General features: G+C 70.7%; 72 protein-coding genes and 2 pseudogenes. 24 read left to right on the forward strand and 50 right to left on the reverse strand.

Features of this window, described 5'->3' with window-relative positions; translation table 11 throughout:
- The first annotated feature begins 145 nt into the window (after window positions 1–145).
- Window positions 146–670, forward strand: a complete 525-nt coding sequence (locus H181DRAFT_RS30250; RefSeq protein ID WP_368073280.1) for a DUF3099 domain-containing protein — start codon at window positions 146–148, stop codon at window positions 668–670.
- 37 nt (window positions 671–707) lie between these two features.
- Here H181DRAFT_RS30250 and H181DRAFT_RS20915 read toward each other — a convergent pair whose 3' ends face one another.
- Window positions 708–2,996, reverse strand: coding sequence for a bifunctional salicylyl-CoA 5-hydroxylase/oxidoreductase (locus H181DRAFT_RS20915; protein WP_045866258.1), 2,289 nt, complete (start codon window positions 2,994–2,996; stop codon window positions 708–710).
- A 31-nt stretch (window positions 2,997–3,027) separates the two neighbouring features.
- Window positions 3,028–3,855 carry an enoyl-CoA hydratase family protein gene (locus H181DRAFT_RS20920; RefSeq protein WP_045866122.1) on the reverse strand — a complete coding sequence of 276 codons (828 nt, stop codon included), beginning with the start codon at window positions 3,853–3,855 and terminating at the stop codon, window positions 3,028–3,030.
- Window positions 3,856–4,096: 241 nt separating this feature from the next.
- Here H181DRAFT_RS20920 and H181DRAFT_RS20925 point away from each other — a divergent pair, with 241 nt between their 5' ends.
- Complete coding sequence (locus H181DRAFT_RS20925) at window positions 4,097–4,867, forward strand: sulfite exporter TauE/SafE family protein (protein WP_045866123.1); 771 nt, start codon at window positions 4,097–4,099, stop codon at window positions 4,865–4,867.
- Window positions 4,868–4,899: 32 nt separating this feature from the next.
- On the opposite strand, the gene argF is transcribed toward H181DRAFT_RS20925, so the two are convergent.
- The 7 genes from argF to H181DRAFT_RS20965 form a co-directional block, all read right to left on the reverse strand.
- A complete protein-coding gene (argF, locus tag H181DRAFT_RS20930) occupies window positions 4,900–5,910 on the reverse strand; it encodes an ornithine carbamoyltransferase (RefSeq protein WP_045866124.1) in 1,011 nt (336 codons plus the stop codon).
- A 210-nt stretch (window positions 5,911–6,120) separates the two neighbouring features.
- Window positions 6,121–7,353 carry an arginine deiminase gene (locus H181DRAFT_RS20935; protein WP_045866125.1) on the reverse strand — a complete coding sequence of 411 codons (1,233 nt, stop codon included), beginning with the start codon at window positions 7,351–7,353 and terminating at the stop codon, window positions 6,121–6,123.
- 195 nt (window positions 7,354–7,548) lie between these two features.
- Entirely contained in the window at window positions 7,549–8,553 is a 1,005-nt protein-coding gene (mmuM, locus tag H181DRAFT_RS20940; RefSeq protein WP_045866126.1) for a homocysteine S-methyltransferase, read from the reverse strand.
- Window position 8,554: 1 nt separating this feature from the next.
- Entirely contained in the window at window positions 8,555–9,478 is a 924-nt protein-coding gene (locus H181DRAFT_RS20945; RefSeq protein WP_045866127.1) for an LLM class F420-dependent oxidoreductase, read from the reverse strand.
- A gap of 168 nt (window positions 9,479–9,646) precedes the next feature.
- Window positions 9,647–10,096, reverse strand: a complete 450-nt coding sequence (locus H181DRAFT_RS20950) for a DUF6099 family protein (protein ID WP_368073281.1) — start codon at window positions 10,094–10,096, stop codon at window positions 9,647–9,649.
- A 119-nt stretch (window positions 10,097–10,215) separates the two neighbouring features.
- Entirely contained in the window at window positions 10,216–10,551 is a 336-nt protein-coding gene (locus H181DRAFT_RS20955) for a nucleotide pyrophosphohydrolase (RefSeq protein WP_045866260.1), read from the reverse strand.
- 146 nt (window positions 10,552–10,697) lie between these two features.
- A complete protein-coding gene (locus H181DRAFT_RS20965; protein WP_045866128.1) occupies window positions 10,698–11,942 on the reverse strand; it encodes an AAA family ATPase in 1,245 nt (414 codons plus the stop codon).
- Between the two features lie 650 nt (window positions 11,943–12,592).
- On the opposite strand from H181DRAFT_RS20965, the gene H181DRAFT_RS20970 reads away from it, so the two are divergent.
- Window positions 12,593–13,393, forward strand: coding sequence for an SGNH/GDSL hydrolase family protein (locus H181DRAFT_RS20970; protein ID WP_052708674.1), 801 nt, complete (start codon window positions 12,593–12,595; stop codon window positions 13,391–13,393).
- A 97-nt stretch (window positions 13,394–13,490) separates the two neighbouring features.
- Here H181DRAFT_RS20970 and H181DRAFT_RS30025 read toward each other — a convergent pair whose 3' ends face one another.
- The 7 genes from H181DRAFT_RS30025 to H181DRAFT_RS21010 all read right to left on the reverse strand — a co-directional run bounded on the left by H181DRAFT_RS30025 (window position 13,491) and on the right by H181DRAFT_RS21010 (window position 31,067).
- Complete coding sequence (locus tag H181DRAFT_RS30025) at window positions 13,491–15,581, reverse strand: ABC transporter ATP-binding protein (protein ID WP_254666929.1); 2,091 nt, start codon at window positions 15,579–15,581, stop codon at window positions 13,491–13,493.
- Window positions 15,582–15,612: 31 nt separating this feature from the next.
- Window positions 15,613–16,809 carry a glycosyltransferase gene (locus H181DRAFT_RS20985; RefSeq protein WP_045866129.1) on the reverse strand — a complete coding sequence of 399 codons (1,197 nt, stop codon included), beginning with the start codon at window positions 16,807–16,809 and terminating at the stop codon, window positions 15,613–15,615.
- Window positions 16,806–17,612: an alpha/beta fold hydrolase gene (locus tag H181DRAFT_RS20990; protein WP_045866130.1), complete on the reverse strand. Its 807-nt coding sequence runs from the start codon at window positions 17,610–17,612 to the stop codon at window positions 16,806–16,808. Before H181DRAFT_RS20990 ends, H181DRAFT_RS20985 begins: the two co-directional genes overlap by 4 nt.
- Before the next feature lie 5 nt (window positions 17,613–17,617).
- Complete coding sequence (locus tag H181DRAFT_RS20995; protein WP_254666934.1) at window positions 17,618–17,872, reverse strand: acyl carrier protein; 255 nt, start codon at window positions 17,870–17,872, stop codon at window positions 17,618–17,620.
- A gap of 85 nt (window positions 17,873–17,957) precedes the next feature.
- Window positions 17,958–22,550 carry a type I polyketide synthase gene (locus H181DRAFT_RS21000; RefSeq protein WP_045866263.1) on the reverse strand — a complete coding sequence of 1,531 codons (4,593 nt, stop codon included), beginning with the start codon at window positions 22,548–22,550 and terminating at the stop codon, window positions 17,958–17,960.
- A 44-nt stretch (window positions 22,551–22,594) separates the two neighbouring features.
- On the reverse strand, window positions 22,595–29,800 hold the full coding sequence (locus tag H181DRAFT_RS21005) for a type I polyketide synthase (RefSeq protein ID WP_045866132.1): 7,206 nt from the start codon (window positions 29,798–29,800) through the stop codon (window positions 22,595–22,597).
- A 403-nt stretch (window positions 29,801–30,203) separates the two neighbouring features.
- Window positions 30,204–31,067 carry a peptidoglycan DD-metalloendopeptidase family protein gene (locus H181DRAFT_RS21010; protein WP_045866133.1) on the reverse strand — a complete coding sequence of 288 codons (864 nt, stop codon included), beginning with the start codon at window positions 31,065–31,067 and terminating at the stop codon, window positions 30,204–30,206.
- A gap of 144 nt (window positions 31,068–31,211) precedes the next feature.
- On the opposite strand from H181DRAFT_RS21010, the gene H181DRAFT_RS29530 reads away from it, so the two are divergent.
- Complete coding sequence (locus tag H181DRAFT_RS29530) at window positions 31,212–31,364, forward strand: hypothetical protein (RefSeq protein WP_158715458.1); 153 nt, start codon at window positions 31,212–31,214, stop codon at window positions 31,362–31,364.
- A 152-nt stretch (window positions 31,365–31,516) separates the two neighbouring features.
- On the opposite strand, the gene H181DRAFT_RS21015 is transcribed toward H181DRAFT_RS29530, so the two are convergent.
- Window positions 31,517–32,020 (reverse strand): DUF6328 family protein, encoded by a 504-nt coding sequence (locus tag H181DRAFT_RS21015; protein WP_254666935.1) that lies wholly within the window; start codon window positions 32,018–32,020, stop codon window positions 31,517–31,519.
- Window positions 32,021–32,422: 402 nt separating this feature from the next.
- On the opposite strand from H181DRAFT_RS21015, the gene H181DRAFT_RS21020 reads away from it, so the two are divergent.
- Window positions 32,423–34,501: a hypothetical protein gene (locus tag H181DRAFT_RS21020; RefSeq protein WP_045866134.1), complete on the forward strand. Its 2,079-nt coding sequence runs from the start codon at window positions 32,423–32,425 to the stop codon at window positions 34,499–34,501.
- A 26-nt stretch (window positions 34,502–34,527) separates the two neighbouring features.
- On the opposite strand, the gene H181DRAFT_RS21025 is transcribed toward H181DRAFT_RS21020, so the two are convergent.
- The 8 genes from H181DRAFT_RS21025 to H181DRAFT_RS21060 form a co-directional block, all read right to left on the reverse strand.
- On the reverse strand, window positions 34,528–35,124 hold the full coding sequence (locus H181DRAFT_RS21025; protein ID WP_254666930.1) for a hypothetical protein: 597 nt from the start codon (window positions 35,122–35,124) through the stop codon (window positions 34,528–34,530).
- Complete coding sequence (locus H181DRAFT_RS21030; RefSeq protein WP_078895890.1) at window positions 35,088–36,494, reverse strand: molybdopterin-dependent oxidoreductase; 1,407 nt, start codon at window positions 36,492–36,494, stop codon at window positions 35,088–35,090. The genes H181DRAFT_RS21025 and H181DRAFT_RS21030 overlap by 37 nt, the downstream gene beginning before the upstream one ends.
- 247 nt (window positions 36,495–36,741) lie before the next feature.
- A complete protein-coding gene (locus tag H181DRAFT_RS21035) occupies window positions 36,742–37,638 on the reverse strand; it encodes a S1 family peptidase (protein WP_107068820.1) in 897 nt (298 codons plus the stop codon).
- Window positions 37,639–38,088: 450 nt separating this feature from the next.
- Entirely contained in the window at window positions 38,089–38,658 is a 570-nt protein-coding gene (locus tag H181DRAFT_RS21040; protein ID WP_158715459.1) for a DedA family protein, read from the reverse strand.
- Between the two features lie 213 nt (window positions 38,659–38,871).
- Entirely contained in the window at window positions 38,872–39,819 is a 948-nt protein-coding gene (locus H181DRAFT_RS21045) for a transporter substrate-binding domain-containing protein (protein WP_052708675.1), read from the reverse strand.
- A 17-nt stretch (window positions 39,820–39,836) separates the two neighbouring features.
- Window positions 39,837–40,601 carry a hypothetical protein gene (locus H181DRAFT_RS21050; RefSeq protein WP_052708676.1) on the reverse strand — a complete coding sequence of 255 codons (765 nt, stop codon included), beginning with the start codon at window positions 40,599–40,601 and terminating at the stop codon, window positions 39,837–39,839.
- A gap of 189 nt (window positions 40,602–40,790) precedes the next feature.
- Window positions 40,791–41,345 (reverse strand): hypothetical protein, encoded by a 555-nt coding sequence (locus H181DRAFT_RS21055; RefSeq protein WP_045866139.1) that lies wholly within the window; start codon window positions 41,343–41,345, stop codon window positions 40,791–40,793.
- 333 nt (window positions 41,346–41,678) lie between these two features.
- Entirely contained in the window at window positions 41,679–41,918 is a 240-nt protein-coding gene (locus H181DRAFT_RS21060; RefSeq protein ID WP_045866140.1) for a hypothetical protein, read from the reverse strand.
- Window positions 41,919–42,407: 489 nt separating this feature from the next.
- On the opposite strand from H181DRAFT_RS21060, the gene H181DRAFT_RS21065 reads away from it, so the two are divergent.
- On the forward strand, window positions 42,408–42,848 hold the full coding sequence (locus H181DRAFT_RS21065; RefSeq protein WP_045866141.1) for a subtilase-type protease inhibitor: 441 nt from the start codon (window positions 42,408–42,410) through the stop codon (window positions 42,846–42,848).
- Window positions 42,849–43,137: 289 nt separating this feature from the next.
- Here H181DRAFT_RS21065 and H181DRAFT_RS21070 read toward each other — a convergent pair whose 3' ends face one another.
- Entirely contained in the window at window positions 43,138–43,839 is a 702-nt protein-coding gene (locus tag H181DRAFT_RS21070; RefSeq protein ID WP_045866142.1) for an HAD family acid phosphatase, read from the reverse strand.
- A gap of 293 nt (window positions 43,840–44,132) precedes the next feature.
- Between H181DRAFT_RS21070 and H181DRAFT_RS21075 the strand changes: the two genes are divergently transcribed.
- Complete coding sequence (locus H181DRAFT_RS21075; protein ID WP_078895892.1) at window positions 44,133–46,871, forward strand: SpoIIE family protein phosphatase; 2,739 nt, start codon at window positions 44,133–44,135, stop codon at window positions 46,869–46,871.
- Between the two features lie 40 nt (window positions 46,872–46,911).
- Here the strand turns inward: H181DRAFT_RS21075 and txtE are convergent, their stop codons facing one another.
- Complete coding sequence (txtE, locus tag H181DRAFT_RS21080) at window positions 46,912–48,141, reverse strand: 4-nitrotryptophan synthase (RefSeq protein ID WP_045866143.1); 1,230 nt, start codon at window positions 48,139–48,141, stop codon at window positions 46,912–46,914.
- 295 nt (window positions 48,142–48,436) lie between these two features.
- Here txtE and H181DRAFT_RS21085 point away from each other — a divergent pair, with 295 nt between their 5' ends.
- The gene (locus tag H181DRAFT_RS21085) at window positions 48,437–49,015 is read left to right on the forward strand and encodes a M23 family metallopeptidase (protein WP_045866144.1); all 579 of its coding nucleotides are present in this window, start codon (window positions 48,437–48,439) and stop codon (window positions 49,013–49,015) included.
- A 151-nt stretch (window positions 49,016–49,166) separates the two neighbouring features.
- On the opposite strand, the gene H181DRAFT_RS21090 is transcribed toward H181DRAFT_RS21085, so the two are convergent.
- The gene (locus H181DRAFT_RS21090; RefSeq protein WP_045866145.1) at window positions 49,167–52,058 is read right to left on the reverse strand and encodes an AfsR/SARP family transcriptional regulator; all 2,892 of its coding nucleotides are present in this window, start codon (window positions 52,056–52,058) and stop codon (window positions 49,167–49,169) included.
- A gap of 220 nt (window positions 52,059–52,278) precedes the next feature.
- On the opposite strand from H181DRAFT_RS21090, the gene H181DRAFT_RS21095 reads away from it, so the two are divergent.
- From H181DRAFT_RS21095 to H181DRAFT_RS21105, 3 genes are all read left to right on the forward strand, one after another.
- Window positions 52,279–53,166: an FkbM family methyltransferase gene (locus H181DRAFT_RS21095; protein ID WP_045866146.1), complete on the forward strand. Its 888-nt coding sequence runs from the start codon at window positions 52,279–52,281 to the stop codon at window positions 53,164–53,166.
- A gap of 198 nt (window positions 53,167–53,364) precedes the next feature.
- Window positions 53,365–55,062, forward strand: a complete 1,698-nt coding sequence (locus H181DRAFT_RS21100) for a glycosyltransferase family 2 protein (RefSeq protein WP_052708677.1) — start codon at window positions 53,365–53,367, stop codon at window positions 55,060–55,062.
- A 90-nt stretch (window positions 55,063–55,152) separates the two neighbouring features.
- Window positions 55,153–56,037, forward strand: coding sequence for an aminoglycoside adenylyltransferase domain-containing protein (locus tag H181DRAFT_RS21105; RefSeq protein WP_078895894.1), 885 nt, complete (start codon window positions 55,153–55,155; stop codon window positions 56,035–56,037).
- 34 nt (window positions 56,038–56,071) lie between these two features.
- Here H181DRAFT_RS21105 and H181DRAFT_RS21110 read toward each other — a convergent pair whose 3' ends face one another.
- The 3 genes from H181DRAFT_RS21110 to H181DRAFT_RS21120 are packed head-to-tail and all read right to left on the reverse strand — an operon-like array spanning window position 56,072 to window position 68,279.
- On the reverse strand, window positions 56,072–63,568 hold the full coding sequence (locus H181DRAFT_RS21110; RefSeq protein ID WP_052708678.1) for a non-ribosomal peptide synthetase: 7,497 nt from the start codon (window positions 63,566–63,568) through the stop codon (window positions 56,072–56,074).
- A complete protein-coding gene (locus tag H181DRAFT_RS21115; RefSeq protein WP_045866147.1) occupies window positions 63,565–66,990 on the reverse strand; it encodes a type I polyketide synthase in 3,426 nt (1,141 codons plus the stop codon). Before H181DRAFT_RS21115 ends, H181DRAFT_RS21110 begins: the two co-directional genes overlap by 4 nt.
- Window positions 66,987–68,279, reverse strand: a complete 1,293-nt coding sequence (locus H181DRAFT_RS21120) for an MFS transporter (protein ID WP_045866148.1) — start codon at window positions 68,277–68,279, stop codon at window positions 66,987–66,989. Before H181DRAFT_RS21120 ends, H181DRAFT_RS21115 begins: the two co-directional genes overlap by 4 nt.
- An 827-nt stretch (window positions 68,280–69,106) precedes the next feature.
- Between H181DRAFT_RS21120 and H181DRAFT_RS21125 the strand changes: the two genes are divergently transcribed.
- Window positions 69,107–69,997: a universal stress protein gene (locus tag H181DRAFT_RS21125; RefSeq protein ID WP_045866272.1), complete on the forward strand. Its 891-nt coding sequence runs from the start codon at window positions 69,107–69,109 to the stop codon at window positions 69,995–69,997.
- Window positions 69,998–70,097: 100 nt separating this feature from the next.
- On the opposite strand, the gene H181DRAFT_RS21130 is transcribed toward H181DRAFT_RS21125, so the two are convergent.
- Window positions 70,098–70,364 carry a hypothetical protein gene (locus H181DRAFT_RS21130; protein ID WP_045866149.1) on the reverse strand — a complete coding sequence of 89 codons (267 nt, stop codon included), beginning with the start codon at window positions 70,362–70,364 and terminating at the stop codon, window positions 70,098–70,100.
- Window positions 70,365–71,352: 988 nt separating this feature from the next.
- On the opposite strand from H181DRAFT_RS21130, the gene H181DRAFT_RS29680 reads away from it, so the two are divergent.
- The gene (locus H181DRAFT_RS29680; RefSeq protein ID WP_158715460.1) at window positions 71,353–73,698 is read left to right on the forward strand and encodes a DUF1996 domain-containing protein; all 2,346 of its coding nucleotides are present in this window, start codon (window positions 71,353–71,355) and stop codon (window positions 73,696–73,698) included.
- A 278-nt stretch (window positions 73,699–73,976) separates the two neighbouring features.
- Here the strand turns inward: H181DRAFT_RS29680 and H181DRAFT_RS21140 are convergent, their stop codons facing one another.
- The 12 genes and pseudogenes from H181DRAFT_RS21140 to H181DRAFT_RS21195 form a co-directional block, all read right to left on the reverse strand.
- A complete protein-coding gene (locus tag H181DRAFT_RS21140; protein ID WP_045866150.1) occupies window positions 73,977–75,326 on the reverse strand; it encodes a class I SAM-dependent RNA methyltransferase in 1,350 nt (449 codons plus the stop codon).
- Between the two features lie 284 nt (window positions 75,327–75,610).
- Window positions 75,611–76,363, reverse strand: coding sequence for a maleate cis-trans isomerase family protein (locus H181DRAFT_RS21145; RefSeq protein WP_045866151.1), 753 nt, complete (start codon window positions 76,361–76,363; stop codon window positions 75,611–75,613).
- A 145-nt stretch (window positions 76,364–76,508) separates the two neighbouring features.
- Window positions 76,509–76,991 carry a MarR family winged helix-turn-helix transcriptional regulator gene (locus tag H181DRAFT_RS21150; RefSeq protein ID WP_045866274.1) on the reverse strand — a complete coding sequence of 161 codons (483 nt, stop codon included), beginning with the start codon at window positions 76,989–76,991 and terminating at the stop codon, window positions 76,509–76,511.
- 59 nt (window positions 76,992–77,050) lie between these two features.
- Complete coding sequence (locus tag H181DRAFT_RS21155) at window positions 77,051–77,905, reverse strand: alpha/beta fold hydrolase (RefSeq protein WP_045866152.1); 855 nt, start codon at window positions 77,903–77,905, stop codon at window positions 77,051–77,053.
- Window positions 77,906–77,981: 76 nt separating this feature from the next.
- Window positions 77,982–78,692: an isochorismatase family protein gene (locus H181DRAFT_RS21160; RefSeq protein WP_045866153.1), complete on the reverse strand. Its 711-nt coding sequence runs from the start codon at window positions 78,690–78,692 to the stop codon at window positions 77,982–77,984.
- On the reverse strand, window positions 78,689–79,435 hold the full coding sequence (locus tag H181DRAFT_RS21165; protein WP_045866154.1) for an SRPBCC family protein: 747 nt from the start codon (window positions 79,433–79,435) through the stop codon (window positions 78,689–78,691). The genes H181DRAFT_RS21160 and H181DRAFT_RS21165 overlap by 4 nt, the downstream gene beginning before the upstream one ends.
- Before the next feature lie 116 nt (window positions 79,436–79,551).
- Window positions 79,552–80,052 (reverse strand): annotated as a pseudogene (locus tag H181DRAFT_RS21170) ((2Fe-2S)-binding protein); the annotation flags it as partial.
- The gene (locus H181DRAFT_RS21175) at window positions 80,049–82,418 is read right to left on the reverse strand and encodes a xanthine dehydrogenase family protein molybdopterin-binding subunit (RefSeq protein ID WP_045866155.1); all 2,370 of its coding nucleotides are present in this window, start codon (window positions 82,416–82,418) and stop codon (window positions 80,049–80,051) included. The pseudogene H181DRAFT_RS21170 and the gene H181DRAFT_RS21175, both read right to left, overlap by 4 nt.
- On the reverse strand, window positions 82,415–83,284 hold the full coding sequence (locus H181DRAFT_RS21180; RefSeq protein ID WP_045866156.1) for an FAD binding domain-containing protein: 870 nt from the start codon (window positions 83,282–83,284) through the stop codon (window positions 82,415–82,417). Before H181DRAFT_RS21180 ends, H181DRAFT_RS21175 begins: the two co-directional genes overlap by 4 nt.
- A 156-nt stretch (window positions 83,285–83,440) precedes the next feature.
- Complete coding sequence (locus H181DRAFT_RS21185; protein WP_045866157.1) at window positions 83,441–84,862, reverse strand: MFS transporter; 1,422 nt, start codon at window positions 84,860–84,862, stop codon at window positions 83,441–83,443.
- Between the two features lie 108 nt (window positions 84,863–84,970).
- Window positions 84,971–86,239 (reverse strand): FAD-dependent monooxygenase, encoded by a 1,269-nt coding sequence (locus tag H181DRAFT_RS21190; protein WP_045866158.1) that lies wholly within the window; start codon window positions 86,237–86,239, stop codon window positions 84,971–84,973.
- Between the two features lie 56 nt (window positions 86,240–86,295).
- Window positions 86,296–87,327 carry a 2,5-dihydroxypyridine 5,6-dioxygenase NicX family protein gene (locus H181DRAFT_RS21195; protein WP_045866159.1) on the reverse strand — a complete coding sequence of 344 codons (1,032 nt, stop codon included), beginning with the start codon at window positions 87,325–87,327 and terminating at the stop codon, window positions 86,296–86,298.
- A 509-nt stretch (window positions 87,328–87,836) separates the two neighbouring features.
- Between H181DRAFT_RS21195 and H181DRAFT_RS21200 the strand changes: the two genes are divergently transcribed.
- The 3 genes from H181DRAFT_RS21200 to H181DRAFT_RS21210 are packed head-to-tail and all read left to right on the forward strand — an operon-like array spanning window position 87,837 to window position 101,195.
- Window positions 87,837–94,160 (forward strand): protein kinase domain-containing protein, encoded by a 6,324-nt coding sequence (locus H181DRAFT_RS21200; protein ID WP_074467973.1) that lies wholly within the window; start codon window positions 87,837–87,839, stop codon window positions 94,158–94,160.
- Window positions 94,161–94,188: 28 nt separating this feature from the next.
- On the forward strand, window positions 94,189–97,101 hold the full coding sequence (locus H181DRAFT_RS21205) for a DEAD/DEAH box helicase (RefSeq protein WP_045866160.1): 2,913 nt from the start codon (window positions 94,189–94,191) through the stop codon (window positions 97,099–97,101).
- Window positions 97,101–101,195 (forward strand): Eco57I restriction-modification methylase domain-containing protein, encoded by a 4,095-nt coding sequence (locus tag H181DRAFT_RS21210; RefSeq protein ID WP_045866161.1) that lies wholly within the window; start codon window positions 97,101–97,103, stop codon window positions 101,193–101,195. Before H181DRAFT_RS21205 ends, H181DRAFT_RS21210 begins: the two co-directional genes overlap by 1 nt.
- A gap of 34 nt (window positions 101,196–101,229) precedes the next feature.
- Here H181DRAFT_RS21210 and H181DRAFT_RS21215 read toward each other — a convergent pair whose 3' ends face one another.
- Both H181DRAFT_RS21215 and H181DRAFT_RS21220 read right to left on the reverse strand, forming a co-directional pair.
- Window positions 101,230–101,418, reverse strand: coding sequence for a DUF397 domain-containing protein (locus H181DRAFT_RS21215; protein WP_045866162.1), 189 nt, complete (start codon window positions 101,416–101,418; stop codon window positions 101,230–101,232).
- Window positions 101,415–102,269 carry a helix-turn-helix domain-containing protein gene (locus tag H181DRAFT_RS21220; protein ID WP_045866163.1) on the reverse strand — a complete coding sequence of 285 codons (855 nt, stop codon included), beginning with the start codon at window positions 102,267–102,269 and terminating at the stop codon, window positions 101,415–101,417. Before H181DRAFT_RS21220 ends, H181DRAFT_RS21215 begins: the two co-directional genes overlap by 4 nt.
- A 158-nt stretch (window positions 102,270–102,427) precedes the next feature.
- Here H181DRAFT_RS21220 and H181DRAFT_RS21225 point away from each other — a divergent pair, with 158 nt between their 5' ends.
- On the forward strand, window positions 102,428–102,871 hold the full coding sequence (locus tag H181DRAFT_RS21225; protein WP_045866164.1) for an ATP-binding protein: 444 nt from the start codon (window positions 102,428–102,430) through the stop codon (window positions 102,869–102,871).
- An 11-nt stretch (window positions 102,872–102,882) separates the two neighbouring features.
- On the opposite strand, the gene H181DRAFT_RS28535 is transcribed toward H181DRAFT_RS21225, so the two are convergent.
- Window positions 102,883–105,264 carry a DUF2786 domain-containing protein gene (locus tag H181DRAFT_RS28535; protein WP_052708680.1) on the reverse strand — a complete coding sequence of 794 codons (2,382 nt, stop codon included), beginning with the start codon at window positions 105,262–105,264 and terminating at the stop codon, window positions 102,883–102,885.
- 133 nt (window positions 105,265–105,397) lie between these two features.
- On the opposite strand from H181DRAFT_RS28535, the gene H181DRAFT_RS21235 reads away from it, so the two are divergent.
- The 5 genes and pseudogenes from H181DRAFT_RS21235 to H181DRAFT_RS21250 form a co-directional block, all read left to right on the forward strand.
- Entirely contained in the window at window positions 105,398–107,230 is a 1,833-nt protein-coding gene (locus H181DRAFT_RS21235) for a DUF4357 domain-containing protein (protein ID WP_045866165.1), read from the forward strand.
- The gene (locus tag H181DRAFT_RS21240) at window positions 107,227–108,435 is read left to right on the forward strand and encodes an McrC family protein (protein WP_045866166.1); all 1,209 of its coding nucleotides are present in this window, start codon (window positions 107,227–107,229) and stop codon (window positions 108,433–108,435) included. Before H181DRAFT_RS21235 ends, H181DRAFT_RS21240 begins: the two co-directional genes overlap by 4 nt.
- A gap of 40 nt (window positions 108,436–108,475) precedes the next feature.
- Complete coding sequence (locus H181DRAFT_RS21245; RefSeq protein ID WP_045866167.1) at window positions 108,476–110,620, forward strand: UvrD-helicase domain-containing protein; 2,145 nt, start codon at window positions 108,476–108,478, stop codon at window positions 110,618–110,620.
- Between the two features lie 165 nt (window positions 110,621–110,785).
- Window positions 110,786–110,920, forward strand: a complete 135-nt coding sequence (locus H181DRAFT_RS30180) for a hypothetical protein (protein WP_302622651.1) — start codon at window positions 110,786–110,788, stop codon at window positions 110,918–110,920.
- Between the two features lie 19 nt (window positions 110,921–110,939).
- Window positions 110,940–111,555, forward strand: a pseudogene (locus tag H181DRAFT_RS21250) (serine hydrolase domain-containing protein); the annotation flags it as partial.
- Between the two features lie 14 nt (window positions 111,556–111,569).
- Here H181DRAFT_RS21250 and H181DRAFT_RS21255 read toward each other — a convergent pair.
- Together H181DRAFT_RS21255 and H181DRAFT_RS21260 are read right to left on the reverse strand one after the other, a co-directional pair.
- Entirely contained in the window at window positions 111,570–111,755 is a 186-nt protein-coding gene (locus tag H181DRAFT_RS21255) for a DUF397 domain-containing protein (protein ID WP_045866168.1), read from the reverse strand.
- Window positions 111,752–112,606, reverse strand: coding sequence for a helix-turn-helix domain-containing protein (locus tag H181DRAFT_RS21260; protein WP_045866169.1), 855 nt, complete (start codon window positions 112,604–112,606; stop codon window positions 111,752–111,754). The genes H181DRAFT_RS21255 and H181DRAFT_RS21260 overlap by 4 nt, the downstream gene beginning before the upstream one ends.
- 161 nt (window positions 112,607–112,767) lie before the next feature.
- Between H181DRAFT_RS21260 and H181DRAFT_RS21265 the strand changes: the two genes are divergently transcribed.
- Both H181DRAFT_RS21265 and H181DRAFT_RS21270 read left to right on the forward strand, forming a co-directional pair.
- Window positions 112,768–113,274: an ATP-binding protein gene (locus H181DRAFT_RS21265; protein WP_074467974.1), complete on the forward strand. Its 507-nt coding sequence runs from the start codon at window positions 112,768–112,770 to the stop codon at window positions 113,272–113,274.
- 199 nt (window positions 113,275–113,473) lie between these two features.
- On the forward strand, window positions 113,474–113,806 hold the full coding sequence (locus tag H181DRAFT_RS21270) for an antibiotic biosynthesis monooxygenase family protein (protein WP_045866170.1): 333 nt from the start codon (window positions 113,474–113,476) through the stop codon (window positions 113,804–113,806).
- Window positions 113,807–113,942: 136 nt separating this feature from the next.
- Here the strand turns inward: H181DRAFT_RS21270 and H181DRAFT_RS21275 are convergent, their stop codons facing one another.
- On the reverse strand, window positions 113,943–115,178 hold the full coding sequence (locus H181DRAFT_RS21275; protein ID WP_045866171.1) for an MFS transporter: 1,236 nt from the start codon (window positions 115,176–115,178) through the stop codon (window positions 113,943–113,945).
- Between the last annotated feature and the right edge of the window lie 165 nt (window positions 115,179–115,343).

Below are 115,343 nucleotides of genomic sequence, written 5' to 3' on the forward strand. Positions count from 1 at the left end.
CCCCCCCCCCGCCAGCCACACACACCCCGCCAGCCACCCACACCCAGCCACGCCCGACCCCGACCCGCACCGACCAGGCACCGCCAGGCACCGACCGGGCAAGCTGCCAGCCTCGCCGGCGCGATCCGAGTAATACGCTGGAGGTATGTACGCGCGACGGCGCAGGCGCTATTTCGTGCTGATGACCACGTGCCTGGTGCTCTTCATCAGCGCTTGGACCTTCGTGCGGCTGCTGTCCGTCCCCGCGGCAATCGGAATGTGCGTGGTGGCCATGGTCATCCCGCCGATCGCTGCGATCGCCGGGAACCGTCGCGAGCCGGACGACCGCTGGTTCGACGAACCCGACGATCGTCCCTTCGGCGAGTCCGGGGACCCTCGCTTCGACGAACCGGACAGGGCCGACCTAGACAGGACCGGCCGAGACAGGACCAGCCGAGACAGGAGCGACCGAAGAGGGACCGCCCGACAAGGAACCCCGCGACAAGGAACCGCGCGACAAGGAACCGGTCGATGGGCGGACGGACGGGGCTCTGATCGCTCCGGTGGACCTGATGGCTCCGGTGGACCTGGTGGCTCCGGTGGCTCCTTCCGTCACCGTCGAGGTCTGCTGACTCGAGGCCTGCTGAGGGGCCGCTCAGGACGCGGCGAGGGGCCGCCGCCCGCCCGCTGACACCCGCTGACACCCGCTGGCGCAGGCTGCCGGGCCCCTATAGGGCGAGGCGCGGCTTCGGTGCGTCCGTGCGGCCGGTCGGCGGGCGGCGGCTGCCTGCGCGGTAGGGCTGGGGCCAGGGCGCGCCGGGCCCCTCGTAGCCCTGTTCGGCCGCGGCGTGCAGAGTCCAGTTGGGGTCGTAGAGGTGGGGCCTGCCCAGCGCGCAGAGGTCGGCGCGGCCGGCGAGCAGCAGGGAGTTGACGTCGTCCCAGGAGGAGATGGAGCCGACCGCGATGACCGGGACGCCGACGGTGTTGCGTATGCGGTCGGCGTACGGGGTCTGGTACGAGCGTCCGTAGTCGGGCTGTTCGTCCGGGACGACCTGGCCGGTGGAGACGTCGACGGCGTCCGCGCCGTGCTGGGCGAAGGCTTCGGCCATGGCGAGGGCGTCGTCGGGGGTGATGCCGCCTTCGGCCCAGTCGGTCGCGGATACCCGGACGGTCATCGGCTTGTCCCGCGGCCAGATCTCGCGCACGGTGGCGAAGACTTCCAGGGGGAAGCGGAGGCGTGCGGCGATGCCGCCTCCGTAGGCGTCGGTGCGCCGGTTGGTCAGGGGCGAGAGGAAGCTGGAGAGCAGGTAGCCGTGCGCGCAGTGCAGTTCGAGGAGGTCGAATCCGGCGCGGTCGGCACGGCGGGCTGCTTCCGCGAACTGCAGGCGTATGTCGTCCAGTTGGCTCACGGTCAGCTCGTGCGGCACCTGGTTGACGCCTTCGCGGTACGGGAGCGGGGAGGGCGCCACGAGGGGCCAGTTGCCCTGCGGAAGCGGCTGGTCGATGCCCTCCCACATCACGCGGGTCGAGCCTTTGCGGCCGGAGTGGCCCAGCTGGACGCCGATCGCGGTGCCGGGTGCCTGCGCGTGCACAAAGTCGGTGATGCGGCGCCAGGACTGTTCCTGTTCCTGCGACCACAGTCCCGTGCACCGGGGTGTGATGCGGCCGCGGGGGGAGACGCAGACCATCTCCGTCATGACGAGTCCCGCGCCGCCCAACGCCCGCGCGCCGAGGTGAACGAGGTGGAAATCGCCGGGAGTTCCGGTCCCGTGGGCCGCGGAGTACATGTCCATCGCGGAGACCACGACCCTGTTCCGCAGTTCCAGCCCGCGCAGCCGGAAGGGCGTGAACATCGGGGGCGTGTCCTCGGGCACGCCGGCGTCGTCCTCGACCGCTCTGACGAAACCGGCGTCGCGCAGGCGCAGGTTGTCGTGCGTGACCCGGCGGCTGCGGGTGAGCAGGTTGAAGGCGAACTGGTGGGAGGGCTGGGTGACATACGTGGCCAGGTCCTCGAACCACTCGAGACTTCCGCGTGCGGCGCGCTGCGTGGATGTCACGACGGGGCGCCGCTCCGCTTCGTATGCCTTGAGCGCGGCCGGCAGGCCGGGCTGCTCCTCGATGCAGGCGGCGAGCGCGAGGGCGTCCTCGACGGCGAGTTTCGTGCCGGAGCCGATCGAGAAGTGCGCGGTGTGCGCGGCGTCGCCGAGCAGCACGGTGTTGCCGTGGGACCAGTGCTCGTTGACGACGGTGCGGAACGCGATCCACTGCGAGTTGTTGCCGCGCAGCGGCCGTCCGGCGAGGGTCTCGGGGAAGAGTCCGGCGCACCGCCGGGCGGACTCCTCCTCGTCGAGCAGGTCGAGGCCCGCCGCGCGCCACACCTCTTCGCGGGTCTCGACGATGACGGTGGACGCGCCCGGATGCCCGTCGCGGGCGCTCTCGTAGGGGTAGGCGTGCAGTTGCAGGACTCCGTGGGGGGTCTCGGCGATCTCGAACCGGAAGGCATCGAGGGCGAAGTCGGCGGCGAGCCAGATGTAGCGGCAGCGGTGCGTCTCGGTCCGCGGGCGGAAGACGTCGGCGTGGGCTTCACGCGTGGCGCTGTGCACGCCGTCGGCCGCTACGACGAGGTCGTGTGTGAGTGCCAGTTGCCGGGCCGGCGGCGCCTCGGTGCGGAAGCGCAGTTCGACGCCCAACTCGCGGCAGCGGTCGTGCAGTACGGCGAGGAGGCGCCGCCTGCCCAGGGCGGCGAAGCCGTGGCCGCCGGAGGTGAGCGTGGTGCCCCGGTGCACGATGTCGATGTCGTCCCAGCGGACGAACTCGCGTTGCAGCGCGGCGTATACGGCGGGGTCGGCGTGTTCGATCCCGCCGAGGGTCTCGTCGGAGAGGACGACGCCGAAGCCGAACGTGTCGTCGGGCGCGTTGCGTTCGTAGACGGTGACGGTGCGGGACGGGTCGAGGCGCTTGAGGAGCGCCGCGGCGTAGAGTCCGCCCGGCCCGCCGCCGACGACGGCGACGCGCATGCCCCTGCCGGTGTCCCCCGGCGCGCTCAACTCACTTCCCCTGCCACTTCGGTGGGCGCTTCTCCGTGAAGGAGGCGTGGAATTCGGCGTAGTCCTCGGAGTGCATCAGGAGCGCCTGGGTGGAGGCGTCCATCTCGACGGCGGCGGACAGCGGCAGGTCCAGTTCCGCGGTGAGCAGCGCCTTGGTCTGGGCGAGTGCGAGGGCCGGGCCGTCGGCGAGGCGGCGCGCGAGCTGTGAGGCGGCGTCGTGCGCCCCGCCCTCGTCCGTCAACTCGCTGATGAGGCCGATGCGTTCGGCTTCGGGAGCGCGTACGGGCTCGCCGAGCATCAGGATGCGGGTGGCGTGTCCCAGGCCGACGACGCGCGGCAGCAGGTAGGCGGCTCCCATGTCGCCGCCGGAGAGGCCGACCTTGGTGAAGAGGAAGGAGAACCGGGCCGTCGGGTCGGCGACACGGAAGTCCGCGGCGAGGGACAGCACCGCGCCCGCGCCGGCGGCGACCCCGTGCACGGCGGCCACCACGGGGAACGGCGCTTCGCGCAGTGCCCGTACGACTTGGCCCGTCATGCGGTTGAAGTCCAGGAGTTCGGCGGTGTCGGTGTCGAGCGTGGCACCGATGATCTCCTCGACGTCGCCGCCGGAGCAGAAGCCCCGCCCCTCCCCCGCGAGCACGAGCGCGCGTGCGCGCCGTTCGCGGGAGAGTTCCGCGAGGAGGTCGCGCAGGTCCGCGTAGGCCCCGAACGTGAGGGCGTTGAGGCGGGCGGGGCGGGCGAGGGTGACGGTGACGACTCCGTCGTCCTCGGTCACCTGGATGTGCTGCCAGTCGTCGGTGCGGCGGGCGGATCCCGTGTAGGGGCTCATGCGGCTGCTCCCTCGCCCTTCGACGTGTGGCTCGCTGGCTCGCTCGCTGACTCACTCATGGACAGGGCCCTCCCTCGCCGACGCCGGCCCTGCGAAAGTATCACCGCTTCGTGACTGCCGTCACGGGTGCGCGATAGACGACGCCACGGTTGAGCGGCGCGCGGGTACGGATAGCGTGCGGGGAGGAGACGCGTCCGGCGGTCCGCAGCCGGACGCCCGTACCCGGAAAGGAACCGGTCCCATGGAGGGCGACCCGCTGATACTCGCGCTACTGGCTCTCTTCGGGCTGCTGGGCGGTATCGGGATCACGGCGGTCGGGCCGGGCGGCGTGCTGCCCACGATCGGCATGTTCCTGCTGACGGGACTCCCGCCAGCCGGCGTGGCGGGCACCGCCATCGCCACGCACATCGCCACCGGAGCGCTCGGCACCGCCGCCTACACGCGTTCCGGACAGCTGCGTGAGCCGGGGACGAGACGGATCGCGCTGGTGCTCTCGGCGGTCGCGGTGGCCGGCGCTCCGCTGGGGGTCTTCCTCAACACCCTCGTGAGCGGTCAGGGGTTCGCGGTCCTCCTGGCCGCGGCCGTCGCCGTGACCGGCTTCCTGGTCTGGGTGCGTGAGCGGCGGGCCGTCCCCGAGAGTGAGGACCGGCCGGTGCGCCTGCGGCCGGCGACGGCGGTGGCGGTGGGCTTCACGGTGTCCGTGGCCGCGGGGCTGTTCGGCCTGGGCGGCCCCATGCTGAGCGTCCCGCTGCTGGTGCTCTGCGGGCTGCCGCTGCTGCCCGCGCTGGCCGCCGCCCAGGCCCAGTCGGTGATCATCGCGGGGGCCGGGACGGTGGGGTACGCGGTGCACGGCTCCATCGACTGGCCGCTCGCCCTGCTCGTCGGCCTCCCCGAACTCGCGGGCGTCATGATCGGCTGGAAGATCGCCCGCGTCGTTCCCGTACGGAAGCTCAAGTACGCGCTGGCGGCAACGCTTCTGGCTCTTGCGCCCTATCTCGCGCTGCACGGCTGAGAGCGGGCAAGCCCGCCCGGGGCCGGCGCGTGTCAGCTGCCGGCGGCTGCCAGCGTCCCGACCAGGACGGCCTTGATCGTGTGCATACGGTTCTCCGCCTGGTCGAAGACGACCGAGTGGGCGGACTCGAAGACCTCGTCCGTGACCTCCAGGGAGTCCAAGCCGTGCCGGGCGTGGATCTCCCGCCCCACGGACGTCCCGAGGTCGTGGAACGCGGGCAGGCAGTGCAGGAACTTCACGTCGGCGTTGCCGGTGGCGCGCAGCACGTCCATCGTGACGGCGTACGGGCGCAGCAGCGCGATGCGCTCGTCCCAGACTTCTTTCGGCTCCCCCATCGACACCCACACGTCGGTGGCGACGAAGTCGGCGCCTCCCACCCCCTCCTCCACGGACTCGGTGAGCGTGATGCGGGCCCCGGTGCGCTCGGCGAGGGCGCGGGCCTCACGGACGACCGCCTCCTCGGGCCAGAGCCCGCGCGGGGCGGCGATCCGTACGTCCATGCCGAGCAGCGCCCCGGTCACGAGGTAGGAGTTGCCCATGTTGTTCCGGGCGTCCCCGAGGTAGGCGAACGCCGTCTCGTCGAGGGGTTTCGCACAGTGCTCGGTCATGGTGAGGACGTCGGCGAGCATCTGCGTGGGGTGCCAGTCGTCGGTCAGCCCGTTGTAGACGGGTACCCCGGCGTAGGCGGCCAGTTCCTCCACGACGGCCTGGCCGCTGCCGCGGTACTCGATCCCGTCGTACATCCGGCCGAGGACACGGGCGGTGTCGCGTGCGGACTCCTTGTGCCCCAGCTGCGATCCCGCCGGGTCCAGGTACGTGGTCCCGGCGCCCTGGTCGGCGGCGGCGACCTCGAACGCGCAGCGCGTGCGGGTCGAGGTCTTCTCGAAGACCAGCGCGATGGTCCGGCCCCGCAGCCGCTGCTGTTCGGCGCCCGCCTTCTTGGCCACCTTCAGCTCTGCTGCGAGGTCGATCAGAAAGCGGAACTCCTCGGGGCGGAAGTCCAGCTCCTTGAGGAAATGGCGGCCCGTGAGGTCTGTCGCCATGAGGGCTCCTAGGTCGCAGGCTCGTTCGACAACCCTGGAATTCTATACCGCCCTATGAATCCTTATACAGGCGCCGTCCTGCCACGGACCGCGCGGGAAGCCCCCGACCCGGGCAAGTACCGCCGGTTCCCGCCCGGACGTGTCCGGCCCGGACGGTTCCGCTCAGGCCGGAGCCCCCTCAGGCCGTTCCCCGCTCAGGCCGGGTCCGGCTCAGACCGGGTCCCTCTCCACGGGGCAGCTCATGCATCGCGGACCGCCCCGTCCCCGGCCCAGCTCGCTACCCGGGATCTCCAGCACCTCGATCCCCAGCTTCCGCAGGTGGGTGTTGGTGGTGACGTTGCGCTCGTAGGCCAGCACGACGCCCGGTTCGACGGCGAGCACGTTGCATCCGTCGTCCCACTGCTCGCGCTCCGCCGAGTGCACGTCCTGCGTGGGCGTGAGGACGCGGATGTGGTCCAGGCCGAGAGCCGCCGCGATGGCGCGGTGCATGTGCTCCGGCGGGTGGTCGGTGACCTTCAGCTCGTTCGCGCTGCCGCCCGGTTCGATGGTGTACGAGCGCAGCATGCCCAGCCCCTCGTACTGGGTGAAGGTGTCGCCGTCGACCATGGTCATCACGGTGTCGAGGTGCATGAAGGCACGGCGCTTGGGCATGTCGAGCGCCACGATCGTGGTGGCGGAACCGGCGGCGAACAGGCCGCGGGCGAGCATCTCCACCGCCTGCGGCGTGGTCCGCTCGCTCATGCCGATCAGCACCGCGCCCGAGCCGATGACGAGGACGTCCCCGCCCTCGATGGTCGAGGGGTAGGCGCCCTGCCCCTCGGACCAGACGTGGAAGCCGGTGTTCTCCGGGCTGGTGAAGAGCGGATGGTGCCGGTAGATCGCCTCGAAGTGGACGGTCTCGCGCTGACGGGCCGGCCAGCGCATGGCGTTGATGGAGACGCCGTCGTAGACCCACGCGGAGGTGTCGCGGGTGAACAGGTGGTTGGGCAGCGGGGCGAGCAGGAAGCCGTCGAGGTCGAGCACGTGGAAGCGCACCGAGGCGGGCTCCGGGTTCGCCTCCAGGAACTCCCGCTTCGTCATGCCCCCCACCAGCGCCTCGGCCAGTTCCCGCGCGGGGAGCCGGTCGAAGGCGGCGCGCAGGTGCGCGGTCGCCAGCGGCCCGTACTCGTTCTCGTGGAAGACCCGGTCCAGTACGAGGGTGCGGGCCTCGGGGATCTCCAGCGTCTCCGTCAGCAGGTCACCGAAGAGGTGGACGGCGATACCGCGGTCGCGCAGCGCGTCCGCGAGAGCGTCGTGCTCCTGGCGCGCACGGCGCACCCACAGCACGTCGTCGAAGAGGAGCTCGTCCTTGTTCGTGGGCGTGAGCCGCTTCAGCTCCAGGTCGGGGCGGTGCAGGATGACGCGGCGCAGCCGCCCGGCCTCTGAGTCGACATGGAATCCCATGCCTCCATCCTTACCGAGGCGGCGGCGGAGTGCGCCGTGATTGTCGAAGATCCTCAAGGTATCGGCGCTGACCGCGGGGCCACGACGCCGGTGATCACAGGGTCGCGGCGGCTGGCCACCGGGCTGCGAGCTCCGGCCACGGGGGGCTCGGCGTCTGGCCATGCGGCTGTGCTGGCTGATCACGGGACCGTCCGATCACAGGGCTGGGGCGCCGCCGAGTGCCGGGGCCCGCGCCAGCCGAGCGATGACGTCCGGCCCCACCCGGCAGCAGCCCCCGACCAGCCGCGCCCCACGGGCGACCCAGCCCGCGGCCCACGCCTCCGGCCGCGGCGGCGGCCCGTCGGGGGCGGGCGCTCGCGCCGGAGCCGTGCCGGTGGGCGGGGGCGTGCCGGTGGGCTGGGGCGCGGCCGAGTAGCTGGCCGGGCCTGAGAAGGCGTGGGTGGCCGGGTTCCAGCTCTCTCCGCTGTTGGGGTAGGCGACGACCGGCTTGCCCGTCGTCTCCGCGGCGATCTCGACCGCGTCGCCCACGTCGCGGGCGGCGCAGCAGTTGACGCCCACCGCCACGACGTGCCGCTCGCCGGCCGCCACCGCGAAGGCTTCGGCGAGCGGCTGCCCGGCCCGCGTGCGCGGGCCGTCGACCGTGTAGCTCAGCCACGCCGGGAGGCCGAACTCCCGCGACGCTCGCAGCAGGGCTTCCGCCTCGTCCGCGTCGGGCACCGTCTCCAGGGCCAGGACGTCCGGCTCGGCCGCCGCCAGAGCGGCGATCCGCGGCCGGTGGAACGCCGTCAGCTCGCGGACGCTCAGGCCGTAGCGGCCGCGGTACTCGCCGCCGTCGGCGAGGACCGCGCCGTACGGGCCGACGGAGGCGGCGACCCACACGGGCCGGTCCGCGGCGGCCGCCCGGGCGAGCTCCACGCTGCGGCGGAAGAGGGCCTCCGCCTCGCGCTGTCCGGCGCCCGCCCGGGCGAAGCCCTCGAAGGACGCCTGGTAGCTGCCCGTGATCAGCACCCGCGCTCCGGCCCGTACGTAGGCCGCGTGCGCCTCCCGGATCTGCCGGGGATCGTCGGCGAGCAGCCGCGCCGACCACAACTCGTCGCGCAGGTCGCAGCCTTGGGCCTCCAGCTGGTTGGAGAGCCCGCCGTCGAGTACGAGCGGGCCGCGGGCCAGTGCGTCGCCCAGCGGGAGTGCGGGGCGGCTCACCTCACGCCACCTGGGTCCGCACCTGTTCGGAGATCAGCTGAAGGTGGTCGAGGTCGTGCAGGTCGAGGATCTGCAGGTAGATCCGGGAGGCCCCGGCCTGCTCGTACTGCCCGATCTTGTCGACGACTTCGGCGGGGGAACCCGCCAGGCCGTGCTCCTTCAGCTCCGCGACGTCCCTCCCGATGGCCGCAGCGCGGCGGGCCACCTCGGCGTCGTCCTTCCCCACGCAGGCGACCAGCGCGTTCGACAGGACGATGTCCTCCGGGCTGCGGCCGCGCTCCTCCGCCGCCGCGCGCACCCTGCCGAACTGCGTCCGGCTGTCGGAGACGGACGCGAAGGGGATATTGAACTCGTCGGCGAAGCGCGCGGCCAGGGCGGGCGTGCGGACCTTGCCCATGCCGCCGACGAGGATCGGCACCTTCCGCTGGACGGGCTTGGGGAGGGCCGGCGAGTCGGCCAGCCGGTAGTAGGTGCCGTCGTACGCGAACTTCTCGCCGACCGGGGTGGACCACAGCCCGGTGACGATCTCCAGCTGCTCCTGGAGCCGCCCGAACTTCTCCTTCGGGAAGGGGATGCCGTACGCGGTGTGCTCCTCCTCGAACCAGCCCGCTCCGAGGCCGAGTTCCACCCTGCCGCCGGACATCGCGTCGACCTGGGCGACCTGGACGGCGAGGGGGCCGGGCAGCCGGAACGTGGCGGCCGTCATGAGGGTGCCGAGCCGGATGGTGCTCGTCTCACGGGCCAGCCCGGCAAGGGTGATCCAGGCATCCGTGGGACCGGGCAGCCCGTCCGTCCCGCCCATGGCCAGATAGTGGTCGGAGCGGTAGAAGGCGTCGAAGTCCAGCTCCTCGGCGGCCCTCGCCACCTGGAGCAGCGTGTCGTAGCTCGCCCCCTGCTGGGGCTCTGTGAAGATGCGCAGCTTCATGGTCCATATCTTGCCTCCCTGCCCGGCTTCACGCTTCTGACGTGGGGGGCGGCAGGGACCCTCGTCCACCCTCGTCCGGCACGCACGCCCGGCAGCCAACGTCCGGCAGCCGGCTCCAGCACGCACATCCAGCACGCGTTACGCCGCGTGCTGCGGCGTCCTGCCGCGTTACGCCGCGCCGCCGTGCTCGTGCACCGCGAGGCGGCGGAGCATGGCGGTCACCCTGTCCTCCGACTCGTCCATCGCGTCGATCGCTTCGAGGACGTGCCAGTACAGCCCCTGCTGGTCCGCGGTGACGGCCACGAGGACGAGCGCCACACCGGCCTCGACGAGCAGTCCGGCGAGATCGACCAGGGCACACCTCGGGTCCTGGACATCGGTCAGCCTGGCGGCGCGGGCGGCGCCCGGGGACGGCCCGAGGTGCTCCGGCGAACGGCAGGCGCGGCCGCCCACCTCGCTCAGGGCCATCGCCTCGGGACGCACCAACTGCGGGCCGCTCTCGGCCAGATGGCGCCCCACTGCCTCGACAAGCGCCTGCGCCTGCCACGCCTCGGCGAGGATCTCCCGCACCGACGAACACTCCACAAGCGCATGCCGGGTGGCCTTGATGAGATGCACGGCATCCAATGTCACCACCTCCCTTCACGGTTCTCGCTACGCAGAGTGACCATCAAGGGGCTGATGAACCAGGGAGTTTGTGGAAACTTTGGACATTTCGCCCTGCATGGACACGGTCCTCACTCCATAGAGTGACCGGTTCCGGTGGTCGGGAAACGCTTCTCGTTCCGATCGACCTTCGAAGACAGCGCTTGCAGCGCGTCGACGCCCAACACCTCGCAGAACTGCAGGAGATACGCGAACACGTCCGCCACCTCGTCCTCGACCCTGTGGGCCATGTCCGGACGGGACATCACGCGGGCCGATTCCTCGGGCGTCAACCACTGGAAGATCTCGACGAGTTCGGCCGCCTCCACGCTCAGCGCGGCGGCGAGGTTCTTCGGCGTGTGGTACTGCCCCCAGTCGCGCGCCGAGGCGAACTCGGCCAGCCTCCGCTGCAGTCGGGCGACCGTCAGCTCGCCCGTGCACGAAGCCGAAGAGGGCGTGGAGGCCGGGGATGCCGGGGATGCCGGGGCGGCCGTGGATGCCGGGGCGGCCGTGGATGTCGGGGCGGCCGGGGTGGCCGGGGCGGGCCGACTGGAAGGCGGGAGGGAGGGTTCGCTCACGTCCCCAGGTCTACCAGGCGGACGCCGGACGCCGCCTCCCGTACCGCCGCTCCCGCATCGCCCACCGCGCCCAGCAGCCGCACATGCCCCCGCTCGCCCATCCGCACAGCCAGCGACAGCAGTTCGCGTGTCTGGCGGACGTCGAGTCCGCGGTCCAGGCCGTCCGCCAGGACGGTCAGCGCCTGCCGTGCTGGCAGCACCTCCTGCGCCGGGTCCATGGAGAGCACGCCGGGACCGGTCAGAAGCACCAGAGCCAGCGCCGTGTAGCGCAACTCCCCGTCGCCCAGCCACTCCAGCGGCGTCCGCGGCCCGTCGGGACTGCGCACCAGCAGGGCGCGCAGCATGCCCCTGTCCCGTCCGCCGTCCACGACGTCCGAGGCCAGATCGGCGACGGGACCCGCACAGCCGGCCCGCACAGCCGCGACGAGCAGGCCGTACCGGGTGGCGCACTCCAGGCGCGTGCGGCGCAGCACCGCGGCCAGGTTGTCGCAGCCGCCCCGCAGCAGCCTGTCGGCCGCCGAGACGGGATCGCGCATGTTCTCCGGGCGGGGATCGCAGGCGAAAGCGGCGCGGAGCGCCACGACGACCTGCTCCGCGGCGGCCAGCACGCGCTGCTCCTCCTTGCTGCCGCCCGCGACGCGCAGCGGCAGCAGGGCGGTCGCGAGCCGGTCTGCGGGCAGGCGCGCGCGGGTGACGCGGCCCGGCCCCGCGCTGTGCCACTCGGCCTGCACCGCGGAGCGCGACGGATCGCGGAGCGCCGTGGACAGCAGGGTGCGTCCGTCCGCCGCGGTCAGCCGCTCGCCGGCGATGCGCAGCGACGGTTCGGCCTGCACCGCCAGGTCGAGACGGACCGGGCCGGCGGGCCCGTCGACGGTGCAGCCGAACCGGAAGCCGCGGCGCCCCTGCGCGTCCGGCCGCGCCGTGTACGGCACGTACGATGCCGCTCCCCCGGCGCCCCGCCCGAAGACCTCACCGAGCGCCTCCCCGCCGCCGAGCCGCGCCAGAGCCTCGTATGCCTCCAGGACGCTGGACTTGCCGCTGCCGCTCGCGCCCGTCAGCAGCGTCACGGGCGCGAGGGGGACGGTGCGCTCCCGCAGCGCGCGGAAGGCTGACAGCTTCAGCCGGGTGACGGTCGCCGGAGACGGACGCGCCGCGCCCTCGTCCTGAGGCTGCGACGAGTGCTCCGCGGCTGGAGCGGAGGCGGGGGCGGGGGCGGGAACAGGGTTGCTCGTGGCGTGCATGCCCGGACGGTATGCAACGTCCGGCCGCTGAACCGTTCCGTCTCCTCGCGGGCCCACCGAACGAGCGACAAAACCCCGCACGTCAGGGGCCCGGAGCCCCGCCGCCGCCCTGTCAGGCCACCCAGGCCGGCCACCCGCCGAACGCGCGTCGGCCGCCCTCGACGCCGGCGGACTCCCCGCCCGCGCGCGCCCGTCGGCCCGGTGCTTGGCGCGAACGTGATGGCGGCGGCGGGGTACGTGGCCGTGCGGCGACCGTCACGGGAGTTGCGTTCGCTAACCGACCCACCGTCAGAAGTCGTGCGGCGGCGCGGCGGCAGACGCCGGGAGGGCCTCGCCGGACGGGACGCGGCAGGCAGCCGCGGTGCCCGCCCCCGGCTTCGCGAAGGGGACGCCCCGCACTTGCGGAAGCGCATACATCCAGCGGCCGATAACAGCCGCAATTTTGACGGAAAGACCTGAGGAAATGTCACCGGAGAAGCGATCCGAAAGTGGCGGGAATTGCTACGGCGCGGCACCGTGATCATGATTTCCGCAGCTCGCGTTTATCGAACTGTGACCAAAAAACTGCTAGTTGACATGTACTCATCTGGCCCTTCACCTGCTAATTCTTAGATGTTCACATCCCCCACACCTTCGGAGAAGACAACTTCATGCGCACATTAAAGCTGCTGTTCGCCGCCGTGCTGGCGTTCGTGGCCGTGGCCTTCGTAGCACCAGGGTCACATGCGGCCGAGGGTAAATATGTCGCTCTGGGAGATTCGTACACCGTCGCGGTAGGCACCAATACCTACGACAACCCGGACGACGCCTGCCGGCGCGGCCCCACTTCCTACACCAGGCTGTGGGCCGCCGCGCACCCGAACGTCGGTTTCGTGGAAGCGGCGTGCTCCGGCGCGACCACGGCAGACGTGATGAACACGCAGGTCGGTCAGCTGACCGCGGACACGTCCCTGGTGACTCTTCAGATCGGCGGCAACGACGTCGGTTTCGTCGACGTTCTGAAGAACTGCATTCTCACCGCGGACGACGCCGACTGCCTGGCAGGTGTCGAAGCGGCAAAGGCAGCTGCGACCAACCAGCTGTCCCCGCAGCTTTCGAAGACGTACGCGGCCGTTCGCGCTGCCGCGCCGTCCGCGAAAGTCATCGTCGTCGGATATCCCCGGCTCTACACAATTGGAGGTGACTGCGGCATTCTCGGCCTCAGCGACAAGGAGCGCACCGCTCTGAACTCCGCGGCCGACACTCTTGCCGAGATCATGTCCGCGCGTTCGAAGGAAGCAGGCTTCACTTTCCTCGACGCGCGTCCCGTGTTCGACCCGCACACGATCTGCTCCGGCAACTCGGAATGGGTCACCAGCCTCGAGTGGGAAAAGCTCAACGAGTCCTACCACCCGAACGTCGAGGGCCACAGGGACGGCTACCTCGCCGCCCTCAACCCCCTGATGGGCTGACAGATCCGAGCCCGCCGGTCCCCGGCGGACAGCAAGGGCGCCCGTCCTCGTGACGGGCGCCCTTCGCGTCTTCACACGCCGGGACAGAACCTGCCGCTCAGCGGCCGGCCTTCGCAAGCTTGTCCGACGAATCGTCGTCCTCGCCCACGAGCATCTGGGAGGCGGCGAGTTCCCGGTAGAGGGGATCGGACTTGACCAGCTCCTTGTGGCTGCCGAACGCGCGGATCTCACCGTGCTCCATGACGACGATCTGGTCCGCGTGCGTGACCGTCGAGAGCCGGTGGGCGATGGCGATCACCGTGCACTTGCGGGCCGCCTGGTCGACGGCTTCCCGAAGTGCCTGCTCGTTGCGGGCGTCGAGCTGGGCCGTCGCCTCGTCGAGCAGCAGCACCTCGGGCTTGCGCAGCAGCGCGCGGGCGATCGCGAGGCGCTGGCGCTCACCGCCGGACAGCGAGACGCCGCGGTTGCCCACCTCGGTGCGCAGACCGTCGGGGAGCCGCGTGATCAGCGTGTCGAGGCGCGTCACGCGCAGAGCTTCGGCGATGTCCTCCTCCGAGGCGTTCGTCGCCGAGTACTTCAGGTTGTCCTCCAGGCTGCCGGCCATCACCGGCGAGTCCTGCTCGACGTACGCGATGCGCCTGCGCACCTCGGCACGGCGCATGGTCTCGATGTCGACGCCGTCGATGACGATCCGCCCGGCCGTCGGGTCGTAGAAGCGCTGGAGCAGCGCGAACATGGTCGTCTTGCCCGCGCCGGACAGGCCCACCAGGGCGGTCTGCGTCCCGCCGGGGATGGTGATGTCGATGCCCTTCAGCGCGGTGCCGCGCCCCGGGTAGGAGAACCGCACGTCCTGGAACTGGATGGTGGGCGGGCCGGGGATCTTCAGCTTCAGCGTGGACGGTCCGTCGATGTCGGTGTCCCGGCCGGCCGCGGGGACGGCCTGGCCGGGGGCCTTGAAGCCCTGACCGTTCGTCTGCGCGTTCGGCGGGACGTAGGACTTGCCGTACGCGGGCAGCGGCCCGGTCGCCGTCCCGTTGCCGTTGCCGTTCGCGTTCGCACCGGCCGCGGGAAGCGCGGGGAGGATCGGCTCCTCGTCGACGTCCGCCTCGACGGCCATGCGCTTGATCTGCTCGATGCGGCCCACCGCGCCGAGGCCCTGCTGGAGCATGCCGAGCCCCGCGACGAGGGAGCCGATCGGGCTGGCCAGGTAGAAGACGTAGAGGAGGAACGCGATCAGTTCGGGCGTCTCGAGATCGCCGGAGGCCACGAGTGCGCCGCCCACTCCGAGGACGGCGAGGAAGGCCGCCTGGATGGAGACGCCGGAGAGGATCTTGACGACGGCGACGTAACGGGCGCCCACGAGGCCCGCCTGGTACGCGCCGTCGATCGCCCGTTCGGCGACCTCCGTCTCACGGTCCTCGGCACCGTTGGCCTTGACGGTACGCGCGGCGCCGAGCGTACGGTCCAGCGCTGCGCCGACGGCGCCGATCGACTCCTGCGCACGGGAGACGGCCTTGCGGATGCGGGGCAGGATGCCGCCCATCACCAGACCCACCGTCAGCAGCACGCCGATCGTGACGCCCAGCAGCCCCAGATGCACGACTCCCATCAGCACGGCCGCGCCGAGGATGCTGAGCACGCCGTTGGCGATCATCACCAGGCCCTCGGTCGCCGCGTTCTGCAGCAGCGTGCTGTCCGAGGTGACGCGGGCGATCAGGTCGCCCGGCGGACGGCGGTCCAGCTCCGGGATGCGCAGCCGGATCAGGCGGAAGACGAGGTCCTGGCGCACCCGGCGGACGACGCGCTCCGAAGTGCGCTGCTGCCACCAGGACTGCAGGCCGGTGAGGCCGGCGCCCGCCACGACGAGACCGCCCAGCACGATCACGGGCCCGACCACGTCGCCGTCGTCGGCGAGGGAGTTCAGCACCTGCTGCGCCACCAGCGGCTGCGCCAGTCCCGCCCCGCTCGCGGCGAGCACGAGAAGCAGCGTCGCGAACAGCACCAGGCGGTGGGGGCGCGCGTATCCCATCAGCACCCGCAGGGGCGCACGCTTGCGGTGGTCGATGCGGAGGATGCTGGCCCTCGGGTGCCCGCCGGTTCCGGGCACGGTCGGCTGCGGGGGTGCGGGAGGGGGCTGGGAGCCCTGGAAGAGCCCGAAGGGTTCGGGACTTCTCGGAGCCGTCGTCATGTGGGAGTCCTCAGGTCGCATTCGGACGGGTTCAGCGTGCTGCCTGGGCGTCCGCCGGACGGGCTGCGATGCGGTCGAGATGGTCGGCGGCGGCGAGCACCCCGCCGGCGTCGCGGAAGGAGCGCCCGATCGCCTCGGCTGCCGCCCGGTGTCCTCCCTCGGTGTCGAGGACGGACTCGACGGCCGCCGCCAGCCGTGGTGCGTCCACCCTGTTGAAGCGGACCCGCACGCCGGCGCCCGCGTCCACCACCTGCCCGGCGACGATCGGCTGGTCGTCGCGGATGGGGGCCACGACGAGCGGGACCCCGTGCCACAGGGATTCGCAGACGGTGTTGTGGCCGGCGTGGCAGACGACGGCGTCGAGATGCGGGAGCAGGTCGAGTTGGGGCACGTACTCGCGCACGAGGACGCTCTCCGGAACTCCGCCGGGCATCCCGCCGAGGACGCCTCCGGGGTCGACGACGATGCCCTGCACCCGCTCGCGCAGCGCGTGCAGCGCGCCGACGGCCTCCGTGAGGAACCGCGTCCCGGCGTCCACGTTGGCGGTGCCGAGCGTCACGAGGACCTTGCGGCGGCGCGGGTCCAGCTCCGCGTACGGGAAGTCGCTCTGCGCGGCGCGCGGGGCGATCGCGGGCCCGACCAGCTCGATACGGTCGCTGGGCAGCGGCGCGTCGCCCAGCAGCGCGCGCCCTGTGAAGGCGACGACTCCGTGCGGCGAGTAGCGGGGGTCGGTCGTGTGCTCCGGGTCGCCGAAGCTCTCGCGCAGGGAGGCGAAGATGCCCTTCAGCCAGGCGTCGACCTTGGGCATCGAGGAGAGCGGGTCGGTCAGTTCGGCCGAGGTGCTCACCGACGTCACATAGGGGATGCCGCGGCGCTCGGCGACGAGGGCGCCCGCGACGGCGTGCTGGTCGTGGACGATCACGTCCGGGCCGAATGCCTCGATCGCCGATTCGACGCCGGGGGCCATCAGTTCGGCCAGCGGGGCGAAGAACTCCTCCCACAGGAAGCGGAACGCGGACGGCCCGGTGAGCTTGGCGGGCCGCTGCAGTCCGACGTCCGGCATCCGCGACTCGAAGACGACGGCGTCCGCCCCGGCGAGGCGGTGGATCTGCTCGGGGTAGCCCGTCCACGCCACGCGGTGCCCGCGGCGGGCCAGTTCGTCCGCGACGCCGAGCAGCGGGTTGATGTGCCCGACGAGCGGGGGGACGACGAGGAGGAAGCGAGTCACCGTACTGCCTCGGTCAGTTCGTGCTCCCGTACCCACGCCAGGAGGATGTCGCGGGTGTCCTCGGTGCGCTCCACGAGGACGGAGTGGCCCTGGTCGGGCAGCACCACGGTGCGGCAGCGGTCGAGTTTGGCCTCCAGGGAGGGCACTTGGGCCGACAGCCCCGACTCGTCGCCGAATATCGCCAGCAGCGGGCAGCCGATCGCGGAGAGGTCGTCGGATATGACGCGTCCGCTGGGGACGTCCTCGGCCAGGGTGGTCGTCTGCAGGATGCGGCTCGCACCGCGCGAGAGGCGGGCGGTGTGCGCCCCGTGGTTGTCCTTGATCCAGCCGATCACCTCTTCGTGCTTCAGCCGGTCCTTGGCGTCGGCGAGCCCCTCGGCCATGTGCCGTGTCCACTCCACGACGGGCGGCTCGGACTCGATCATGCTGACGGTGGCGACGCGGTCGGGGTGCCAGGCGGCGGCAGCGGCGGCGATCGTGCCGCCGAAGGAGTTGCCGACGACGTGGACGCGGCGGTGCTCGCCGAGCGCGTCTAGCAGCCCGGCGAGGTCGCCGACGAAGCGTTCGAGCTGGTAGCCGGTCTCGGGCCGGTCGCTCCGTCCGTGGCCGCGCAGGTCGTACATGATCACGTCGATGCCCTCGGCGGCGAAGGCCGGGCCGAGCGTGAAGTAGTAGCTGGCCAGGCTGTCCGTGAGCAGGCCGTGCACGAAGACCACGACCGGCGGCTCGCCGAGGGCCTCGTCGCGGCCGGCGGCGGGCAGTCTCTGCACGTGGGTGGTGATCTCTCCCGTGGAGATCTTCATCCGGATCAGCCCGCTTCCGTGGCGCGCAGCGATTCCACTACATGGTCGACGAGCTGCCCGACGGTCAGCGCGATGATCTCGTCGAGTTCGAGCTCTGCCACGAACTCGGCGAAGTTGACGCGGTCACCGTAGTGCTCGCGCAGGGACCCGGACAGCGCCACGAGGTCGATGCTCTCCAGCTCGAGATCGTCGTGGAAGGTGGTCTCCCGGCCGATCTCGGCCTCGTCGAGTCCGTAGTCCTCGAGCAGCGTCCGCAGCATGCCGGAGATGTCCGCCAGCACGGCCCCCTCGTCGGTTCCCGACGGCGCCTGCCCGACGGGCTGCGCCGGTGCGAACCCGGTCGCGTCAGTGGTCATTTCGCACTCCTGTTTCCTCGTATGCGGTCGTCCAGGCGACCACGTACTGCCGCTCGGGCAGGCCCGGCGGATTGGATGTAACGCGCACCCGCACGTCGTGCGAATGGCCCCCGTACATCACGCGGAGCCGGCCGGTCTCCGCCGCCACCACGCGGTAGTCGGCCGGACGTCCCCGCAGTCCCGTTCCGCGCAGCTTCGCGACGGCCTCCTTGGCCGCCCAGAACCGCGTGAACCAGACGGCCTCACCGTCCGGCACGTCCGACTCGCCCGGACTGTCCGGGCCGGACCCGCCGTCGCCCGCGGACACTTCGCGCAGCAGGGCGAGTTCCTCCCGGCCGCACGCCGTCTCGACGGTGGCGCGCGGACGTTCGGTGATCTCCTCGACGTCGATGCCGCACGGTCCGCGCCGTGCGATGGCGACACCGCACTCCGCGCGGTGCGCGATCGACACCACCAGGCCGTCGCCGAGTTCGCGGCCGTGCACGCCGCGCACGAAGGGACGGCCCTCGTCGTCGTTGTGGACCGCGATCTCGGCCGGGTAGATGTCGCCCGCGCCCTCCGACCACAGCACGTCGCGCACCGCGTCCTTCGCCGCGATGCGGCCGAGGAGGAACTGCCGCCTGCGGACGGGCGGCAGCTCGGCGTAGCCGGTGCGCTCCGCCCCGCCGAGGACGTTGCGCATCATCAGCTCGCGCGTCGCCAGGTCGGGCCAGCGCTCGTGCACCTGCGCGTAGCCCTCGGGGTGCCGGGTGGAGAGCGTGTTGGAGCCGGGGAAGCGGTCCACGGCCCGGATGCCGGGGTCGGTGTCGAACCGGCGGTCCGTCCAGCCGTGCAGCTCCGCCCAGACGCGGCCCCGGTGGAGCAGCTGCATGTCGGCGGTGAGCGTGTTGTGGGTGAGTCCGGTGATGCGGATCGAGCATTCCAGCCGCTCGCCGGGGCCCGGTTCGGGTCCGTGGAAGCGGATGCGGTCCATGCTGACGGGGAAGACGGTGGTGCGCTCGGTGAGCGTCGCCATGATCCAGTAGCCCAGCAGCTGGCCCACGTTGTCCAGCAGGGAGCCCGGCGCCTCGGGTGCGGTGAGGACGCCCCGCACGTGGCGGTCGCCGATGGCGGTGAGTTCGCTGACCCCCTGGAAGAGGGGCCCGTGGAACATCCACCGCTCGGTGTAGAGCTGTTCGGCCCGCATCTCGGGGACGCGCTCCGCGGCCGGGTCGAACGTCCAGGCCTCGGGCGGCGGTTGGTGCCGCCCGGCGAGCTGGACGACGGCCTGCGAGGAACCGGTGAGGGCCACCTCGACCTCGTCGGGAGCGATCCGACGCACCGTCACCGGGACGTCCACCGAGGGCACGGCCTCGATCCACTTCAGCAGCCGCACCTCCCGCAGCCCGACGGCGCGCATCCCCGGGACGGCACGCTCGGCGAACTCCATGAGGTGCTTGATGACGGTCGTGGCCGGGACGATCGGCCAGCGGTCGGCGGGGTCGGGCCAGCCGGGGCGCTGCCGGAAGAAGCAGTGGTCGAGGAGGTAGGGCATTTCCTCGACGCCCACCCGCAGCACCGAGGGCACGTCCGCGGCCGGGGGTTCGGCGGCGCGCGGTACGGCCGGGGGTTCGGCGGCGCGCGGCGCGGGCACGGCGGGGCGCCGTACCGGTCCGCGTGGGGGTGCGGCACGGCGGGCCGCGCCGGCGCCGATGAGGTCCGCCGCGGCCGACGCGGTGTCGTTCAGGAGCGCGGAGAGTTCCGCCGCCAGCGGGTTGCGCGCACCTGCCCGGTCGAGGCGGGTGAGGGAGGCGGAGGACGCCGCGGCCGCGGGCCTTCCGGCGGTGTCCGCGGGCGCTCCCGCGAGCGATCCCCGTACGGACTCGGGCAGGGAGATCAGCGCTCCGCCCAGGTCGAGGCGTACGCCGGGCCGCTTCGCCTTGCCCGGCGCCGGCCGCGCCGCGGTACGGGCGGCGGCCGCCGGGCGGTCGTCCCGATGCAGGAGGGGAGCGACGTCGGGCTCGGCGCCGTCGACCCACAGCGCGGTGACGACCCTGCGCAGCTGCGCGAGGCTGTCGCGGTTCCCGGCGTGGGCGGAGACGACGAGGTGGTCGCGTCCGGAGAGGGAGTCGTCGATGAGGGAGCCGAGCTGTCCCGCGCCGAGCTGGACGAAGGCGCGGTGTCCCGCCTCGTACATCGCGGAGACCATCAGCCGGAACCGCACGGGCTCCAGCAGGTGCCGCACGAACAACTCCCGTACCGCTTCCGGCTCTTCCGGGTAGGGCGACGCCGTCGTCGCGGACCACACGGGAGTGGTCTGCGGGTGCAGCGTGTAGCTCTCGGCGGCGGCGCGGATCGGGCCGAGGTACGGGGCGAGCATCGGGGTGTGGAAGCCGGAGCGGAACGGCAGCACCTGCCCGATGACGCCGCGTGCGCGCATGCGCACGACGATGGCCTCCACCGCGGCCTCGGGGCCGCAGATCATCGACTGGTTGGGCGCGTTGTCGTGGGAGAGCACCACGTCGTCGCGGCCGTCCAGTTCGGCGAGCACCTGCTCGGCGGGCATGCCGAGCACGCCGAAGACGGCGCCCGGGACCCGCAGGGCGTCCGGGTCGAACCCGGCGAGGAAGGCGTCGACCTCGTCGGCGGAGTGGATGCCGCCGCACGCCATCGCCGTCCACTCGCCGACGCTGTGGCCGGCCACGGCGTCGGGGACGACCGCGAGCCTGCGCAGCGCGGCGTCCAGCACCCTGCCGAGCTGGAAGACGGCGGCGCCGTGGCGGCCGACGTCGCCGACCTTCGCGCCGTTCTCCTCGTCGCCGTGCGGCCATTCGAGCCCGAACCGTTCGGCGAGTTCGGCCACGCGGGGCTCGAACTCGGCCTCCAGGCCGGGGAAGACGAACGCGGTGCGGCCGCCGGCCGGGCCCAGCATCGGGCTGGGGCTGAACCACACGTCGCTGCGTCCCCGCCACGGCGCGCCCTTGCCCACGGCCTTGCGTGCCAGCTTCAGGCGGCGTGCCGTGGGGTCGACGATGCCCAGCCGGCACGGCTCCGTGACCCTGGACCGCTCGTCCAGTCCGGCCGCGAGCACGGCCGAGTCCTCCCGGTCCAGGAGGGCCGCCAGCTCCTCGGGCGTCGCCGCGGCCAGCCGCAGCACCCGTTCCGGCTCGGCGACGGAGACGGCTGCCCGGGCCGGGGCCGCGGCGGGTGCCGCGGGCGCGGCGGCGCGGCCGGCGGGCTGCTCCAGTACGACGTGGGCGTTGATGCCGCCGAAGCCGAAGGCGTTGACCCCGGCCCGGCGCGGGGCTCCCGACTCCGGCTGCTGCCACGGCTGGGCCTCGGCGAGCGGACGGAAGCGGGTGCGCTCCAGCGCGGGGTGCGGGTCGTCGCAGTGCAGCGTGGGGGGCAGCACTCCGTGGTGCACGGCGAGCGCGGCCTTGATGAACCCGGCGATCCCCGCGGCCGGCATCGTGTGGCCGATCATCGACTTCACGGAGCCGATGGCGGCGGACGGGCCGTCCGCGGCCCCGCCGAACACCTCGCTGAGAGTGGTCAGTTCGGCGCCGTCACCGGCGGGAGTGGCGGTGCCGTGCGCCTCGATCAGACCGACGGCGTCGGCGGCGCGCGGGTCGAGCCCGGCCACGTCCCACGCCTGGCGCACGGCGCGCACCTGCCCGCCGGGGTCCGGGTTGAACAGGCTCGCCGACCGCCCGTCGCTGGCCACGCCGGTTCCGGCGACGACGGCGTAGACGCGGTCGCCGTCGCGTTCGGCGTCCGCCAGCCGCTTCAGCACGACGACGCCGGTGCCCTCGCCGATCAGCACCCCGTCCGCGTCGCGGTGCAGGGGCCGGATCCGCTGGCTGCGGGAGAGCGCCCCGAGCTGGCTGAAGACGCTCCACAGGGTGATGTCGTGGCAGTGGTGGACGCCGCCGGCGAGCATGATGTCGCAGCGTCCCGCGTCGAGTTCGCGCACCGCGTGGTCGACGGCCACCAGCGACGACGCGCAGGCGGCGTCGACGGTGTACGCCGGCCCCCGCAGGTCGAGCCGGTTGGCGACCCGTGAGGCGGCCAGGTTCGGGACCAGCCCGATCGCCGACTCGGGTGCCTCGGGGCCGAGTTGCTCGGCGAAGGCGGCCCGCACCTGCTCCAGCCGGTCGTCGTCGAGTTCGGGCACCAGCTCGCGCAGGGTGCGCATGATCTGGTTGCTGGTACGCACCCGCTGGTCGAGCCGGACCAGTCCGGGCGTCAGGTAGCCGCCGCGGCCCAGGACGACGCCCGCGCGCTGCCGGTCCGCGGGGAGGACCGCCTCCCCGCCCGCGTCCTCGATGGACTGGTGCGCCACGTCCAGCGCGATCAGCTGGTCGGGTTCGGTGCCCGGCACCGAGTTGGGCATGATGCCGAAGCGGGTCAGGTCGTACTCGGCGGCCTGGTCGACGAAGCCGCCGCGGCGGCAGTAGACCCGGTCGGCGCGCGGCGGCCCGTCCGCCGCGTAGAACTCCTCGTCCCAGCGCCCGGCCGGCACGTCGGTGATGGCGTCGACGCCGCCGAGGATGTTCCGCCAGTAGCCGTCGAGGCCGGCCGCGCCCGGGAAGAGCGCGGCCATCCCGACGACGGCGACCGGCGTACGCGAGGGGGTTGCCACGCGTGTCACCACCCTGATGCAGCGGAGACCACCGCGTGCACCGTGGGCGCTCCCCAGGCGAGTTCGCGCAGCAGGCTCAGCGGCCCCTCCTCGGGGTCGATGAGCTTGATGCCCCGCGCCGCGTAGGAGCGCATGAGCTCCGGGGTCACCATGCCGCTGTTGGTCTCGGACGCGGCCCACGGGCCCCAGTGGACGGTGAGGCCGCGGCGGTCCTCCGTGGACCACCTGCGCCCCAGCTCCTCGAGGGCGTCGTTGGCCGAGGCGTAGTCGCACTGCCCTCGGTTGCCGAGGGCCGCCGCGATGCTTCCGAAGAGCACGGCGAAGCGCGGGCCTTCGGGCAGCGCGGACACGGCGTCGAGGAGCACGCGGGCACCGTCGGCCTTGGTGGTGAAGACACGGCGGAAGGACTCCGGCGTCTTCTCGGCGATGAGCTTGTCCTCGATGACTCCGGCCGCGTAGACGACTCCGTCGAGCCTGCCGTGCTCGGCGTGTATCTCCTTCACGGCGGCGCGTACGGCTTCCTCGTCCTTCACGTCGACCGAGCGGTAGCGCGCCTGGCTGCCCGACTCGCGCAGGGCGGCGAGGGTTTCGCGTACCTCGCGCTCGGACAGGACGGCGGCGACGGCGCGTTCGATCTCCGCCGGCGACTTCATGCCGGAGCCGATGAACGCGGCGCGCAGCTCGTCGCGGTTGCGTGCCGAGGCCGTGGCCGGGTCCTCCTCCCCGTCCGGGACGGGTGTGCGGCCGAGGAGTTCGATGCGGCAGCGGCTGGCGTCGGCGATGGTGCGGGCGAAGCGTGCGGTGATGCCGCGGGCCCCGCCGACCAGCAGGACGACCGAGTCGCGGTCGAGTCCGGCCGCGGCCGCCTCGGACACGCCGTCGCCCGCCGGGCCGGCGCCGGTGGCGGCGACGGCGCCCAGGTCGGTGCGCGTCAGCCGCAGCGCCCGGCGGCGTCCGCCGTCCGCGAGGACGACCGGTTCGCGTTCCGTGGCGCCGAGTTCGGCGACGACGGTCTCGGCGACCCTCTCCAGGCTGTCGTCGGAGCCGACCTCGACCAGCGACGCCGCGAGCTCTTCGTACTCGCGGGCGACGCTGCGGAAGAATCCGCGAAGACCCGTCGCGGCGCCCTCCGCGCGGCGGTCGACGGCCAGCAGCCGCTTGGGGCCGGCCGCCAGCACGGACTGGAAGAGCGGGAACATCTCGGGGAGTTGGACGTCGGGCGACTCGAACGCATGCAGGTGCACGACGGCGTCGCCGAACCGCTCGGGCGACTGCCCCTCGGGGACTGTCAGCGGTACCGCGCCGGCAGCCGTCAGCTTCTCGGCCAGGAGGCCGGCGAGCGGGCCGCCGCCGAGCAGCGTCACCTCGGCGCCCGCGGGGAGCGCCGCGTCGGGTGCGGGCAGTTCGGTCTCGGTGAACTCCAGGCGCTGCGGCGCTACGACGACGGCTTCGCCTCCGTCGGCGGCCGGTGCGGACTGCTCCGCGGGAGCGGGCGTCTCGTCGGCGGAGGCGCCGCCGCCGAGGCGGGTCATGAGGAGTTCGGTGATACCGGCCGCCGTACGAGCCGTACTCAACTCGTCCAGATCCGCGTCCTGATCCACCGGCAGACCCAACCGCACCGCCAACTCACCAGCGATCTCAGCCCTCTTGATCGAATCCACACTCAGATCCGCCTCCAGATCCAAGCCCGGCTCGATCATGTCCACCGGATAACCCGTACGCTCCGCCACCACCGCGAGCACCTGACCCAACACCGCATCCGCATCCAGCGCGGGGACGGCCGGAGCAACCGGAGCGGCAGGCGCGGCAGCAGCCGGGACGGCGGCCTGCGGGGCCGAGTCCAGGCGGGTCATGAGGAGTTCGGTGATACCGGCCGCCGTACGAGCCGTACTCAACTCGTCCAGATCCGCGTCCTGATCCACCGGCAGACCCAACCGCACCGCCAACTCACCAGCGATCTCAGCCCTCTTGATCGAATCCACACTCAGATCCGCCTCCAGATCCAAGCCCGGCTCGATCATGTCCACCGGATAACCCGTACGCTCCGCCACCACCGCGAGCACCTGACCCAACACCGCATCCGCATCCAGCGCGGGGACGGCCGGAGCAGCCGGAGCGGCAGGCGCGGGGGCAACCGGGACGGCGGCCTGCGGGGCCGGGGCAGCGGTGCCGGCGGCGGGGAGGGCGGCCGGCAGTGTGACCGTGGGGGACGGCAGCGCGTGGTCTCCGGCTGCGGCGGGGGGAAGTTCGGTGGCTCCCAGGTAGCGCAGCAGCACATCGCGCTGCGCCGTCACCATCTCTCTGCTGGTACGCAGGAATTCGGCTATGAGAGCGTCCGGACCGGACAGCGTGACGCCGTCCTGGGTGGGGGATTCCGGCACGATGAGCTCCGTGACTGGGCGGGCTGGTTGCAGGGCGTTGGGCGGGATGGTGCCGTCGGCGAGACGGATGAGCTGACCGTCGACGGTCCAGCCGGGGGATTTGACCGGGGTCGCGGTGTCCGGGTCGACGGCGTCGCGCCCCTGGAAGAGCATTCCGGTGCGTACGTCCGTACCGGCGACGGCGAGTTGTGCGACGCCGGAGAGCAAACCGTACAGTCCTCCGCGCCGTGAGTCCTCAAGTGTGACCGTAGTGTGTGGACGGTCACCGAGGACGGCCGAGACCAGCCTGGTCAGGACCTTGCCGGGGCCGACCTCCAGGAAGACCCGGGCACCCGACTCGTACATCGCCTCGATCTGGTCGGCGAACCGGACGGGCGCCCCGATCTGCCCCGCCAGTCCTGCGCGCACCGCATGGGGGTCGGTGTCGTAGGGCCGGGCCGTGCTGTTGGCCCACACGGGAAGGGCGGGCGCGTGCACGTCCATCGTGGCCAGTGTCCCGGCGAACGTCTCGCCCGCGCCCGCAACGAGCGGGCTGTGGAAGGCGCACGCCACCTGCAGCGGCTTGGCCGAGAAGCCGGCGTCCCGGAGGTGGCCGACGGCCCTGGTGACGGCGTCCGTGGGTCCGGAGATCACCGTCTGCTTGGGCGAGTTGCGGTTGGCGGTGACGACCTCGCCGTCCAGTCCCGCCAGGGCGAGTACCTCCTCGACCTTCCCGGGAGCGGCGGTCACGGCGGCCATGGCACCCGCGTCACCGTCCCTGACCTGCTCGAGGATGGCCTCGGCGCGTGCCGCGCTCGCGGTGAGCACGTCCTGCGGCGCCATTGCTCCCGCGACGCCGAGCGCGACGAGTTCGCCGTAGCTGTGGCCCGCTGCCATGTCGGGGCGGACGCCGAGCGAGCCGAGCAGGTCGGCGGCCGCGAGTTCGACGATGCCCAGGGTGGGCTGGGCGACCGCCGTGTCGGTGATGCGCGCCAGCTGCTCGTCCCGGGTCTCCTTGTCGAACGCCGCGGGCGGGTAGAGCACGTCGGCCCAGCGGGAGCCGAGCTGCAGGTAGCGCTGCAGCTCGGGGAAGGCGACGAAGAGGTCGGCGAGCATGCCGGGACGCTGGCTGCCCTGGCCGGGGAAGAGGAAGGCCAGTGCTCCCCGCCCCTCGGCGCCGTCCGTGCCGCCGGCCTCGGCCGCGTAGATGCCCTGCTTGGGGTCGTGCACGCCGTCCGCCGCACGGTGGAGCAGCGCCTTCAGCTCCTCGGTGCTCTCCGCGAGCACCGCGATGCGGACGGGCTCGCCGCGGACGGCGGCCGAGTCGCTGACGCGTGCCGCGCCGCGGGCGTAGTCGCGGAGCCGCCAGTCGCCGCCCGGCTGCTCCAGCTTCTCCAGCAGCCTGCGCACGGCGCGCTGCGCCGCCGCGGCGTCCTTGCCGCGGAACGTGAACAGCTCGACGGGCCACTCGTCGCTGGCGTGCACGGCGGGCGCCTGTTCGTAGGCGCGCAGCACCGCGTGGAAGTTGGTGCCGCCGAAGCCGAAGGCGCTCACGCCCGCGACGCGTTCGGCGGGCTCGGCCGCCCAGGGACGCGCCGCCTCGTGGAAGTAGAACGGGCTGCTCTCGGCCTTCCAGGCCGCGTTGGGCTGCTCGATGTGGAGCGTGGGCGGCTTGATGCCGTGGTAGAGGGCGAGCGTGGTCTTGATCAGTCCGGCCAGGCCCGCGGCGCACTTGGTGTGCCCGATCTGCGACTTGACGGAGCCGATGGCGCAGTTGCCGGGCTCCGCACCGGCTTCGGTGAACACCTCGGTGAGGGTGGCCAGTTCCGTGCGGTCACCGACGACGGTGCCCGTGCCGTGCGCCTCGATGAGACCGACCTGCGCGGGCGAGACTCCCGCGTTGCGGTAGGCGCGGGTCAGTGCCGCGCGCTGGCCTTCGGGGCGCGGAGCGGTCAGACCCAGGGCCCGGCCGTCGCTGGCGCTGCCGACGCCGTCGATGACGGCGTAGATCCGGTCGCCGTCGCGCTCCGCGTCCGCGAGCCTCTTCAGGACGACGCACCCGACGCCCTCGCCGAGCGCGATGCCGTCCGCGCTCTGGTCGAAGGTGGAGGAACGGCCCGTCGGGGAGAGGGCGTGCACCGAGGAGAACAGCAGGTAGTCGTTGATGCCGTTGTGGAGGTCGGCGCCGCCGCACAGCACGACGTCGCTGGTGCCGGTGACGAGTTCCTTGCACGCCACGTCGACGGCGGTCAGGGAGGACGCACAGGCGGCGTCCACCGTGTAGTTGGCGCCCCCGAGGTTGAGCCGGTTGGCGATGCGCCCGGCGATCACGTTGGCGAGCATGCCGGGGAAGGAGTCCTCGGTGAGCTTCGGGAGCTGCGCGTCGAGCGCGGAGGGCAGATCGCCCACGTAGGCGGGGAGCACCGCGCGGAGCGCGCTGGCGTTGGACAGGTCGCTACCCGCCTCGGCGCCGAAGACGACCGACGTACGGGAGTGGTCGGCGGGCCGTCCCTCGTAGCCGGCGTCGGACAGGGCGCGGCGTGCCGCCTCCAGGGCGAGCAGCTGCACCGGTTCGATGGCCGCGAGCGAGGCCGGGGGTATCCCGAAGCTCAGCGGGTCGAAGGGTATTTCGGGCAGGAAGCCGCCCCAGCGTGAGGGGGTGCGCTCACCGTCCCCGTCCTCCGCGTAGTAGATCTCGGGGTCCCAGCGTTCGCCGGGGACCTCGGTCACGCAGTCCTTGCCGGCGAGCACGTTCGCCCAGAACGAGGCGAGGTCCTGCGCTCCCGGGAACATTCCCGCCATGCCGACGACGGCGATCCGCAGCGGATCGGCCGCGGGCTCCTCCTTCGCCGCTCCCCCGGCGCCGAGTTCGGCGCGCAGCCGCGCGGCGCGCGCACGGAACCGGTCGGCGGCGTGCGCCCCGACGGACTCGTGCAGGGCGGCGACGGTGGTGACGGCGTCGCGCAGCACCACGACCTCACCGGCCATGAACATGCCCTCGGCGCCCTGGCGTTCCTCGTCGACGCTGCGCAGTTCGGGGCCGACCCGCTCGATGCCCTTGCTGGCGACGCGCAGCCTGCCGACGTTGAACTTCTCGAGCTGCTCCCAGATCTCCCGGTCCGGGACGCCTGCCGCGCCCAGTTGCTCCTTGAGTCCGGCGAAGTCGGCGGTGAAGGCGCTGTGCGCGCAGCGCGTGGCGTGTCCCGGTGCGGTCTCCAGCAGGTCGGTGCGCTCCGCGGCGACGACGTGCCGCTGGAAGAGCGGCTGGATGGCTCCGGCCCGTACCGCCTCCTCGGTGAACAGGTAGGCGGTGCCCATCAGTACGCCGGTGGGGACTCCGGCCCGGGTGAGGGGGGCGGCGAGTGCGGCGACCATCGACGCCGAGCGTTCGTCGTGCACTCCCCCGGCGAAGAGGACGGTCAGTTCACCTGCCGCCCCGGGTCTCTCGTTGTCGAGGAACTCCTGCAACACCTCGACCTGGGCCTCCCAGAGCGGGAAGCTGTTGCGGGGGCCCACGTGGCCGCCGCATTCGGCGCCCTCGAAGATGAACTTGCGGGCTCCGGCGGCGAGGAACTGCCGCAGCAGGCCCGGCGAGGGCACGTGGAGGAAGGTGGATATCCCCTCGGCCTCCAGCGCCGCCGCCTGTGCCGGGCGGCCGCCCGCGATGATCGCGTGGGTGGGGCGCACCTCGCGTACGACGTCGAGCTGCGCCGACCTGATCTCCTCGTCGGCGAACCCGAGCACGCCCACGCCCCAGGGGGAGTCGCCGAGCGACGCCTTGGTGGCCTCCAGCATCGTGCGGGTCTGCTCCGCGCCCGCGAGGGCGAGGGCCAGGAAGGGCAGCGCGCCGTCGGCGGCGACCGCGGCGGCGAACTCCGGCTGGTCGCTCACCCGGGTCATGGGGCCCTGCGCGACGGGGAGCCGGGTGCCGAGTGCGAGGGCGCCGGGCGAGCCCTCGCCGAGCGCGGACGCGGGCTCGTCGTCCTCGACCGCCGAAACGACGGCCTCGCGGATTCCGCGGACGGCTTCGGCGACGCTGCTCCAGCGCCGTGCGAAGGAGGCGGCGAGGAAGGCGTCCTGCCCGACGGGCAGGAACTGGGTGCGCAGGTCGTCGCCGCCGATGCGGGACGCGAACTCGGCGGCGTCCTGCGGCAGTTCGGGGACGCCGGGGCCGCGGCGGCGCAGTACGCGGATGCCGTGGTGCAGGACGGTCTCGGAGCCGTCCAGGCCGTCGAGGGCCTCGGCGACGTCCAGGGGCAGTCCCGCCTCGTCGAGGAGGGCGAGCTGGGTGTCGAGCACGACGCCTTCGGCTCCGCCGGCGACGGCGGCCGCGGCGGCGCGGGGGCCGATGCCGCCCCACGCCCACACGGGCAGGTCGATGTCGGGGTCGGCGAGTACCTGCTGGAGCAGTACGAACGTGCTCAGTTCGCCGGCCCGGCCGCCGCTCTCGGTGCCGCGGACGATGAGGCCGTGCGCACCGGTTCCGGCGGCGCGCAGCGCCTCGGCCCGGTCGGTGACCTCCACGAGCACCCGGCGTCCGGCGAACTCCTCGGGCGAGCGGCCCGGGTCGGCGAGCAGGACGGTGCCGGCCGGCGCGGGAAGGTCGGAGACGGTGATGCCGCAGCCCGGCCGTATGCGGACGCCGAACGGGCGCTTCGACCAGCGGTCGGTGCGCTCCAGGTTCTCGGCGGCGGCACGCGGGTCACCCGTGGGCAGTTCCAGCACACCGAGTGCGCCCGCCGCCGACGCGGCAGCGGTCAGCCGCGGTGACGACCGGTGCACGGGGTTGACCGCGATGACCAGACTCGAACGCGAGGACACGTCGGACGCGCCCGTATCCAGCATCCTCATGATTTCTCCCGACTGCACGATCACCTCGGTCAGCTGACCATGCGTAGTAGACGGGACGGTTTTCCATGCGGTCAACTGACTCCTCCCTGCCTGTCCGTCACTCTCAGTCAGCCGAGAGCAACGCTGCCACGACCGGGCATTTCACCCTCTGTGGCGCAGCAAGCAGGGCTTTCTCCCGCGCGTAATCCAGACTCAACGCAATGGACATTACGTTTGTCATGGCCATGTAACCGTCCGCTTACATGCCACACCGTGACTGTGTGGCAGATCACAGCTCTGAGGAGCAACCAGGAAGCACATTTCGCAGTCGGCAACTCACCACGCGTAGCCGGTGATTCGGGTCGCCGGCGAGCTGCTGTGCGGCACTGTAGGCCGAGTGCTCCGGTCAGTCCGCGTATTTGTGCTAGTCCCAGCGGTCTTTGTTGAGGAACCGGGCGAAACCGCGCCACGATTCGGCTCCCATGACCCCGTCCACCGGCCCGCCGTAACCATACTCGGACGCCAGCCGCTGCACAGCGGACCAGGTCAGCGGGCCCGGAGCACCGTCGACGGCACCCGCGTACCCGTAGTGGTCGCGCATGTTGCGCTGAAGTGCGGCGTATGTCCGCACACCTGGCTCACCGTCGACGGGACCCTGGTAACCGGACTCCAGCGACAGCCACTTCTGGGCCCGCTTCCACATGACGACGCCCGGCACGCCGTCCTGCTCCGTCGTGGTCTTCGGCAGAGTTCCCCCACCGCCGGAACCCCCGAGGAAGACGAGCGGGTCGATGCGCACACCGTTCGGGTCGATCATGTGCCAGTGCACGTGCGGCCCCGTGGAGGAACCCGAACCGGGCGCTCCGGGCTCGCCTCCGGAGCGTCCCACGATGCCGCCGGCGGCGACCGCGGTCCCGTCGGCGAGCAGGAACTCCGAGAGGTGCATGTACTGGGTGCGGTAGCCGTTGTCGTGCTGGATGGTGACGGTGTGGCCGCCGGTGCCGTTCTCCGGGATGTTGGTGACGATCCCGCCGCCCGCGGCCGGCAGGTCCGTCCCGACGCCCATCCCGTAGTCGATGCCGCCGAGGGAGCCCCGGTCGATGTGCTCCTGCCAGGTGCCGGTGATCTCGTAACCGGAGAACGGGTTGTGGAACGACGCCGCCGCGTGGGCGGTCCCGGTTCCCAGGAGGCCGCCCCCACCCGCGGCCAGGCCCAGTGTCACCGCAGTGCCTCGCATCAGCGAGCGTCTGCTGAGCCTGGGTCTCGCATCCGGACTGGAGTCGATCATGGGGGGCCTCCTCGGCGACTGTCCCGGTGGGGGTCGGAATGTCTACGCGCGGAGAAATTAAACGCCTCGTACTCACGAGTCACAAGAGGCCCGCAGGCAATGGCAATTACCTGCCACGAATTCAGGTGTAACTACTGGTTACGTGTGGCCATCTCGACTGCCGGAGTGTCATTCTGGTGCGATTTCGGCCGTCTGAGTGCCCTTCAGGCCACCGCTGACGGCCCCGACGGCGTCAACCTGGCGCTGTTTTTCGCCTCTTCGGAAATCGACCTGGACAACCGGACCAAGTCGCGGTAGAGCCTGTCTGACGAATGGCGCCGTCCGCCGCAGGCGGTGCTCGCGGCCCCAAGGCGGAGGATCGCCCTCGTAGCGGGCTGCTCGGTCGATGCGGCAACCCGGACCGGCGGCGAGGAGACGTCCAGGTCCCTCCGGTCCCTCCCCCCTCCCCCTCAACCGTCAAGCGGCTCCCCGCCCTTCGGCTCGGCGCGGTTGCGCAGCCACACCGGCAGGACGTACCAGCAGCAGACGAACCACAGCATGACGATCCCCACCAGGACCTCCGCGAGCAGCCCGGGGATCACGACGTGGAGTATCAGCAGCAGGGTCGAGCCGACGGTGAGCGCCAGCAGCACCATGCCGCACATCATCAGGCGCCCGGCCACCACGACGACCTCGTCCTTCATGCGCTGCCCCGACAGGAACCTGTGGATCGACACCGGGGCGATCAGCGCCCCCGTGGCGCCCGCCCCGAGGATCACCGTGACCACGTAGACGGTCCGGTCGAACGCGCCGAGGTCGTCGAAGCGCGCCGTGAACGCGACGCTCAGCAGGAAGCCGAAGAGGATCTGCACGCCGGTCTGGGCGACCCGCGTCTCCTGAAGGATCTCGTGCCACTGGCGGTTGACCCGGTCCCGGGGGCTCTCCCGCTCCACCTGCTCGCCGGCGCCGGGCAGCGCACCGCCGGAGGCGTCGGCCGACCGGCCGTGCCGCACACCGCCGTGCCGCGCGTCGCCGGAACCGCCCGCCGCCCCGCCCTCCCCTGTACCACCGCGTTCGCGCTCGTCGGCCGTGGTCACCGCCGCACCTCCTGACCCGGCTCGCGCCTCCCGGGCGAGCCGTCATCGCGTACCCGTGACGCCGGGCGGACGTTCCCGGGTCACTCTGGTGTTCGTGTCCCCTACGCCCCGGAACATGCCTGCGTGACCTGCCCTTCCGGACTGCCGGCCGCGCGCGAGGAGTTGCACCGCCACGCGCGAAGGCTTGTCTAAACCGATTTAAACGGGCAGGGTGCGTGCCTCCCGAGCCCGCAGCTCCCGCTGCTTCGAACCGATCCGAACCGAAGGTGAGAGCCCGCCATGCCACTCCCCCGCCGAAGCGTCCTCACCCTGGGAGCAGCCGTACCGCTCGCGGTCGGACTCGGTGCACCCGCCGCGGCCGCGAGCAGCACCGGGGAGCCGGCCGCGAGCAGCACCGGGGCGCCTGCCGGAAGTCGCGGGCGGCTGGCCAACCTCGCCCATCTCGAGTTCCTGGGCGACACGGTGCGTCCGCGGCGGATCCCCGGGCACGACACGTACCGGCTGCGCGAGGAGCCCGCGCTGGGCGCTCTGTGGACGTACGCCTACCGCCGGCCGGACGGCACGTACCGCCGCATAGGCGGCGGCGCTCTCGACCCGGACACCGGCCACTACGAGCAAGGCGCCTACAACGCCGACGACATGGCCCGCGCGGCCGTCGTCCACCTGCGGCACCACACTCTCACCGGGGCCGGCCGCGGTGCCCGCTCCGCCCGCGAACTCCTGCGCGGGCTCTGCTACTTGCAGACCACGCGGGGCGAGCACGCCGGGAACGTCGTGCTGTGGCAGCAGGCCGACGGGACCCTGAACCGCAGCGCCCTGCCTCCCGAGACCCCCGACCCCTCCGACTCGGGCCCGTCCTACTGGCTGGCCCGCTTCCTGTGGGCGCTCGGCGAGGGCTACGCCTTCTTCCGGCATGCGGAGCCGCCGTTCGCCGCCTTCCTGCGGGCCCGCCTCGAACTCGCCCTGGACGCCCTGGAGCGTGACGTCCTCTCGCGGTACGGAACGTGGGAGACGGCCGACGGCCGACGCGTGCCCGGCTGGCTGATCACCCATGGGGCGGACGCCAGTTCGGAGGCGGTCCTCGGGCTCACCGCGTACGTGCGGGCCGGGGGCGGACGGCGGGCGAGGCGTGCCGCGGCCCGGCTGGCCGAGGGCATCGCCGCTCTGGGGACGGGCTCCGCAGGACAGTGGCCCTACGGCGCGATGCTGCCCACCGCGACGTCCGTTTCGCAGTGGCACGCGTGGGGCGCGCAGATGCCCACTGCCGTGGCCGAGGCCGCCGGTGCGCTCGGGCGCCCGCGGTTGCTGGACGCGGCCCTCGACGACGCGGCCGGATTCACACCGGAGTTGCTGACGGCGGGCGGCTGCGACAACGGGTGGCTGCCGGCACCCACGGACCGCAATCAGATCGCCTACGGCGTCGACTCCCGCCTCCAGGCGCTCCTCTCGGTCGCCGAGCACGCGCGGCGGCCCGGCCTGTACCCGCTCGCCGCCCTGACCGCGGCCTGGTACTTCGGCGCGAACCGGGCGGGCGAGGCGGTCTACGACCCGAAGACGGGTGTCACCTTCGACGGCATCGGCCCGGACGGGAAGATCAACCGCAACTCCGGGGCGGAGTCCACGATCCACGGCCAGCTGTCCATGCTCGCCCTGGACGCCCTCGCACAGCGCGGCGTGCACCTCGCGCCGTCCGGCTACGACCGCGTCGCCGAGCGCGACGGGCTGCGTGTCCTGGAGGCGGAGAAGGCGGAGCCCTCCGGCTCGGCGGAGGTCGTACGTCCCGACTCCCCCTGGACCGGCGAATCGCAGTACAGCGGCGACGCGTACGTGCGGCTGCCGGACGGGGGCGGGCTCTCCTGGCGGCTGCCCGGGGGAGAGCTGCCCCTGCTCGTCTCCCCCGTCGTCGACCTCGTCGACCGGCCGGAGGCCGGAGTCACCGTCTGGAGCGCCGGCTCGGAGACGCTCGGCCGGATCGACCACGGCACCGGCGGCCCGCAGGGGATCAGCGCCGCAGCGGGAGCGCTGACACCCGTCCCGCTGCCCGCGGCCGTGCGCGCGGGCGAGCGGCTGCTGGCCCGCGCCGAGGGAGTGGAGAAGGGGACGCTGCGGGTGGACGCGCTCCTCGTGCGGCCGGTCGTGTCGCGGCTCGTGCTGAGCGGGCCGGAGAAGTCGCTGGCGCTGCTGGACAACGCGGACGAGCGTGCGCACACCGTCGAGGTGTCCCTGCCGGGAGAAGGCCCCGTCGCCGTCGACCTGTACGACGACCGCGCGCGCCCCGTCGAACAGAGCGCGGACAACGGCGGACCGACCCGGGTGACCGTCCCGGCACGGGGATTCGCAATCGTCCGGCGCGGCTGAACCCGGGCCGGGCCACCCGAGCGGTGCTACGCCGTCCCGGAGCCCGCCCGTCGGCGGCGTGGACGCAGCGTCCGTACGGCCAGGCACAGCGCGGAGAGCACGAAGAGGGCAGCGGTGATGAGCAGCCAGCGTCCCCAGAAGACGCCTGCGTCGAGCCCCGTGTAGGCGGTGTAGTGGTGCACGCGCCCGAGGACGAGCGGATACCAGACGAGCAGCAGCACCAGCGAGACGAACGCGGGCACGCGCACGTAGTTGACCTGCCCCCGCCCGTGGTCGGCCCGCCCCCGCTCGTCGGCTGCGTGGCGCTCGTCGCCTGCGTGCCGCCCGTCGGCTGCGTGCGGGCCCCGCCGGGCGTGGCGGCGCCGTGCCAGCGCCTGCAGAGCGCGGTCGGCGGCGGTGTACAGCGGCAGCAGGAGCAGGTCGTGCAGCAGGGCCGAGCCGGCGAACCACACGACGATGCCGAGGACGTCGCCCTGCAGCAGGCGGACGCCGGCGTACCCGGTGAGCGCGAAGGACGCGAGCACGAGGAGCAGATGGAGAGGGGAGGCGCCGTAGCGTGAACCCGCGCCGCGGGTGCTCCGCGCGCTCACGAGGCCGCCCCGAACGTCAGCCTGGTGACCCATTTGGTGTTGTGCACGCCGGGGTTGGCGGGGACGATGATCCGCGCCGGATAGCCGTGGTCCGTCGACAGGTCGGCCCCGTTGACCCGCAGGGCCAGCAGCGACCGCGGATCGCGCACCTGGTTCTCGCGCAGCGCGGCGGAGCGGAAGGAGCCGCGGCGCTGCATCGACTCGGCGAGGACGCCCGGCGGACGCTCCCGCAGCCCGACCAGCGCGGCGAGAGTCGTCAGGCGCGGACCGCTCCACTGCTGGTCCTCCGTGGACCAGCCTTCGACGCAGGCGATGGGCAGCGCGGCGGTGTGCTGCGGGAGCTCCAGCAACTCCGCCCGGCTGAGCACCGCTTCGCGGTCGCCGAAGCGGACGGTCAGCCGCCACCGGTCCGAGATGTCGCGGGCACGGATGCCCACGGCGGCGGCGGTCTTGTTGATCTGGAACCCGTTGGGTCCCGGGCCGGGATCGCGGTTGTGGGGTGCGAGGAGCGCTGTCTCGCGGAGCGGGCCGCCGATGCTCTGCCCGGCCGTCACGGCCAGGAGCGCAAGCGACCCGGCGCCCACGAGGCCGAGTGAGCCCCGCCGCGAGATCGTCGGGGGCGCCGGGCGGGGTGTGACGAGGCCGGTCTCGTCCGGTGGTTCGGGTTCCGTCCGGGAGAGGGGGGTGCGCAGCTCCGCGCGGAGCCGGCCGCTGCGCAGCGTCCGCCACGCGAGGGGGATGCGGAAGGCGACGTGGACCACGAAGGCGCCGATGAAGATCCACGCGCCGTAGAAGTGCAGGGGGTAGAAGGAGCCGGGGAAGATGTAGTGCAGCTGCGCGTTGAGGAGTCCGGTCGCGAACTCGAAGAGGGCGCCGCCCACGAGCAGCAGCAGCGAGACGCGCTCCAGCGCATGGCTGAGGGACCGCAGCGGCGGCCAGGCGAACAGCTTGGGGATCACCGACCACAGCTTCGCGAGGAGTACCGGCACGAGCGCCACTCCGAGCGTCACGTGCACGCCCTGCGTGAGGCGGTAGAGCCAGTGCGGGTCCGTGGGCCAGTCGAAGAGGTAGAAGCCCAGCCATCCCTTGTCCGGCGTCTTGTCGTTCGGCGTGCCCAGCCCGGGGTTGTACGCCGCGTACGAGAGCAGCCCCGTCACGATGAGCGCCGTGACGCCGGCGAGCAGCACGGCCCCGAGGACGGACGTCAGCCACGGTCCGCGCAGCGGGCTGCGCCAGAACCCGGGACGCGAGGGGCCGGGGGGAACGCGGCCCGCTCCGGGCGGGGTTCCCTCGCCGTCTCCTTGCCCGGGATCGCGCCGGGCGGGTCGCCCCGGGTCGTGCCGGGCGGGGTCGCGCCGTCCCGGTGCGGGCCGGGAACTCCCGCTTCGCTCGCTGCTGCCCATGCCCGTGTCCCTCCGCCTGCTCGACCGCCTGGCTGCGCGTCAGGACGACCGTAGGACGCGGAGTGTGAGCAGCGCCGTCATCGGAGCGGCACGTCACCGGACTGTTCGATCTGCGGGGACGGCTCGCCAGGCCGAGACGGCGGCCGGCGGGGCGGTCCGGGGAGTGCGCCGAGCGCAAGACGCCGGCCTGCGCGCCCCTCGGAGGGGGTGCGCAGGCCGGCTCTTCACATCACGGAGAGCGCTGGGCTCAGATGATGCTCACACCGTAGGCGGCAAGCGCCTCGGGGACGGGCTGGAAGAACGTCACGCCGCCGGAGGAGCAGTTGCCGCTGCCGCCGGAGGTGAGGCCGAGAGCGGTGCTGCCGGAGAACAGGGCGCCGCCGCTGTCGCCGGGCTCGGCGCAGACGTTGGTCTGGATCATGCCCTCGACGATGCCGTCAGGACCGTAGTCCACGGTGGCGTTGAGGCCGGTGACGGAACCGCCGTGCAGCCCGGTGGTGCTGCCGCTGCGCTGGACGGACTGGCCGACCGAGGCGTCCCCGGCACCGGTGATCTCCTGGTAGGAGCCGTTGTACAGGGAGACGCGGCCGTCGGCGGCACCCGGGTCGGAGTGCTGGATCAGACCGTAGTCGTTGCCCGGGAAGCTGCTGCCGACCGTGGTGCCGATCGACCAGGAGCTGCCGATGTTGGTGCAGTGGCCGGCCGTCAGGGCGTACTTGGTGCCGGAGCTGTCCTGCACGTTGAAGCCGAGCGAGCAGCGTGCGCCGCCCGTCGTGATGGCCTCGCCACCGGCGATGTACTTGGTGAACTTGCCCTTGGTGCGGTTGATCTCGAGGGCACCGGCGTTCTTGCCGGCCTCCTTCTTGATCTTCGCGAGGTCGGCCTTGGAGACCGTGCTGTCGACGGTGACGACGACCTTGTCGGTCTTCGTGTCCGTGTACCAGGCGGCACCGCCGACGTGGGCGGTGCGCAGAGCGTCGGACGCGTCCTGGAGCGCGGCGGCACTGTACGTCGAGGGTGCCGGCTCGGCGGCCGAGGCACCGCTCGCCGGGAGGGCGAGTGCTGCCGCAGCGGCGAGGCCGGACGTTACTGCTATGAGCCGCACGCGTCTCGCAAGAGTGCGATGGGGGGTAGTGCGCGTGATCCTCACTGATTTCCTCCAGTAGGAGAACGGAGGGCTCTTCTTCGAGCCCGAGCGCGCGCGGTCAGCGGCACGACGGAGCAAGTCCGCCGTGTCCCTGACAAGCGCTGGGGGGAATATTCGTTCGTCGCCACGGTCCGCGCAAGACTCTGTTTCGGACTCGAAAAAGGGAAACTTCAGCGGCGGGACGAAATGTCACTTTGATCCTCCCGAAAACGGGAGAAGCGGACAACGCGAAAACCAGTGCCCTTACCACCTACCGGAAGCAGGGGCCGAGACCGCCGGGGAGGGGCCCACGCCGAGCGCCCGCGAGGAACCCGGGAGAGGGGCATGTGCGGGCCTGAGGAGAGGCGTGCGGGGGCTGGCGAAGATGAGGAGCCACCGGGAGCTGTCGCTCTCAATCCATCGGCGGTGCGACGGAGTTGAGGGAGGGGGAGGAAGAGGCGGGTGTCCCTACGGCGCACGGCTGTCGACCTGGCGGCCGCGTATCCGCTGCGCCGTCAGAAACGCCCCCGCGACGAGCAGCGACACCGCGGGGCCGATGAAGAAGGGCGCCGGACCGTCCGTCACCAGGCGGCCCCCCGCGTAACCCAGTCCCACGGTGCAGGAGACGAAGATCGCTTCCGCGATGGCCGCCCCCAGCAGGAAGCTGCGGACGGGGAAGCCGACCAGGCCGGCCGTCAGCGCTCCCAGACCGCGCCCGGCCGGAACGAACCGCACGGCGATCACCGACGGCACGCCGTACCGCTGCAGCGGCCCGGACAGCCGCTCCATCGCCGTCAGGCGTCGCGAGTCACGGGAGAGCCACGCCATCGCGGGGCGCCGCGCCTTGCGCCCCAGTGAGAAGACGGCGAGATCTCCGAGCGTCGCAGCCACCAGGGGCACGCATAACAGCAGCGGAAGGCTGAGCCCGCCGCCGGAGCCGGCCATGGCACCGGCACCTGCCAGCAGAGCGGAGTTGGGCACCATCGGCGGCACGGTGACGAGCACGAGAGCCGCGTAGATCCAGTACCCACCGTCCATGCCGGTCCGTCCCTCCCTGTCGACCCGAACCATCACCTGCATACCCAGGCCGGCGGGCGCCACCTCGGCACCCCGGAAGGTTCGCTGCTCAGGCCGGCCTCGTCGCCTGCGGCACGGCCCGGAGAGCGGAGCTGGAGCCGCCGCGCGGTCTCGCACGTCACGGGGCCTCCCCCGGCCGCGCCCCCTGCTCCGCGTCACTTCTTGCTCCGCGCGTCACTTCGCGCCGCAGGAGGTCGCCCTGTAGTTCTCGAACTCGGAGTCGGACGGCTTGTACCTCTGCTCGAAGTCCCCCTCGGCGAGGTCCGGGAAGTGCTGCTGGAACGTCATCCGCCAGCGCGTGTCGAGGAACTTCTTCAGGGAGCGGTTCAGCCTGCGGCAGTCGGCGCCGTGCTTCTCGCGGATCCCGATCCCGTAGTACTGCTGCTTGTCGATCTTGATGTCCTCGACGACCTTCACATCGTCCTCGTAGGGCTTCTGGTGCGCGAAGCCCTCCAGCACGAGCCGGTCCGTCCAGACGGCGTCGAAGTTGCCGTCGGCCAGCTCCTTGACGCACGTCTTGTAGTCCTTGCGGAACCCGGGCTTCACGTTCTGGCCGAGCGTCTCCCTGATGGACTTCTGCGCCTGCTCCCCCTCGACGCTGCCGGGGTCGGACGTCGAACCGGAGGCGCTGCACACGCGCTTGCCGTCGACGTCCTTCAGCTTCACGATCTCCGAGTCGCCCTTCTGGACGAGGATGCCCTGATAGGTCTTCATGTACGGGGCCGTGAAGTCGATCTTCTCGTCCCGGGCGTCGGTGATGGTGTACGTGGCGATGACCAGGTCGGCTCCCTGGTCCAGCAGGATGTCCTCGCGCCGCAGGGAGGGGATGTCGTGGGTGTACTTCTTGAACCCGACGTCGTCGGCGAGCGCGTTCAGCAGGTCCGTCTCGAAGCCCGCGTACTCGTACTCCTCGCCGCTGCGGGTGTTGAACCCCGGCTGCCCCTTCTTCACCGCGACCGTCACCGAGGGCTTGTCGAAGATGGAGGACGCCGACTGGGAAGGCGTCTCGCCGGGGCCACCGGATGCTCCGCCGGACCCGCCTCCGTCGCAGGCGGCCGAGACCGTGGCGAGCGCCGCGAGGCATAAGAGCACGGCGGGCAGACGTCGGGAGGCAGCGGACATCGGGAAGCTCCTTCTGGTCACTTGTAGCGGGTCTGCTTGCCGGTGAGCGTCAACTGGCAGCCGTCGCCGGCGAGAAGGGTGACGTCGACGGCGACACCCGGCCCGGCCGCGTCCAGCGGGAGGACCGCCGTCACCTCGCCCGCCAGCCGGACGGTGACCGGCTGCGCGAGGTCCTCCCCGCCGAACTCCAGCCGGCTGCCGGGGAGGCACGAGGTCGCGCCCGCCGTCTCGTCGCGGGCCGCCAGGGTGACGCTCAGTTCGTCGTGTCCGCGCGGCTTCGCGTCCACCGTCAACTGCGCCGTGCCGCCCGGCCGGAGCCCCTGACCGCCCTTCAGCTCCGTGCTGCGGGTGACGTCCTCGGGAAGCGCCGCGAGGGTGAACCACACGAGGCCCGCCACCAGCACCGCCGTCGTCAGCGCCTTGAGGAACTCCAGCCTGTGCTGCGTCGTGTCGTGCCGCTCGTCCCTCTTGGCGGCGACCTCGACCGTCGGCACGAGCAGGAAGACGGCACCCAGCGCCGTCACGGCCGCCGCGAAGTCGTGTTCGACGCGCTGAGCCCACACGGCCACGCAGAACGCGATCGTCAGCAGCACCGCGTAGACGGCGAAGAGGATGCGCAGGTAGCGCTTGTTCCCGTCGGGCTCCTGCCGCGACCCCTGCCCGGGCTCCCGCCGCGGTGCCTCACCGGAACCCTCCGGCTCCTCCCCGGTGGTCCGCGGCTCCTCCCCCGGACTCCGCGGTCTCTCCTCGCCGCCCGCGGACGACGTGGCTCGCGCATCCATACGGCACCCCCCGGCGCGAAATGTGCGTGACGGACAAGAATGCCATGCGCGGAGCGGCCTGGAGCAGGCGGCTTCCGCGCGTGACGGCGCACCCGGGCCGACCCGCGGGCGGTCCCGCGGGCCCGCCGGCACAGGCAGAGCGGGCCGGACCCGCGTGACGCGCGTCCGGCCCGCTCCGTGATCGGACGGTCAGCACATGGTCGGTCGCATGACCTCGTACGCGCTGGCCCAGTTCGCACAGCCCGGGTCGGAGTGCCCGTACCAGTTGTGGCCGAACTCGTGGGCCGCGAGCAGACCGAAGTCGCTCACGATGGTGGACAGCATGATCCGCTGCCCCTGTCCCCAGTTGCATCCGACGACGTTGCCGCCGCCGCCACAGCCCTCGATGTAGCCGCCGGTGCACTCGACGGGCGTTCCGCTGCCGGAGGTCTCGGTGCCGCTGCCCCAGAAGTTGGCGCCCTGGCGTATCGCGCCCTCGTAGCCCGCGCACGAGGCGGTGATGTGGTAGCTCCAGGCCGGGACCCGGGCGTCGCGCTCCTTGACGTCCGGCGCCGGAGCGTCGGTGAGGTCCCCGGTCTTGAAGCCCTCCGACGGCGTCGGGTCGGCCGAGAGCTGCAGGGCCTGGGCGGCGGCCGGGCGGGCCGCGTCTCCCGCCTCGGCGGCACTGGCCGACACGGGGAAGGCGAAGACCAGGGCGAAGACGACGGCGGCGGCACCGGCCAGTCTTCGGAAGATCGTGGTCATGACAAGTATCTCCTCTGTGGGGGGCGACGCGTGCCCCTTCGGGGACACCCGCGGGAAGCACCGTCGCGATACCTCGGGCTCGAACCGCAAGCCCTTACGACCGAACGCGAGGACGGTACTCGCGGATTCGTCGCACGTCCATACGGGTCAGCCGATTTACGGACACTCAAGGAACCCCCGTCAGGGCGGACATGACCGGTGAGCTGCCGACGGGCCTGCGCAGCGACGCGATTTGGCGGCCGTCGGGGCGCGAAACGGCACAACTGCGCCCTGGGAGAACCACGTTGGAGCGGCGCGCGAGCCCGCGGGAGACCCGGCGCGGACGCGGACCCGCTACTCCCGCCCGGTCCCAGGCCGCTCGATACGGGCCTGCTCCAGCAGGTCGTCGTAGAGCCCGTCCTCCTCCAGTTCGGGGCCCTCGCTGAGCATCACCGACCACGGGATCGGGCAGGGCGGCGGGTGGCCGGGATCCGGGCAGAGCATCCTGACGATGCGCTCCTTGACCTCTTCGGCCTGCTCCCGGGTCGCACAGATCCCCAGCCGCACCTCGAAGACACCCGGTTCCTCGGACATGTCCGCTCCGCCCTCTTCCTGGTCGTCGTGAACGGGAGAGTAAGCGCTCCCGCCGCCCGCTCCCACTCGTTTTCGGCACCGGCCGGCCACCACGGAACGGCGGCGCCCGGCACACAGGAGGGCGGTGCCCGGCAGGCAGACCGGCACGGCCCGGCACCCGGGGCGGCGTCAACCTGCCGAGGAAGAACCACCCGGAAGCAGTGCTTTCCAGCCGAGATGCGACGTTCCGCGACGCCCCGGAGACGCACCTCGGAGCGTCGGCCGCAGCTCAGAAGGTCGTTTTCAGTTGAACGACCCGTATTCCCCTCACATGAAGGACATGTCCCGGATGCCCCTCGCACCCCCTCTGAACTGCCCCGATCACCAGCCGGCCCACGGCAGGAACGCACCCGGCGACCGGAAAGTGATCGTCCGATGTGCGTCCGCGCACAACATGCGCAAGAGTCCAGCCGTCCGATATTCGTGGAACCGACCCAAGGAGTGTTCGAAATGCGGTTCAGCGTCAAAGCTCTGGGAGCCTCCGCCGCCCTCGCCGTCGGCTGCCTGGCGAGCGCCGGGAGCGGTGTCGCACACGCCGACTCCGCCGGAGCGAAGAGCCTGTACTCCCCCTCCGCCCTCGTACTGACGGTCGGCAAGGGCACGGACGCGGCGAGCGCGGGAGTCCAGCGCGCCGCCGTGCTGAACTGCGCTCCCTCGGCGAGCGGCACCCACCCCGCCGGCGCGGCGGCGTGCGACGAAGTCCGGTCCGTGGGCGGGGAGTTGCAGAAGCTTGTCGGGAGCGACGCGGCAGGGCCGGTGTGCACCAGGATCTGGGACCCGGTCGTCGTCACCGCTGACGGCGTGTGGGAGGGCAAGCGGGTCTCCTGGGAGCACGCCTTCTCCAACTCCTGCATGCTGAACAAGTCCGGCCGGAGCCTCTTCGCCTTCTGACACGCCCCGACGGCAGCCGCCGGGAGGGAGGGACACCGTGCGCTCTCCCGGCAGGGCGTCACCGACAGGGCACCACCGGCAGGGCGTCACCGGCAGGGCGTGACGAGCAGCGCGTCACAAGAAGCGCGCCCCGGACAGCACTTGGGGGAGAGCACGTCGCAGGAGTGCGGGAAGCACGCCGCACGAAGCAGAACCCGGAAGCAGGACGGGCCCCTGCGCGTCACCGGAGACATGCCGGTGAACAGGCGCAGGGGCCCGACGAGGCAGGCGCGCGTGGTGGTACCTGACGTCAGCTCAACTCGCCGTCGTAGTCCGGGAGTTTGAATGTCTTCTCGGCGTGGCCGCCCACCATGTCGGTGGGGGTGTTCCCGATGTTGGCGATGATCGTGAAGCCTTTGGCCTCGATCTCCGCCCGCTTCGCGGTCTTGTACTTGCTGACCTCGTCGAAGATGTCGGGCAGGTCCCGCACGTACAGGCCGGCGATGGGGAACCCGGCCTCCTTCAGGTTGTGTTCGGTGAGCGAGTAGATGATGCCGGGACGTGCGGTCACGAAGTACACGGCCACGCCGCGGGAGTCGGCGTAGCGGGCGAGTTCGAGGGTCTGCTCGACGGGAGGCGTCGGGTACTCCCAGATGGGGTGGAAGCCCGTCTCCAGCGACGTGTTGTCGATGTCGAGCACCACGGCCATCTTCTCCCCGGAACCCTTGTCGATGCGGTCCTCGAGGTACGGGCGTGCTTCGTCGGTGACGGCGGAGACGTCGCGCTTCCAGGTCTCGTAGTCCACGTCCGCCGCGGCGGTGCGGCCGTCGCCCTGGCGTTCACCGGCGGCGGCGGTGCGGGGCGCCGTCTGCACGACGGGCTTCGCGGACCCGTCCGGGCCGGTGGCGTCGGCGGTGGCGGGCGCCGCGCCGGCCGTCATGGCCGTCACGACGGCCGCGGTCGCCCCGGCGAGGGCGACCGCGACGCGCGTTCTCCGATTGCGTCCATGCATGGGGGGCTCCTGAGTCGCAGGACCGGCTGGGAAGGCCCGACTCCGGGTCGGCGAAGGGCCCTTCGCATGCTCGCGTCCCATCATGACCGGAAGGGGAACTCCCGGCTACTGGTCGGTAGCGACGATCTCTCCCCACCGCCGCGTTTATCCGGAGATGTACGGAGGCAGGCTCCGGCCACGCCGCGGGGCGGGGCGGATGTCACCCTCGCAGGACTGGCCCGGCACGGTTTCGCCAGCCAGCATGAGGGATGGATCACCTTCGACGGAGAAGAGGGACAGGTGGAGGGATCGGGATGGCCGGGCCGCTGAGACGTCTCCGGTCCCTGTCCCCGCCGGCACGCGACGACGCGGCCGGTCCCCGCTCGCCGGGCCGGTGGTCGCCCCTGAGCGAGGGGAGCGTCGCCCGGCAGGTGTTCGTCCTGCAGGTGGCGGTGATCCTGCTGCTCGTCCTGGCCGCTGTCGGTGCGCTGGTGCTGCAGGCCCGTACGCACGGCACCGTGGCCGCCCGCGAGAGGTCGCTCGCCGTGGCCGAGGGCTTCGCCGACTCCCCGGGGATGGTCTCCGCCCTCCGCTCGCCCGATCCGACCGCCCTGCTCCAGCCGCGTGCCGAAGCGGCCCGGAAGGGATCGGGAGTCGACTTCGTCGTCGTGACGGACACCGACGGCGTCCGCTTCACCCACCCGATCAGGAACAGGATCGGCAAGAAGTTCGTGGGCGACATCGGGCCGTCGCTCCGCGGGAAGGTCCACTCGGAGACCGTCGAGGGGACCATCGGGCGGATCGTCCAGGTGGTCGTCCCCGTGACCGACGCGGACGGCTCCGTCGTCGGGCTCGTCTCGGCGGGGATCAAGGTGGAGAAGGTCAGCGGCATCGTCGACCGGCAGCTTCCGCTGGTGCTCGGCGTGGCCGCCGCGACCCTGCTGCTCGCCACGGGAGGGACGGCGCTGGTGAGCCGGCGGCTGCGCAGGCAGACGCACGGCCTGGGCCCCCTCGAGATGACCCGCATGTACGAACACCACGACGCTGTCCTCCACGCGGTCCACGAGGGCGTCGTCATCATCGACGGCGACGGGCGGCTGCTCCTCGCCAACGACGAGGCCGTCCGGCTGCTCGGCCTGCCGCCCGGAGCGCAGGGCCGCCCCGTCGGCGAACTCGGCCTGGAGCCGCGGACGAGCGAACTGCTGGCCTCCGGACGGATGGCCACCGACGAGGTGCTGCCCGCCGGGCACAGGCTGCTGTCGGTGAACAGCCGCCCCACGGACCGCGGCGGAGGGCCGCCCGGCTGGGTCGCCACGTTCCGCGACTCCACCGAGCTGCGCCTCCTCTCCCGCCGCGTCGACATGGTGCGCAAGCGGCTGCGGCTGCTGTACGACGCCAGCGGCGGCATCGGCACCACCCTCGACGTGGTCCGTACCGCCGAGGAGGTCGCGCAGGTCGCCGTCCCGGGCTTCGCCGACTACGTCACCGTCGACCTGGACGAGCTGGTCCTCCGGGGGGACGAGCCGCATCCGCGCGGCGGCGAAGGGGAGTCCGGCGGCAGCAGCATGAGGATGCGCCGTACCGCCTTCGGCGGAATCCGCACCGATCCGCCGCTCTTCCCCGTGGACTCGGTCATCACCTTCGTCCCGTCCTCGCCGCAGGCCCGCAGCTTCAGCAGCGGCCGGGCCGTGCTCGAACCGCGGCTGGCGGACTCCCCCGGGTGGCAGGCGGTCGCCCCCGCGCGTGCCGCCCAGGTCGTCGACTACGGCATCCACTCGCTGATCGCGGCGCCGCTGAGCGCGCGGGGCGTCCTGCTGGGCGTCGTCACGTTCTGGCGGTCGGAGAAGCCCGAGCCCTTCGACGACGACGACCGCTCCCTCGCCGCCGAACTGGCCGCCCGCGCCGCGGTGTCCATCGACAACGCGCGCCGCTACACGCGGGAGCACGGCATGGCGGTCGCCCTGCAACGGAGCCTGCTGCCGCGGGCGCTTCCCGAGCAGACCGCGGTCGAGGTCGCCTCCCGCTACCTCCCGGCGCAGGCCGGCGTCGGCGGCGACTGGTTCGACGTCATCCCGCTGCCCGGCGCCCGCGTCGCTCTCGTCATGGGCGACGTCGTCGGGCACGGACTGCACGCAGCCGCCACCATGGGGCGGCTGCGCACCGCCGTACACAACTTCTCCGCCCTCGACCTGCCGCCCGAGGAACTGCTGGTCCACCTGGACGAGTTGGTCGTCCGCATCGACCAGGACTCGGTGACCGCCGGCGACGACGAGACCGTCACCGGCGCCACATGCCTCTACGTGATCTACGACCCCGTCTCGCGCAACTGCGTCCTCGGCAGCGCAGGCCACCCGCCGCCGGCGCTGGTACGGCCCGACGGCACGGTGGAGTTCCCCGACGTGCCTCCCGGGCTGCCCCTCGGCATCGGCGGCCGCCCGTACGAGTCGACGGAGCTGCGGCTGCCGGAGGGCAGCAGGCTCGTCCTCTTCACCGACGGCCTCGTGGAACGCCGCGGCCAGGACATCGACACCGGGCTGCGGCAGCTCGGCGACGCCCTGTCCCAGGCGCGGGAGTCGGCCGAGGAGACGTGCGACGCGGTCCTCGGCGCCCTGCGTCCCGAGCGCCAGAGCGACGACATCGCCCTGCTCGTCGCCCGTACGCGGGTGCTGGAGGCCGGGCGGGTCGCCGAGTGGGAGGTGCCGTCCGACCCCGCAGCGGTGGCCGGCGTACGCGGGCAGGTCACCGCGCAGCTCGCCGAATGGGGGCTGGACGACGTCGCGTTCGTCACGGAGCTGATCCTCAGCGAACTGATCACCAACGCCATCCGCTACGCGACCGGGCCCATCCGCGTCCGCCTGCTGCGCGACCGCAGCCTGATCTGCGAGGTCTCCGACACCAGCAGCACCTCGCCGCATCTGCGCTACGCGGCCACGACCGACGAGGGCGGGCGCGGCCTCTTCCTCGTCGCCCAGTTCGCGGAGCGCTGGGGCACCCGCTACACGAGGGACGGCAAGGTGATCTGGTCCGAGCAGGCGGTGCCGCCCGAGGAGTGAGCCCGGCGGCACCGCCGGCGCGAAAGCCCCGGCCGGAACGTCAGTTGAGGCTGACCGGCAGCGAACGCAGGGACCGGAACTCCAGGTTCGGGTTCCAGACGGGTTCGCCCGCGAGTCTGATCCGCGGGTACCGGGCGAGCAACGCCGTGAAGAACCACTTGAGTTCGAAGGCGGCGATCTGCTTCCCGAGGCACGAGTGCGGGCCCGCACCGAACGACAGGTGCTTGCCGCTGTTCGGCCGGTCGAGTTCGAAGGAGTCCGGCCGCTCGAACACCCGGGGGTCCCTGTTGGCCGCCCCCAGGAACAGCGCGACGCTCTGCCCCTCCTCGATGCGCACGCCGCCCACGTCGACGGCGCTCGACGCCACGCGCCAGGTGAACTGGTTCGAGGCGTTGTAGCGGACCACTTCACTGGCCGCGTTACCGGCGCACGCCGGGTCCGAGAGGAACCGGTCGATCTGCGCGGGGTTCGACGCGAAGGCGAGCATGCCGCTGCTCGCGGAGCCCGGGGTCGTGGGCGCGAACAACGCGATGAGCAGCAGCACCAGTTGATGGACCGTCTGCTGCGGCGTGCAGTCGGCGTCGTCCGGTGCGCTCTCCCCGAGACGGGCGATGACCGTCTCCGGCAGCACCCTGCCCCGCCTCCCCAGCAGAAGCTCCTCCGCGTAGTCGTGGAGCCCGTCCAGGACGTTCAGCAGCTCGTCGAGCCCGACGGGCTGGTCCCGCGGCCCCGACCAGTACGTCATGACGGTGTCCACCCGCGGCACGACGAACTCCAGGTCCTCCTCGGGGACTCCGAAGGCACGGACGGCGGCCCGTACGGGCAGCTCGGCGGCGAGCGCGGGAACGGCGTCGAGCTCCGACGTCCCCCTCGGCACCGAGGCGACCAGTTCGGACGCCACGCTCTCGATGACCCGGCTGTAATGCTCGTGGGCGGCGCGCGTGAATGCCGGAAGCGTGGATTTCTTCAGCGCGTCGTGGAGCGGCGGATCGGTGTACATCATGACGTTCTTGGTGAAGCGGTGGTAGATGCTGTCGGGCGGCAGCGACCGGCCCGGGTATTTCGCACCGAGGACGTTTCCCATACGCTCCGCCTTGAAGCGGGGGTCGATGAGCGCTGCGGCGCAGTCGGCGTGTCTCAGCAGGGCCCAGGCGTCCAACTCCTCGCACCAGTGCACCGGTTCGCGCTCCGAGAGATCAGCATAAACCGGATAGGGGTCGGACACGATACCCGGATCCGACAACGGCGACGCTTCACGCTGTTCAACCATGAAAAACCCCTTCGACTCCCCCCTGGCGGAATTGCGGATTCCCCGGCGAAGCGGGTGCGGCCGCAATTCCCATTTCCCTCGCAGGCTATAAGCGGCCACCGGTCGCGGCGTCGGCGCACCTGATTTCAAGCCAATGCCGCGCAATTCTCCTCGGCGCCTCCGCGGCAGGCGTACGCGCCGCGGCCCCGGGCCCCGGCTCCGCTCTGTCCCCACGGCCCCCTCGGCCCCGGGGTTGTATCCGGTTTGTATGCCCGCCTCCTTCAATCAGCCGGTCACCAGCCGAGAAGGAGAGAACATGCAGAAGCGAACGCGCCGTACGCTGGCCGCCGTTGGCGTGGCCGCCGCCGTGGTGGTCGCGGCTCCGCTCGCCGTCGCGCAGGCGGGGGAGACCACCTCTTCGGAAGAGACGCTGGCGGCACGGCCGGCCTTCAAGATGCCGTTCAAGTGCGGCCAGAGATGGCGCGGCGCCAACTGGGAGGGCCACAGCCCGGGGCACTCCATCGACTGGAACCACTACAACGCCGCAGGCACCCCCGACGACCTGGGCCGCAAGGTGCTCGCGAGCGCCGGCGGCAAGGTCCTCGACTCGTACTACTCCAAGACCACCGGCTACGGCAACACGATCGTGATCGGCCACGGCAATGACTGGCAGACGCGCTACGCCCACCTGAAGACCCGGGCCGTGCAGAAGGGCGCCACCGTCAAGGCCGGCCAGCTCATCGGCAAGGTCGGGAAGACCTCCGCGAAGTACGAGCTCTCGCCGCACCTGCACTACGAGCAGATACACGGCGGGAGCACCGTCGTCTCCGTGGTCCAGGGCGTCAAGTACCCCGATTTCACCACGCGTTTCCAGGTCAGCAAGAACGGGTGCTGACGTCCCGCGCCGACTGACCGCCCGCCGCCGCAACGCGCGGAGGGGCGGGCAGGCGGGGAGCCGGCGGTGCGGGCACGGCCGGCGAGCCGTGTCCGCACCGCGCCTGTTTCCGTCGCGCCTGGTTCCGTCGCGCCTGGTTCCACCGCGCCCGTCAGCGCAGCGACCGCAGCTTCGCGTCCACCAGCTCGGCCTGGTCGCGCGCGTCGAGGCGGCGCCACGTGGACAGGGAGCGGTGGAAGTAGCGCCGGGCGGTCTGGTCCCGTCCCGTCGCGTGGTGCAACTCGCCCAGCAGGCACGCCACACGGGCCTCCGCGCGCCGGTCCCCGAGCTGCTGCTGCACGGCCAGCGCACCGGTCAGCAGTGCCGACGCCTCCCTGGCGTTGCCCTGACGCAGGCACAGCTCCCCGATGCTCTGCTGCACGTAGGCGGCGCAGTGCGTGTCGGCCAGATCGTCGAAGATGCCCAGCGCGCGCTCCAGTTCGGCCTGCGCCACCCCCGGTTCGCCGCGCAGCTCGTGCAGTTCGGCGATCCGGCGGCGCACCTGCGCCTCGCGGTGCATGTCACCGACCTCGCGGGAGAGTTCCAGCGCACCGTCGAGCCAGCCGGCCGCCGCCTCGGGGTCCTTGCGCTCCAGCCACACCGAGGCGATCGCGTTGTGGGCCACCGCCTCGCCGTGCCGGTCGCCGGCCTGGCCGAAGGCGCGCAGCGCGTCGACGAACGCGTCGAGCGCGGCGTCCAGTTCGTCGACGACCCGGTGCACCGACCCGGCACCGGCCGCCGCCACCGCCTCACCGGGCAGATGCCCGAGCCCCGCGAAGATCGCGCGCGACCGGTCGAAGCACTCCAGCGCCTCGGCGTACCGGTCCTGGTAGAGGTGGAGCTGGCCGATGTTGCGCAGCAGCGCCGCCGCACGCACGCAGGACTGCCCGGGCATCGCCTCGAGGACGAGCTGGTGGGTGCTGCGCCAGTCGCCGTAGTAGCCGCGCATGTCGAAGAAGCTGGCCATCTCGATCGCGAGGTCGGCTGCCCGGCCGGTCTCGCCGAGCCGGACGGCGGCGCCGACGGCGCCGACGAGGAGGCGGCGTTCGCTCTCGAACCATTCGACGGGCCGCGCCCGTACGGTCTCCGCCAGCGCGGCCTCCGGCCCGGTCAGGGGCGCGGGCTCGCCGAGCACCCCGAGGAAGCGGTTGGGCATCGCGGAGTTGGCGGTACGCGCGAGGCCGATCAGCGCGTCGGTGACGAGCAGCTGCTGCCGCTTCCGCTCCTCGCGGCCGTCCGCCACGGCAAGCTCCCGGGCGTAGCAGCGCAGGAGTTCGTGCATGCGGTAGCGCTGGAGTCCGACGCCGTCCGTCCCCGCCAGTTCGACCAGATGCTCGTCGAGCAGCGTCTCCAGGGCTGCGGACGCCTCGTCGGGGCTGCCCGTCACCACCGCCGCCGTCCAGCCCGCCACGGCGACGTCGGCGAGCTGCCCGAAGGCGCGGAAGATCCTCATGGCGGGGGCGGGGAGCTGCCGGTAGCTCAGCTCCGCGCTGGCCCGCACCTCCATCTCGCCCGTCTGGAGCCGGTCCAGGCGCCCCCGCTCGTCGTGCAGGGAGTCGGCCAGCGCACCGACGGCCCAGCCGGGGCGGTTCGCCAGCCGGGCGCCCGCGATCCGCACGGCCAGCGGCAGCGAACCGCAGGCGGCGATCACCCGGTCGACGTCGTCCCCGCCGAGGCGCACCCGGTCCGCTCCGACGACCGCACCGAAGAGGGCGCGGGCGTCGTCGCGGTCCATCACCCCCAGCGGCGTGTGGTGCGCCGGCAGCGCCGGCATCCGCCGGCGGGAGCTGACGAGTACCGCGGAGCCCCCGGTGCCGGGCAGCAGGGGGCGGACCTGCGAGCCGGCGGCGGCGTCGTCCAGGACGATGAGGAAACGCCGCTGCGCCAGACGCGAGCGCAGCAGCGCCGCCCGCTCGCCCGTCTCGGACGGGATGGTGCTGTCGATGACTCCGAGACCGCGCAGCATCTCCGCCAGCACGTCGCCGGGTTCGCGCGGCCGGCCGCTGGTCCCTCCCAGGTCGACGAAGAGCTGCCCGTCGGGGAACGACTCGCGGACACGGTGCGCCACGTGCACCGACAGCGTCGACTTCCCGGACCCCGGAGGGCCCGAGACGACCACGACGACGGGCTGGCGGCCGGCGGCCGACAGCAAGCGCTCCAGCAGGCCGATCTCGTCGGCGCGTCCGGTGAAGTCCGGTACGTCCATGGGGAGTTGGCACACGGGCACGGCTTCGGCGGTGCGGCGGCGCGCGGCGGCGTACCCGTTGATCTCCTCCCCCATGGCGCGCAGCGGGGCGCTCGGTTCGATCCCCAGCTCCGCCGCGATGATGCGCTCGGCCTCGGCGTACGCGGACCGGGCCTCGGCGGTCCGGCCGGAGTCGCGGAGCGCCTGCACCACCATCCGCCACAGGTCCTCCCGCAGCGGGTCCTCGGCCAGCCGGGACCGCAGATCGGCGACGAGGGAGGCGTAGTCGCCCAGCCGCAGCCGGACCTCCAGGCACTCGTCGACGGCGACCGACCGCAGCCCCTCGATCCTCGCGATCTCCGGGTCCCACACCACGCTCGACGGCACGTCCTGCAGCACGCTGCCGCGCCACAGGCCGAGCGCCGACTCGTAGGCACGCAGCGCGGCGGCGTCGTCGCCGTCCTCGCGTTCGGCGCGGGCACGCTCCAGCCGCTGTTCGAAGAGGAGCAGGTCGAGGTCGCCGGGCTCGACGTCGAACGCGTAGCCGGACGCCTCGGTCCGGAACCCGTCGGCCACGACCCCCGCCTCGGACAGCGCCTGCCGCAACGTGCGGACGTAGGTGCGGACGTTGGCGACCGCGGACCGCGGCGCGCCTCCCGGCCACAGCACTTCCGTCAGCAGGTCCAGCGAGACGAACCCGCCGGGCTGCAGCAGCAGCGTGGCGAGGACGGCTCGCGGCTTGGGCCCGCCGATGCGGACGGTTTCACCGTCCGCCCGCACTTTGAGCGCCCCCAGCACTCCGAATGCCGGCTCCCCCATACCGCACGCCTCCGCGATGCTCAGCAATTGCGGCGCAGCGTACCGGTGCACGGCGGGCACCGAACAGGGTTGCGGGCGATGACACCGGCACGGCGGGCTCCGAAGACACCGGTGACCCTGGCCGTCCGCGGCAGCCGGGACGGACGCACCGCGTGTGCGGGAGCAGGGCCCCGCCCCCGGTTTGACAGGGACGCCGAGCATGAACCTAGCCTCGAACGACATGGCAACTGTGTTCAGGAAGGCGCTCGGTGCGCTCCCTCGGCTGGGAGTGCAGGTACTCGACCTCGGCCCGGGTGCGGCCGTGATCTCGCGGCGCGGCCGGTACAGCGCCACGAAGGTGAGCGCCGACACGTGGCTGGTCGGAGGCGTACGGCGGGGCGCCCGTGCGCCGGCCGAGGGGTGGGGCCTGCGGAAGGCGGCGGCGAGTGCCCTGTGCGCCCGGCACGTCGCCGAATTCCTGGTCAACTACGAGGTGAACTGCGTCATCGACGTGGGCGCCAACCGCGGGCAGTACGGCAGGCAACTCCGCGAGTCGGGCTACCGGGGCAGGATCGTCTCCTTCGAACCCGTTCCCGACCCCCTGGCCGGGCTGCGGAAGGCAGCCGAGAGGGACCCGGACTGGTGGGTACGCCCCTGCGCACTGGGGCGCAGCGCATCCGTGCAGAGCATGCACCTGGGCTGGAAGACCATGAACTCGCTGCTGAAGCCGAGCGCGTACGGACAGCGGCGCTACAGGCGGTTCGCCGACACCCGCACGGCGCAGGTGCAGGTGGAGCGTCTGGACGAGGTCATGGACGAGGCCCTGGAGGGGCTCGCGGATCCCAGGCCGTTCCTGAAGATGGACACGCAGGGCTTCGACATGGAGGTCTTCGCCGGCGCCGGTGAGCGGCTCGGCGAGTACGTCGGGATGCAGTCCGAAGTGGCCGCGTTGCAGTTGTACGAGGGCAGTCCCCACATGACCGAGGCCATCGCCGCGTACGAGGAGGCCGGTTTCGGGATCACCGGTCTGTACCCGGTCACGCGGGAGGAGGGCACCGGGCGGGTGGTCGAGTTCGACTGTGTTCTGGCTCGCGCGTCCTCCGCGCCCGGCTCCTCCGCCCGGCCCTGACGGGAGTGAGGCAGGCCACGGATTCCCCGGCGGGAAGCGTGGCACCCGTGCTGTGCGCGGGCGGACAGTGCACGGAGAGGGCCTGCACAGCGCGACCGTTCACGACGCCCCTTCTGACCCGTTGCATGCTCTTAACCTTCGATACGTAACGTGCGGTCAGGAAGACAGGTAAAGGCACGTCCCGTCCGAAAGGCCGCATTGCGTACCACAGCGCCCGCAGATGGCAGGACACCGCTCAAGGTCAGCATCGTCGTTCCCACCCACAACACCGGCGGGACGGTCCTGGCCGGACTGCGCTCGTTCCTCGCCCAGACGCTGCCCCGCACGGACTTCGAGGTCGTCTACGTCGACGACGGTTCCACCGACGGCACGCCCGCATTGCTGGAGTCCGAGGCTGCCCGCCGGGGGGCCGGCCGGACAGTACGCGTGATCCGCACCCCGAACTCCGGCTGGCCGGGCAGGCCGCGCAACATCGGTATGGACGCCGCGCGGGGAGAGTTCGTCTACTTCGTCGACGACGACGACTGGCTCGCCCCCGAGGCCCTTGAACGCACCTACGGGCGGGCCCGGGAGACCGGCGCGGACATCGTGGTCGGCCGCGTCGCCGGACACGGACGCCGCGCCCCCCACGCCCTCTTCGAACGACCCCTCTCCGCAGCGGACTTGCGCTCGGACGTGGCGCTGCTCGCCTCGATGACCGTGCACAAGCTCTTCCGCCGCGACTTCCTTCAGAGGAACGAGCTGCGCTTCGAGGAGGGACAAGTGCGGCTCGAGGACCACATGTTCACCCTGCGCGCCTATCTCCTCACCGACCGTGTGGCCACAGTCCACGACTACACCTGCTACCACTGGGTGAAGCACGAGGGTGACGAGCACAACATCAGCTACCGGACCATCGAACCGGGCCCCTACACCGACAGCATCCGCAAGGTGCTCGACATCCTGGACGCACCCGGCACCCGCGTCACCCCGGACCGCCACCGCTACCGTCTGGCCGCCAACTGGTACGGCAAGAAGGCGCTCGCCCGGCTCGGCGGACGCAGCCTGCTCGACCAGCCCCGCGGCCGCCGGCAGCAATGGCTCGACGCCGTCGGGGCGCTGGCCGCCGACATGCCGCTCCAGGCCGACTCGTCACTTCCCACCCGGCTGAGGATCGTCGCGGCTCTCGCCCGGCACGGTGAGCTCGCACCGCTGGAGAGGCAGGCCCGGTTCGAGTCCGGGATCGACCACCGGCCGCACGTCAGCCGCGCCGAGTGGGACGGCGGGCGGCTCACCGTCACATGCGACTCGCGGCTGGTCCGCAAGCGCGAACAGCGGGCAGGCGCCCGGCCGTTGGCCTTCCACCGCGACCAGGGCCGCTACGTGCTGCGCCTGCCGCCGAGCGTCGCCGCCGTACCGGGGGCCGCCGAGGCGGCCGACTTCACCAAGGCGGTGCGGCGCAGTAACGTACGCGGCCTGCTCAGGCACCGCGAGGGCGGCACCGTCCTGAGCGTGCCCCTGGACCACCGCGTGGTCGAAGAGCCCCTGCGGAGGCGTTCACGGGCGGCGGAGGCGACGGCCCGGGCCGCCCGGCGGCTGCGGCTGCGGCTGCCGGCATGGCTGGCCGCACGCCTGCCCGGTGCGGACCACGGACGGGACCTGTGTGTTCTGCGGTTCGAGACCGAGTTCACCGTCGACCCGTCGTCGGCCGACAACGGCCGGCCGCTCGCGCCCGGCACCTGGGATCTCCGGCTCCAACTCGGTTGCGGAGGCTGGCGGTTCGCCAGGAACCTGCCCGGTTGCACCATCGAGGTGCCGGCCCCCGGGCAGCCGCAGCGGGCTGCGGAGGCCACCACCCCGCCGGCCGCCGTACGTCGCCCGTCGGACGAGGCCGCGCTGATCCGGACCGGGCGCTGACGGCGACCGGGCTCCGGCCGGCGGAAGCGCTGAGCGGCCACGGTCTTCGCCGCCTTCGCCGGCTTCGATCACGGTGTGGATACTGGGCGGGTGACCGGCAGCAGCGAAGAACGGCGGCCCCTCCCGGGCGAACTCCGCGGTTACCTGGACGAACTCGTCGCCCGTACCCGCGGCGTGTGCGGTGAGCGGCTCGTGAGCGTCCTCGCCGTCGGCTCCCTCGCGCTCGGCGACTACCGGCACGGCCGCAGCGACGTGGACGTCACGGTCGTCGTGGAGCCCACGCTGCCCCACTCCGCGCTGCGCGACCTCGCCGACGCCCTCTCCCACCCGGGTCTGCACTGCCCGGCACCCGGCCTGGAACTGGTGGTCTACGGTGCGGACGCCGTGAGCCGGCCCTCCGGCGGGGCCGGGTACCTGCTGGACCTCAACACCGGTCCCCTGCTGCCGAACCGGGCGGGTTTCGACCCCTCGCAGTCCCCTGCCTTCTGGTACGTCATCGACCGCTCGGTCGCCCGCCAGTCCGGGTTCCGGCTGTACGGACGTCCCGCGCGGGAGGCCGTCGCCGCACCGGCGCGCTCCGAGGTGCTGGCCGCGCTCCTCGCGTCCGTCCGCGAGCACACCGACGGCGAGGGGCACCTCGCCGACAACCGCGTGCTCAACGGCTGCCGCTCGGTCGTCTTCTGCCGCACGGGACGCTGGACGGCCAAGCGCGCCGCGGCACGCCGGATCGCCGCGGCCGAGGAGGAGTTCCGGCCGCTCATCGAGGCCGCGGTGCGCAGCTTCGAGCGGCCGCGCTCTTCCCCGGATCCCCTCCCCGGCGCCGCCGTACGGGACTTCCTCTCGTGGGTACGCGAACGCGTCGAGGAAGCAGTCGGGCAAGCCGTCGACGAGGGCGTCGAGCAAGCCGTCGAGGAGGGCGCATCCGCGACGGACGGCGCAGGGGCGGCTGACGGCCCAGGCACGGCGGACGGCTGAGCGGGCGGGCGGCCGCTTCGCCCGCCGGGCGGGGTCAGCACGCCGGGGGCTCGGCGCGTGGCGGCGGGAGCGCGCGGGCTTCGCGCAGCATGGCGTCCGCCAGGCCGGCGTACTCGGCGAGCCAGCCCTCCACCGTTCCGGGCTCGTAGAGGTCCGTCGAGAACTCGGTGTGGATCTCGGCCGTCCCGTCGGGGCACGGAAGGAAGCTGAAGCTGCAGTCGCGGCGGGCCGTCAGTCCGGTCTGATCGGTGACGACGGTGCTCACGCCCGGCAGGTCGACGCTCAGATCGATCGAGTTCTGGTACGTCGCCCCCAAGGGGATGCTGTTGGGCAGTTCGATGCCGTGATGCCGTGACAGGCCCTCTCTGATCCGCGCGTACGGGATGAAGTTGGCGACGCCTTCCGCGAACCCGGACGTCACCTGGCGGCACAGCTCGGGAAGCGTCTCGTCACCGCCGGTGCGCAGCCGGAGGATCAGGATGGTGGCGGTGCACGTGACGAGCGTGTCCGTGCTGGGATGCGCGCGGTTGGCGTACGCGGTGCTCAGCACGGTCTCCTCCCTGCCGCTGCGGAGGTGGAGCAGCCGGCCGAGGACCGCGAGCATCACCGCGTAGGGCGTCGTCCCGGTCTCGCGGGCGAAGTCACGCAGCGCGCCGAAGAGTTCGGCCGGCACGACCGCGTGGGCCGTGTCTCCCCGCCCGGACAGCACGGCGGGACGGGGATGATCCGCGGGCAGCCCGCTGTCCGGCCGGCAGCCGGCGAGCCGGTCCGCCCAGAAGTCCACCCGGCGGCGGTGCTCCTCTTCCGACAGGGCCGAACTCGCTTGCAGTCGCGCGTAGTCGGTGCACTGGGAGGTCGGCGCGGGCAGCGGCCGCAGAGGAAGGCGCCCCGCCTCGTTGCCGTACAGCGTGCCGAACTCCTTCAGCAGGACGCTCACGCTCCACCCGTCGCACGAGATGTGGTGCAGGACGAGCATGAGCGTGCAGCTCTCGTCTCCCGTGCGGAAGAGCCTCACACGGGGCTGCACGCTTCTCGCGACGTCGAACGGCGTCTGCGCGATGCGGTCGCACTCGGTCTCGAGCCGTTCCGCACGCTCGGGCGGGGGCACCTCGCGCAGGTCCTCGACCGGCAGGGGCACCGGACGCGGCGCCAGCACCTCCTGCCACAACTCCCGCCCGGGCTCCGGCTCTCCTGCCCCGGGGGCGCCGCCGGGGCCGGGGCTCGTGCTCGTGCTCGTGCTCGTGCTCGCTGTGGCGTGCTCCCACGCGTACCGGCTGCGCAGCGCGTGGTGCCGGTGGATCAGCTTCTCCAGCGCGCGCCGCAGGGCCGGTACGTCCAGGGGGCCTTCGCACCGCAGTCTGAGGGCGACGTTCCAGACCTGCGGCTCCCTGGTCTGCTCGTGCCGCATCACCATGCCGGTCTGCTCCCGGGTGGCCGGTGCGCGTTCCTCGACGGCGCCGGCGTCCGCGGGGTCGGGGGCGCCGGGATCGGTGCCGGTGCTGGTGCCGGTGCCGGAAGGGCCGGGGCTGCCCGTGAGGTAGCCCGTCATCGCTCTGAGCGTGGGCTGCTCGAAGAAGCGCACCACCGGATAGTCGGTGGCGAACTCCTCCACGGCACGCCCCACCAGGCGGATCGCGCTGAGGGAGTCGCCGCCTGCGGAGAAGAACGACACGTCGTCGGCGAGGTGTTCGGTGTCCGCGCCGAGGGCGTCCGCCCACAGCTTGCGCAGCGTCGCCTCGACGTCCGGTCCTCCCGCTGCCGCGCCGGCGTCGTCCGTACGCGGCGGCGCCAGCGCCGGGACCGTGCCCGGCGGCAGAGCCGAGCGGTCCAGCTTGCCGTTCACGTTCAGCGGGAGTCCGGGCAGCACGGCCCACTCCCGGGGAACCATGTAGTGCGGAAGCCTCGCGTCCAACTGCCGCTCCAGCTCCGCCGGATAGGACGGTTCCGCTGCCCTGCCGGCGTCCTCGGGGACGACGTAGCCGACCAGCCGGCTGCCGCGCCGCGGGTCGCGGCGGGCCACCACGGCCGCGTTCCGCACCCCGGGCAGTCCGCGCAGCGCCCGGTCCGGTTCGGCCGGCTCCACCCTGAAACCGCTGATCTTGACCTGGTCGTCGGCGCGCCCGCGGAAGACCAGCGCTCCGTCGGGACGGACTTCGACGAGGTCGCCCGTGCGGTAGCGGACGCCGCCTGTGGTGGGGACGAACCGCTCCGCGGTCAGTTCCGGGTCCGAGTGGTAGCCCAGCGCCACCCCCGGCCCGGTGATGTGCAGCTCCCCGACAGCTCCGGCGGGGACGGGCCGTCCCTCTGCGTCCAGCACGTCCAGCCGGGTGTTGTCGATCGGGTACCCGATGGGGATCGGGCCGTCGTCTCCGTCCGCCGGAACCGCGGGGACGGTATGCGTGGTGGCGAGGACGGTGACCTCCGACGGTCCGTAGACGTTCACCGTCCCGTACGGCGCTCCGGCGTGCGGGCGCCTCGTCAACTGCTCGCCGCCGCACACCAGATGGCGCAGCGGAGGCTGCTGGTCCGGGGGCAGGGCCAGCACCTCCTCGGCGAGCGCCGTCGGGAGCATGGTGAAGGTGATGCCCTCCCGTGCGTACCAGCGGCTCAGGGCCCTGGGGTCGAGCCGCACCTCGTCCCCGGCGACGGCGAGGCTGCCGCCCGCCGCCAGAACGGGCCAGATCTCCAGCAGGGACGCGTCGAAGCTCTGGCTGCACACGACGGCTCCGCGGGTGCCGGGGCCGGTGCCGAACCGGCTGTGATGCCACTGGACGAGGTTCACCAGTCCGCGGTGGCTGAGTCCGATGCCCTTCGGCCTGCCCTCGGAGCCGGACGTGTAGATCAGACAGCAGGTTTCCGAGGCCCCGTCGGATGCCGCCGTAACGGATGCGAGAGCCTGCCCGGCGGAGCCGGCGGGTGTATCGGCCGCCCCGCCCGTGTCGAACGTGGTGACGCCTTCGGGAAGCGGCGGCAGGGCGGGAGCGTCGCCGTTCGTGAGGACGATGCGGGCCCCGCTGTCCTCGAGGACGTCGGTCACGCGCTGCGGCCCGAGCGCCGGATCCAGCGGAAGGCAGGCGCGTCCGGTCTTGAGGACGGCCAGCGCGGCGACGACGAACCCCGCGGAGCGCGGCAGCCACAGCGCGACCGGCGGCCCGCCGTCCACCGGCAGTCCGCGGATCGACTCCGCGAGGCGCTCCGCGCGTTCGTCCAGTTCGCCGTAGCTCAGCGAGCAGTCCGCCGCGGAGACGGCGGGGCGCCCGGGGTCCCGCCGGGCCTGCCTGGCGAAGAGTTCGTGCACGGTGGTGTCCTCGACGGGCCGGGCGGTGCCCTCCGCCGAAGCCCCAGTGCGGGGTGCGGCCAGCCGCACGGACGGATCAGCCGCGGCTGCGCGGAGGATGCGCTCGAACCGTGCCGCGAAGCCGGCGACCGTCGCCTCGTCGAAAAGGTCGGTGCTGTACTCGAAGCGGCACTCGACGCTGTCGCCCGTCACCGAGAAGTACACCGTCAGGTCCACCAGCGCCTTGTCCGCTCCGACGGCGGCGGGACGTGCCGTGACGCCGGGAAGGTCGAGGAGAAACGGCGGCCCGCTCTCGTACTCGGCCATGACCTGGAAGACGGGCGCGCGGGAGGTGTCCTCCCTGGGCGGCGCGACCGCGTTGACGACGGTGTCGAAAGGCGTCCCCGAGTGGTCGTACGCGTCGAGCGCCGTGCTCCGCACCCGCTCCAGAAGCTGCCGGAACGTGGGGTCGCCGCCGCAGTCCAGGCGCAGGGCAAGGGTGTTGACGAAGAAGCCGACCAGGTCGTGGGTGCCCTCGGGGCGGTCGGAGACGGGTGTGCCGATGACGATGTCTTCCTGGCCGCTGACCTCTCGGAGCATCGCCGCGTACCCCGACAGGAGCGTCATGAACAGCGTCGCCCGGGCGCTGCGGCCCGACTTCCGCAGCCCTGCCACGAGTTCGGGCGGGAGGGTCCGGTGCAGGGACCGGCCCCGTGCCGACGGCCTCGGCGGGCGCGGCCGGTCCGTGGGGAGGTCCAGCACCGGCAGTTCGCCGCTCAGGGTCTCCTTCCAGTAGGCGAGGTCCCCGTCGCGGGCATCGTCCGCCCGCGCGTCCGCCGCCTGCCGACGGCTGATGTCCCGGTAGGTGAGCGGCAGTTCGGGCAGCTCGTCCCGCGTGCCGGACCGCGCGGCGCGGTAGAGGGCGGACAGGTCGCGCGTGACGATGCCCGCGGAGACCCCGTCGACGACGATGTGGTGGAAGGAGAGGACGAGCACGTGCCTCTGCTCGCCCAGCCTCAGCAGCCGGGTCTGGAAGAGGGGGCCGCGTTCGAGGTCGAAGCGCCGCTCGCTCTCCTCGGCCAGCGCCTCGCGCATGGCTGCCGCCTCGCTGCTCTCCGGGCAGTCGACGACGGGGAGTTCGGGAGCGGCATGCGGCAGGACGTACTGCATGGGCTCGGCCGCCTCCGTGCGGAAGACCGTCCGCAGCACCTCGTGGCGTTCCGTCAGCCGGCTCAGCGCCTCGCGCAGCGCGTCCGTGTCGAGGGGGCCGTCGAGGGGGATCGCCGCGGGTTCGTTGTACGCGGAGCGGCCGGGCAGCAGCTGCTCCAGGATCCAGATTCGGCGCTGACCGGGCGAGAGCGGGGCGCCTTCCGAGAGCTCGCCGGCGGACGGCTCTACCGGCGGCGGGCCGCCGGACCTCTCCCGGGCGGACGGCTGTGCTGCGGACGGCCGCACACTGATCGCTTCACGGCCGGGCTGCGGGACGTCGCCGTGCAGCGACTGCCGCAGGGTGTTCAGACGGGGCAGCCCTTCCAGGAGTGCCCGATGCGGCACACCGAAGTCGAGCAGGGCGGCGACCTCGTCGACGCCGGCGGCGCGGAGGGCGTCCACTACCGGCAGGCACTGCTGCGGGCTGCCGATGAGCGCCCGCTGGTCGCAGTACCGCTCGTACGCGCGGCTGAAGACGGCGTCGAGATCGTCCTCGCTGAGCGAGGCCAGGTCGACGCGCCGGCCGAGGCTGCTCGTCATCTGCCCGAACAGCGACAGGGAGGAGCGCATGTAGCGGAAGAGCGGCTTGTACGCGGTGGCCCGGGCTTCCGCGTGGTCGTCCGCGAGGTAGGTGTGCAGCAGCACGGTGACCCTGCCCGCGTCCGGGTCGAGGTCGCGCTCGGCCCGGGCCCGGCGGTAGAGCGCGATGTTCTCGGCGAGCTGCTCGGGGCTCTGCCCCATGAGGTTGGTGACGACGCCCAGGTCGTGGTGGCCCGCCTTACGGTACGACTCGGGGTTGCCCACGATGGCCGTGTACATGGGGAGTTCGCGCTGGAAGGGCCGGGGGAAGATCCTCAGGTCCGCCTCGTCGGCGCCCGTCCGCCTCCGCAGGCCCTGGCCGCTCCACAACGCCCGCACGTCCGCGACCTGTTCGTACATCGACTCCCGGTGGCTGCCGAAGCGCTCGGGGAAGAAGGCGAAGTCGCGGGCGTTCCAGCCGCCGGCGCAGCCCAGGCCGACCCTGCCGCGGGAGAGGTTGTCCACCACGGACCACTCTTCCGCGACCCGCAGGGGATCGTGCAGCGGAAGCACGACGGAACCGGCGTTGATGCGGATCCGTGCGGTCTCCCGTGCCAGCGCGGCGGCGAGCACCGACGGGTTGGGGAAGACGCCGCCGAAGGAGTGGAAGTGGCGCTCCGGCAGCCAGAGGGCGTGGAAGCCCTGCTCGTCGGCGAAGCGGGCGGCCTCCGTGATCGTGTCGTAGGCGTCGGCGGCGGACTGCTGTTCCGGATAGTCGCCGAAGAAGTACAGGCTCACATCGGGTGCGGCACGCCGCGGCGGGGAGGCGGGGCTCGTCCGCGCCGGGGTGCGCGCCGCCTTCCGGCGCGGGAAGAAGCCCGCCCCGCGCAGCTCCCGCAGGGAGTCGGCGACAGCCCGCTCCACGAAGGCGATGTCGTCGTCCGAGTGCGCGGTGGAGAGGAAGAAGTTCCGCCACTCCCAGACGTAGACACCCCGCAACACCAGGTGGTGGTAGAGGAGTTCCAGGTCGGCGCGGTGCTCGAAGCGGAACATGGAGCCGTAGTGGACAGCCCTGAGCGGGAACTCCTCCTCCTCGAAGAAGCGGTTGAGCCTGTCGGTGAGCTGCCCCGTACGGGAGTTGAGGCTTCTCTGTACCTCGCCGTCCTCCTCGCTCAGACGCCGCAGCACGGCGCAGGCGGCCGTCATCGCGAGGGGATGCTGGAGGTAGGTGCCGCCGAAGAACGTCGTCTCACGCTCCGGGTAGCTGTCGTCGCCGTACTGCCACTGCCCGCCGTCGACGCCGTCCAGGAGGTCGGCCCGGCCGGCGACGGCACCGATGGGGAAGCCCCCGCCCAGCAGCTTCCCGTAGGTGGCGAGGTCGGGCACGACCCCGTACAGCTCCTGCGCGCCGCGCGGGTGCGGCCGCAGCCCGGTGAGCATCTCGTCGAAGAGCAGGACGATGCCCGTGCGGCTCGTCAGCTCGCGCAGCTTCCGCACGAACTCCACAGGCTGGAGCGAGGGGTTGCGGCTCTGCACGGGCTCGACCGCCACCGCCGCGATCTCGTCGGCGTGCTCGGCGATGGTGTCGAGACTCTCCGGAGCCCCGTAGTCCAGGACGATCAGGTCGGCCATGGCGCCCTCGGGGACGCCCGGCGACAGCGGGACGGTCCGGCGGTCCGCGCCCTTGCCGACGCTGCGGCCGAGGGTGGCGTCCGCGTGCCCGTGGTAGGCACCGTGGAACACGACGATCTTGGAGCGTCCTGTGGCGGCGCGGGCCAGGCGGAACGCCGACGCGTTGGCCTCGGTGCCGGACGTCGCGAAGGCCACGCGCTCCAGGCCGGTCATCCCCGTCAGAAGCTCCGCGGCCTCGCCCGTCTCCGGGCTTCGGGGGCCGAGCCGCAGCCCACGGGAGAGGTGGCTGCTCACGGCCTCGGTGAGGAAGTCCGGCTCGTGACCGAAGAGCAGGGTGCCGAAGCCCATGGTGATGTCGACGTACTCGTTGCCGTCGACGTCCGTCAGCCGGGCGCCTTTAGCGTGCCGCGCGGCCAGCGGATAGAGCATCTCCTTGGTGGAGTTGCGGAAGCCGACCGTGGCGCGGCTGTCGGCCAGCACGGGCCGGTAGCGGCCGGCGAGCGCCTTGGAGCGGGCCGTGCGGGCGGTGAACCGCTCGACCAGCTCGTCGACATGACCTCGTGATGCGGGCACCGCCGACGCCATGGACGAGTCGCGGGAGACCGTCACCCGCGGTCCGTGGACCCGGGCTCCGGCGGCATGGCCGGACTCGGGGGCATGGCGGGACTCGGGCGCGGGGGCGGGGTCGAGGGCGGGAGCGAGGTCGGAGTCGGGGTCGGCTCCCGGGACCGGTCCCGGAACGGTGGACGGCCCCTCGTGTTCAGACCCCGCGTGCTCAGACCTCCCGTGCTCCTGCCGCGCGTGCTCCGTCGCCTTGAGCTGCGCGATCTGGTCGGTGATCTTCGCTGCGAGAGCGGTGAGTCGCGTCAGGTCGGTACTGCCGGAGGTGCTCATCGGGTCACGCCCGCGGTCCGGCCGTCCGACGGTGCCGCCGGCAGTCCGGCGGCGAGCAGCTCCGACACCTGCTGCATCAACTGCATCTGGATCTGCATGAGTTGGTTCACCTGCGCGGTGAGGGCGTCGACGGACGCCTGGGTCGCGAAGGGAGCCCCGGCAACGGGCTCAGGCGCGGGGCCGTCAGTTCCCCCCGACTCGGCGGCGGACGGCGGGAGTTGGCCGACCGTGTCCGGCGCGCCCGCGGGGGACGGCGCCTCCTCGCGCGGCGTGCGGGCCTCTCCTCCGGAGCGCTCGGCCACCAGCCGTGCCAGGAGCAGCGGCGTGTCGACCCCCTCGAAGACCTCCCGCACGGCGACCTTCACGCCGTAGAGGTGCTCGACGTCCTGCAGCAGATTGATCATCCGCAGCGAGTCGGCCCCCAGATCGAAGAACGGTACTTCCGCCTCGCACTCGGCCTCGTCGATGCCCAGGTGATCGGCCGTCAGCCGTATCACCCGAGCCAGTGCTTCCTCTTCCGTCCCCGTCATCACGGGTCCCCCTTCGTCTTCTTCGGCCTTCTCCGGCGCCGGGCTCTCGACGAGCTCGGGCCCCGTCCAATACGACTTGCGCTGGAACGGATAGCCCGGCATGGGCACCCGCCCGCCACCGCTCCAGCCGACGGCCTCCCGCCAGTTGAGCGCGTAGCCGCGGCAGTGCATCTCCGCGACGGCCGTCCACAGCGGCGTCAGCTCCCCACCCGCCCGCACGGTCGGCAGTGCCGTGGCGGGCAGCCCGGCACGCGCGGCGAGGCCGCTCAGTACGGAACCGGGCCCCAGCTCCTGGAGGACCGCGCAGCCCATCCCGGTGAACTGCTCGAGCACGCGGTCGAATCGCACGGCTTCCCGGGCCTGCCCGCGCAGGTACGCCGCGTCGGGCACCCAGCCCGCCGGCCGTATCTCGCCGTCCACCGCGCTGACGAAGGGCAGCCGCGTGGGGCGGAGCCCGGCCCGTGCGGCCAGCGCCTCGAGTTCGCCGAGAACCGGCTCGACTTGGTGACTGTGGAAGGCGCGGTCGACGGCGAGTCGGTGGACGCGCACCGAACGCCCGGCCAGGAGGGCGGCGGCCCGTTCGACTTCCTCCACCGGGCCGGCGACCACCTGGTGCCGCTTCCCGTTCACCGCTGCCAGGTCGATGCCCCGGCACTCCGCGAGGACGTGGGACACGGCCTCACCGTCAGCGAAGACCGCGAGCATGGCGCCGTCGGCGCAGCCCGTCTCCATCAGCCGGCCCCGTTCGGCGGTGAGGCGCAGACCGTCCTCGAGGGACAGCGCTCCCGCCCCGTACAGGGCCCCGTACTCACCCACGCTGTGTCCGGCGACGGCCGAGGGCTCCCCGCACAGCGCCCGCCACAGCTCGCACTGCGCGGCCTGGAGGGCGAAGAGGGCCGCCTGCCGGTCCTGCGGTACCTGCTCCGCCGCCCGGTCCCCCGGCGAGCCGGCGCCCGTCAGCTGGGAGAGCAGCGACCGCCCGTACTCGTCCCTGAACTGCTCCTCGCAGGCGTCCAGCGTTCTGCGTACCGGCGCGAAGCGCTCGTACAACTCCCCTGCCATGCCTGGCCGGTTGTCGCCCTGGCCGCTGAACATCCAGCCCACGGGCGCGAGCCGGGTCCGGGGCACCACGCCCTCGGTCCACCGGCGGCGGACGGAGGTGCGCCCGGCCCCCGGCCGCTCCCGCTCCCCCCGCGGCCCATGCGGCGCCTGCTCCTGGGACGGCTGCTCCCGGAACGGCTGTTCCTGGGACGGCTGTGCCTGGGGCGGTTGCTTGGCCTGCTGTGCCTCTGCCGAGGTGATGAAGTCGTCGAGCGCGTGGGCCAGTTCGGTACGTGTGCGGCCGAACACCACGAGGCGGTGCCGCAGATGGCGGCGGCCCAGGGCCTGGGTCGTCATCAGGTCCTCCAGGCGCGCCGCCGGACGGAGGGCGAGGTGCCCGCGCAGACGGGTCGCCGCTGCCAGCAGCGCTTGCCGTCCGAGCCCGGACACGGGCAGCAGCGTGGGCATCTCCCCGGCACCTCCGCCGCCCGGCGCCGGGACGCGGCCGCGGCTCCGGCCGCGGCTCCGGGCGCGGGGTGCCTCCTCGACGACCATGTGCACGTTGGTGCCTCCCACGCCCAGGGAGGTGACGGACGCCCTGCGCGGGGAGAGGTCCCGCGGCCACCGGCTCAGCTCGGTCGGCAGGTAGAACGGGCTGTCCTCCAGGGCGAGGAGAGGGTTGGCGGAGGTGAGACCGGCGAGCGGCGGGACGGTTCCGTGCCGCAGCACCAGTACGGCCTTGATCAGCCCGGCCAGTCCCGAACCCACGTCCAGATGGCCGATGTTGGCCTTGACCGCGCCGATCGCGCAGTAGCCGGCGCGGTCGGTGTCCTCGGCGAACGCCTTGCTGAGGGCGCCGAATTCGATGGGGTCGCCCTTGTAGGTGCCGGTGCCGTGCGTCTCCACGTAGCCGATCGTCTCCGCGGACACCTCGGCGGAGGCCAGGGCCTGACGGATCACGTCCCGCTGCCCTTCGTCCGAGGGCGCGGTGAAGTGCTGTTTCGTCTTGCCGTCGTTGTTGACCGCGCTGCCCAGGATCACGGCGTACACGGTGTCGCCGTCGGCGAGGGCGCGGTCGAGCCGCTTCAGGACGACAGCGGCCACACCGTTGCCTCCGACGGTGCCGTCGGCCGACGCGTCGAAGGGACGGCACCGGCCAGTGCCGGAGAGCACGGAACCCCCCGCGTACTCGTAGCCCGCTATCTGCGGCACGTGGACGGCCGCGGCACCCGCGACGGCGAGGTCCACCTCGCCGGTCAGCAGCGACTGACGGGCGAGGTGCACCGCCACCAGGGAACTGGAGCAGGCGCTCTGGAGGCCGAAGGCCGGACCCGTCAGACCGAGACGGAACGCGGTGCGGGTGGCGATGAAGTCGGTGTGCCCGCCGACCGTGCGGTGCAGGCCGGAGAGGAAGCTGCTGTCGAGGCTTTCGAGGACGTTGCTGTGCAGGTAGGAACGGAACGGATAGAGGTGGAAGCCGCTGGTGGCGTACACGCCCGTACGGGCGCCGCTCTGATCGCCCGCGTATCCGGCGTCCTCCAGGGCGTGGTGGCAGCACTCCATGAACAGGCGGTGCTGCGGGTCCGTCAGCGCCGCCTCCCGGCCGCTCATCGAGAAGAAGGGCGCGTCGAACTCGGCGATCCCGGAGAGCGGGGCCGTGGCCCCGACGTAGTCGCGCGACCGGGCGAGAGCGGGGTCGACGCCCGCGGCCTCCAACTCTTCCGGTGTGAAGCGGCGGATGTGCGAGCGTCCCGAGCGGATGGTCCGCCAGAACTCCCCCGCCGTACGGGCTCCCGGCATCCGCAACGCGATACCGACGACCGCTGTCCGGCCGTCCGCCGAGACAGTCATCGGTTGACCTCCCGTTCCCGCTCCGGCGCGGCGTCCGCGGTCTGGTGCGAGGGCTCGCGCGGTGCGGCCGCCAGACGCCGGCGTATGAGCAGGAAGGCCAGCCCCAGCACGAGTGCCGCACCGTGCATGGCCCCCACCACCCCGAAGGGCGAGAAGCGTTCGAGCAGCGAGGCGCTGATGACCATTCCGAGGCCGAACGCCGTGTTCTCCGTCGTGGCGGCGAGGCCGAACGCGGCGGCCCGGCCCTTCTCGGGGAGGGTCTGCAGGCGCGAGACGAAGGCGTTCTCCGTGAACCCGTCGGCCATGCCGGCGAGGACGATGACGGGGAGGGCCAGCCAGACCGGCAGCCCGGCGAAGGCGAGGATGAAGGCCGCCGACATGATCATGACGCCGACGGCGAAAGCGGTGTCGGACGGGGCTCCCCGGCGCTTCGCGTACCGCGTCGTCAGCCGCTGCGCGATGAGGTTCCCGATGGCCCACGTCGTCCAGAACTGGCTCATGAACACAGCGGGGTCGTCCGGGTCCACGGCACGGGACTGGACCGGCATGCCCACGTTGTGCGCCGAGGAGCCGAACCCGTCCACGGCTCTGACCGCGACGAGCATCAGCACCAGCGGAGGCAGCGCCCCGAAGGCCAGCGCCGCCATGCGCCTTGCCCGCGTGGGCCGTGTCTCCTCCTGGCCGCCTCCCCGCTCAGGGGGCACGCGCCCCTCCGCCCCGGTCTCCCCGGAGTCCGTGCGCGTACGGAGCGGGAGCCAGGCGAGGTTGGCCGCGGAGAGCGCGAACGTGCCGGCGGAGACGAGGAACGCGGCAGTGTGCCCGAGCAGGGAGACAACGACGCCCGCCGAAGCGAATCCGGCGACCATCGCGACCGAACGGCAGCTCGCCAGCAGGCCGTTGGCCCACACACGCCTGTCCGCCCCGACGATGGCCGGTACGGCGGTGCGCAGCGCGACGCCGTTGGAGTTGGAGCAGAGGCCCGCGACGACCACGACCGCGTACAGCAGCCATACGCCCGTGAAGCGGTGGAAGACCACCAGAGTGATCAGTCCGAGAGCCTGGGCCGACTCGGCTGTGATCATCATGCGTTTCAGATCGAGACGCGCCGCCAGTTTCCCCGCGAGCACTCCGCCTATCAGCCCGACGAGAAGGCGCACCGCCATGACGAGGCCGGTCTGCAACGCGCTGTCGGTGAAGTCGTAGACGAATAGATTGAAGGCGACGAGATTGAGGTAGACGCCATATGCGGAAGCGGCATTGCCGGCCGCCAGAAACCTGAAACAACGCACAGCGGAAACGCTGTCACGAATGGCTGTCACGAGCCCGCGCCTCCGGTGGCGTCTGGAATTCGCAGTGAGTCTTGCAGCAGGTTTGCGGTCCGTCAAGGTCCTCCCGGCAGAAGGCTCCGGCTCTCGGCTGGGGTGTCCTTGCGGGGCGGCGACTTCCTGTCGTGCAGCGCAGCGACACCATGGCAGACACTTAAGCGGAAGAAATTGCTCCGATTCTCCGCCAGTGGCCTACCACCGTGAAAGCACAGGTGAGCGGCGCTTCCCGACGGTCGCAGGCACCCGCCCGGCCACTCCCTCCGAGCGGCCTGCGTCCGCGGCCCGAACCTCGGAAACGACCTCGGCCTCCGCCGCTCCCGACACCCGGAAACGCCGAAACGCAGCCGCGAAAGGACTCCGAAGACCACGCCCTCGCGCCCTTTCACCCCGCTCCCCTCTTTCCCGTGGATTCGACGCGCCTGCATTCTCCGGCACTGGCACTGGCACCGGCACCGGCACAGAACAAGATCACGCTGATCCATTACATCCTCAGGCGGAATCCGTAAACACGAGAGCGACCCCACTCCCTCTCCGGATCCTGAATTCGTGAAAGGCGGAGAGTGGCGTGACACGGAAAGGCGAAAGCCGATCACAGGGACCGGGCATCACGGCACGCACCGCCGTCCCGTCTCCCCGCTGCTCCTTGCAGCGGAATGGCCCCTCCGGCCCGCGGTACTGCCCCGATGGGCCCTGTCACGGCCCGGCTCCGAGTGGTCCGCTGGAGGCGGGACTCCCGGCGGGGCGCCTCTCGCTGGGCGCGGAGACGAGGCGAGTGAGAGGGGACGGCAATGGTGGACGGATCCGTGACCGTCGGCGTGGACGGATCACCCTCCAGCATCAAGGCGGTCGAGCACGGAGCCGAGGAGGCCCGGCTCCGCGGAGCACCTCTGCGGCTCATGCACGCCTACACCCACCCGTACATCCTGCCGCCCGCTCCCCTCGGCGCGAAGGCCATGCCCTTCGGTCCGTTGGGAGAAGCGCTGCGGGAGGACGGCGAGAGGCACGTGACCGAGGCGAAGGAACGGGCCCGGGCCACCGCGCCGCAGATCGACGTCACCACCGAGGTCGTCGAAGGCGAACCGCTGTCCGTACTGGTGGACGCCTCGAAGAGCGCGTCCCTGATTGTCGTGGGACGCCGAGGCCTGGGAGGCTTCGCCAGCCTCCTGCTCGGGTCCGTCGGCCTCCACCTCAGCGCCCACGCGCACTGCCCCGTCATGGCACTGAGGGGCAGGCCGGAGCCCTCGGGCGACATCGTCCTGGGCGTCGACGGATCACCCGCGGCACAACTGGCGACCGAGTTCGCCTTCCACGAGGCGTCCCTGCGCGGAGCCCGGCTCGCCGCGACGCACGTGTTCTCCGAATGGAGCGTTCCGCCCTCGCCTCCCGAGGACGAGTCCATGCCCTACGCCCGCCGGCCGGGCACCCTGCGCGAGGACGAGGAACGTCTCCTCAGCGAGGCCCTGGCCGGCTGGCCGGAGAAGTACCCGGACGTCACCGTCGAGCACCGGTGCGTACGCGGCGCGACGCGGGAGAAGCTCATCGAAGCCAGCGACAGCGCACAACTGCTCGTCGTCGGAGCACGCGGACGCGGCGGCTTCGCCGGTCTGCTGCTCGGCTCCGTCAGCCAAGCGGCGCTCCACCACGCGCGATGCCCGGTCGTCGTCGCCCGGGACAGCCACTGACCACGGCAGCCACGGTCAGCACGGGACGCGGACGCGCTGGGCGGGGCTCCGGTCGGCGGCTCGGCCGACCGTGGGGGCGCTACGGCGATGACGGCCGCCCCTAGTTCGTCAGCCCACTCGGCCGCCACCCCGCGAGCATCTCGTCCTCAGCCACCCGCACGACCCTCCGGATGGCTTCGACGTTCGCGAGGTGCTTCTCCTTGAATTCCTTCCTGTTGCGCGTCTTACGGACAAAGCTGCGACTGGCCCCGTAGAAACAGAGAGCGGCTAGCGCCAGCAGCGGAACGGAAGCGGCGAGCGTGGACAGGAAAGAGATTCCCCAGTACGCGATGAACAGGCCGATCGCCGCAAGCCATGACACGTCCACGCGCCAACGACCGACAGGGCCTGCGACTTACTCGCCGCCTCTTCGAGCTCAACTGTGTAGCCCCCCGCCATCGCCGTCCATCCTTCCCATGTTCGACTGTCGCAGATTCGCGCAGGCTGACAAGCGTCAGCCGCGGCCGTATTCGCAGGCGTCCGACGTGCACGACGTGCCCGACGAATCTCCCCAGGCCAGGCGAACTTGCCACGGTCAGCTCATGCCGCTGCGGAGGAGTCCGAGTTCTCACTCGAAGGAGCTAGCGCTCAATCTCGCGACAGGCAGCACCTGTTGGCAGCACCAGTTGACCGTCGACGCCCTCTACCGAGAACGGCAGGCTGACTTGCGCGCCGGGCGGGAGTCCTCGTCCGCAGTGCGGCGTTCCCGTCAGCACCGACGATCTGGCCCCGGCTCGACCGCAACACGGACAGACCGGCGCGTGCGCGAGCCGACTCGGCTGGCCGCTCGCTCCCCTCAACTCCACCGAAGATTGGTTGGGTTCGAGGTTCGACGTACGTCGACCAGAAGCGGCGTATCGGTATGTACTGGAGTGAACCACCCCGCCGCCCGACCGCCGCTCCGGGACTGCGGACTACGGACCGGGGTCGCGGCTCGCGGGTTGCCGGAAGTGCACGAGAGGGCCACGACGTCATGTCGCGGGAATCTCTCAACAATTCGCCGCAAATTACCCTCGACGCCGGTCAATCGCGCCGACGTTCAGCGAGAGGAACGGGGTGCGGCGGCACGAGACGACAGCAAAGTTGTCCCGTCGGTACGAGAGCGCCATCCTCGCGGACTCGCTGCGCTAGGCTCGGGCCGCCTTCGGGCCTCATAGGCCTGGACCTAGCACGCGATTGACCCGTAATTCCAAGATGTTGTCGTTCGCGACGACTCAGCCAACGCCATTGTCCTCGATCGTCGCACAGCCCTGGAGGGCACCGGGCTCGTGAAATTCGGGGCGTCGCATGACGCAAATGAGTGGAGTGAAGTCAATATGCGAATAAAGGGCCATAGACGCTCGCGCACGGCGAACAGAACGATAGCGATCGTCGCAGCGCTGGTGGTCGGCGGTGGTGGCGCGGCGGCGATAGGCGTCAGCGCCTTCGCGGGGTCGAGCGAGGCCCCCACTCCCGCCGCGAGCACCATCGACTGCCCCGATGTGAGTCTTGCACTGGATCAGGTCCCCAAGGGCGCCAAGCAGCCTGTGGGTCAGAAGCTCGCCACTCTCGACCAGCAGGTCGCGCAGGCTTACGGCCAGTGGAACTCGCAGGAGCAGAGCGCCGACGAGACCCTCGGGCAGTTGAAGCAGCAGCGCTCCGAGACCATCGAGAGCATGAGTCAGGACATCCAGAAGGCCGGCGGCCAGGCCCCCGGTGACCTGGAGTCCATGGCCCAGTGCCAGATGTTGAAGGACCAGGCCACCCAGGAAGGCCAGGGGGGCGGGAACGAAGGCGGCCAGCAGGTACAGGGCCCGGTCGCCGACGACTTCGTCAACATCGAGGACGTCGCGCCCAACGCCTCGGAGGAAGAGGACCCGGGCGGCAGCTTCGAGACGAAGTGCGGCAACAACGAGGAAGAGCACTTCAACTCGGACAACGTGATCGCCGCTCCCGGTGTGCTGAACGGCGCCCACCACGTGCACGACTACGTGGGCAACGCGGACACCAGCAGCGAGTCCAGCGACGAGTCCCTCGCCGCGGCCAACACCACCTGCGCCAAGGGCGACCAGTCCACGCACTACTGGCCTGTGATCCGTTCACTGGACGGCCAGGAGGACCAGCGGGGCGCCGTGCAGGAAGGCGACATCGACAAGGAGCCGGCGGGCCAGGAGAAGCCGCAGGGCCAGCGTTCCGGCGATGACGCCGGTCAGGACCAGGGCCAGGACCAAGGCCAGGGTCAGGACCAAGGTCAGGACCAGGGACAGGGTGAGGGCGAGGAGCAGCCCCCGGCCGAAGGCCAGGACCAGGGACAGGACCAGGGACAGGGTGAAGGCGAGGAGCAGCCTCCCGCCGAAGGCCAGGACCAGGGACAGGACCAAGGCCAGGACCAGGGACAGGGTGAGGGCGAGGAGCAGCCCCCGGCCGAAGGCCAGGACCAGGGACAGGACCAAGGCCAGGACCAGGGTCAGGACCAGGGCCAGGGTGAAGGCGAAGGCGAAGGCGAAGGCGAGGAAGACCAGGTCGGCGGTGGCGAGGGTGCCGAGGCCGAGCCGGGTGACGGTGGGTCCAACGACCTCAACATCGGCACGATCCTCCAGCCGGACCCTGAGCTGAAGTTCACCTCCGGCGGCGCCGAGCAGGTCGTCGCGATGCCGCGCTTCCTGCGCATCATCACGGGTGACGCCAAGTCCTTCACCAACGGCGTCGAGAACGCCAACGCGTCGTGGAGCTGCGAGGGCTTCGAGGACCGTCAGCTCGAGGACAAGTACCCGATCTGCCCTGAGGGCAAGAAGATGATCCGTACCTTCAAGTTCCAGAACTGCTGGGACGGCGAGAACACGGACAGCGGGAACCACAGGGACCACATGAAGTTCTCGGACGACCAGGGCAACTGCCCCGAGGGGTTCGTGAACATCCCGCAGCTTCAGCAGAAGATCAAGTACGACGTCCCCCAGCAGAATCTGCTCAACGCTGACACTCCGTTCGCGGTGGACTCCTTCCCGGAGCAGCTGCACAAGCCCATCACCGACCACAGCGACTTCATCAACGTCATGCCCAATGAGCTGATGAAGGAGGCCGTGGACTGCATCAACGAGGGCAAGGAGTGCCCGGGCAGCGCCGAGGACCCCGATGAGGGCGAGGGGACCGACGAGAAGCCCGAGGAGTCGCCGTCGAAGCCGGACGAGTCGGACTCGAAGCCGGACAAGCCGGAGGAGAAGCCCGACTCGAACGACGACGGCTCGGCCTCCGACTCCGACAAGCCGGCGGAGAAGCCCGACTCGAAGCCGGACTCGAAGGACGACGACTCCGCCCCGGCGGGCTCGGACTCGAGCAAGGACAAGCCGGAGTCGAAGCCGGACTCGAAGGACAACGGTTCGGCCCCGGCGGGCTCGGACTCGGGTGAGAAGTCCTCGGACTCGGGGTCGAAGTCGGACTCCGACTCGGACTCGAAGTCCGACAAGTCCGACGACGCCGTCGGTGCGGCTGTGGACGAGGACAACCCTTCGGGGGAGCCTGACCGGTCGACTCAGCTGGCGAAGAAGGACGACAGCGACCTCGCCACCACCGGTTCGGACACCCCGGTCGGTCTGATCGTCGGGATCGCGTTGGCAGTCCTTGCTGCCGGCAGCGCACAGGTGTGGTGGCTGCGCCGCAGGCACCTCGCCCGCGACCTGCCGTAGCAGTTCCCTGTAAACGCCCGGGTCCCGTACCCGCTCTTCGCGAGCGGGTGCGGGACTCGCGGCGTTTCCGCCCTGCGCGGGAGCCGCGCTCGGCCACCGGCCCTCAACTGCTCGGCGTCGTGCGCCGGTCGGGCTTCCGGACCGTGAACTTCGGTGTCGGGCCCGGACCGTGAACTTCGGCGACGGGCCACCGGATCATTGATCTCGTCGGGCCCGTCCCGGCCCCTGGCTTCGCTCCCGCCTTCGGCGCTCCGGCCCCGCGCCCGCGAAGCCCCCGCTCAGGCGTTCTTCGCCGCGGGTTCCAGGATCGCCACGCACTCCATGTGGTGCGTCATCGGGAAGAGGTCGAAGGCGCGCAGGAAGCGCGGCACGTAGCCGGCCGCCTTGAAGTAGCCCAAGTCCCGTGCCAGCGCCGCCGGATCGCATGCCACGTATCCGATGCGGCGCGGTCCGAGCCCGGCGATGTGCCGGACCGTCTGCTTGCCGGCGCCCGCCCGGGGCGGGTCCAGTACGACGAGGTCGGCCTCCGTGATGCCCGTGCGCGGCAGTACGGTCTCGACCTTGCCCTGCTCGATGCGTACCCGGTCGAAGCCGGCCAGGTTGTGACGGGCGTCCTCCACGGCCCTCTTGGAGGACTCGATGCCCAGCACGGCCCCGCTCTCGCCGATGCGGTCGGCCAGCGCTCCCGCGAAGAGGCCCGCCCCGCAGTACAGGTCGAGGGCCATCTCCCCCTTGCGGGGCGTGAGTCCGCGCATCAGCGCGTCGACGAGCAGCTCGGCGGCCTGTGTGTGCACCTGCCAGAATCCGCCAGCGCCGACGCGCCAGGTGCGGCCGTCCGCCCGCTCCCGTACGAAGTCCCGGCCGTGGACGCGGTGCAGCCGTCCCTTGTCGGTGGCCTTCTCCCCCGCCCTCAACACCGAGACGGGCTTGTCGAGTTCGACGATCGGCAGCCGCTCGCCGGGCTTCGGCGTGAGGACGACCTGGCGGTCCTGGGAGCCGGTCGCGGCCGTGACCTCGATGCCCGCCATCCCCGGCCATTCGCGCCGCTCGACGCCGAGTTCCTCCACCCCGGGCGCGGCGATCAGGCAGTGGTCGACGGGCTCCACGTCGTGCGAACGGTGCCGGCGCAGGCCCGGGCGGCCCTCGTCGTCGACGGCGAACTGCACGCGCGTGCGCCACGAGGGCACTTCGCCCGCGGGCACCTTGTCGCCGGGGGCGGGCTCCACGGTGCCGTCCCAGGAGACGTCCTCCGGGGTCATCCCCGCCAGGTGCTGGAGCTGCTCCGTGAGGACCTCGCCCTTCAGGCGCCGCTGCGCGCCGGGTTTGGCGTGCTGCCAGTCGCAGCCGCCGCAGCGTCCCGGCCCGGAGAACGGGCAGGGCGCGGGGACGCGGTCCTTGGAGGCTTCGAGCACCTCGATCGCGTCGGCGCGCAGGAAGCGGGAGTCCTCGCGGCCTTCGGTGACGCGGACGATCACGCGCTCGCCGGGCAGCGTGTGCCGGACGAAGAGCACCCGCCCCTCTTCGGTACGGGCGACGCAGTGCCCGCCGTGCGCGACGGGGCCGATCTCGACCTCGTACTCCTCACCGGCCAGTGAAGGGGCGAGGGCGTCTGCGGAGGCTTCGGGCATGGCGGGGAACAGCTCCAGGGGGGACGGCGGTGCGTGGGAGGCGGAAGCCCGGCGGCGGCACGGCCCCTCGTGTACGGGCGCGTGGCGGTGCCGGGCAGTCCTTCAGTCTACGTGCCCCGCACCGCCCGGCCGCCCGCCACCGGTGCCCGCCCGCGCACGACCCGCGCCCCCGCCCGTACAAGGACCACGCCGGCCCAGCCCCGAACCCTGTCCTGGCCCTGAAACCGGCCCTGAAACCGGCCCCGAACCCGGGGTTCCCCCTCCGGGCCCGCCGGTCGGTGCCGTCAGTACCCGCCGCTCAGCAGGCGGCCGGCGTCCGGCACGGTCGCCTTGAGCCCGAGTTCGGTCAGGATGCGGTACGCGGTCGCCGTGGCAGCGGACAGTACGGGCAGGCCCGAGGCGTCCTCGACGTGCTGGACGGCCGGGAGGGAGGGCATCTGCACGCAGGCGGAGAGCACGATCGCCTCGGCGCCGGCGAGGTCGAGGCGCTTCCAGTGCTCCCGCAGGTCGTCGGGGTTCAGCCGCGCCACGGCCAGGTTGTCGGCCACTTCGAGGCTGAGCGAGTCGACGACCTCCGTGCCGGCGTCCTCGATGTAGTTCACGACCGTCTCGGTGAGCGGCTTCATGTACGGCGTGATGACGGCGACCCGCTGCGCTCCCAGCGCCTCGATGCCGCTGAGCAGCGCGCCCGCGCTGGAGACGACGGGGGCGTCGGCGCCCTGGGCGCGGAGCACCGCCGTGATCTCGTCCTCGGCGGTGCAGTGGTAGCCGGGGCCCTGCGCCATGATCGCGACGAGGCAGGCGGTGGCGACGACGTCGGGCCTGGCGTCCGCGAGTTCGAGGGAGGCGCGCTCCGTCTGGGCGTTCATGCCCTTCAGCTGCTCAGGGGTGACCTTCTGCATCCGCATGCGGCTGCTGTGGAAGACGAAGCGGTCCTCCGGTGCGGCCTCCTCGCGTGCGCGCAGCATGCGCGGCAGTTCGGTCTCCATGGTGAGGTTGGAGCTGGGGACGATCATGCCTATGTGGTGGTCCGTCACGGGGGCCTCCTGTCGTTGCCGGCGTGCGGTGGAGTACTCCTCCGCACGCCGAGTTAATCCGAACACGTACTATCTGTCGGCACAAGGGCCCCGAGGAGTCCGTTCACCGGAGCTCCGGGGCTTCGGCCGGCGGCCCCCGCTCCGGTCAGCCCTCCTCGGAGAGCCCTTCCCAGTGGTCGGCGAGAGCCGTCAGTTCACGCATCAGCCGGGCACGCTCCGTCGCCGTGCCGTACGGCTCCAGCAGCCGCTCGTCCAGGGCGCGGGCGCGGTCGTCCGCCTTCCTCAGGGCCTCCTCGCCCTCGTCGGTGAGGAAGAGCAGCTTGCGGCGTCCGTCGTCCGCCGCGGTACGGCGGACTATGAGCCCGCGCTTCTCCAGGCGTCTGGCGACGTCCGCCATCGTGGACGTGTCCAGCGCCACCGCCGAGGCCATCGCGCTCTGGTCACGTCCGGGGGCGGCGTTCACCGCCGTGAGGACGGCGAACTGAGGGCCCGTCAGCGTCGGGTCGACGCTGCGCAGCCATGCCGCCAGGTACGCCTGGTAGAGGCGCCGGACCTGGTATCCGGGAGCTTGGAGCAGGGCGGCGGGAGGCGCGGCGGGACCCGTGGGCGGGGTGGTCTTGTCAGCCATGGGGCCCACTAAAGCACGGCCTGCGCGGGGTTCGTGGCGCGCCTCCTGACGCCCGGCGCTCAGTCGAGCTGGGCACGCAGTGCGTCCCTGAGAACGTCGAGAGCGGGTTCCGGATTGTCCCAGAACACCATGTGCCCGGCGTCCGGAACCGGGGTCAGCCGCGCCCCCAGATGGGTGCGGGCCGCCTCCCTCACTCCGGCCTCCGTGACGACCGGGCTGTCCGCGCCGTGGATCAGCTCCGTCGGCGCGGGCACGGAGGGCCACCAGTCGAAGAAGTCCTCGCTCTCGAAGCTCCGGTGGGTCTCCGTGAGCGCTTCCTCGCCGCAGCTGACGAGCCAGCGGGCCCGCAGCTCCTGCTCGCGGCGCGGCCAGCGGGGCCATGCCTTGGCCACCTCGTCGGCGTCGGTGCCCCGCCGGGCCTGTTCGAGCTGCCCGAGGAAGGCGGGCAGCGTGGTGGGGTACGGGTCCCGGCCGGGGCCGCTCATCGGCGGGTCGACGAGGACGGTGCCGCGCACGGCGGCCTTGGCGCGGACGGCGGTGACCGCGGCGATGCGGGCACCCATGGAGTGCCCGGCCAGCAGCGGACGGTCCAGTCCGAGCCCCTCGATCCACGCCTCGGTGTCCTCGGCGTATGCCTCCAGGCCGTAGTCGTCGCCGTCGTCGGAGAAGCCGCGGCCGCGGATGTCCGGGACGATCGGCCGCACCAGGTCGGTGAGGCGGCGGGCGACGAAGTCCATGGTCACGGCGGGTGAGGTGATGCCGGGCAGGAGCAGCAGCGGCACGCGCTCGTCGCCGGGGCCGCCCCCGTAGTCGAGGGCGTGCAGCCGCAGCGTCCCGTTGCGGATCCACCGGCTGGTGGCGGGGACGTCGGCCAGGTCGGCGAGGGCGGGCTGGGTGATGTAGCGCTCGGTCATGCGGTGGTCCTCACGTCGCTTGGCGGGAGCGGGAGTCGGCGGCCCGCGGCGTGCGCCGTGGCCGCGGCGGGGCTCTTCACCGGACGGCCTCCCGTGCGGGCAGTCCGGAGAGGTAGGCGAGGGCGTCGGAGAGTGCGACGACGTCGCCGTACTTGGCCTGGATGTCGAACAGCGCGGCGTCGTGCGGCCCTTGGGCGCGGTCGCCCGCGCACTCCCGCGGTACCAGCACGGGGAAGCCGGACTGCACGGCGTCCACCGCGGTGGCCCGGACGCAGCCGCTGGTGGTGGCGCCGCAGACCAGCGCGGTGTCGCACCCCAGACCGGTGAGCGTGGCCGCGAGGGAGGTGCCGAAGAACGCCGACGCGCCCTTCTTGACCACCAGATGGTCCTCGGGGCGCCGCGGCAGTCTCGGGTCGAGCGCCACCGCGTCGCTGCCTTCGAGGAGCGCGCGCATCCCCGGGGCCTTGTCCAGCCAGGTGACGGAGCGGCCTTCGGCCTCCGCCGGCGTGTAGGAGATGGCCGTCCACACGACGGGCACCCGCGCGGCGCGTGCCGCCTCCGTCAACTCCGTCGTCGCCCCGACCACTTCGGTCAGGTCCGCGCCCGAGGGGAAGGAGTCCTCGGTGAAGCCGCGGGTGAGGTCGACGACGACGAGCACCGGACGAGTACCGCGGCGCACGGCGGCTCCGAACCCGGCGCGTTCGTAGGTGGCGTCGGTCTCCCGCCCGTACCGGCCGGGCTGCTGCCCGTCCCGCGGGGCCGGCGGAGCGTGCTCGGTGGTGGTCACTGGCGGCCTCCCCGCGTGCAGCAGTGCGCCTTCTCCCGGCCCAGGACCCGCCCCAGCAGCCAGCCTTCGAACAGTCCGAAGGCGAACGCGCCCGCTATGGGGCCGTACTTGGCGACGGCGGGTGGCACGAGCATGGAGAGGCCGTTCAGTTCGGCCTCGGGTGTGAAGCCTTCGGCGTTCCCGGAGCGCTGCGGCGTGACCGGGGTCCGGGCGCCCGTGGTGCCGGGCGCCGCCCCGGCGGCGTCCGGGGAGACCGCGGCGCCCGGACCGTCCCCGGCCGGTGCCGGCGCGGCCGCCCGTTCCTGCTCCAGCAGGCCGCCGAGGTTCCTCGCGAACTGCTTGAGGATCCTGTCGGAGACCGCCGCGACCGCCCCCTTGCCGAACTGGGCGATCTTGCCGCGGATGACGAGGTCGGTGGCCAGCCGCAGTTCCGCGCCGCCGGGCGCCTCGGCCACCTCCAGGCCGACCTCCGCTTCGGCGTCGCCGCTGCCGTGGGTGTCGGCGCCGCGCGCCTGCACACGCAACCGCCGCTTCTCCTCGTCGACTTCGAGGAACCGCACGGTGCCCGCGTAGGCGGCGGTGATGGGGCCGACCTTGACCTTCACCCGCCCCTTCCAGGCGTCGCCGTCCTTGCCTTCGAGTGTCGCGCCGGGCATGCAGGAGGCGACGCGCTCCACGTCGTTGACGAGCGCGAACACCTCGTCCGGACTCGCCGCTACCGTGACCGCGTTGTCGATCCGCATGGAACCTCCTCGCATGCCGCGCCGGGCGGCACCGTGTCGCTGGTGTTCTCGTCCTCGTTGCTGTCGCTGCTGCCCCCGTTGTGGTGCGCCGTGCCCTCCAGCCGTGAGCGGAGGGCGGCACGGCGGCGCGCCGCGCAGTCGTCGATCGCCTCGACGATGGTCTGGTAGCCCGTGCAGCGGCACAGGTTGGAGGCGACGACCTCGCGGATCTCCTCCTTCGACGCCTCGGGGCGCTCCGCGAGGAACCCTTCGGCGAGCATCAGGAACCCTGGCGTGCAGAAGCCGCACTGCAGTCCGTGGTGCTCGGAGAAGGCCTGCTGGAGGTCGTTGAGCCGCGTGCCGTCCGCGAGCGACTCCACCGTCCGGATCTCCTTGCCCTCCGCCTGCGCCGCGAACATCAGGCACGCGCGTACGGGCGCGCCGTCGAGCAGCACGGTGCACGCGCCGCAGATGCCGTGCTCGCAGCCGACGTGGGTGCCGGTGAGCCGCAGGTCGTGGCGGAGGACGTCGACGAGGGTGCGGCGGGACTCCGTCAGCAGCTCGTGGGTCTCGCCGTTGACGTTCAGGCTGAGCAACTGCCGCTGCTGGACCGGGTGTTCGGGGGCGTTGTCGGTCATCGGGTGTGCTCCAGGGCGCTGACCACCGTCTCCGGTGTGATGGGGGTGTCGTCCAGTTCCACTCCGGTGGGGAGCAGCGCGTCGTTGACGGCGTTGAGCACCGCTGCCGGCGCGCCGATGGTGCCGCCTTCGCCGACGCCCTTGGCTCCGGTCTCGGTGAAGGCGCACGGCGTCTCCAGGTGGTGGATGGACACTTCGGGGATCTCCAGCGCGGTGGGGACCTTGTACTCCATGAAGCTGACGGCCGAGGGCGCTCCCTGCTCGTCGTAGGTGACCTGCTCGAAGAGGGCGCCGGCGATCCCCTGGGCGATGCCCCCGCGCGTCTGCCCCTCGACGACCTTGGGGTTGATCGCGACGCCGCAGTCCTCCACGCAGACGTAGCGCAGGATCTCCACCTGCCCCGTCCCCTCGTGGAGTTCGGCGACGACGCCGTGGGTGGCGTTGGAGAAGGTCCCGTCGTTCAGGACGTCGAACGACGCGGTGGCGGTCAGGCCCGGCTCCGCGTCCTTGGGCAGCAGATGCGACTTGAGGTACGCGATGTCGGCCAGCTCCTCGTAGGGCACGGTGCGCCCGTCGGCGGGGCACCGGACCAGGCCCTGCCCCAACTCCAGGTCCTCCGGCGGGACTTCGAGAACGGATGCGGCGATCGCGATCAGCTTCTCGCCGAGCCTGCCCGAGGCGAGCCGTACGGCGCTGCCGCCGATCGCGATGGAGCGGCTGGCGAAGGTCCCCCAGCCGTAGGTGATGCGGTCGGTGTCGCCCTGGTGGATGCGCACCTTGCCGATGTCCAGGCCGAGTTCGTCCGCGGCGATCTGCGCCAGCGTCGTCTCGTGGCTCTGCCCGTGGCTCATCGTCCCGGTCGTGACGACCAGCGCGCCGCTGGTGTCCATCCGCACCTCGGAGATGTCGAAGCCGGGCACGACCTCCATCTTGCGCTGCGCGAAAGCGGCCGAGCCGTAGCCGGTCCGCTCGCTGAAGCAGGAGTAGCCGATGCCGACGTGCCGACCCTCGGCGGACGCCTTCTCCTTCGCGGCGTACCAGCCCTCCTCCTTCAGCACCGACTCGCACAGGTTCAGTGACTCCAGGTACGAACCCGGGTCGTACGTCACGTTGTTGACGCCCGTGTAGGGGAACTGCGTGATGAGGTTGCGGCGGCGGATCTCCGTGGGCTCGAGTCCCAGCTCCCGTGCGGCCCGCTCGAAGAGGCGCTCCATGACCATCACGTACTGCGGCCGGCTCACCCCCCGGTACGGCGCTGTGGGCGCCTTGTTGGTGGTGATCGCCCGTGCCCGTACCCGGTAGGCGGGGACCTTGTAGACGCCGGGCATCTCGGCGGAGGCCATCAGCGGCTCGATGCCGGCGGTGAACGGGTAGCACGAGTAGGCGCCCATGTCGCAGACGATCGCCGCGTCCAGGCCGAGGATGTGCCCGTCGGCGTCGAAGGCGGCGCGCACGTCGTAGTGCTGTTCGCGGGCGAGGAAGGACGCGGTGAGCGCGTCCTTGCGGTCCTCGACCCACTTCACGGGCCGGCCCAGCCGCAGCGCCGCCGCGCCCGCGGCTATCTCCTCGCGGCCGACCACGCACTTCTGGCCGAAGCCCCCGCCCATGTCGGGTACGACGACGCGGACGGCGCGTTCGTCGAGCCCCAGGCAGCGGGCGGCGGTCGTACGTACCTGGTGAGGCACCTGCGTGGACGTCTGCAGAAGCAGCTGCTCCTCGCGGTGGTCCCAGCTCGCCACCACTCCCCTCGTCTCCAGGGGAAGCGCGTTCTGGCGTCCCGTCCTGGTCTCGACGTGCACGACGCACGGCGCCTCGTCGAAGGTCCCGTCGATGCCCTCCGTGGCGAACATCGAGACGTCGAGAAGGGTGTTGCCGCTCGCCTCGCCGTGGACGAGAGGCGCGCCGGGGGCGAGTGCCTGCTCCTCGGAGACGACGGGCGGCAGGGATTCGTAGCTCACCCTCGCCGCCTCCACTCCGTCCTCGGCGGCGTACGCGTCCCGTGCCACGACCACGGCGAGCGGCTCCCCGGCGTACCGGACCTTCTCCCGGGCCAGCACCGGCATACCGGTGGGCACGAACTCGCTGACGGGACGGCCCAGCCGCGCGGTGATGTCGGCGAGCCCGAGGTCGTCCGCGCTGAACGCCGCGACGACGCCCGGCACTTCGCGTACGGCCGACAGGTCGAGGCCGGAGATCTCGGCGTGCGCGACGGTGCTGCGTACGAACTGCGCGTGGAGCATGCCCGGAAGTTCGATGTCGTCGGTGAAGCGCCCGTTGCCGCTGAGGAGCCTGGGGTCCTCGCGGCGGCCGACGGACGCACCGATCCACGGGCGCTCCCCGTCGGGACGGACGGATCCGGTCGTCATCGGGCCATCGCCTCCTCGCATGCGCGTGCCACGAGCGTGCGGATGAGGACCCGCCGGTAGTGGGCGCTGCCGTTGCCGTCGCTCGGGGGGTCGACGGACTCCGCCGCCACCGCGGCGGTCCGTGCGTACAGTTCGGGGCCGGGCGCGCCGCCGCTCACCAGCGCCTCCTCGGCCTCCGGCACCCGCACGGGCATGGCGTCCACGCCGCCCAGCGCGACCCGCGCGGCGGTGAAGTGCCCGCCGCGGGGGGCGGGTTCGAGATCGACGGCGGCCGAGACCGTGGCGAAGTCGCCCTGCCTCTCCGCGAATTCGGTGAGCGCGGCGTGCGGTGCGGGCCTGGGGAAGACGACCTCGACGAGGATCTCGTCGGGTTCCAGGGCGGTGGTGTAGTAGCCGTGGAAGAAGTCCGCGGCGGCGATGCGGCGTTCGCCGTCCGGCCCGTGCGCCACCAGCTCCGCGTCGAGCAGCACCGCGAGCAGGCACCACTCGGCGGTGGCGTCGCCGTGTGCGAGGCTGCCGCCGACGGTGCCGCGCGTGCGGATCGGAAGGTGCCCGACCCAGCGCATGGCGTCCCGCAGCACGGCGAACCCGGCGCCGAGCACGCCGGCCGGTGCCGTCTCGACGGCGTGGTGGGTGGTGAGGGCGCCGATGTGCAGTCCCCCGCCGCTGTCCGTGCGCAGTCCGGCCAGCCCGGCCAGACCGCCGATGTCGACGAGGTGGCCCGGGCGGGCCAGGCGGAAGTTCATCATCGCGACGAGGCTCTGGCCTCCCGCGATGACCTTCGCCTCGTCGCCGAGCTCCGCGAGCAGGCGCGTGGCCCCCTCGACGTCGCGCGCGCGGTGGTACGTGAATGCGGCGGGCTTCATCTGACGCTTTCCTCTCCCTTCGGTCCCCCGGTCTCGTGCCGGATCCCTCCGGAGCCACCGGAGACGCCGCGCCGGTGTGCTGCCGCCCGGGTCGGGCGGCAGCGGCATCCGGCCGCTGACCGGGGGCGGGGCCCGGCAGTCCCCGCCCCCGGGGACTCAGCTCTGGACGGGCGCCTTGGCGACCGGCGGCAGATCGGCACCGGCCACGCCGGGCTCCCCCTCGCCGTCGATGTCGTCGAGCGACTTGCCCTTGGTCTCCGGAGCGCCGAACGCCATCCAGACCACGGCCAGCACCACGACCGCTCCCAGCACGGTGAACGTCAGGGGCAGGCCCAGCAGCGGCCACATCACCGAGCCGAAGAGCATCGGTGCGAACCCGGTGCTGACCCGGCTGACGGACGAGGCCCAGCCGAAGCCGCTGGCCCGCAGCGTCGTCGGGTACAGCTCGGCGACGTACGCGTACAGGACGGGGATCGTCAGCTGGATGAGGAAGCCGAACGCGGCGATCCAGATCAGCGCCGCCGTCTCCACCTTCAGCATCGTCGCGAAGGCGACGAGCGCCGCGGTCGCCACCGGCGCGGAGACCCCGATGAGCCACTTGCGGCCCACGACGTCGACGAGCCACGTCGAGGTGAGGACGCCGACGATGCCGACGCCGCTCATCAGCGTGGGGCCCATGAAGGAGGCGGTGTCGTTGTAGCCCTCCTCCTTCAGAATCGAGGGCATCCACGTCAGGGCCGCGTAGTAGACCATCATGATCGTGATGAAGAGGGACCACGAGACGGACGTGATGCGCGGGTTGTACTTCCACAGCTTGCGGAACTGGTCGAGCCCGGCCCGCAGGCCCTTCGGCCGGTCGGAGCCCTCGCCGGGCGCCGGGACGGGGATCTCGTACGGCTCGGGCAGCGCTCCCGTACGGGCGACCAGGCCGTCGATGACGCGGCGCGCCTCCTCTTCCCTGCCGACCCTGGCCAGGTAGATCGGCGACTCCGGCACTCCGCGCCGCACCCAGAAGAGCAGCAGCGCCGGCAGCACCATCGTCGCGAGCATCCACCGCCAGTTGCCCGGCAGCGGCACCATCGACGTGGCGACCAGGCCGCACAGCGTGACGCCGATCGGCCACCACAGGTCGAGGGCCGTGAGGATCCGGCCGCGGTGCTTCCGCGGCGAGAACTCGCTGACCAGGGCGTAGTCGACGGGGATACAGCCGCCCAGGCCGACGCCCGCCAGGAAGCGCAGGACCAGGAAGACCGAGTACTCGGGGGAGAGCGCTCCGAGCACGGAGAAGAGGGCGAAGATCAGCAGCGTCGCGCTGAACGCCTTCTTGCGGCCGATGCGGTCGGCGATGCCGCCCCACACCACGGCGCCGACGGCCATGCCCACGAGGTTCGCCGTGGCCACGAGGCCGCTCTCACTGACCGAGAGGTCGAAATCCTTGCTCAGCAACGGCATCAGGAAGCCGTTGAGCGCGATGTCCCAAGCGTCGAACAGGTAGCCGAGACCACCGATGATGAAAATCTTGCCCTGGACACCCCATTTCCATGGGAGTTCCTGGACTATCTGATCGCCTGTCTTCACGGTTTGCTCCACGGTTCGGTAGCGCACGTGCGCGGTGTTGGCAACGGACTGCAGCCGCCGGTTCGCTCGCCTGTCAGAGGGACGCCGAGAAGGGCGCACCCGCGCAGCTCACCGGGAGAACTGATAGGAGAAGGCCCCGAGGTCGGGGTCGTTGAGCGGGGTACCGCCCCACAGCCAGTCGTACGAGACGTCGGACTCCCCGTCGAAGCGCTTGAGCTTCGCGTCGCGTTCCCGCTGCTCGGGCCCGTCGGGGAAGTGGTAGAAGGTCTTGTTGCGCAGCGAGGCCTGCTGCACCATGCCGGCGTGCTTCGCCCGCCGGTCCACGTAGCGGCGCAGCGCTCCGTGGATTCCGCTGGTGGTGACAGCGCCGAGTTCCTCGGCGAGGACGGCGGCGTCCTCCATGGCCTGGGATGCGCCTTGTGCCTGATAGGGAAGCATGGCGTGGCAGGAATCGCCCAGCAGCGCGACGTTCCCGTCCATCCACACAGGGTCAGGACGCCGGTAGTAGAGGGCGAAGCAGGACACGTCCTCCTTGGCTTTCGACAGCATCGCGGGAACGCGGTCGTCCCAGCCGGGGAAGGCGTCGGCCAGCTCCTCGGCGCTCGAAGGGGCGACCCACCGCTCCGCGACCTCGTCGGTGCAGGGGACACAGGCGACGACGTTCAGGTACTCGCCGCCGCGGATCATGTAGTGGACCAGGTGCCGGTCCGGGCCGTACCAGATCGTGGACTGGAACCTGTCCACGAGCCAGCGCGTGGCCGGGTCGGCGGCGATCAGGTCGCCCGGGATGAGGGCCCGGAACGCCATCTCGCCGGAGAAGCGGAGGGTGTCCTCCGCGCCCATGAGGTCGCGGACGCGTGAGCGGATGCCGTCCGCACCGATGAGGGCGTCCCCCGCGTACCGGCCGCCGTCCTGGGTGACGGCGACCGGCCGCAGCGGATCGGTCCGGTCCAGCTCCACGACCTTGCTGTCGGTGCGGAGCCGTACGACCGGCCCGGGACCCTCCGGGTCCGTGCAGGCGTCCATGATCACGCGATGGAGGTCCGCACGGTGGTAGTGCCAGTACGGAGCGTTGTACTTCTCCTTGCAGAACTCGCCCAGGCTGGTCAGGCCGACGACGCTGCCGTCCTTCCACCTGCGCCGCACCTGGTCGAGCGGTTCGGTGTGGATGGCCTCCAGCTGCCGTCGCAGGCCGAGACCCAGCAGGATCCGGCTGGCGTTGGGCGCCGTCTGGATGCCCGCTCCCACCTCGCCCAGCTCCGGCGCCTGCTCCAGGACGGTGACCCGGATGCCCCGGTGCCGCAGGGCGAGAGCGGCGGTCATGCCGCCCAGACCGCCTCCGACGACGGTGACTTCGAAAGACTGGCTGGCCGCCAAAGCTCCTCCAAGGCGTGATCAGTGAACAAGTGGACCGCGGGCCTGCGGGGCCCGGATCAGTCCTCGACGAGCCGGCCGTCCACGACGACGTCGGTGCCGTCGACGGAGACCGTGCAGCCGCGCATCGCGATGTCGACGTGCGCGTAGGACTCGCGGCCGAGGACGGGGTGCGGTCCGGTCGACCACAGGAAGTTCCCGGCGAACGCCCGGGCGTCCATGCCCATCAGCTCGCTCTTGCCGTACAGGGCGGTGGCGAACCAGTCGGCGCTCTTCATCAGCCCCCAGCCCATGTGGGAGAGGCTGCGGCCCCACTTGTCGTCGGCGTCCTCGAAGAAGGTCTCCAGCATCTTGGCGTCGGCTCCGCCCGAGATCTTCTCGATGTGGCCGTCGGCGATCTGCAGCGTCACGGGGGCGCGGACGTACTCCTTGAAGGGCAGCAGGATGTCGCCCTCGGCCAGTACGAGCCGGCCGTCGGAGAACTCCGGCCAGCACAGCACCATCGTGCTCGGCCAGTGGTCCCAGCGGCCGGGGTCGTCGGCGAAGCCGACCTGGAACTCCGGGTGGGCGTTCTTGAGCTGCACGGTCAGGTCGGTGCCCGCACCGGAGGTCACACGCATCGTCTCCGACCGCTTGAGCAGGCCGGACGCGGCCAGGACCCGCTCCTTGTCGCCCTCCTGCGGCAGGTTGCGCACGAGCACGTCGGGGGCGTCGCAGACGAAGATGATGCGGGTGCCCGTCTTGAGGATCTCCTGCTGCACGGGGGCGTGGATGAAGCCCTCCTGGGTGAGGTCGACGACGAGGTCGGCCGACTTCAGCAGGTCCTGCGCGGCGCCGTCGTTGAGCACCGAGGTCAGGCCCGGTCCGGACCCGGTACGGGTGCTGTCCGCCGGGGCCGCGCTCCCGCCGGGCACGGTCGCGGCGATGACATGGGCTCCCAGCGACTTCGCGGCTCCGAAGGCGGCGGCGACGTAGTCGCCGCGGCTGTCCGGCTCGGAGAGGACGACGACGTGCTCGTCCTCCTTCACCTTGCACAGCTCCAGCTCGCGCCGGAAGGCGCCGAGCAGGTCGACGGACGAGAGATCGAACATGGGTGTCCCTCCAAGGAGGCTTCGCTTCAGATGTGGGCCACGGACGACGGCGCCCGGCAGTGGGCGTGTTCTCGTCGGTGACAGGGCGTCGCATCGGTGTCACGGGATACGCGAACAGGCTGAATACAGCCTTCCGCTTCAGCTCTGACCAGCAGAGATACGCGAGCTCTCCGGCCCGGTGAGAATTAATCCGAACACGTACGAACTCTGCTTGGCAAGGGTTCGGGCTCGATTTAACGCCGAATTTTCGCCAGCGAGTGATCGAGCGTTCGTCCAGATGCGGCAAATCTGCATACAACCATTCAGGTAGAAAACATGTCTTTTCGTGCAGATCCTGCAACAGTTGGGACTGTCGGACTCCGGCATCTCAACTCACCCCGAAATCAGGCCAGTTCGAACGATGCAGTGTGGGAGGGCAGGGGGCGCTCTGCCACCATGTGTTGCGGCGTGCGTCACAGCGGAGAGTGCGCGGTGCGGGCTGCCAGCACGTAGGAGAAAGAGGAACGACAGTGGGTCAACGGCTTGTCGGGGGCCGGTTCCGGGTGACGGAGGTCATCGGTTCCGGGAACATGGGCGAGGTTCACAAGGCCGAGGATTTACAGCGGCCCGAGAGCGACCCGCTGCGGACTGTCGCCGTGAAGACCATTCTCCGCCGTCGTTCCGGCACCCTGATCGACAGTGGGGCCGAGACGAAGGCCGCTCAGCGCTTCGCCAGGGAAGTGCGCATCATGCGTAACCTGAATTGCCACCCCAATCTGACTGTCCTTATCGACGGTGACGTCGATGAGACCGGCGGTGGCTTGCCCTATCTCGCGATGGAGTTCCTGGACGGCACGACCCTGCGGGCTCTCATCGCGGAGGAGCGGCAACTCCCCTTGGAATGGGCCATTGCCATCGGTGCCCAGATCGCCTCGGGCCTGGCAGCCGCACACACCTCGGGCGTTGTCCACCGGGATCTCAAGCCCGCCAACATCATGCTGACCAGGGGTGGCACGGTGAAGGTGCTCGACTTCGGCATGGGCCGGATAGTCGACGATCCGGACGAGACGCGGGTGACCAGCAGCGGCGTCAGCGTCGGAACCGCCCGCTACATGTCCCCCGAGCAGTTCAAGGCGGCAAAACAGATCACACAGGCCGCGGACCTGTACGCACTGGGCTGCGTGCTTTACGAGATGCTGGCCGGAGTACCGCCGTTCACCAGCGGATCGGCGTACGAGCTCGGAGAGAAGCACATACACGAGGCGCCGACGCCCGTGAACATCGTGCGACCGTCCATCCCTGCCGAGCTGACCCGTCTCGTGGATCGACTCCTGGCCAAGGACCCCACCGAACGCCCCGCCGACGCCGTCGTCGTGCGCGATGCGCTACTCCCGCTCATCGGGACGGCGAGGGAAGGCTCCGGCGCTTCAGCGCTCCCCCACTGGAGCGCGCTGGACCCCGTCCAGGCCTTATCACCCCGGACGCCCGTCCCCACTGCCCCACCGTCCCCCTCGGTTGCGGAGGACCGGCCGCGCCCGTCCTCCGCCGACGCCGGCATGGACGTCTTCGGCATTCACCGCAGACTCATCGAGGAATACCGCTCCTTCACGAAGGGCGGCACAGTCATCCGTGACGACAGGATCGAAGCCTTCGTCGAGGAAGACCTCAACGCCAAGTCGCAGTGGCCTGATCCATGGCTGTCGCTCAACCCGTTCTTCGCAAGTGGCGGCACCGTCAAGGAGTTGGCAGGGGAGGGCATTCTGCACGACGAGTGCACACGGATCTTCCAGGCGGGGAAGACCGCGGGCGGCACGGTCCCCGACGGCCGGCCGCTGACCCTTCATCAGCATCAGTTCGAGGCGATCGGTGCTGCGGCGGAGGGCGCCTCATACGTGCTGACCACGGGCACCGGCTCCGGGAAGTCGCTGGCGTACATCGTCCCGATCGTCGACCGGGTACTGCGCGAACGGCAGACCGAAGGACCACGCCCGAACAACAGGGTGCGGGCAATCATCGTGTATCCGATGAACGCCCTCGCCAACAGCCAGCTCAAGGAGCTTGAGAAGTACCTGCGCGACGGCTACGGCGAAGGCCGCGAACCGGTCACCTTCGCCCGCTATACCGGCCAGGAGGACGACGAGCGCCGCAAGGCGATCCGCGATGATCCGCCGGACGTCTTGCTCACCAACTACGTGATGCTGGAGCTGATGCTGACGCGGCCTGCCGACCGGGCCAGTCTCATCAAGATGGCCCGCGGCCTGGAATTCCTCGTCTTCGACGAGCTGCACACTTACAGAGGCCGCCAGGGGGCCGACGTGGCCCTGCTCATCCGCCGGGTCCGCGAAGCCTGCCAGGCAGATCGCCTCCAGTGCATCGGCACTTCCGCCACCATGTCGACGGAAGGCACGGTCGACGACCAGCGAAGGGTGGTCGCCGCTACCGCGAGCAGACTGTTCGGGCTGTCGGTGCACCCCCGCAACGTCATCGTCGAATCCCTGATCCGGGCGACCGACGACGCACCGGAGACAGTCTCGGCAGAGCGGCTGCGCGCACCCGATGCACCCCGTGCCTATGCCGATCTCATACGGGACCCGCTGGCGCGTTGGGTCGAGACCCGGTTCGGTCTGACCACGGACGACGCGGGGCGGTTGGTGCGTCAGGAGCCGACAAGGATCGAAGGGGCGGCCCAGGAGCTCGCAAGAGCGTCCGGAGTGGACGCGGATCAGTGCATTGAGGCGATCCGCGCCACGCTGGAGGCGGGCTCACGAGCGCGGGATCCGGAGACCGAGCGCCCGCTGTTCGCATTTCGGCTGCACCAGTTCCTCTCCAAGGGCGACACGGTGTACGTCACTCTGGAGCACAAGCCCACCCGCCACCTGACCCGCTCCTATCAGCTCGAACAGCCGGGCAGCGGTGGCAAGTTGCTGATGCCGTTGGCGTTCTGCCGTGAGTGCGGTCAGGAATACCTGACGGTGTGGCGAAACGAGAAGGACGGCGAGGTCCAGTACGAGGCGCGCCGTGACACTTCCGCGACCGGAGGACGACAAGGCGACGGCTATCTGTACGTCGACGACGACCGGCCATGGCCGGTCACCACGCAATACGCGGTGGACGACCGCCGCCTGCCCGAGTCCTGGCTGGAGCTGGACGACAAGGGCCAGGAGGTCGTCAGGAAGTCCCACCGCGACCGGGTGCCACGCGCCGTCACCGTCGATCCCCTCGGCCACGAGGGACAGGGCGAGCTCAAGGCCGCGTTCATCCCGTCCCCCTTCCTGTTCTGCCTGCACTGCGGGGTGGCATACGAGCAGACCCGCGGCAGAGACTTCGCGAAGCTGGCGACGCTCGACCAGGAGGGCCGATCCTCGGCGACCTCCCTCATATCGGCGACGGTGGTCCGGTCGCTCAAGTCGGTCCCGGAAGGGGCGTTGGGCAAGGACGCACGCAAGCTCCTCACCTTCGTCGACAACCGCCAGGACGCCTCGCTCCAGGCCGGCCACTTCAACGACTTCGTACAGATAACGCAATTACGAGGTGCGCTGTACCGGGCGGCGGCGGACGCCGGAGATGAAGGCATCCACCACGAGGAGCTGGCGTCCGCCGTGACCAGAGCCCTCGCACTCGACCCGGCCGACTACACCGGTGAGAGCGACCTCCCGCCGTCCCTCGCCCGCAACGCCGCCAAGACCCTCCGCGATGTGATCGCCTTCCGGCTCTACATGGACCTGGAACGAGGCTGGCGCATCACCATGCCCAACCTGGAGCAGACCGGCCTCCTGGAGATCGACTACGAGGACCTGACCTGGGTTGCGAGCAAGCAGGACCGGTGGGCGGGCACACATCGGGCACTTCGGGACGCCGATCCCGCTCTGCGCTCCGAGATCACGAAGGCCCTTCTGAACGAGATGCGACGCTCCCTCGCCATCGATGTGTCTTATTTCCGGGATGACTTCGACTCTCTGCAGCGGGCAAGTGAGGAGCGCTTGGTGGACCCGTGGGTTCTGTCCGCATCGGACAAGCCCGCCATCGGTACCGCCTACCCGCATCCGTCACGCCCGGGACTGGACCGTTCCGGCCTCTTTCTCTCTGCACGCGGTAAATTCGGCAAGTTCCTACGACGCGCAGACCCCTCGTTCAAAAGCCTGGAAGCCGACGATCTCCAGCTGGTCATCGCTGAGTTGCTGACGGTCCTTCACAAGGCGGGCCTGGTGAAGGAGGTCTCCGCCACTCCTCAGCGCACGAGCCGCTATCGCAGGCCCACAGCCCCGGCCGCCCCGGGCTACCAGGTGGCGGCGCAGTCGCTCGTATGGCGAGCGGGGCGGGGCGAGACGGGCACGCACGACCCCCTCACGCGTACGTACCAGAGCGGTGACGGCCCTCGCGTCAACATCTTCTTCCGCGATCTGTACAAGAAAGCCGCCGGTGCACTGGCCGGCCTGTTCGCCCGCGAACACACCGCGCAGGTCGCGCCGGAGGAGCGGGAGAAGCGTGAAGAGGCTTTCCGAAAGGCGGAGTTGAAGCTGCTGTACTGCTCGCCGACGATGGAGCTGGGCGTCGACATCTCGTCGCTGAACGCGGTGATGATGCGCAACGTACCGCCGACCCCGGCGAATTACGCGCAGCGTTCCGGCCGCGCAGGCCGCAGTGGCCAGCCGGCCCTGGTCACTACCTACTGCGCGACGGGCAACAGCCACGACCAGTACTACTTCCGCCGATCCGAACGGATGGTGGCGGGCGCTGTCGCCCCACCGCGCCTCGACCTCGCCAACGAGGCCCTCGTCCGATCCCACCTCCAGGGCATCTGGATCGCGGAGGCCGGCCTGAAGCTGGGCCGCGCCATGTCCGAGGTGCTCGAGGTGCCTGCCCCCGAGAGCGGTGAACACCTCGCGCCTGCCCTGGAGTTGCACTCCCACATCCGCGACGCGTCCCTGGACACCGGTGCCCAGCAGCGCACCGTGGACTCCGCTCTGCGTGTGCTCGGTCCGCTGCTGCCGGACTTCGCGGAGACCACCTGGTGGTACGACGAGTGGATCCAGGACCAGGTGCGAACGGTGGACCGGCGGTTCGACGAAGCATTCGACCGCTGGCGGAAGCTGTTCCGGGCCGCTCTGGAGGACTACTACACCCAGGGCAAGCGCCGCATCGACTACAGCCTGACCGAACGGGAACGCAGGCACGCCAACGGCCGCCGCCGCGAGGCCGAGACCCAGCTGAACCTGCTGATGAACGAGAGCGTCGACAGCAAGTCGGTCCTCTCCGACTTCAACCCGTACCGCTACCTGGCCTCCGAGGGATTCCTGCCCGGCTACAGCTTCCCGCGACTGCCCCTCGCCGCCTACATCCCGACCGTGGGCCGCCGCCGCGGCGACGGTGACTATCTCCAGCGGCCCCGCTTCCTCGCCATCCGGGAATTCGGCCCCGGCGCGCTGATCTACCACGAGGGCGCCCGCTACCAGGTGACGCGGATTCAGCTTCCGCCGGACTCCTCCGGCGATCTGTCCACCAGCGCCGCACGCCGCTGCGGACAGTGCGGCTACCACCACGCCCCCGACAAACGTGAAGACCGCTGCGGCATGTGCAACGAGCCTCTAGGGGCGACGACATACGGGCTACTGCACCTGCACACGGTGTTCACCACACGCAGGGAGAGGATCTCCTCCGACGAGGAGGAACGTCGTCGTGCGGGCTACAAGCTCGAGACGTCGTACCGGTTCCACGATCACGGCGAACGCAAGGGCCGCCTGACCGCGTCCGTCTCCGATGCCGCCTCGGGAGCGCAGATCGCGGAGCTTGCGTACGGGGACTCGGCGACGGTCCGCATCACCAACATCGGCCGCGTACGCTCCAAGAGCGACGAACCCCCGGGTTATTGGCTGGACTTGGCCGACGGCCGCTGGATGAACGACCGCGACGCCTCCGAGGCGTCCGGCGACTCCAGTGAACTGGATCTGGTCGACGAGAGAGGCAAGGAGCGACGCCACAAGCAGCGTGTCATCCCGTACGTGGAGGACCGCCGCAACATCCTCGTCGTCACGCTCGACGAGCCGCTGTACGAGCCGGTCGCGCTGTCGCTGATGTACGCCCTGGAGCGGGGCATCGAGGCTGCCTTCGAGTTGGAGGACGCGGAGCTGAACAGCGAGCTGCTGCCGCCGCATGACGGACCACGCAACCGCATCCTGTTCACTGAGGCCGCCGAGGGCGGAGCGGGCGTGCTGCGCCGTCTCCAGTTGGAACCCGACGCACTGGCGAAGGCAGCCCGAGTCGCCTTGGCCATCTGCCACTTCGACGAGGACGGCAACGACCTTGGCGGCCCACAACCTGCCCGGCAATGTGCGCGCGGCTGCTATGAGTGCCTGCTGACCTACGGAAATCAACTCGATCACGGGGCCATCGACCGGCACACGGTGCGAGAGTTGCTGATGCGGCTGACATCAGCGCGTGCCAAGAAGGAATCGCGCGGCGAGTCACGGTCGGAGCAGTTCAAGCGGCTTCGCGACGGAACGGACGGCAAGCCCACGGCCGTCAAGGAGTCGGCGGCCGAACTGGCCGCCCGGGGCGATTTCCTGGGCTGGGCCAAGGTGAGCCGCCTCCGCCTCCCCGATGAGAACGGAACGTTCATCACGGAGGCCAACGCCGCGGCGGACTACGTCTACCGGCTGCCGGGCGTGAACCTGGCCGTCTTCGTCGACTCGCCGGACACCGCGATGACGGCCTTGCGGGACGAGGAGGCCGAGGAGCGGCTACTCGATGCCCGCTGGGACTTCGTCCGCTTCCCTCACGGCGCCGACTGGGACGAGATCGCCGCACTCCATCCCCGCTACTTCGGCACATCGTCGTCCGCGTCCTCCGCCAACTGACGCTCCATCAACATCACTTGGGACTGACATGGCACTCGCATACTCCGCTGGATCTTTGGTGACGGCTCGCGGCCGCGAATGGGTGGTGCTTCCGCAGAGCGAGCAGGACTTACTTGTGCTGCGCCCGCTGGGGGGCTCGGACGACGACATCGCCGCGGTCTTCCCCGCGTTGGAGCCGGTCGATGACGCAACGTTCGCACCTCCCGAGCCGAGTGACCTCGGCGATCAGCGCGCGGCGGGCCTGCTCCGCACAGCTCTTCGGATCGGCTTCCGCTCCGGCGCGGGACCTTTCCGCTCCCTCGCAGGAATCGCGGTGGAACCGCGCGCGTACCAACTCGTGCCGCTGCTTATGGCTTTACGTCAGAAGACGGTGCGGATGCTGATCTCCGACGACGTCGGCATCGGCAAGACGATCGAGGCGGGCCTCGTCGCGAGCGAACTCCTCGCGCAGGGCGAGGCCACGGGCTTAGCGGTTCTCTGCTCCCCCGCTCTCGCAGAGCAGTGGCAGCAGGAGCTGCGCAGCAAGTTCGGCATCGACGCGGAGCTGGTCCTCTCCTCCACCGTCTCCCGTCTGGAGCGCGGCCTGGACCTGGGGCAGTCGCTCTTCGACAAGCACCCGAACGTGATCGTCTCGACGGACTTCATCAAGTCCACACGGCACCGCGACGACTTCGTACGCCACTGCCCCGACCTGGTGATCGTGGACGAGGCGCACACGTGCGTGACCGCCGACGACACCTCGGCAGCGGCACAGAATCAGCTCCGCCACGAGCTTCTGCGCCGCGTCGCCAAGGACGAGACCCGGCATCTGGTGCTGGTGACGGCGACTCCGCACAGCGGCAAGGAGTCCGCATTCCGCAACCTGCTGGGACTGGTCAAGCCCCAACTGGCCACGGTGAACCTCGACTCGGAGGCCGACAGGAAGCTCCTCGCGCGGCATTTCGTCGCACGCAAGCGGGCGGACGTACGCCAGTACCTCACCAGGGAAGACGGACTCAGCGACGACAGCCTCGCCGAGCGGACCGCCTTCCCCTCGGACCGTTACTTCAAGGACGAGACGTACAAGCTGTCCCCGGAATACCGCAACCTTCTGGATGATGCGATCGCCTACGCCAGTGAGCGGGTGGAGGCAGCCGGCAACCAAGGCAAGCGGGAAGCACGGATCGCATGGTGGTCGGCGATCGCGCTGCTGCGCTCGCTGGTGTCCTCCCCGCGTGCCGCATCCCAGACCCTGCGTACACGTTCGGCAGCGGCGATTGCCGCCTCCGCCGAGGAAGCCGACCGGCTCGGGGCCCCGCTGAACAGCGACGCTGCCGACAGCGACGCGCTGGAGGGCATGGACGTAGCACCAGGTGCGGAGACAGAAGACGCCGCTGGTACCCGCCTTGCTGCACTCGCAGACCGTGCGGCCGAGTTGGAAGGCACGCAACATGACCTCAAGCTCAAGGCACTAATCAAGCACCTCAAGGCGCTGCTCGCCGACGGCTACCATCCGATCGTCTTCTGCCGCTACATACCGACGGCGGACTACGTCGCCGAGAAGCTCAAGGACAAGGGCGGGGTCAAGGCCACGGTGGAGTCGGTCACCGGCACACTCTCGCCGCAACAGCGCATCGAGAAGATCGAGAAACTGGCCGAGCAGGCCGGCGAGGACCCTGCCGCCCGCCGGGTGCTTGTCGCCACGGACTGCCTCTCCGAAGGCGTCAACCTTCAACACTACTTCGACGCCGTCGTCCACTACGACCTCGCCTGGAACCCCACCCGCCATGACCAGCGCGAAGGCCGCGTCGACCGTTACGGCCAGCGCCGTGACGAAGTGCGAGTCATCACGCTGTACGGCGCCGACAACGGCATCGACGGCAAGGTCCTCGAGGTCCTCATCAGGAAGTACCGGCAGATCAAGAAGGACCTCGGCATAGCCGTCTCCGTACCCGATGAGATGTCCACAGACGTGACGGACGCGATCGTCGAATGGCTGCTCATGCGGGGCGAACAGGGCGAGCAGGAAGCCCTGTTCGGAGGGGAGGCCTTCGAGGCGGCAGCGCAGAAGCTGGACAGCGACTGGAACTCGGCGGCAGAGCGTGAGAAGAAGTCCCGCTCACGGTTCGCGCAGCGAGCTGTGCACCCGGAGGACGTCGCGCGTGAAGTAGCCGCCGTCCGTGCGGCGTTGGGCAGCACCGGCGAGGTAACCACCTTCGTACGGGAATCACTGAACGCACTCAACGCGGTGTTGCGCGGACAGGGCGAGGACTTCACCGCACAGGTGGGCGGCACGCCGGCCGGTCTGCGGGACGCGCTCGCTCCGGTCGTCGGGGCGGAGGTGATCGAGAAAGACCGGGCGATCCCGTTCCGCACGGACCCGGCGGTGGCACGCGGCGAGGCGGCACTCGTACGCACCGACCCCGTTGTCGGGGCACTGGCGGCCCACGTCCTGAACGCTGCCCTGGACACGCAGGCCGACGGGGCGCGGCCGGCCCGCCGCTGCGGCGTCATCACCACGGACGCGGTCAGCACACGCACGACCCTGCTGCTTGTCCGTTTTCGCTTCCACCTCACGCTGCCGTCCCGCAGCGGGGAGAAGCAGCTCGTCGCGGAGGACGCCCGCCTGCTGGCGTTCCAGGGATCCCCGAAGAACGCGGTATGGCTACCACAGGAAGAGGCAGCAGCGCTGCTGGATGCCTCCGCCTCGGAGAACACCGACCCGTACTACGGCGAACGCACCATGACCCGCATCCTCGGACAACTTCCCGATGTCTCAGGGCACTTGGAGACGTACGGCGACGAGCTGGCCGCCGAGCTGGACGCCTCGCACCGCCGGGTGCGGGCCGCGTCGGGCGAGATCGTCCGGGGCTTGTCGGTCGCCGTCCAAAAGCCCGCCGACGTTCTCGGCACCTACGTCTACCTGCCGACGACGCCCGCCCCCGTAGAAGGGTCCGCCTGATGTCAGCCACCACCCGCAATCAGGTGTTCACCGCCGTCCACACAGTGGGCGCACTGCTGCCGGCGGACATGCTGGTGCGAATATCCGAGGGCAAGGACGTCCCCGGCTCGAAGCCCGCCGACTACGGACTGCCGTCGTCCCGCTCGGTACGGGACGAGGCCGAACGCAGCTGGGAATACCTCAAGCCGCTCTGGCGCGACCTGCGCAAGCGTCTGCCCGAGGACCCGAAGTCGGGCGTTCCGACCGCTGACCCGACCGGCCTCGCCGCGAGCGACTGGTTGGCACCGCTCTGGCGTGAGCTGGGCTTTGGGCCGCTGACGCCGGTCGGTTTGGCGGGCATCGCGGCCGACTCGGAGGCAGAGAAGAAGTTCCCGGTCTCTCACCGCTGGCGGCACGCACTGATCCACCAGTCGGCGTGGAACGCCGAGTTGGACAAGCGTCCGGGTGGCGCGGGCACGGTGCCGCCGCAGTCGATGCTCCAGGAGTGCCTGAACCGGACCGATGCCCATCTGTGGGGGATGCTCGCCAACGGCCGCCAGGTCAGGCTGCTCCGTGACTCCAGCGCGCTGGCTACGGCCTCGTACGTCGAGTTCGACCTGGAAGCGATATTCGACGGCGAACTCTTCAGCGAGTTCGTGCTGCTGTACCGGCTGCTGCACGTCTCACGGTTCGAGGTCCCGGAGGAGGCGGCACCGTCGGCGTGCTGGCTGGAGAAGTGGCGTACAGAGGCGATCGCCTCGGGCACGCGGGCACTGGAGCAGCTGCGCAAGGGCGTTCAGAGCGCCATCACGACCCTCGGCACGGGCTTTCTCAAACACCCCGACAACCGCGAACTGCGCGAGTCGCTGAACGTCAACACCTTCCACTACGCGCTGCTTCGCATGGTCTACCGGCTGCTGTTCCTCTTCGTAACCGAGGACCGCGGGGTGTTGCTGAAACCGTCGGCGAGCGCCGAGGCCAAGGAACGCTACGCGACGTACTTCTCCTCCGCCCGGTTACGCCGGCATGCCCAGCGACGACGGGGCACGAACCACGGCGATCTCTATCAGGCACTGCGCTTTGTCCTGTCGGCTCTCGCCGACAACGACGGCTGCGAGGAACTGGGTCTGCCCGGTCTCGGCGGCATCTTCGACGACAAGCAAGCCGACGAGCTTCTGCGCAGGTCGTCACTGTCCAACGAACCGCTGCTGGAGGCAGCACGCGCACTGTCGATCGTTCGTGACAGCGCTTCCAGGCGCAACCGAGTCGTCGACTACCGGCACTTGGGCGCAGAGGAGCTCGGTTCCGTCTATGAGTCCCTGCTGGAACTCGTTCCCAAGCACAGCGCGACTGAGCGCACCCTTGAACTCGTCGAACTGGCAGGCAACACCCGCAAGACCACGGGTTCTTACTACACTCCGACGTCGCTCATCGACTGCCTCCTCGACTCGACCCTCGACCCGGTCATCGACGACGCGGTCAAACGCGGCGAGATCCGCGCCAGCCACTCCGGCCAGCCAGACCCGGGCCCGGCCATCGTCGAAGAGCTGCTCAGCCTCACAGTCTGCGACCCCGCCTGCGGCTCCGGCCACTTCCTCGTCGCAGCTGCGCGCCGAATAGCCAAGCGGGTCGCGGCCGTTCGCGAGCAGAACCCCGAACCGACGCTGGACGCCGTACGCCACAGCCTGCACGAGGTCGTCGCTCGCTGCATTTACGGCGTGGACGTCAATCCACTGGCCGTCGAACTCGCCAAGTTCTCCTTGTGGTTGGAGGCCATGGAACCCGACAAGCCACTCGGCTTTCTGGACGCACACATCAAGGCGGGCAACTCCCTTTTGGGGGCGACTCCCTCGCTACTGGCGGACGGCATACCAGACGAAGCCTTCAAACCGCTCGAGGGCGACGACAGGAAGATCGCCGCTGCGCTGAAGAAGCGGAACGCCGCTGAGCGCGGTGGCCAACTCAGCTTCCACACCGAAGAGCGCATCTGGTTCTCCAACGCTGCCTTCGCAGCCAACGTGCGGGACATCACCAATTCCCGAGCCGATGAATTGCGCCACGTGCGGCGCCAGTCGAGCAAGTTCCGGAAGCTTGAGCAGTCCGCGGACTATCTCCGCGCGCTCCACGTCGCCGACGCCTGGTGCGCCGCCTTCGTCTGGCCCAAGATCAAGGGCGCACCGACGCCCGTCACCGAGGGAGTCTTCCGCGATCTCCAAAGCGCTGATGCGGGCATACCTGTCACCACCGATAGAGAGATCATTCAACTCGCCGACCAGTACCAGTTCTTCCACTGGCACCTGGAGTTCCCCGAGGTCTTCCGCGTATCCGAGACCGCGGAAGACAGCGCAGATCCCTCGACAGGGTGGGCCGATGGCTTCTCGTGCGTACTGGGAAACCCACCTTGGGAGCGCATCAAGCTCCAGGAGCAGGAGTACTTCGCCCAACGAGACTCGGAAGTCGCCACGGCACCGAACGCCGCGGCCCGAAAGAGGCTCATCGAAGAGTTGTCGACGACCAACCCTCACCTCTTCGCCGACTTCACCGCAGCCAAACGCCGCGCGGATGGCGAGAGTCAGCTCCTGCGCAAGTGCGGACGCTACCCACTCACCGGGCGCGGAGACATCAACACATACGCCGTGTTCGCGGAGACTGGCCGCATGCTGACGGGGCCGTACGGTCGGATGGGCGTGATCGTCCCAACGGGAATCGCGACCGACGCAACCACGCAGTACTTCTTCAAGGATTTGGTACAGAGCAAGTCCTTGGCAACTGTCATCGGCCTGGTGACTAACCCGGACCTGTGGTCAGGGATCGGCCATAACCGCTACAGGCTCTGTCTCCTGAGCGTAAGCGGAAGAGAGCTCAAGGAATACGCTACGCAGTATGCAACCGATCTGCTCGGAGTCCATGAACTGGGGGACCCCACACGATCCTACGAACTGACCCCCGAAGAGATATCGCTCCTGAATCCCAACACCGGCACTTGCCCTGCCTTCCGCACCCGCCGCGACGCCGAGATCACCCTCGGAATCTATGGACGCGTACCCGTCCTCATCAAGGAAGGGGACAAGAATGGCAATCCGTGGGGTGTGTCATTCACAGCCATGTTCCACATGGCCAACGACTCGCATCTTTTCCGCACCTGCGAGGAGTTGAAGGCCGAAGGCTGGCGATTGTCGGGCAATATTTTCGCCAGGGCGGGGGCACGAATGCTCCCCCTGTACGAGGCGAAGATGCTCCACCACTACGACCACCGCTGGGCCACCTACCACGGCGACGGCTGCACCCGCGACTTCACCCAGGAGGAGAAGCGGGACGCCGACATTGTGGCGTTGCCAAGATACTGGGTCTCCGAACATGACATTCCCACAGGAAAGTTCGAAAAAAACGGCGAAGAAGTCATGGAGTCTGGCGTCACCAGCCGCCTCGCCGACAAGGGCTGGTCGCGGCGCTGGCTGGTAGGGTGGCGCGATATATGTCGGTCCACGGACGTACGGACAGTGATTTCCTCCGTACTCCCACTCGCAGCCGTGAATGACAAGTTTCTCTTGGAGTTCTCAAGTCGTCCAACCGCTGAGATCTCAGCGCTGGTCGCCCTTCGCGCTTCGTTCGTCTTTGACTTCGTCAGTCGTCAGAAACTCGGCGGAACAAGTCTTAAGTACTTCACATGGAAGCAGCTTCCAGTGTTGCTTCCCGACCAGGTCGCGCGCCATACCGGATTCATCTCCCCACGCTGCAAGGAACTCCTTTACGTCACCGCTGAGATGGGTCCTCTGGCCGCCGACCTTGACGACACCGGCGCGCCCTTCCTCTGGGAGGAAACTCGCCGCCAAGTGATCCGTGCGGAACTCGACGCGCTCTTCTTCCACCTCTATGGCATCTCCCGCGAGGATGCCGAATACATCCTCGACACGTTCCCCATCGTCCGCCGCAAGGATGAGGCCAAGTACGGCTCGTACCGGACCAAGGAGCTGATCCTTGCCGAATACGACCGGATGACCGCTGCAGGTGTCAGTCTGGAGAACCCGTTGGTGGACGGCGCGAACTACACGTCTACGCTCACGCCGCCCCCGGGCCAGGGTCCGCGTCATCCGGCAAGGCCTGAGGACAGCTGAGGTCCAACCGGTACGGCTGAGTCAGGTGCAGGGCTCAGCCGTGCGCGGCGTAGCTCACGAACTGCGCCCATCCCTCACGCCCCACGGCGACGTGGGGGCCATCCACGTCCTTGGAGTCCCGTACGTGGATGGTCTGTTCGGTGACCGCGACCTCAATGCAGTTGTCGCCCTCGGTGCCGCTGTAACTGGACTTGAACCAGGCCAGCTCGGTGCTCGCGCTCATAGTTCTCCTCTGATCCGCCTCAGCAGGCCCACAGAGTCTGAGGGACTGAGAGCCTGTGATCGGAGTGTTGCATATCGCTGATGCAGCACGGCGGCCTCGGTGACATCGGCGATCAAGCGCCCGTTCTTCTGCCCCTCGGAATAGGCGAGTCGTCTCCCGTCCCGGGTCTCCAGTAGCGCGAGAGGGCCGTCCAGCCCCGCATGAGACATGCTGAGGACCGGCATGATCTGAACCGTCACGTTGCGGAGTTCGGCGAGAGTCAGCATGTGGTCCAACTGTCCTCGCGTGACTCCCGTTCCACCGAGCTGCCGCCTGACGATGTGCTCTTCCATGACGAAGCTGAACGACGCATTGGGGCGTGTCCGAATGGGCTCCTGACGCAGCATTCGAGCCGTCACCTGGTCCTCCATCTGCTCGTCGGACAGCGGCGGCACACTATTGTCGAACACCGCCCGCGCGTACGCCTCCGACTGCAACAGCCCCGGCACCAGCCTGCATTCGTACGTGCACAGGCTCACCGCTTCCTTCTCCAGCCGGGCCCAGCGCCGGAACCACGCCGCCAAGCCCGGCTCGCCCCGTGTCAGGTGTCTGGCGGCCTTCCGCAGCGCGCCCGTGTTGCCCAGCGCCTGCTCTGCCCGTTCCACGAACGTCTCGTCAGGCATCCGGCGCCCCAACTCCACCGATTCCACGGTGTGTTTGGAGAAGCGAACCCGCGCCCCGAAGTCGACCCGGCTGTACCCCGCATGCTCACGCAGGGCCTGGACGACGGACCCGAATGTCCGCAGACTGTCCGAAGGGTCGGGCTCCCGCTCCCCGTCGCATGTCGTCACATCAGCGTCGCCGTTCCTCATGCGCGGCCCCCTCCAGGTACATGCGCGATCTCCCCACGCTCAACTCACCCAGCGTGACCGACGGACTGGCGTACCGTCCACTGTTTGTGTCCGTACGCTGACCGACCGTACGGAGCGAACCGCTGGTGAACCCCCCCTCGCGCACGCCAGGGGCACCCATGAGCCCCACTACCCCTCAGCTCCCGGCTACCGTACGTACGTTCACGCAGCTGCTGTCCTCTACTCGGCGCGGCGAGGCGCCGCGCCTCGCCCGCCTCCTCACGACCGGCGAGCTGAGCGCCTGGAATGTGCCGGAGGACGTCGCGGAGCGTGCCGAGAAAATCGTCGCCGAGCTCGCCGCGAACGCCGTCTTCCAAGGACGCGTACACGGCCGCGACTTCCGCCTCGGCCTCACCCTCGACGCTTCCGCCAGCACGCTCCGCATCGAGGTCACCGACGCCCGCGGCGACCGCTTCCCAGGGGCCCGCCCCGATGCGGTTCCCGACGCCGAGACCTGGCGCGGCCTCGTCCTTCTCGCCGCGCTGGCCGACCGCTGGGGCTCGAAGCCGTACCCGCCCAGCGGCAAAACGGTATGGTCGGAAGTGGACACCTGCCCACGCTGAGCGCAGCGGCGTCAACCGGCGAGCGAATGGTCCTCTTCGTCCTCGTCTTCCAGGGAGAGGCCACCGATGTCGGCCTGCTGTCCGTCGGCGTGGCCCTGCCGGTATCCGCTGCCCTTGAAGCGTGTGCGACGCGCTTTGCCCAACTTCGGGTAGCGGGCGGATACTTCGGCTTCGACTTCGGCCGTCCGGTCGGCGAGGACCAGGGCCACGCTGCGGACCTCGTCGCCGTCCGGTGAAGCCTGCCGCTGTTCGTTCTCGCTCTCCTCACGAGCCGCGCGCTCGGCCTCGCCCACCCGTGCGACTACGGCCCGGATGAAACCGAGCATCCATGAGCGCTTGTATGCCCTGGGGTCCTCCCCTGCCGGCCGGTGTTCTGCGCCGGCCAGCTCAGAGCCCTGCAGCATCTGCAGGCGCAGGCTCGCGTAAAGGACTTCCACCGAGTGCAGGTCTGAGGCGAAGCCGAACAGGTGCACCCGGTGCCGGTTCGATTTGCCACCGGGATAGACGGCCTGGCAGCGCATCTGCAGCGCAATCTGCGCGAGGAGACGCTTGCACTCGCGCATCCAGGGTGCCGTAGCTTCGACCACCCGGTCGACGGGCTGCTCGGAGGTCGGCTCGTCACCGGAGAGCATGGCCTGCTCGATGCCGTACTTGGCCATGAGCGCCGTCGCCTTCTGCAAGAAGGCTTCAGACTCGGCTTCGGTGACTGAGGGGTCCTCGGCCTGACGCAAAATGGCCTTCACGCGAGCCATCAACTGGGGTGGCAGCTGGGCAGGTGGAGACGGCTGGGGCGCTTCGGGTCCGCCTGAACCATGCGTTCGCTGTGTGCCCGCCGGCTCCTCCTTTCTCCGGCCTGCGGTCCCCTCCTCCTCGCTCGTGACGTCGTGATCGTCGAGGCTGTCCTCGTCGTCGACACCGTCCGGGCAGCTCTCCTCATCCTCGCCCGCGATCACGTCTGCCAGGTCATCGAGGTTCGGCACAAGCGCACGCAGTCGGCGGAGCGCGCCCGGTGCCCAGGCGTCGGTGTCTGCTGGAAGCACGGAGACCCCGAGTGACCGGAGCAGGACGAAGTCACCACCTGCATTCAGGACCAGGAACTCCAGGCGAGCCCTGCCAAGTTGAGCCAGAGCCAGCAGTTCGCACAGATCGGTCGCGCTGTTCCGGGAGTAGTGCAGTTCAACACCGGGCTCGGGGTACCAGTCATCGGATGCATCCGACTCGTCGAGACCGCTGAACAGGTCAGGCTGGTGAAATACCTCGGCATCGGTATGCACCCGGATCGCGGAGGACGACGACGCTGCGCCCGAGAACGCCAGCGCGGCGGCCCGCTCCTGCGGCGAAGTGACGATGTGATACCAGACGGGGACGGAACCACGCATGCTGTGCCAGGTCAGCTCGTCCTGCGACCAGTGATCGACGGCCTCCTGAGCGATCTGTTTGTCGAGGACGCCATCCGTCCAGGCCCTCGCCGACGGAATGTCGACACAATCGAGGAACTCGGTCAGGTACTCGTTCCTGTCCCGCTGCTCGGCGCTCGTGCCGGCGGTGAATAGACGACGCTCGCATTTCGGGAGTGCGGCGAGCACGGGGCCGACGACATCACTCAGGTAGGCCTCGACGACTTTGGACAGCTGTTCCAGAAACGCTTCGGTCGCTGCGGACGTTGCGCTGCCGCAGCTGTCGCACCACTCGATCAGGGCCCGCGCGCAGATCTGTTGCTCGGCGAGGAAGGCAAGGTGTCCGGCGTTTTGAAGTGACTCCTCGGAGAGAGCCAGGGAATCCTCGACCGAGTCGACAACGTGCGGCTGAGACAGTACCGCCTGCGCCAGCAATCCGAGTGGTTCCTCTTCCGAGGCGAGGTACTCGTTCAGGCCTGTGAGCGAGTGCCCATGCTTCTGAGGTGCCAGCTCGGGGTGCGACGCGTCTGCCGAGGTCGGTGTGCGTACGCCCCATCGGGAGACCAACTCGTCGTCGGCCCGCCATGATTCGACCGTTCGGGTCCGCTCTTGCCGCCAGACTCCGAGGAGCGACTCCTCCCATGCCTCCGCGTTCCAGGACCAGAGCGCAGGATCGTCGGCAAGGGTGAGCCCGGAGCGGACCTCGCGTACGGCAGTGCTCAGGTCGTATCGGTGACCGTTGGGAATCAGCAGCTCAAGCCATGCGACGGTGTCCGCCACCGGCTGGACGCGTGCCTCGTCAGCGGCGATACGCGAGAACACCAGAGCATTTACCAGCCGTATGTCGCCCAGATCGGCGGGGGTCAGAGCGTGCAACCGGCAAGGGTGATCGGCGAACGCCTCGCTGAGCTCCGTGACGCGGGTGCGCATCCAATCTCTCCGGGCGATGGCGAACTCCGCTGCCGTCGATCGGTCTGTGCCGCCCTGCTCCTTCATGACGTTCGCCCTCCCCTGGCGCCGCCCCTCATCAAGTCGGCCGCCTGTATCACGTGATCGATAATGAAGTGCACATCCTAAGAGCCCACTACGCTTCCTCTGACGGCCTATCAGTAGATTGAGGGGGCGGGCCATGACCGACGAATTCCCTGAGTTCCAGCTGCGGTTGCCCAACGGTGGACCGCTGGCTCGGGGGCGGCAGACGGACGAACCGGGGACGAACGGGAGCCGCAGATTCGTTGTCGGTCCCGGTCAGCCGGCGCGTCCGGACGTCGTACCGTCCTTCTCCACGCGGGCGGCTTCCGCCCACAGACGACGCGAGGAACTGATCGCGCACGGAGACATCCGGCAATCGCAGAGGTGGCCGGGCTGGCTGGAGACAACCGGGGAGATCACGTTCAACTCCTCCTCCGAGGCTGCCGCAGTGCTCACCGGCGGCAACATCAACGGCTACATCGCCTGGAAGGCGGAGGACGGCCGTCCCCTCAGTGACTTCATGCCTGGCACGGGATGGGGCCCGAACCGAGCCTGGCTTGTGCGCGGTTCGAATGTGACGGGCGTCGACGTGGTGCAGCGGCTGTGGCTTCCGGAAGGCTACGTAACGCTTGCCGCCACCAGGATCCGCCAAGGCGTCACCCCGGGCACCAGCAAGGACCAGCTGCGGACCTTCGTCGAGGAGGACTACGAATCCGCCCTCACGTACAACCAGAAGCTCGGGCTGGTGGACGCGCTGCACGCGTTCCTGTCGCGGATGAAGCCCGGCGACACGGTGTGCACCATCTCCGGTGGGCAGTTGTACGTCGGCGAGATCACCGGTGACGCGGAGCAGACGGAGTCGGAGGACGGACGCTCCAATCTGCGCCGGCCCGCCGAGTGGCAGGGCATCGGCTACGACTACGACGACCTGCCCGAGGAGCTCCAGCAGAAGCTCTCCGTCCAGCTCGATATCGTCGAACTCACCTCCGTACAGGCCCTCATCGAAGGGCTCGGGCTGACGGACGAGGAATTGGCCGACGAGGCCGAAGCCATCGATCACGATCCGAGCGTGGAGATACCCGCGATCACGGCCCGGCGCGAGCTGGAGCTGCCCGAGCCGACGGACGGCTTCGCCGCCGAACTTCTCGTGCACAGCACCGGGTGGCTGCGGGAGGTGCGTGATCTCCTCTGGGATGACCGGCAGTTGGTCCTGTACGGACCCCCGGGGACCGGCAAGACCTTTCTGGCGCTGAAGCTCGCCGAGTTCCTCGGGGGTGGTCGTGAACAGGTGAAGCTCGTGCAGTTCCACCCCGCCTACGCGTACGAGGACTTCTTCGAGGGGTTCCGGCCGCAGGAGGACCCCGACACGCGGGACGTCGCCTTCCGTCTGACGGCCGGGCCGCTACGAGAGCTGGCCGATCTGGCCTCACGTGAAGGCAACCGGCACGTCCCGCACTTCCTCGTCATCGACGAGATCAACCGTGCCAACTTGGCGAAGGTCTTCGGAGAGCTGTACTTCCTGCTCGAATACCGCAACAGGTCCGTGCGGCTGACCTACTCCGGGGACGACTTCGCGCTGCCGCCGAACCTGTTCATCATCGGCACGATGAACACCGCGGACCGCTCCATCGCGCTCGTGGACACGGCGATGCGGCGCCGGTTCGCCTTCGTGGAGCTGTCGCCTCGGAGAGAGCCGACCAGCGGACTCCTGCGCAGGTGGCTCACGTCGAAGGACAAGGAACCAGAGCCCGCCGATCTACTGGACGCACTCAACTCCCGCATTGTTGATGCCGACTTCAAGATCGGTCCGTCATACCTGATGAAGAAGGGCGTCTACCGGGACGGCGGCCTGGAGCGGACCTGGCAGACGAAGATCCTCCCGCTGCTGGAGGAGCACCACTACGGGGAGGGCATCGACATCGAGAAGCAGTACGGCCTCAAGGCGCTGCGCAGGTCGCTCCGTTCAACGGCGCCGGAGCCACCGGCGTGAACCCGCCCGTCGACCTGGTCGAGCATGCAAAGCCGACCACTCATGCCCTGCCGGACGCTGCTGGCCATGCTCTTGATGCGGGAAAGATCGTGAAAGCGTCCCGCGATGCCCGCCGGCCGGGCCACTGGCAGCTGAGCGCGGGCAGCAAGGTCGGCGCTGTGACAGTCGAAGTGCCCGACGCCGAGCCGGTCACCATACGCATCCAGCCGAAGGTGCCCATCGCCCGCCTCTTCTTCCTGCTCGGCTACAGCCTCGATCCGCGCCGCGCGTGGCAAGACGGGCAGGTGGACGTCGCCGAGCATCCGGATCTGCTGCCCGCGTTCGCCCACGCCGTGGAGCGGCAGATCAACAGGGCCCTGCAGCAAGGGCTGTTGCAGGGTTATCGGGCGACCGAGGAAACGGCTCTCGTCGTACGCGGACGAATCCGGGAGTCCGCGCAGATGCGGCGCCACTTCGGTGCGACGCTGCCGGTCGAGGTGGCGTACGACGAGTTCACGACCGACATCGCGGAGAACCGCATACTTCGCGCGTCCGTCGATCGACTGCTTCGCCTGCCCGGTGTACCGCGTGAGGTCCGCAGCCGGCTCCTGCATCAGCGGGCCCGGCTGGCCGACGCCACTCCCCTCGTGCGCGGACAGCCCTTGCCCGCCTGGCAGCCTTCCCGGCTCAACGCCCGCTACCATCAGGCCCTGCAGCTCGCCCGTGCCGTCCTCGACGAGGCCTCCGCCGAGCACGAGCCGGGTGAACTGCGAATCGACGGCTTCTTGTTCAACATGAACAAGCTCTTCGAGGACTTCGTGACCGTCGCGCTGAGGGAAGCATTTCGCGGCACTGAGCTCACGAGCCGCTTCCAGGAACCGCACCACCTCGACGAGGCGTCCGCAATCCGCATGAAGCCGGACTTCGTGCTGTGCGGGCCGGACCAGGCTCCATTGGCAGTGGCCGACGCGAAGTACAAGGCGGAAAAGCCGGGCGGCTACCCGGACGCGGACTTGTACCAGATGCTCGCCTACTGCACGGCGCTCGGTCTACGGGAGGGGCACCTCGTGTATGCGAAGGGGAATGAGTCGAGCGCATCCCACAAGGTCAGACACTCCTGCATCGTCATCCATCAGCACGCTCTGGATCTCGACCAGTCGCCCCGTGAACTTCTTGAGGACATTTCGTCGATAACCATGCAGATGAGCACAGCCCTGTGCGTATGATCGGCCGCCAATCGATCATCCAGGGCAGGGAGTTCAGGAAGTGCCGCAGCTTGCGTTAGCGAACAGTTTCTGGGAGAGCTATGACGTCCTGGAGAAGCCGGTCAAGTCCGGTGTGCGCAAGGCGATGGCGAAGTTCCAGCAACTCAGCGTGGCAGAGCTCTATGCAGACAAGGGACTGCACCTGGAATCGGTCGACAACGCGCGGGATCCCCGCATGCGGACCATCCGCATCAACGACTTCTGGCGGGGCGTCGTCCTTGCGCCGGACGACGGCAGCGACGTTTTCCTTCTCGCCAATGTCGTCCCGCACGACGATGCATACAGCTGGGCGGCCAAGCGGCTCTACACGACGAACACAGCGACGCGGGGCCTTGAGGTACGCAACGTCGTCGCGATCGAGCAGCTGACTCCCGCCCTGGAGAAGGCGGCGTCCACCGCACCGTCGCTGCTCTTCGCCCGGTACTCGGACAACGTCCTGCGTGAACTCGGCATCGACGACCAGGTGTTGCAAGCGGTGCGTACCGTCATCGACAAGCAGCAATTGCAGGCATTCGGAACCCTGCTGCCGGAGGATCAGTTCGAAGCTCTGGAGTACCTCGCTGAGGGGTTCAGCCCGGAAGACGTCTACCGAGACGTCGTCGTCGTGCGCCGACCGGCCGATGTCGGCACCGGGTCCGGTCCCGACGACAGCCTTGCCGCTGCCATCGGCAACACCACGAGCCGCATTACTCTGGTCACCGGCCCGGACGAACTGACCGGCATTCTCGAGAAACCGTTCGCAGCCTGGCGGGTGTTCCTGCACCCCTCGCAGCGCCGCGTCGCCTACCGCACCTCCTACGGAGGTCCCGCACAGGTCACGGGCGGCCCCGGCACCGGCAAGACGGTCGTGGCGCTGCACCGCGTCAAGCACCTGCTCTCCCGCTCGCAAGACAGCAGGGTGCTGCTGACCACGTACACCAACGCCTTGGCTGCCACCCTCCGCGAGAACCTTTCACTGCTACTCGACGGTGACGAAGCACAGTTGGCCCGCGTCGATGTGACGACGGTGAACGCCTACGCTCACCGGATCGTCAGCGATCACGACGGCAGGCAGCCATCGCCCATCGGCGACCGGGACGAACGCCAGCTGTGGCAGCGGGTCGTCAGGAAGCTCGGTCTTCCGTGGACGGAGCAGTTCCTTGCGCAGGAGTACCGGCACGTCATCCTGGCTCAAGACATCCGCGACCTCGACAACTACCGTACGACAGCACGTCGCGGACGCGGCAGTGCACTGTCCACAGCACTGCGCGAGCAACTCTGGCCGGCCATCGAGCTGTTCACTTCGATGCTGCGCGATAAGAGGGCGACGACCCACCTGAGGGTGTGCGCCCGTGCGGCGCAGATGCTGGCAGAGGCGACACCCGAGTACCACCACGTCGTGGTCGACGAGGCGCAGGACCTGCACCCCGCCCAGTGGCGGGTGCTGCGCGGCGCGGTCGCGCCTGGCAGTGACGACCTGTTCATCACGGGAGATCCGAACCAGCGGATCTACGATTCGAAGGTCTCCCTCGGCTCTCTGGGCATACGAGTAACAGGACGAACGAGCCGGCTGCGCATCAACTACCGCAGCACAGAGGAGATCCTGGCCTGGTCGACGGGAATCCTCACCCCTACGTCGGTCGATGACCTCAGCGGCGAGGGCAGCGACAGCCTGGCCGGCTACAGGTCACTCCTACACGGCCGAACTCCCAGCGTGAAGGGCCACGGTACCGAGCAGACGGAGATCGCCGCGCTGGTCGAGCAAGTGCAGGACTGGATCAAGCAGGGCATCCGCCCCTCCGAGATCGCTGTCTGCGCCCGGTTCAACGTTCTCCTCGACAAGGCTTACGGCAAGCTGTCGGCGGCCGGGATTTCGGTCACGCGCGTGAGAGACACCCCTGGACCGGAAGTGGACGGGGTGCGGCTCGCCACCATGCACGCCATGAAGGGCCTGGAGTTCCGGTGCGTCACAGTCCTTGGAATGACTGCGAGAGCGCTGCCCTTCGCACGAGAGATAACCCCAGTTGAGGTGGACCAGCTCCAACACGACTCGGACATTCTGCGGGAACGATGCCTGCTGTTCGTCGCGTGCACCCGAGCACGCGAGGCTCTGCATGTCTCTTGGAGTGGAGTTCCGAGCGAGTACGTGCCGAGAGCCAATAGCTGAGGGCACATCACGGCCTGAGCCTGCAGGGCACTCCGCCCGCTACATCTCGCAGTCCACGGGGGCACGGTCATCGACACGGTGCCGTAACCGAGGCGGACTCGATGTGTCGGCCACAGGCCGGTACCGGTTCGAGCCGGCAACCGATGCCGATCTGGACTCCGTCGCATGCTCGTCCCGGTTCGCACGCACCTCTTCGAACCGGACTCCACCGCACAGCCCCGTACGCCGGCGAAGGCACCAGAGCGCGCCTGCCGTGGCGAGGACGGCGAGGAGGAGGACGAACCCGTCTCGGCGAGCTGAGCCAGCCGGGCGGGGTAGCGCTCCGGGGGTTTACTCCAACACCAACTACCTGCTCCTCGGAGAACTCCTGGAAAAGGTGACCGGCACTACGGCGGAGCGGTACATCACCCGGAACGTCATCGAACGCGCCGGGCTCCGTAACACCGAAATCCCGCCGACCCGTACGTCAGCGGGCCGCACTCACAGATCTACGAGGCGTGGTTCGGCATGATCGACCCGCCGCGCGACCACAGCGTCTACGACATGTCATGGGTGGGGCCGGCAGCCTCGCTGATATCGACCGTCACGGACCTCAACCACTTCTTCGGCATGCCGCTTGCCGGCGAGCGTGTCAGCTGGTCGTCGCTGGCGCAGATGCAACGCACTATCCCAGTCGTTTCCCAAGAGGGTAAGACGATCGACTACGGGCTCGGCCTGCACCCGATCGAGGCTCCCGCCAGGGCACCTTTGGGGGCCATGGCGGCACCGTCTGGGGTGCTGGAGCGCTAGTCATGGCCCGTGCCGACGGCATGCGGCAGATGTCCTTCGCAGTGAACCTGCAGACGTGGAGCAGGCTCGGCTCCTCGGGCAAGCCGCAGCCCCATCCCATCGACGACGCGCTTGCGGCTCTCTACCGCGTGGCGATGTACGGCTGAGCCGATTGCAGAGTTCAGCCGTGCGCGGCGAACCGCAGGAAGCGATCCCATCCTTCACGGCCGACCGCGAAGTACGGAAGCGCCAAGTCCTTGGAGTCCCGTACATGGACGGCCTGGTCAGTGACGGCAACCTCGACGCAGTTGTCGCCCTGGGCGGTGCTGTAGCTGGACTTGATCCACTCGAGTCGAGACGTACTCATAGCGCTCCTAGCATCCGCTTCAACAGGCCCAGGGAGTCATTCGGTGAGAGGGCCTGCGAGCGCAGTCTGGCATAGCGCATCTGGATCCTGCTGACCTCTTTCGGGTCGGCGATCAGACGGCCGTTCTCCTGTCCCTCGGAGTACGCACGGCGCTGCCCCTGGCGTGTTTCCAGCACACAGGCCGGGCCAGCCAGGCACGCATGGAACTCGCTGTCCGCAGGCATGATCTGGAGCGTCGTGTTCCGCAGCGAGCACAGGTCCAGCATGTGGCCGAGCGATTCACAGGTGACGCCAACTCCCCCGAGACGGCGCATGAGCACGGCCTCCTCGACCACGAAGTCGAACGTCGCGCTGGGCCTGTCACGGAGCAGGCGCTGACGGTCCATCCGCGCGGTTACCGTCGCCTCCAACTCACCATCCGTCAGCGGCGGGATCTCGTTCTCGCACAGCGCCCGCACGTAGCCCTCGGACTGCAACAGCCCGGGCACGAGCCTGCATTCGTACGTGCACAGGCTCACCGCCTCCTTCTCCAGCCGCGCCCACCGCCGGAACCAGGCAGCCAGTCCGGGCTCGCCACGCGTCAGGTGTCTGGCGGCCCTCCGCAGCGCGCCGGTGTCCCCCAGCGCCTCCTCGGCCCGTTCCACGAACGTCACCTCAGGCATGCGGCGTCCCAACTCCACCGATTCCACGGTGTGCTTGGAGAACCGGACGTGCGCGGCGAAATCCACCCGGCTGAGTCCCGCGTGCTCCCTCAGGGCCTGCACGACCGCTCCGAACGTCCGCAGACTGTCCGACGGATCCGGCTCCCGCTCCCCCTCGCCCGCCGTGACTTCGACACCCTCGGCCGTCATACGCGCCCCTCCAGGTACCCCGCGTGAAAAGTTCCGCATCCGCAACTCACCCAGAGTGACGGGGAAGTGGCCGTACCGTCCACTCTTCGTGCCCGTACGCTCACCTCCCGTACGGAACGATCCGCTGGTGAAACCCCCCTCCACCGGCCAATCTGGCTCCCATGACCCCGAGCGCTCCCCAACTTCCCGTCACCGTACGTACGTTCACCCAGCTGCTGTCGTCGACCCGGCGCGGGGCCCGCCTGGCCCGGCTGCTGACGGCGGGAGAGCTGGCCGCCTGGGAGGTCGCACCGGACGTCGCGGAGCGTGCCGAGCAGATCGTCGCCGAACTCGCGGCCAACGCCTTCTTCCACGGCCGGGTACGCGGTCGCGACTTCCGGCTCGACCTCGCTCTCGACACCTCCGCCGGCACCCTCCGCGTCGAGGTCACCGACGCCCGCGGAGACCGCTTCCCCGGTCACCGTCCGAACGCGGACCCGGACGCCGAATCCGGTCGCGGCATCCTTCTCGTCGGCGCCCTCGCCGACCGCTGGGGAACGTCCCTGTACGCTCCGGGCGGCAAGACGGTCTGGGCGGAACTGGACTCCGGTCCTGCGCCCGGGTACACCTCCGCCCGGCCGACCGGCAGAGAGACGGACGGCAAGCGGCTCGGCTCCCCCATGGCCTGACGGCCGCCCGCCTGCGCCGTCCGTCCGCACACCCCGCCCGGCGCTCCAAGCACGTGAGCGGGCCGCCCGTTTCGTCCGGGCACCCCGCAACCCGGCTTCTCATCCGGCCACTTGGCCTCCGTGCACTCACGCACGCCGGATCCACTGGTGTCACTGTCGATACCTGCGGATTGCCCGCTGACACCGGTAATGTGAACGCATGATTGTTCGAATCTGGCGGGGGTGGACGACACCTGAGAACGCCGACGCGTACGAGTCGATCGTCAGCACCCGTGTCCTGCCCGCCATCGCCGAGCGCCAACTCCCCGGCTATCACGGCGCCTACCTGCTTCGGCGCCCGCTCGCCGAAGGCGAGGTCGAGTTCTCGACCGTCATGCTGTTCGACTCGCTCGACGCCGTCCGGGAGTTCATCGGCCCGGACTACGAGGTCGCTCACGTCCCGGACGAGGCAAGGGCTGTCCTCGCACGCTTCGACGAGCGGTCAGCGCACTACGACACGCTGCTGACACCTGAGGCCACGCGCCCCGCGTGAGTCCGGCACTGCCCCCATCCGCGCCGGGCGCTCGGAATCAAGGGCGGGGAAGGGCGTGGCGACGCGCGGTCCTGGCGGCGCGAAGGGCCGGGGCTGCTCGATCTCGGTGCAGACGGAACCGCCGCAGCCGCAGCAGTCAGCGCTCCACCCGCTTCAGACCTCGCACCGCCGGGATCGCCAGGAGCAGGGCGCAGGCGACCAGTGCCATGGACGCCGAGACGTACAGCACCGGCACCGACCCCACGGCGACCGCGAGCGGCCCCGCCACCGCCTGCCCGACAGGCTTCATCACCAGCGAGCCCGCCGCGTCGTAGGCGTGGACCCGGCCGAGTACGTCCTGGGGGACGTGCGTCTGCACGCTCGTATGGAATATGACGATCCAGAACGCCATGCCCACGCCGCTCACGCCGTAGCACACGGCTATCAGCGGCGCGGAGAGGCCGAGAGCGACTCCCAGCGGCATGAAGGTCCAGAGGATCATCGAGAGCGCACCGGCCCGGAGCGGATGCCGCGGCCGGAGTCTCATCGCGATGATCCCGCCGAGCACGCTGCCCGCCCCGAGGGAGGACATGACCAGGCCGAACACGGACGCCCCGTGGTCGGTGACGAGCGCACTGTTGCCGAGGGTCATGGTCGGTCCGGCGCCCGCGAGCTGCCAGAGCATGAAGACGACGATGACGCTCCACAGCCAGGTCCTGGCGCTGAACTCCCGCCATCCCTCGACGAGATCGGCGCGGAACGTCGAGACACCGTCCCGCCCGGCCGGGCCCATCGGTACGGCGCGGAGCAGCAGCAGGCAGGCGCCGCTGACCGCGTAGGTCAGCGCATCGAGGGCGACGACCGCCGCAGGCGAGGCGACCGCCAGCAGCAGGCCGGCCAGTGAGGGGCCGACGACGACGGTGACGGACTCCGAGATGCGCAGGGTGGCGTTGGCCTTCTGCACGTCCCGGGCGGTGAGCGGGGTGATGCTGGCCACTCCGGGCTGGAAGATCGCGCTGCCCGCCCCGATCAGGGCCAGCAGCGTGAGAATCTGCCACAACTGCGGCGTGCCCTGCAGGAACAGCAGCGCGAGCACTCCCTGGGAGCACAGCCGGGCCGCGTCCGAGACGATCATCAGCCGGCGGGCGCCGAAGCGGTCCGACAGCACCCCGCCGAAGATGATCAGGGCTGCGAACGGTGCCACGAGCGCGGCGAGCGCGTACCCCACGCCGCTCGCCCCGTATCCCGCACGGAGCACGGCGGCGGTGATCGCGACGGGGAGCATCGCGTCACCGAGCAGGGAGGTGGTGCGGGCGGCGAAGAACAGCCGGAAGTCCCGCGTCCACAGCGGTGGTTCAGACGCCGCCCCTTCGACCCGCAGGTCATGGGCCATGTCCGAGGCAGCCACCGCTCACCGTCCCCACCTATGCCGTTATTTCGGACCAGGGCGGAGTCTGGTCCCCCCGTTGTCCCCGGTCAACTGCTTATTCCGGCAAGCGCGAGGTGCGCGCCCGCAGTTGAGGACGCCGTCCGCGTCCCGTCGCCAGGCGGTCCCGAC

Origin of the sequence: Streptomyces sp. WMMB 714, assembly GCF_900090125.1 — a bacterium.
Classification (GTDB): Bacteria; Actinomycetota; Actinomycetes; order Streptomycetales; family Streptomycetaceae; genus Streptomyces; species Streptomyces daqingensis.

What these genes read in the sequence shown, in the direction of transcription:
- H181DRAFT_RS30250 (WP_368073280.1), top strand. Translation starts at nt 146, where the DNA reads ATGTACGCGCGACGGCGCAGGCGCTATTTCGTGCTGATGACCACGTGC.
- H181DRAFT_RS20915 (WP_045866258.1), bottom strand. Translation starts at nt 2,996, where the DNA reads ATGCGCGTCGCCGTCGTCGGCGGCGGGCCGGGCGGACTCTACGCCGCG.
- H181DRAFT_RS20920 (WP_045866122.1), bottom strand. Translation starts at nt 3,855, where the DNA reads ATGAGCCCCTACACGGGATCCGCCCGCCGCACCGACGACTGGCAGCAC.
- H181DRAFT_RS20925 (WP_045866123.1), top strand. Translation starts at nt 4,097, where the DNA reads ATGGAGGGCGACCCGCTGATACTCGCGCTACTGGCTCTCTTCGGGCTG.
- argF (WP_045866124.1), bottom strand. Translation starts at nt 5,910, where the DNA reads ATGGCGACAGACCTCACGGGCCGCCATTTCCTCAAGGAGCTGGACTTC.
- H181DRAFT_RS20935 (WP_045866125.1), bottom strand. Translation starts at nt 7,353, where the DNA reads ATGGGATTCCATGTCGACTCAGAGGCCGGGCGGCTGCGCCGCGTCATC.
- H181DRAFT_RS20945 (WP_045866127.1), bottom strand. Translation starts at nt 9,478, where the DNA reads ATGAAGCTGCGCATCTTCACAGAGCCCCAGCAGGGGGCGAGCTACGAC.
- H181DRAFT_RS20965 (WP_045866128.1), bottom strand. Translation starts at nt 11,942, where the DNA reads ATGCACGCCACGAGCAACCCTGTTCCCGCCCCCGCCCCCGCCTCCGCT.
- H181DRAFT_RS20970 (WP_052708674.1), top strand. Translation starts at nt 12,593, where the DNA reads ATGCGCACATTAAAGCTGCTGTTCGCCGCCGTGCTGGCGTTCGTGGCC.
- H181DRAFT_RS30025 (WP_254666929.1), bottom strand. Translation starts at nt 15,581, where the DNA reads ATGACGACGGCTCCGAGAAGTCCCGAACCCTTCGGGCTCTTCCAGGGC.
- H181DRAFT_RS20990 (WP_045866130.1), bottom strand. Translation starts at nt 17,612, where the DNA reads ATGAAGATCTCCACGGGAGAGATCACCACCCACGTGCAGAGACTGCCC.
- H181DRAFT_RS20995 (WP_254666934.1), bottom strand. Translation starts at nt 17,872, where the DNA reads ATGCTGCGGACGCTGCTCGAGGACTACGGACTCGACGAGGCCGAGATC.
- H181DRAFT_RS21000 (WP_045866263.1), bottom strand. Translation starts at nt 22,550, where the DNA reads ATGGCCGCGCTCTTCCCGGGCGCGGCCGGCCTCGACGGCTACTGGCGG.
- H181DRAFT_RS21005 (WP_045866132.1), bottom strand. Translation starts at nt 29,800, where the DNA reads ATGAGGATGCTGGATACGGGCGCGTCCGACGTGTCCTCGCGTTCGAGT.
- H181DRAFT_RS21010 (WP_045866133.1), bottom strand. Translation starts at nt 31,067, where the DNA reads ATGATCGACTCCAGTCCGGATGCGAGACCCAGGCTCAGCAGACGCTCG.
- H181DRAFT_RS21020 (WP_045866134.1), top strand. Translation starts at nt 32,423, where the DNA reads ATGCCACTCCCCCGCCGAAGCGTCCTCACCCTGGGAGCAGCCGTACCG.
- H181DRAFT_RS21025 (WP_254666930.1), bottom strand. Translation starts at nt 35,124, where the DNA reads ATGGGTCACCAGGCTGACGTTCGGGGCGGCCTCGTGAGCGCGCGGAGC.
- H181DRAFT_RS21030 (WP_078895890.1), bottom strand. Translation starts at nt 36,494, where the DNA reads ATGGGCAGCAGCGAGCGAAGCGGGAGTTCCCGGCCCGCACCGGGACGG.
- H181DRAFT_RS21040 (WP_158715459.1), bottom strand. Translation starts at nt 38,658, where the DNA reads ATGGACGGTGGGTACTGGATCTACGCGGCTCTCGTGCTCGTCACCGTG.
- H181DRAFT_RS21045 (WP_052708675.1), bottom strand. Translation starts at nt 39,819, where the DNA reads ATGTCCGCTGCCTCCCGACGTCTGCCCGCCGTGCTCTTATGCCTCGCG.
- H181DRAFT_RS21050 (WP_052708676.1), bottom strand. Translation starts at nt 40,601, where the DNA reads ATGGATGCGCGAGCCACGTCGTCCGCGGGCGGCGAGGAGAGACCGCGG.
- H181DRAFT_RS21055 (WP_045866139.1), bottom strand. Translation starts at nt 41,345, where the DNA reads ATGACCACGATCTTCCGAAGACTGGCCGGTGCCGCCGCCGTCGTCTTC.
- H181DRAFT_RS21060 (WP_045866140.1), bottom strand. Translation starts at nt 41,918, where the DNA reads ATGTCCGAGGAACCGGGTGTCTTCGAGGTGCGGCTGGGGATCTGTGCG.
- H181DRAFT_RS21065 (WP_045866141.1), top strand. Translation starts at nt 42,408, where the DNA reads ATGCGGTTCAGCGTCAAAGCTCTGGGAGCCTCCGCCGCCCTCGCCGTC.
- H181DRAFT_RS21070 (WP_045866142.1), bottom strand. Translation starts at nt 43,839, where the DNA reads ATGCATGGACGCAATCGGAGAACGCGCGTCGCGGTCGCCCTCGCCGGG.
- H181DRAFT_RS21075 (WP_078895892.1), top strand. Translation starts at nt 44,133, where the DNA reads ATGGCCGGGCCGCTGAGACGTCTCCGGTCCCTGTCCCCGCCGGCACGC.
- txtE (WP_045866143.1), bottom strand. Translation starts at nt 48,141, where the DNA reads ATGGTTGAACAGCGTGAAGCGTCGCCGTTGTCGGATCCGGGTATCGTG.
- H181DRAFT_RS21085 (WP_045866144.1), top strand. Translation starts at nt 48,437, where the DNA reads ATGCAGAAGCGAACGCGCCGTACGCTGGCCGCCGTTGGCGTGGCCGCC.
- H181DRAFT_RS21090 (WP_045866145.1), bottom strand. Translation starts at nt 52,058, where the DNA reads ATGGGGGAGCCGGCATTCGGAGTGCTGGGGGCGCTCAAAGTGCGGGCG.
- H181DRAFT_RS21095 (WP_045866146.1), top strand. Translation starts at nt 52,279, where the DNA reads ATGGCAACTGTGTTCAGGAAGGCGCTCGGTGCGCTCCCTCGGCTGGGA.
- H181DRAFT_RS21110 (WP_052708678.1), bottom strand. Translation starts at nt 63,568, where the DNA reads ATGAGCACCTCCGGCAGTACCGACCTGACGCGACTCACCGCTCTCGCA.
- H181DRAFT_RS21115 (WP_045866147.1), bottom strand. Translation starts at nt 66,990, where the DNA reads ATGACTGTCTCGGCGGACGGCCGGACAGCGGTCGTCGGTATCGCGTTG.
- H181DRAFT_RS29680 (WP_158715460.1), top strand. Translation starts at nt 71,353, where the DNA reads ATGCGAATAAAGGGCCATAGACGCTCGCGCACGGCGAACAGAACGATA.
- H181DRAFT_RS21140 (WP_045866150.1), bottom strand. Translation starts at nt 75,326, where the DNA reads ATGCCCGAAGCCTCCGCAGACGCCCTCGCCCCTTCACTGGCCGGTGAG.
- H181DRAFT_RS21150 (WP_045866274.1), bottom strand. Translation starts at nt 76,991, where the DNA reads ATGGCTGACAAGACCACCCCGCCCACGGGTCCCGCCGCGCCTCCCGCC.
- H181DRAFT_RS21155 (WP_045866152.1), bottom strand. Translation starts at nt 77,905, where the DNA reads ATGACCGAGCGCTACATCACCCAGCCCGCCCTCGCCGACCTGGCCGAC.
- H181DRAFT_RS21165 (WP_045866154.1), bottom strand. Translation starts at nt 79,435, where the DNA reads ATGCGGATCGACAACGCGGTCACGGTAGCGGCGAGTCCGGACGAGGTG.
- H181DRAFT_RS21175 (WP_045866155.1), bottom strand. Translation starts at nt 82,418, where the DNA reads ATGACGACCGGATCCGTCCGTCCCGACGGGGAGCGCCCGTGGATCGGT.
- H181DRAFT_RS21180 (WP_045866156.1), bottom strand. Translation starts at nt 83,284, where the DNA reads ATGAAGCCCGCCGCATTCACGTACCACCGCGCGCGCGACGTCGAGGGG.
- H181DRAFT_RS21195 (WP_045866159.1), bottom strand. Translation starts at nt 87,327, where the DNA reads ATGTTCGATCTCTCGTCCGTCGACCTGCTCGGCGCCTTCCGGCGCGAG.
- H181DRAFT_RS21205 (WP_045866160.1), top strand. Translation starts at nt 94,189, where the DNA reads ATGGCACTCGCATACTCCGCTGGATCTTTGGTGACGGCTCGCGGCCGC.
- H181DRAFT_RS21210 (WP_045866161.1), top strand. Translation starts at nt 97,101, where the DNA reads ATGTCAGCCACCACCCGCAATCAGGTGTTCACCGCCGTCCACACAGTG.
- H181DRAFT_RS21215 (WP_045866162.1), bottom strand. Translation starts at nt 101,418, where the DNA reads ATGAGCGCGAGCACCGAGCTGGCCTGGTTCAAGTCCAGTTACAGCGGC.
- H181DRAFT_RS21220 (WP_045866163.1), bottom strand. Translation starts at nt 102,269, where the DNA reads ATGAGGAACGGCGACGCTGATGTGACGACATGCGACGGGGAGCGGGAG.
- H181DRAFT_RS21225 (WP_045866164.1), top strand. Translation starts at nt 102,428, where the DNA reads ATGAGCCCCACTACCCCTCAGCTCCCGGCTACCGTACGTACGTTCACG.
- H181DRAFT_RS28535 (WP_052708680.1), bottom strand. Translation starts at nt 105,264, where the DNA reads ATGAAGGAGCAGGGCGGCACAGACCGATCGACGGCAGCGGAGTTCGCC.
- H181DRAFT_RS21235 (WP_045866165.1), top strand. Translation starts at nt 105,398, where the DNA reads ATGACCGACGAATTCCCTGAGTTCCAGCTGCGGTTGCCCAACGGTGGA.
- H181DRAFT_RS30180 (WP_302622651.1), top strand. Translation starts at nt 110,786, where the DNA reads ATGCTCGTCCCGGTTCGCACGCACCTCTTCGAACCGGACTCCACCGCA.
- H181DRAFT_RS21255 (WP_045866168.1), bottom strand. Translation starts at nt 111,755, where the DNA reads ATGAGTACGTCTCGACTCGAGTGGATCAAGTCCAGCTACAGCACCGCC.
- H181DRAFT_RS21260 (WP_045866169.1), bottom strand. Translation starts at nt 112,606, where the DNA reads ATGACGGCCGAGGGTGTCGAAGTCACGGCGGGCGAGGGGGAGCGGGAG.
- H181DRAFT_RS21265 (WP_074467974.1), top strand. Translation starts at nt 112,768, where the DNA reads ATGACCCCGAGCGCTCCCCAACTTCCCGTCACCGTACGTACGTTCACC.
- H181DRAFT_RS21270 (WP_045866170.1), top strand. Translation starts at nt 113,474, where the DNA reads ATGATTGTTCGAATCTGGCGGGGGTGGACGACACCTGAGAACGCCGAC.
- H181DRAFT_RS21275 (WP_045866171.1), bottom strand. Translation starts at nt 115,178, where the DNA reads ATGGCCCATGACCTGCGGGTCGAAGGGGCGGCGTCTGAACCACCGCTG.